General features: G+C 62.1%; 116 protein-coding genes, 1 tRNA gene and 1 pseudogene (1 of these 118 running past the window's edge). 52 read left to right on the top strand and 66 right to left on the bottom strand.

Annotated features, from left to right (window positions below):
• Nucleotides 1-76 precede the first annotated feature (76 nt).
• Both ACGYLY_RS04830 and ACGYLY_RS04825 read right to left on the bottom strand, forming a co-directional pair.
• Complete coding sequence (locus ACGYLY_RS04830; protein ID WP_395282730.1) at nt 77-985, bottom strand: esterase/lipase family protein; 909 nt, start codon at nt 983-985, stop codon at nt 77-79.
• Between the two features lie 86 nt (nt 986-1,071).
• Nucleotides 1,072-2,028 (bottom strand): hypothetical protein, encoded by a 957-nt coding sequence (locus ACGYLY_RS04825; RefSeq protein WP_395282732.1) that lies wholly within the window; start codon nt 2,026-2,028, stop codon nt 1,072-1,074.
• Between the two features lie 125 nt (nt 2,029-2,153).
• On the opposite strand from ACGYLY_RS04825, the gene ACGYLY_RS04820 reads away from it, so the two are divergent.
• On the top strand, nt 2,154-2,546 hold the full coding sequence (locus ACGYLY_RS04820; protein ID WP_395282733.1) for a hypothetical protein: 393 nt from the start codon (nt 2,154-2,156) through the stop codon (nt 2,544-2,546).
• A gap of 63 nt (nt 2,547-2,609) precedes the next feature.
• On the top strand, nt 2,610-3,230 hold the full coding sequence (locus tag ACGYLY_RS04815) for an METTL5 family protein (protein ID WP_395282734.1): 621 nt from the start codon (nt 2,610-2,612) through the stop codon (nt 3,228-3,230).
• On the opposite strand, the gene ACGYLY_RS04810 is transcribed toward ACGYLY_RS04815, so the two are convergent.
• Nucleotides 3,227-4,888 (bottom strand): rhomboid family intramembrane serine protease, encoded by a 1,662-nt coding sequence (locus ACGYLY_RS04810; protein ID WP_395282735.1) that lies wholly within the window; start codon nt 4,886-4,888, stop codon nt 3,227-3,229. The two genes, ACGYLY_RS04815 and ACGYLY_RS04810, sit on opposite strands and share 4 nt — an antisense overlap.
• Nucleotides 4,889-4,970: 82 nt before the next feature.
• On the opposite strand from ACGYLY_RS04810, the gene ACGYLY_RS04805 reads away from it, so the two are divergent.
• Entirely contained in the window at nt 4,971-5,357 is a 387-nt protein-coding gene (locus tag ACGYLY_RS04805; RefSeq protein ID WP_395282736.1) for a MaoC family dehydratase N-terminal domain-containing protein, read from the top strand.
• Here the strand turns inward: ACGYLY_RS04805 and ACGYLY_RS04800 are convergent.
• Entirely contained in the window at nt 5,354-5,812 is a 459-nt protein-coding gene (locus tag ACGYLY_RS04800) for a hypothetical protein (protein WP_395282737.1), read from the bottom strand. The genes ACGYLY_RS04805 and ACGYLY_RS04800 overlap by 4 nt on opposite strands.
• 236 nt (nt 5,813-6,048) lie before the next feature.
• Between ACGYLY_RS04800 and ACGYLY_RS04795 the strand changes: the two genes are divergently transcribed.
• Nucleotides 6,049-7,221 (top strand): DUF4397 domain-containing protein, encoded by a 1,173-nt coding sequence (locus ACGYLY_RS04795; RefSeq protein WP_395282738.1) that lies wholly within the window; start codon nt 6,049-6,051, stop codon nt 7,219-7,221.
• A gap of 39 nt (nt 7,222-7,260) precedes the next feature.
• Here ACGYLY_RS04795 and ACGYLY_RS04790 read toward each other — a convergent pair whose 3' ends face one another.
• A complete protein-coding gene (locus ACGYLY_RS04790; RefSeq protein ID WP_395282739.1) occupies nt 7,261-7,740 on the bottom strand; it encodes an acyl-CoA thioesterase in 480 nt (159 codons plus the stop codon).
• A gap of 84 nt (nt 7,741-7,824) precedes the next feature.
• Between ACGYLY_RS04790 and ACGYLY_RS04785 the strand changes: the two genes are divergently transcribed.
• The 7 genes from ACGYLY_RS04785 to ACGYLY_RS04755 all read left to right on the top strand — a co-directional run bounded on the left by ACGYLY_RS04785 (nt 7,825) and on the right by ACGYLY_RS04755 (nt 15,226).
• Nucleotides 7,825-9,432: a bacterio-opsin activator domain-containing protein gene (locus tag ACGYLY_RS04785; protein ID WP_395282740.1), complete on the top strand. Its 1,608-nt coding sequence runs from the start codon at nt 7,825-7,827 to the stop codon at nt 9,430-9,432.
• A gap of 46 nt (nt 9,433-9,478) precedes the next feature.
• Nucleotides 9,479-9,814 (top strand): ArsR family transcriptional regulator, encoded by a 336-nt coding sequence (locus tag ACGYLY_RS04780; RefSeq protein ID WP_395282741.1) that lies wholly within the window; start codon nt 9,479-9,481, stop codon nt 9,812-9,814.
• A gap of 84 nt (nt 9,815-9,898) precedes the next feature.
• Nucleotides 9,899-10,198, top strand: a complete 300-nt coding sequence (locus ACGYLY_RS04775) for a HalOD1 output domain-containing protein (protein ID WP_395282742.1) — start codon at nt 9,899-9,901, stop codon at nt 10,196-10,198.
• Between the two features lie 78 nt (nt 10,199-10,276).
• Nucleotides 10,277-11,995 (top strand): TraB/GumN family protein, encoded by a 1,719-nt coding sequence (locus ACGYLY_RS04770; protein WP_395282743.1) that lies wholly within the window; start codon nt 10,277-10,279, stop codon nt 11,993-11,995.
• A complete protein-coding gene (locus tag ACGYLY_RS04765) occupies nt 11,992-12,609 on the top strand; it encodes a metalloprotease (protein ID WP_395282744.1) in 618 nt (205 codons plus the stop codon). Before ACGYLY_RS04770 ends, ACGYLY_RS04765 begins: the two co-directional genes overlap by 4 nt.
• A 1,079-nt stretch (nt 12,610-13,688) precedes the next feature.
• Nucleotides 13,689-14,663 carry a phosphoribosylformylglycinamidine cyclo-ligase gene (gene purM / locus ACGYLY_RS04760; protein WP_395282745.1) on the top strand — a complete coding sequence of 325 codons (975 nt, stop codon included), beginning with the start codon at nt 13,689-13,691 and terminating at the stop codon, nt 14,661-14,663.
• A gap of 146 nt (nt 14,664-14,809) precedes the next feature.
• The gene (locus tag ACGYLY_RS04755) at nt 14,810-15,226 is read left to right on the top strand and encodes a hypothetical protein (RefSeq protein ID WP_395282746.1); all 417 of its coding nucleotides are present in this window, start codon (nt 14,810-14,812) and stop codon (nt 15,224-15,226) included.
• A gap of 20 nt (nt 15,227-15,246) precedes the next feature.
• Here ACGYLY_RS04755 and ACGYLY_RS04750 read toward each other — a convergent pair whose 3' ends face one another.
• The 8 genes from ACGYLY_RS04750 to ACGYLY_RS04715 form a co-directional block, all read right to left on the bottom strand.
• Nucleotides 15,247-15,741 (bottom strand): GNAT family N-acetyltransferase, encoded by a 495-nt coding sequence (locus ACGYLY_RS04750; protein ID WP_395282747.1) that lies wholly within the window; start codon nt 15,739-15,741, stop codon nt 15,247-15,249.
• A gap of 56 nt (nt 15,742-15,797) precedes the next feature.
• Nucleotides 15,798-16,949: a low temperature requirement protein A gene (locus ACGYLY_RS04745; protein WP_395282748.1), complete on the bottom strand. Its 1,152-nt coding sequence runs from the start codon at nt 16,947-16,949 to the stop codon at nt 15,798-15,800.
• Nucleotides 16,950-17,064: 115 nt separating this feature from the next.
• Nucleotides 17,065-17,604, bottom strand: a complete 540-nt coding sequence (locus ACGYLY_RS04740; protein ID WP_231183037.1) for a CBS domain-containing protein — start codon at nt 17,602-17,604, stop codon at nt 17,065-17,067.
• A gap of 44 nt (nt 17,605-17,648) precedes the next feature.
• The gene (locus ACGYLY_RS04735) at nt 17,649-18,023 is read right to left on the bottom strand and encodes a DUF555 domain-containing protein (RefSeq protein WP_395282749.1); all 375 of its coding nucleotides are present in this window, start codon (nt 18,021-18,023) and stop codon (nt 17,649-17,651) included.
• Nucleotides 18,024-18,092: 69 nt separating this feature from the next.
• Nucleotides 18,093-18,578 (bottom strand): GNAT family N-acetyltransferase, encoded by a 486-nt coding sequence (locus ACGYLY_RS04730; protein ID WP_395282750.1) that lies wholly within the window; start codon nt 18,576-18,578, stop codon nt 18,093-18,095.
• A 64-nt stretch (nt 18,579-18,642) separates the two neighbouring features.
• A complete protein-coding gene (locus ACGYLY_RS04725) occupies nt 18,643-18,912 on the bottom strand; it encodes a C2H2-type zinc finger protein (protein WP_395282751.1) in 270 nt (89 codons plus the stop codon).
• Nucleotides 18,909-20,279, bottom strand: coding sequence for a hypothetical protein (locus ACGYLY_RS04720; RefSeq protein WP_395282752.1), 1,371 nt, complete (start codon nt 20,277-20,279; stop codon nt 18,909-18,911). Before ACGYLY_RS04720 ends, ACGYLY_RS04725 begins: the two co-directional genes overlap by 4 nt.
• A gap of 96 nt (nt 20,280-20,375) precedes the next feature.
• Complete coding sequence (locus ACGYLY_RS04715; RefSeq protein ID WP_231183032.1) at nt 20,376-20,909, bottom strand: Rrf2 family transcriptional regulator; 534 nt, start codon at nt 20,907-20,909, stop codon at nt 20,376-20,378.
• 148 nt (nt 20,910-21,057) lie between these two features.
• Between ACGYLY_RS04715 and rocF the strand changes: the two genes are divergently transcribed.
• Nucleotides 21,058-21,978: an arginase gene (gene rocF / locus ACGYLY_RS04710; RefSeq protein ID WP_395282753.1), complete on the top strand. Its 921-nt coding sequence runs from the start codon at nt 21,058-21,060 to the stop codon at nt 21,976-21,978.
• A gap of 283 nt (nt 21,979-22,261) precedes the next feature.
• On the opposite strand, the gene gyrA is transcribed toward rocF, so the two are convergent.
• The gene (gene gyrA / locus ACGYLY_RS04705; protein ID WP_395282754.1) at nt 22,262-24,769 is read right to left on the bottom strand and encodes a DNA gyrase subunit A; all 2,508 of its coding nucleotides are present in this window, start codon (nt 24,767-24,769) and stop codon (nt 22,262-22,264) included.
• Nucleotides 24,766-26,682: a DNA topoisomerase (ATP-hydrolyzing) subunit B gene (gyrB, locus tag ACGYLY_RS04700; protein ID WP_395282755.1), complete on the bottom strand. Its 1,917-nt coding sequence runs from the start codon at nt 26,680-26,682 to the stop codon at nt 24,766-24,768. The genes gyrA and gyrB overlap by 4 nt, the downstream gene beginning before the upstream one ends.
• Before the next feature lie 395 nt (nt 26,683-27,077).
• Between gyrB and ACGYLY_RS04695 the strand changes: the two are divergent.
• The 3 genes and pseudogenes from ACGYLY_RS04695 to ACGYLY_RS04685 all read left to right on the top strand — a co-directional run bounded on the left by ACGYLY_RS04695 (nt 27,078) and on the right by ACGYLY_RS04685 (nt 30,970).
• Nucleotides 27,078-29,601: pseudogene (locus ACGYLY_RS04695) on the top strand (DNA topoisomerase VI subunit B).
• Nucleotides 29,598-30,692, top strand: a complete 1,095-nt coding sequence (locus tag ACGYLY_RS04690; RefSeq protein ID WP_395282757.1) for a DNA topoisomerase IV subunit A — start codon at nt 29,598-29,600, stop codon at nt 30,690-30,692. The pseudogene ACGYLY_RS04695 and the gene ACGYLY_RS04690 overlap by 4 nt, the downstream one beginning before the upstream one ends.
• 92 nt (nt 30,693-30,784) lie before the next feature.
• Nucleotides 30,785-30,970 (top strand): hypothetical protein, encoded by a 186-nt coding sequence (locus ACGYLY_RS04685; RefSeq protein WP_231183026.1) that lies wholly within the window; start codon nt 30,785-30,787, stop codon nt 30,968-30,970.
• A 7-nt stretch (nt 30,971-30,977) separates the two neighbouring features.
• Here the strand turns inward: ACGYLY_RS04685 and ACGYLY_RS04680 are convergent, their stop codons facing one another.
• The 13 genes from ACGYLY_RS04680 to ACGYLY_RS04620 all read right to left on the bottom strand — a co-directional run bounded on the left by ACGYLY_RS04680 (nt 30,978) and on the right by ACGYLY_RS04620 (nt 44,257).
• Nucleotides 30,978-31,826 carry a zinc ribbon domain-containing protein gene (locus tag ACGYLY_RS04680; protein WP_395282758.1) on the bottom strand — a complete coding sequence of 283 codons (849 nt, stop codon included), beginning with the start codon at nt 31,824-31,826 and terminating at the stop codon, nt 30,978-30,980.
• Nucleotides 31,827-31,905: 79 nt separating this feature from the next.
• Nucleotides 31,906-32,655, bottom strand: a complete 750-nt coding sequence (locus tag ACGYLY_RS04675) for an MBL fold metallo-hydrolase (protein WP_395282759.1) — start codon at nt 32,653-32,655, stop codon at nt 31,906-31,908.
• Nucleotides 32,656-32,704: 49 nt separating this feature from the next.
• On the bottom strand, nt 32,705-33,073 hold the full coding sequence (locus ACGYLY_RS04670) for a YkvA family protein (RefSeq protein WP_395282760.1): 369 nt from the start codon (nt 33,071-33,073) through the stop codon (nt 32,705-32,707).
• A gap of 82 nt (nt 33,074-33,155) precedes the next feature.
• Nucleotides 33,156-34,802 carry an ATP-dependent DNA ligase LigA gene (gene ligA, locus ACGYLY_RS04665; RefSeq protein ID WP_395282761.1) on the bottom strand — a complete coding sequence of 549 codons (1,647 nt, stop codon included), beginning with the start codon at nt 34,800-34,802 and terminating at the stop codon, nt 33,156-33,158.
• 128 nt (nt 34,803-34,930) lie between these two features.
• Entirely contained in the window at nt 34,931-36,100 is a 1,170-nt protein-coding gene (gene thiI, locus ACGYLY_RS04660; RefSeq protein ID WP_395282762.1) for a tRNA uracil 4-sulfurtransferase ThiI, read from the bottom strand.
• 51 nt (nt 36,101-36,151) lie between these two features.
• Nucleotides 36,152-37,351 carry a methionine adenosyltransferase gene (locus ACGYLY_RS04655; protein ID WP_395282763.1) on the bottom strand — a complete coding sequence of 400 codons (1,200 nt, stop codon included), beginning with the start codon at nt 37,349-37,351 and terminating at the stop codon, nt 36,152-36,154.
• Between the two features lie 65 nt (nt 37,352-37,416).
• Complete coding sequence (cyaB, locus tag ACGYLY_RS04650; RefSeq protein WP_395282764.1) at nt 37,417-37,956, bottom strand: class IV adenylate cyclase; 540 nt, start codon at nt 37,954-37,956, stop codon at nt 37,417-37,419.
• Nucleotides 37,957-38,004: 48 nt separating this feature from the next.
• Complete coding sequence (locus ACGYLY_RS04645) at nt 38,005-38,937, bottom strand: complex I NDUFA9 subunit family protein (protein ID WP_395284152.1); 933 nt, start codon at nt 38,935-38,937, stop codon at nt 38,005-38,007.
• 104 nt (nt 38,938-39,041) lie between these two features.
• Entirely contained in the window at nt 39,042-39,722 is a 681-nt protein-coding gene (locus ACGYLY_RS04640) for a phosphoglycolate phosphatase (protein ID WP_395282765.1), read from the bottom strand.
• Nucleotides 39,723-39,764: 42 nt separating this feature from the next.
• Nucleotides 39,765-40,193: a low molecular weight phosphatase family protein gene (locus tag ACGYLY_RS04635; RefSeq protein WP_395282766.1), complete on the bottom strand. Its 429-nt coding sequence runs from the start codon at nt 40,191-40,193 to the stop codon at nt 39,765-39,767.
• A gap of 61 nt (nt 40,194-40,254) precedes the next feature.
• Nucleotides 40,255-41,376 carry a hypothetical protein gene (locus ACGYLY_RS04630; protein WP_395282767.1) on the bottom strand — a complete coding sequence of 374 codons (1,122 nt, stop codon included), beginning with the start codon at nt 41,374-41,376 and terminating at the stop codon, nt 40,255-40,257.
• Between the two features lies 1 nt (nt 41,377).
• Nucleotides 41,378-42,922 carry a glycerol kinase GlpK gene (gene glpK / locus ACGYLY_RS04625; RefSeq protein WP_395282768.1) on the bottom strand — a complete coding sequence of 515 codons (1,545 nt, stop codon included), beginning with the start codon at nt 42,920-42,922 and terminating at the stop codon, nt 41,378-41,380.
• Nucleotides 42,923-43,114: 192 nt separating this feature from the next.
• Entirely contained in the window at nt 43,115-44,257 is a 1,143-nt protein-coding gene (locus tag ACGYLY_RS04620; RefSeq protein ID WP_395282769.1) for a Cdc6/Cdc18 family protein, read from the bottom strand.
• 176 nt (nt 44,258-44,433) lie between these two features.
• Between ACGYLY_RS04620 and glpA the strand changes: the two genes are divergently transcribed.
• From glpA to ACGYLY_RS04605, 3 genes are read left to right on the top strand one after another with little or no spacing between them, the layout of a single operon-like run.
• Nucleotides 44,434-46,101 carry an anaerobic glycerol-3-phosphate dehydrogenase subunit GlpA gene (glpA, locus tag ACGYLY_RS04615; RefSeq protein WP_395282770.1) on the top strand — a complete coding sequence of 556 codons (1,668 nt, stop codon included), beginning with the start codon at nt 44,434-44,436 and terminating at the stop codon, nt 46,099-46,101.
• The gene (gene glpB / locus ACGYLY_RS04610) at nt 46,091-47,371 is read left to right on the top strand and encodes a glycerol-3-phosphate dehydrogenase subunit GlpB (RefSeq protein ID WP_395282771.1); all 1,281 of its coding nucleotides are present in this window, start codon (nt 46,091-46,093) and stop codon (nt 47,369-47,371) included. The genes glpA and glpB overlap by 11 nt, the downstream gene beginning before the upstream one ends.
• Nucleotides 47,368-48,705, top strand: coding sequence for an anaerobic glycerol-3-phosphate dehydrogenase subunit C (locus ACGYLY_RS04605; RefSeq protein WP_395282772.1), 1,338 nt, complete (start codon nt 47,368-47,370; stop codon nt 48,703-48,705). The genes glpB and ACGYLY_RS04605 overlap by 4 nt, the downstream gene beginning before the upstream one ends.
• Here ACGYLY_RS04605 and ACGYLY_RS04600 read toward each other — a convergent pair.
• Nucleotides 48,698-49,378: a hypothetical protein gene (locus ACGYLY_RS04600; protein ID WP_395282773.1), complete on the bottom strand. Its 681-nt coding sequence runs from the start codon at nt 49,376-49,378 to the stop codon at nt 48,698-48,700. The two genes, ACGYLY_RS04605 and ACGYLY_RS04600, sit on opposite strands and share 8 nt — an antisense overlap.
• Nucleotides 49,379-49,497: 119 nt before the next feature.
• On the opposite strand from ACGYLY_RS04600, the gene ACGYLY_RS04595 reads away from it, so the two are divergent.
• Together ACGYLY_RS04595 and ACGYLY_RS04590 are read left to right on the top strand one after the other, a co-directional pair.
• On the top strand, nt 49,498-50,058 hold the full coding sequence (locus ACGYLY_RS04595; protein WP_395282774.1) for a plastocyanin/azurin family copper-binding protein: 561 nt from the start codon (nt 49,498-49,500) through the stop codon (nt 50,056-50,058).
• 78 nt (nt 50,059-50,136) lie between these two features.
• Entirely contained in the window at nt 50,137-50,448 is a 312-nt protein-coding gene (locus ACGYLY_RS04590; protein WP_395282775.1) for a hypothetical protein, read from the top strand.
• Here the strand turns inward: ACGYLY_RS04590 and ACGYLY_RS04585 are convergent.
• The 3 genes from ACGYLY_RS04585 to ACGYLY_RS04575 all read right to left on the bottom strand — a co-directional run bounded on the left by ACGYLY_RS04585 (nt 50,429) and on the right by ACGYLY_RS04575 (nt 54,788).
• A complete protein-coding gene (locus tag ACGYLY_RS04585) occupies nt 50,429-50,545 on the bottom strand; it encodes a rubrerythrin-like domain-containing protein (RefSeq protein WP_231183006.1) in 117 nt (38 codons plus the stop codon). The two genes, ACGYLY_RS04590 and ACGYLY_RS04585, sit on opposite strands and share 20 nt — an antisense overlap.
• Before the next feature lie 41 nt (nt 50,546-50,586).
• Nucleotides 50,587-51,519 carry a DUF368 domain-containing protein gene (locus ACGYLY_RS04580; protein ID WP_395284153.1) on the bottom strand — a complete coding sequence of 311 codons (933 nt, stop codon included), beginning with the start codon at nt 51,517-51,519 and terminating at the stop codon, nt 50,587-50,589.
• 194 nt (nt 51,520-51,713) lie between these two features.
• Nucleotides 51,714-54,788 (bottom strand): oligosaccharyl transferase, archaeosortase A system-associated, encoded by a 3,075-nt coding sequence (locus ACGYLY_RS04575; protein ID WP_395282776.1) that lies wholly within the window; start codon nt 54,786-54,788, stop codon nt 51,714-51,716.
• Nucleotides 54,789-55,041: 253 nt separating this feature from the next.
• On the opposite strand from ACGYLY_RS04575, the gene ACGYLY_RS04570 reads away from it, so the two are divergent.
• Nucleotides 55,042-56,034, top strand: coding sequence for a glycosyltransferase (locus ACGYLY_RS04570; RefSeq protein ID WP_395282777.1), 993 nt, complete (start codon nt 55,042-55,044; stop codon nt 56,032-56,034).
• A 5-nt stretch (nt 56,035-56,039) separates the two neighbouring features.
• Here ACGYLY_RS04570 and ACGYLY_RS04565 read toward each other — a convergent pair whose 3' ends face one another.
• Nucleotides 56,040-57,479, bottom strand: a complete 1,440-nt coding sequence (locus ACGYLY_RS04565) for a sulfatase (protein ID WP_395282778.1) — start codon at nt 57,477-57,479, stop codon at nt 56,040-56,042.
• A gap of 120 nt (nt 57,480-57,599) precedes the next feature.
• On the opposite strand from ACGYLY_RS04565, the gene ACGYLY_RS04560 reads away from it, so the two are divergent.
• The 3 genes from ACGYLY_RS04560 to ACGYLY_RS04550 are packed head-to-tail and all read left to right on the top strand — an operon-like array spanning nt 57,600 to nt 61,017.
• Nucleotides 57,600-58,445 (top strand): polysaccharide deacetylase family protein, encoded by an 846-nt coding sequence (locus tag ACGYLY_RS04560; RefSeq protein ID WP_395282779.1) that lies wholly within the window; start codon nt 57,600-57,602, stop codon nt 58,443-58,445.
• Nucleotides 58,446-58,490: 45 nt separating this feature from the next.
• Complete coding sequence (locus ACGYLY_RS04555) at nt 58,491-59,591, top strand: glycosyltransferase (protein WP_395282780.1); 1,101 nt, start codon at nt 58,491-58,493, stop codon at nt 59,589-59,591.
• A gap of 19 nt (nt 59,592-59,610) precedes the next feature.
• The gene (locus ACGYLY_RS04550) at nt 59,611-61,017 is read left to right on the top strand and encodes an oligosaccharide flippase family protein (RefSeq protein ID WP_395282781.1); all 1,407 of its coding nucleotides are present in this window, start codon (nt 59,611-59,613) and stop codon (nt 61,015-61,017) included.
• Nucleotides 61,018-61,030: 13 nt separating this feature from the next.
• Here the strand turns inward: ACGYLY_RS04550 and ACGYLY_RS04545 are convergent, their stop codons facing one another.
• Entirely contained in the window at nt 61,031-62,173 is a 1,143-nt protein-coding gene (locus ACGYLY_RS04545; RefSeq protein WP_395282782.1) for a glycosyltransferase, read from the bottom strand.
• Between the two features lie 137 nt (nt 62,174-62,310).
• Here ACGYLY_RS04545 and aglJ point away from each other — a divergent pair, with 137 nt between their 5' ends.
• Complete coding sequence (aglJ, locus tag ACGYLY_RS04540; protein WP_395282783.1) at nt 62,311-63,219, top strand: S-layer glycoprotein N-glycosyltransferase AglJ; 909 nt, start codon at nt 62,311-62,313, stop codon at nt 63,217-63,219.
• 60 nt (nt 63,220-63,279) lie between these two features.
• On the opposite strand, the gene ACGYLY_RS04535 is transcribed toward aglJ, so the two are convergent.
• Together ACGYLY_RS04535 and ACGYLY_RS04530 are read right to left on the bottom strand one after the other, a co-directional pair.
• Nucleotides 63,280-63,903: an RAD55 family ATPase gene (locus tag ACGYLY_RS04535; RefSeq protein ID WP_395282784.1), complete on the bottom strand. Its 624-nt coding sequence runs from the start codon at nt 63,901-63,903 to the stop codon at nt 63,280-63,282.
• A gap of 23 nt (nt 63,904-63,926) precedes the next feature.
• Nucleotides 63,927-64,565 (bottom strand): MinD/ParA family protein, encoded by a 639-nt coding sequence (locus ACGYLY_RS04530; protein WP_395282785.1) that lies wholly within the window; start codon nt 64,563-64,565, stop codon nt 63,927-63,929.
• 82 nt (nt 64,566-64,647) lie between these two features.
• Between ACGYLY_RS04530 and pyrB the strand changes: the two genes are divergently transcribed.
• The 3 genes from pyrB to ACGYLY_RS04515 all read left to right on the top strand — a co-directional run bounded on the left by pyrB (nt 64,648) and on the right by ACGYLY_RS04515 (nt 66,756).
• On the top strand, nt 64,648-65,559 hold the full coding sequence (gene pyrB / locus ACGYLY_RS04525) for an aspartate carbamoyltransferase (protein ID WP_395282786.1): 912 nt from the start codon (nt 64,648-64,650) through the stop codon (nt 65,557-65,559).
• On the top strand, nt 65,556-66,017 hold the full coding sequence (gene pyrI / locus ACGYLY_RS04520) for an aspartate carbamoyltransferase regulatory subunit (protein WP_395282787.1): 462 nt from the start codon (nt 65,556-65,558) through the stop codon (nt 66,015-66,017). The genes pyrB and pyrI overlap by 4 nt, the downstream gene beginning before the upstream one ends.
• Nucleotides 66,018-66,093: 76 nt before the next feature.
• Nucleotides 66,094-66,756, top strand: a complete 663-nt coding sequence (locus tag ACGYLY_RS04515; protein WP_395282788.1) for a hypothetical protein — start codon at nt 66,094-66,096, stop codon at nt 66,754-66,756.
• Between the two features lie 7 nt (nt 66,757-66,763).
• On the opposite strand, the gene ACGYLY_RS04510 is transcribed toward ACGYLY_RS04515, so the two are convergent.
• Both ACGYLY_RS04510 and ACGYLY_RS04505 read right to left on the bottom strand, forming a co-directional pair.
• Nucleotides 66,764-67,372 carry a hypothetical protein gene (locus ACGYLY_RS04510; protein ID WP_395282789.1) on the bottom strand — a complete coding sequence of 203 codons (609 nt, stop codon included), beginning with the start codon at nt 67,370-67,372 and terminating at the stop codon, nt 66,764-66,766.
• Between the two features lie 42 nt (nt 67,373-67,414).
• Nucleotides 67,415-68,338 (bottom strand): peptidylprolyl isomerase, encoded by a 924-nt coding sequence (locus ACGYLY_RS04505; RefSeq protein WP_395282790.1) that lies wholly within the window; start codon nt 68,336-68,338, stop codon nt 67,415-67,417.
• Between the two features lie 105 nt (nt 68,339-68,443).
• Between ACGYLY_RS04505 and ACGYLY_RS04500 the strand changes: the two genes are divergently transcribed.
• Both ACGYLY_RS04500 and ACGYLY_RS04495 read left to right on the top strand, forming a co-directional pair.
• On the top strand, nt 68,444-69,208 hold the full coding sequence (locus tag ACGYLY_RS04500; protein ID WP_395282791.1) for a helix-turn-helix transcriptional regulator: 765 nt from the start codon (nt 68,444-68,446) through the stop codon (nt 69,206-69,208).
• Between the two features lie 50 nt (nt 69,209-69,258).
• Entirely contained in the window at nt 69,259-69,738 is a 480-nt protein-coding gene (locus tag ACGYLY_RS04495) for a phosphopantetheine adenylyltransferase (RefSeq protein ID WP_395282792.1), read from the top strand.
• A 15-nt stretch (nt 69,739-69,753) separates the two neighbouring features.
• Here the strand turns inward: ACGYLY_RS04495 and ACGYLY_RS04490 are convergent, their stop codons facing one another.
• Nucleotides 69,754-70,074, bottom strand: a complete 321-nt coding sequence (locus ACGYLY_RS04490; protein WP_231182989.1) for a transcription initiation factor IIB family protein — start codon at nt 70,072-70,074, stop codon at nt 69,754-69,756.
• A gap of 86 nt (nt 70,075-70,160) precedes the next feature.
• Here ACGYLY_RS04490 and ACGYLY_RS04485 point away from each other — a divergent pair.
• Nucleotides 70,161-70,245, top strand: a tRNA-Leu gene (locus tag ACGYLY_RS04485).
• 260 nt (nt 70,246-70,505) lie between these two features.
• Here ACGYLY_RS04485 and ACGYLY_RS04480 read toward each other — a convergent pair.
• The 6 genes from ACGYLY_RS04480 to ACGYLY_RS04455 form a co-directional block, all read right to left on the bottom strand.
• Nucleotides 70,506-70,640 (bottom strand): hypothetical protein, encoded by a 135-nt coding sequence (locus ACGYLY_RS04480; RefSeq protein ID WP_395282793.1) that lies wholly within the window; start codon nt 70,638-70,640, stop codon nt 70,506-70,508.
• 146 nt (nt 70,641-70,786) lie between these two features.
• Entirely contained in the window at nt 70,787-70,969 is a 183-nt protein-coding gene (locus tag ACGYLY_RS04475) for a hypothetical protein (RefSeq protein WP_395282794.1), read from the bottom strand.
• Between the two features lie 134 nt (nt 70,970-71,103).
• Nucleotides 71,104-71,907, bottom strand: a complete 804-nt coding sequence (locus ACGYLY_RS04470; protein WP_395282795.1) for an alpha/beta fold hydrolase — start codon at nt 71,905-71,907, stop codon at nt 71,104-71,106.
• 87 nt (nt 71,908-71,994) lie between these two features.
• Nucleotides 71,995-72,681: a helix-turn-helix domain-containing protein gene (locus ACGYLY_RS04465; protein WP_395282796.1), complete on the bottom strand. Its 687-nt coding sequence runs from the start codon at nt 72,679-72,681 to the stop codon at nt 71,995-71,997.
• Between the two features lie 362 nt (nt 72,682-73,043).
• Nucleotides 73,044-73,463 (bottom strand): RNA-binding protein, encoded by a 420-nt coding sequence (locus tag ACGYLY_RS04460; RefSeq protein ID WP_395282797.1) that lies wholly within the window; start codon nt 73,461-73,463, stop codon nt 73,044-73,046.
• A gap of 30 nt (nt 73,464-73,493) precedes the next feature.
• Nucleotides 73,494-73,682, bottom strand: a complete 189-nt coding sequence (locus ACGYLY_RS04455; protein ID WP_395282798.1) for a DUF1918 domain-containing protein — start codon at nt 73,680-73,682, stop codon at nt 73,494-73,496.
• 159 nt (nt 73,683-73,841) lie between these two features.
• Between ACGYLY_RS04455 and ACGYLY_RS04450 the strand changes: the two genes are divergently transcribed.
• Complete coding sequence (locus ACGYLY_RS04450) at nt 73,842-74,408, top strand: NUDIX hydrolase (RefSeq protein ID WP_395282799.1); 567 nt, start codon at nt 73,842-73,844, stop codon at nt 74,406-74,408.
• Here the strand turns inward: ACGYLY_RS04450 and ACGYLY_RS04445 are convergent.
• Nucleotides 74,392-75,216, bottom strand: a complete 825-nt coding sequence (locus ACGYLY_RS04445; protein ID WP_395284154.1) for a hypothetical protein — start codon at nt 75,214-75,216, stop codon at nt 74,392-74,394. The genes ACGYLY_RS04450 and ACGYLY_RS04445 overlap by 17 nt on opposite strands.
• A 132-nt stretch (nt 75,217-75,348) precedes the next feature.
• Between ACGYLY_RS04445 and ACGYLY_RS04440 the strand changes: the two genes are divergently transcribed.
• Nucleotides 75,349-75,639 carry a hypothetical protein gene (locus ACGYLY_RS04440; RefSeq protein ID WP_231182982.1) on the top strand — a complete coding sequence of 97 codons (291 nt, stop codon included), beginning with the start codon at nt 75,349-75,351 and terminating at the stop codon, nt 75,637-75,639.
• A 69-nt stretch (nt 75,640-75,708) separates the two neighbouring features.
• Nucleotides 75,709-76,851: an acyl-CoA dehydrogenase gene (locus tag ACGYLY_RS04435; RefSeq protein WP_395282800.1), complete on the top strand. Its 1,143-nt coding sequence runs from the start codon at nt 75,709-75,711 to the stop codon at nt 76,849-76,851.
• 38 nt (nt 76,852-76,889) lie between these two features.
• Here ACGYLY_RS04435 and ACGYLY_RS04430 read toward each other — a convergent pair whose 3' ends face one another.
• From ACGYLY_RS04430 to ACGYLY_RS04420, 3 genes are all read right to left on the bottom strand, one after another.
• The gene (locus ACGYLY_RS04430; RefSeq protein WP_231182980.1) at nt 76,890-77,663 is read right to left on the bottom strand and encodes a mechanosensitive ion channel family protein; all 774 of its coding nucleotides are present in this window, start codon (nt 77,661-77,663) and stop codon (nt 76,890-76,892) included.
• Nucleotides 77,664-78,476, bottom strand: a complete 813-nt coding sequence (gene dacZ, locus ACGYLY_RS04425; RefSeq protein ID WP_395282801.1) for a diadenylate cyclase DacZ — start codon at nt 78,474-78,476, stop codon at nt 77,664-77,666. It abuts the gene before it with no gap.
• Nucleotides 78,477-78,610: 134 nt separating this feature from the next.
• Nucleotides 78,611-78,877 (bottom strand): hypothetical protein, encoded by a 267-nt coding sequence (locus ACGYLY_RS04420; protein ID WP_395282802.1) that lies wholly within the window; start codon nt 78,875-78,877, stop codon nt 78,611-78,613.
• Between the two features lie 83 nt (nt 78,878-78,960).
• Between ACGYLY_RS04420 and ACGYLY_RS04415 the strand changes: the two genes are divergently transcribed.
• Nucleotides 78,961-79,239: a PadR family transcriptional regulator gene (locus ACGYLY_RS04415; protein WP_395282803.1), complete on the top strand. Its 279-nt coding sequence runs from the start codon at nt 78,961-78,963 to the stop codon at nt 79,237-79,239.
• A gap of 32 nt (nt 79,240-79,271) precedes the next feature.
• Here the strand turns inward: ACGYLY_RS04415 and ACGYLY_RS04410 are convergent, their stop codons facing one another.
• The 4 genes from ACGYLY_RS04410 to ACGYLY_RS04395 all read right to left on the bottom strand — a co-directional run bounded on the left by ACGYLY_RS04410 (nt 79,272) and on the right by ACGYLY_RS04395 (nt 81,998).
• Nucleotides 79,272-79,787, bottom strand: a complete 516-nt coding sequence (locus ACGYLY_RS04410; protein WP_395282804.1) for an acyltransferase — start codon at nt 79,785-79,787, stop codon at nt 79,272-79,274.
• Between the two features lie 58 nt (nt 79,788-79,845).
• A complete protein-coding gene (locus ACGYLY_RS04405; protein WP_395282805.1) occupies nt 79,846-80,142 on the bottom strand; it encodes an ArsR family transcriptional regulator in 297 nt (98 codons plus the stop codon).
• 68 nt (nt 80,143-80,210) lie between these two features.
• Nucleotides 80,211-81,500, bottom strand: a complete 1,290-nt coding sequence (gene purD / locus ACGYLY_RS04400; RefSeq protein ID WP_395282806.1) for a phosphoribosylamine--glycine ligase — start codon at nt 81,498-81,500, stop codon at nt 80,211-80,213.
• 69 nt (nt 81,501-81,569) lie between these two features.
• Nucleotides 81,570-81,998 (bottom strand): hypothetical protein, encoded by a 429-nt coding sequence (locus ACGYLY_RS04395; RefSeq protein WP_395282807.1) that lies wholly within the window; start codon nt 81,996-81,998, stop codon nt 81,570-81,572.
• Between the two features lie 123 nt (nt 81,999-82,121).
• On the opposite strand from ACGYLY_RS04395, the gene ACGYLY_RS04390 reads away from it, so the two are divergent.
• The gene (locus ACGYLY_RS04390) at nt 82,122-84,266 is read left to right on the top strand and encodes a thioredoxin domain-containing protein (RefSeq protein WP_395282808.1); all 2,145 of its coding nucleotides are present in this window, start codon (nt 82,122-82,124) and stop codon (nt 84,264-84,266) included.
• 6 nt (nt 84,267-84,272) lie between these two features.
• Here ACGYLY_RS04390 and ACGYLY_RS04385 read toward each other — a convergent pair whose 3' ends face one another.
• Nucleotides 84,273-84,803, bottom strand: a complete 531-nt coding sequence (locus ACGYLY_RS04385; RefSeq protein WP_395282809.1) for a GbsR/MarR family transcriptional regulator — start codon at nt 84,801-84,803, stop codon at nt 84,273-84,275.
• A gap of 54 nt (nt 84,804-84,857) precedes the next feature.
• On the opposite strand from ACGYLY_RS04385, the gene ACGYLY_RS04380 reads away from it, so the two are divergent.
• The 3 genes from ACGYLY_RS04380 to ACGYLY_RS04370 are packed head-to-tail and all read left to right on the top strand — an operon-like array spanning nt 84,858 to nt 87,000.
• Complete coding sequence (locus ACGYLY_RS04380) at nt 84,858-85,523, top strand: ABC transporter ATP-binding protein (RefSeq protein ID WP_395282810.1); 666 nt, start codon at nt 84,858-84,860, stop codon at nt 85,521-85,523.
• The gene (locus ACGYLY_RS04375) at nt 85,520-86,239 is read left to right on the top strand and encodes a hypothetical protein (RefSeq protein WP_395282811.1); all 720 of its coding nucleotides are present in this window, start codon (nt 85,520-85,522) and stop codon (nt 86,237-86,239) included. The genes ACGYLY_RS04380 and ACGYLY_RS04375 overlap by 4 nt, the downstream gene beginning before the upstream one ends.
• Nucleotides 86,236-87,000 carry a hypothetical protein gene (locus ACGYLY_RS04370; RefSeq protein ID WP_395282812.1) on the top strand — a complete coding sequence of 255 codons (765 nt, stop codon included), beginning with the start codon at nt 86,236-86,238 and terminating at the stop codon, nt 86,998-87,000. The genes ACGYLY_RS04375 and ACGYLY_RS04370 overlap by 4 nt, the downstream gene beginning before the upstream one ends.
• A gap of 36 nt (nt 87,001-87,036) precedes the next feature.
• Here ACGYLY_RS04370 and ACGYLY_RS04365 read toward each other — a convergent pair whose 3' ends face one another.
• Nucleotides 87,037-87,408 (bottom strand): thioredoxin family protein, encoded by a 372-nt coding sequence (locus ACGYLY_RS04365; protein ID WP_395282813.1) that lies wholly within the window; start codon nt 87,406-87,408, stop codon nt 87,037-87,039.
• A gap of 99 nt (nt 87,409-87,507) precedes the next feature.
• Between ACGYLY_RS04365 and ACGYLY_RS04360 the strand changes: the two genes are divergently transcribed.
• The gene (locus tag ACGYLY_RS04360; protein ID WP_395282814.1) at nt 87,508-88,602 is read left to right on the top strand and encodes a PLP-dependent cysteine synthase family protein; all 1,095 of its coding nucleotides are present in this window, start codon (nt 87,508-87,510) and stop codon (nt 88,600-88,602) included.
• A 170-nt stretch (nt 88,603-88,772) separates the two neighbouring features.
• A complete protein-coding gene (locus tag ACGYLY_RS04355; RefSeq protein WP_395282815.1) occupies nt 88,773-89,717 on the top strand; it encodes a formate/nitrite transporter family protein in 945 nt (314 codons plus the stop codon).
• 181 nt (nt 89,718-89,898) lie between these two features.
• Here ACGYLY_RS04355 and ACGYLY_RS04350 read toward each other — a convergent pair whose 3' ends face one another.
• The 3 genes from ACGYLY_RS04350 to ACGYLY_RS04340 form a co-directional block, all read right to left on the bottom strand.
• Nucleotides 89,899-90,372 carry a hypothetical protein gene (locus ACGYLY_RS04350; protein WP_395282816.1) on the bottom strand — a complete coding sequence of 158 codons (474 nt, stop codon included), beginning with the start codon at nt 90,370-90,372 and terminating at the stop codon, nt 89,899-89,901.
• A gap of 70 nt (nt 90,373-90,442) precedes the next feature.
• Entirely contained in the window at nt 90,443-90,907 is a 465-nt protein-coding gene (locus ACGYLY_RS04345) for a DUF5804 family protein (RefSeq protein ID WP_395284155.1), read from the bottom strand.
• A 99-nt stretch (nt 90,908-91,006) separates the two neighbouring features.
• Nucleotides 91,007-91,381: a cyclic nucleotide-binding/CBS domain-containing protein gene (locus ACGYLY_RS04340; protein ID WP_395282817.1), complete on the bottom strand. Its 375-nt coding sequence runs from the start codon at nt 91,379-91,381 to the stop codon at nt 91,007-91,009.
• Between the two features lie 158 nt (nt 91,382-91,539).
• Between ACGYLY_RS04340 and ACGYLY_RS04335 the strand changes: the two genes are divergently transcribed.
• Complete coding sequence (locus tag ACGYLY_RS04335; protein ID WP_395282818.1) at nt 91,540-92,019, top strand: dual specificity protein phosphatase family protein; 480 nt, start codon at nt 91,540-91,542, stop codon at nt 92,017-92,019.
• A 49-nt stretch (nt 92,020-92,068) separates the two neighbouring features.
• Here the strand turns inward: ACGYLY_RS04335 and ACGYLY_RS04330 are convergent, their stop codons facing one another.
• From ACGYLY_RS04330 to ACGYLY_RS04310, 5 genes are all read right to left on the bottom strand, one after another.
• On the bottom strand, nt 92,069-92,278 hold the full coding sequence (locus tag ACGYLY_RS04330) for a hypothetical protein (protein ID WP_395282819.1): 210 nt from the start codon (nt 92,276-92,278) through the stop codon (nt 92,069-92,071).
• Between the two features lie 218 nt (nt 92,279-92,496).
• Nucleotides 92,497-93,366 (bottom strand): succinate--CoA ligase subunit alpha, encoded by an 870-nt coding sequence (gene sucD / locus ACGYLY_RS04325; protein WP_395282820.1) that lies wholly within the window; start codon nt 93,364-93,366, stop codon nt 92,497-92,499.
• Nucleotides 93,363-94,505 (bottom strand): ADP-forming succinate--CoA ligase subunit beta, encoded by a 1,143-nt coding sequence (gene sucC / locus ACGYLY_RS04320; protein WP_395282821.1) that lies wholly within the window; start codon nt 94,503-94,505, stop codon nt 93,363-93,365. Before sucC ends, sucD begins: the two co-directional genes overlap by 4 nt.
• 199 nt (nt 94,506-94,704) lie before the next feature.
• Nucleotides 94,705-95,364, bottom strand: coding sequence for a glycerophosphodiester phosphodiesterase (locus ACGYLY_RS04315; RefSeq protein WP_395282822.1), 660 nt, complete (start codon nt 95,362-95,364; stop codon nt 94,705-94,707).
• A complete protein-coding gene (locus tag ACGYLY_RS04310) occupies nt 95,354-95,533 on the bottom strand; it encodes a hypothetical protein (RefSeq protein ID WP_395282823.1) in 180 nt (59 codons plus the stop codon). The genes ACGYLY_RS04315 and ACGYLY_RS04310 overlap by 11 nt, the downstream gene beginning before the upstream one ends.
• Before the next feature lie 53 nt (nt 95,534-95,586).
• On the opposite strand from ACGYLY_RS04310, the gene ACGYLY_RS04305 reads away from it, so the two are divergent.
• The 5 genes from ACGYLY_RS04305 to ACGYLY_RS04285 all read left to right on the top strand — a co-directional run bounded on the left by ACGYLY_RS04305 (nt 95,587) and on the right by ACGYLY_RS04285 (nt 103,300).
• Nucleotides 95,587-96,543, top strand: a complete 957-nt coding sequence (locus ACGYLY_RS04305; RefSeq protein ID WP_395282824.1) for an NADPH:quinone reductase — start codon at nt 95,587-95,589, stop codon at nt 96,541-96,543.
• Nucleotides 96,544-96,607: 64 nt separating this feature from the next.
• Nucleotides 96,608-99,445: a DEAD/DEAH box helicase gene (locus tag ACGYLY_RS04300; RefSeq protein ID WP_395282825.1), complete on the top strand. Its 2,838-nt coding sequence runs from the start codon at nt 96,608-96,610 to the stop codon at nt 99,443-99,445.
• A gap of 83 nt (nt 99,446-99,528) precedes the next feature.
• On the top strand, nt 99,529-100,176 hold the full coding sequence (locus tag ACGYLY_RS04295) for a peptidase (protein ID WP_395282826.1): 648 nt from the start codon (nt 99,529-99,531) through the stop codon (nt 100,174-100,176).
• A 120-nt stretch (nt 100,177-100,296) separates the two neighbouring features.
• Nucleotides 100,297-101,322 (top strand): hypothetical protein, encoded by a 1,026-nt coding sequence (locus ACGYLY_RS04290; protein WP_395282827.1) that lies wholly within the window; start codon nt 100,297-100,299, stop codon nt 101,320-101,322.
• A gap of 79 nt (nt 101,323-101,401) precedes the next feature.
• Nucleotides 101,402-103,300: a glycosyl hydrolase family 28 protein gene (locus tag ACGYLY_RS04285; RefSeq protein ID WP_395291134.1), complete on the top strand. Its 1,899-nt coding sequence runs from the start codon at nt 101,402-101,404 to the stop codon at nt 103,298-103,300.
• Between the two features lie 16 nt (nt 103,301-103,316).
• Here ACGYLY_RS04285 and ACGYLY_RS04280 read toward each other — a convergent pair whose 3' ends face one another.
• On the bottom strand, nt 103,317-105,461 hold the full coding sequence (locus ACGYLY_RS04280) for a CDC48 family AAA ATPase (protein WP_395282829.1): 2,145 nt from the start codon (nt 105,459-105,461) through the stop codon (nt 103,317-103,319).
• Nucleotides 105,462-105,538: 77 nt separating this feature from the next.
• Here ACGYLY_RS04280 and ACGYLY_RS04275 point away from each other — a divergent pair, with 77 nt between their 5' ends.
• From ACGYLY_RS04275 to ACGYLY_RS04265, 3 genes are all read left to right on the top strand, one after another.
• On the top strand, nt 105,539-105,673 hold the full coding sequence (locus ACGYLY_RS04275) for a hypothetical protein (RefSeq protein WP_255665576.1): 135 nt from the start codon (nt 105,539-105,541) through the stop codon (nt 105,671-105,673).
• Between the two features lie 167 nt (nt 105,674-105,840).
• Entirely contained in the window at nt 105,841-105,987 is a 147-nt protein-coding gene (locus ACGYLY_RS04270) for a hypothetical protein (RefSeq protein WP_231182952.1), read from the top strand.
• Between the two features lie 118 nt (nt 105,988-106,105).
• Nucleotides 106,106-107,020 (top strand): cation diffusion facilitator family transporter, encoded by a 915-nt coding sequence (locus ACGYLY_RS04265; protein ID WP_395282830.1) that lies wholly within the window; start codon nt 106,106-106,108, stop codon nt 107,018-107,020.
• 13 nt (nt 107,021-107,033) lie between these two features.
• On the opposite strand, the gene ACGYLY_RS04260 is transcribed toward ACGYLY_RS04265, so the two are convergent.
• Together ACGYLY_RS04260 and ACGYLY_RS04255 are read right to left on the bottom strand one after the other, a co-directional pair.
• Nucleotides 107,034-107,282 carry a hypothetical protein gene (locus ACGYLY_RS04260; protein ID WP_395282831.1) on the bottom strand — a complete coding sequence of 83 codons (249 nt, stop codon included), beginning with the start codon at nt 107,280-107,282 and terminating at the stop codon, nt 107,034-107,036.
• Nucleotides 107,282-107,740, bottom strand: coding sequence for a DUF5796 family protein (locus ACGYLY_RS04255; RefSeq protein WP_395282832.1), 459 nt, complete (start codon nt 107,738-107,740; stop codon nt 107,282-107,284). Before ACGYLY_RS04255 ends, ACGYLY_RS04260 begins: the two co-directional genes overlap by 1 nt.
• Nucleotides 107,741-107,986: 246 nt before the next feature.
• On the opposite strand from ACGYLY_RS04255, the gene ACGYLY_RS04250 reads away from it, so the two are divergent.
• Complete coding sequence (locus ACGYLY_RS04250; RefSeq protein WP_395282833.1) at nt 107,987-109,057, top strand: hemolysin family protein; 1,071 nt, start codon at nt 107,987-107,989, stop codon at nt 109,055-109,057.
• 58 nt (nt 109,058-109,115) lie between these two features.
• Nucleotides 109,116-109,133 carry the 5' portion of a shikimate kinase gene (locus ACGYLY_RS04245; protein ID WP_395282834.1) on the top strand. It continues 828 nt past the right edge of the window, so the window shows 18 of its 846 coding nt (coding positions 1-18); it begins with the start codon at nt 109,116-109,118; the stop codon falls past the right edge of the window.

Raw genomic sequence — 109,133 nt, 5'->3', positions numbered from 1 at the left:
GCTCCAGTTCGCTTCGCTCACCGAAACTCCGGAAGACAAACCGCGTCTTCCGTGCTTTCGTTCGCTCCTTCGTCGATCACGAAAACTCCCCAACGACCTCCGCCATACACCCGTCGCCGGGTTCGTGATACGAGAAGTGGTCGGGGACGTAATCGACGTTGTGGTCCTCGTAGTTCGCGGGCGGGGTCCCCTCACACCCCTCCTCGCCGACTGCCGAATCGAACTCGCCGGTCGAGTACGCCCAGTTCAACACGTCGTCGTCGGACTTCCAGAAGTTGTCGAACTCGCCGACGACGTTCGCGATTGCGGGGCCGTACTCGCCGTCCACCGCCACCGAATCGTTATCTGCGGCCCCGCCGAGTAGGGTCGCGGACGCGACGTAATCGCTGTAACCGAGCGAATCGAGCGCCTCGATGGTCGCCGGGACGACCCGTCCGCCGAGCGAGTGGCCGATGAGGCGCACGTCGGCACCGGTTCGGGCGCGGTAGTCGGTGATGAAGGTGGCGAGTTTCGCGCCGTTTCGCTCCGCGATGTCCGTCGCGGGCCACCACTGGTCTACACGCGTGTCCGAATCGTAGCTGAACCCGATGACGGGATGGGTATAGCCGTTGTTCCGAAGCGAGGTCTTGACCGTCTCGAAATGGTCGGGCGCGTCGTCCGGGCCGACCAACCACCCGTGGACCGAGATGACGACCTCCTCGGGATTCGCGCCTCCGTAGCCCGGTATATCGCCGACGGTCCCGTAATCCCACTTCGTGTGCCCGTCGGTCAACTCCTCTTGGTATAACCAGTTGATGTCGAAGTGACCGCGCGTCGTCGCGCGGGGGAAGTCCGCCGGTCCGACGATGTCCCCGTCGTCTCCCTCGAACCCGGCGACGCTCCCGGTGAATCCGGCCACTCCGACCGCCGCCGTGGCAGTTCCTTTCAGCACGCTTCGGCGGCTCGTTCGTGTCGTTTCGTCGTTTTTGTCTGTGCCGTACGGCATGAATTCAGAAACACTGGTTGTGGATTTAATTCTATTGAAAAGATGATTATAGTTACTTGGGCCGGTCGGTTCACCGGTGTCACCCTTCAGCTTGAGTTCTCGATTCGGTACACCTGTCCCTCGAATTCGATGACCTGCGGGTCCGATACGTAGATCGCCGTCCGATCTATGTCGAGAGTGACGCGGCGAACGCCTGGTTCGAACGACGCCAGCAGGTTTCGAAGCGGGGAACGGACGACCTGTTCGGGAATCATTCGCTTCGTATCCGTCGACGGGGTTTCGACCCGAGTTGCGACCATCGTCCTCCGTTTCTCGTCGCCGACTCGAACGTGTTTTTCGTCGCCGTTTCGACTCACTACTTCGAGGTCTGATGTCGGCGTCAGTTCGAGCGGGTCGCCCGACAGTTCGAAACGGGCGGCGACCGCGATTCCGTTCTCGTAGCCCTGACCCTTAAACCAACCACCGATTCCGAAGGCGTAGGTACCTCCCCCCAGTCCCGCGAGTGTAACGTCTTCCGTTCCTTCTGCCCCAACGACGGCGGCATCGGGGTCCCTGTTATCGACGGTCAGGTTCCACGTGTGCGAGCCCCCGGATTCGAGCATCATCGCGGGTTCGGGGACGACTTGCGGTGCGATGTGGAACCACTCGCCGTCCACCCGTTTCCACACCGACCAGTCGTAGTAGTTCGTCGTGAAGGTCACGCCCGTCTCGTTTCGGAGGGTGAACGAGAGGTTCGCTTTCGGCAGGGACGCGCTCGTTTTCGAGGGCACCATCCGCAACGTCGTCCCGTCGTCGGCGTCCACGGAACAGACGACTTGCGAGTCGCCGAACGCCGGACAGTGGTTTTCGCTCGGGATTTCGAGCGTCGGCGAGGGCGTTTCGGTTCCGGTGGCGGTATTGGCGATACTGGTCTTCGTCCCAGTCGTCGTTGTCGTTCCGTTCGTCGTGTCCGATGACGGTCCCGACCCGCCCGGCGTCGACTCGGAGAGACACCCGGCGAAGATGGCGGAACCGACACACGCGAGGGCGCGTCGGCGGTCCATGGAGTCGCGTTTACCCCCACTCGGTAAGTACTTTCAGATGAGTGAAACGGCCATTTGACCATTCGAAATTACTACTGGACATACACAAACCTTTTTGTATTCCCAGTAGGTATTGTGTGATAGCCATGAGCGTAACTCGTCCCTCGACGATCGAAACCGCCATCGAACGCTGCCGACCCACCGACAAAACCCCCGTGACGCTCGATGCGGCCGCGCTTCCGTCCTCGCGTGACGACCTGCGCGACCTACAGACCGAACTCGCCGCGAAGGATTTCGTCCCCGCCGGCGTGACGGTTGACGCCTGTTTCGACGCCGATTGCTCGTTCGCCACGCAGGACGAGGCCGACCGCATCCGCGAGTACATCCGAACCGCCGCGTTCATCGGCGCGGGAACCGTTACCGTCGAGTTCGACACGGTCGAAGACGAGTCCAAAGTGCGCCCGTCCCTCGCCGCACTCGAAGAGCGTGCCCGTCGCGAAGGCGTTACGCTCGAACTGGACGGGCCGCTGGCGCTGTAACGCTCGCTTCCTGGTCGAATCCAAACCCCGCTTCTTACGTCTCCCTATCGCGTTTCTTCGACCATGGGGAAACGCGCCTTGGAACGACGACTCTCCGCCGTCGACGAGTTCGAGGAGCCACGGGTCGAGTTGGAACAGTACCCGACACCGGCGGACCTCGCGGCGCATCTCGTCCACATCGCCGACATTCACGGAGACATCGGAGGGAAGACCGTCCTCGACCTCGGGACGGGGACGGGCGTGCTTGCCATCGGCGCGGCGACGCGCTCTCCGACACGCGTCATCGGACTCGACCGCGATTCGGCGGCGTTGCGGCAGGCGACGGGAAACGAGCGTCGAGTCGACCCGGCGCGCTCCATCGATTGGGTTCTCGGCGACGGAACCGACGTCCCCCTCTGCTCGGACGGCCCAGTGACCGTCCTGATGAACCCACCGTTCGGCGCACAACGGGGTAACGAACACGCGGATAGGGCGTTTCTCGAAACGACCGCCGCGCTGGCGGACGTGTCCTACTCGATTCACAACGAGGACAGCATGGCGTTCGTCGAATCGTTCGCCGCGGACGAGGGCGGCGAGGTGACACACGCGTTCCGCGCGGAGTTGCCGCTCTCGCGGCAGTTCGAGTTTCAGCGACGGGAACGGACGGTTCTCGACGCCGAAGTCTTCAGAATCGAGTGGCGTTAGTTGCCGTACTGCTCCTTCGCGGCCACCTGAACCCGAGTCTCGTTGACAGCGGCGACGATGCGGCGTTTCTCGCGGGTGAACTCCACGCCGCCGATGGTGACCGTCGAGTTCTTCGTCGGCATCGGCGCGACGCCGACCGTGGAGTTGTTCCGCGAGAGGCGAAGCACGAACTCGCCCGTTCGCGGGACGACGGAGACGTTGTTTCCGGCGAGGACGGGTCCCGCGGTTGCCGGCGGCGACGAGAAGGCGTGTTTCCACTGCCCGTCCGGCGGGTGAAGCCACACCTGATACGCCGTTCCGCCGCCGGTGACGGTCCACCCGGTACGGCGTACCGTTACCGCCCTTTGCCACCCGACGCCGCCGACCCTGACCGTCGCACGTCCGGAGTACGCGAGTTGCCCCTTCGATATTTCGCGCGACCATATCTCCCTACTCGGGTTGACGACGATGACGCCGCTCGTGTTCACCTGCGTCGTCTCGCCGCCGACCGATACGTCGACGACGGATACCTTTTGATTCGGCACGTTCTCGGCGTACGTCACCGTGTAGTCGCGCACCGAGACGCCGGAGAGCGCGTTCGGACCCTCTTGTTGGACGGACGTGAGGTTGACGGGAACCGCGACGCCGGCCATGGCGACGACCGGGATCAACAGCATGACGGAACCCACTTGGCGAGCGCTCGGTGAAAAAGAGCGTTCGTCGGTGGTGCGGACGGCAATCGCAACGAGCGTCGCCAGCGCGAGGACGAACACGACGCCTAGGCCGCGAAAGAGGACGAACTTCTCCAGTCCGCGATACCACCACAGCGCCCACAGGGACGAGGAGACGAGGACGATGAACCCGCCCGCCCACATCCGAAGGGCGCTCGACCGAACGTCACGCTTTCGGAGGAGATAGACGCCCGCGACCACGCCGAGGAAAAAGCCCAGCGTGTGACCCTGCACCGCGATGCCGAACCACCAGGGACGCGAGAAGTGCGTCGTCGCTTCGCCGACTGTCTGTGGACTTTGAAACGCCACGTACAGCGTTTGAATCACGTCTTGGGCCGAGAGGGCGATGACGGTTCCGAGCGGGTAGCGGACGAGTGCGAACCCGACGAAGGCGAAGAAGACGCCGGAGAAACCGATGACCGGTCCCCACGAGAACAGGCCCGTACAGAGCGCGATGACGACGACGCCGAGCGGAAACAGGACGAACGCCCGGACCCACGGGTTCGTCCGCCACGAGGAAAACGAGGTTTCGCCCCTGTCGGGAGGGAAGTGTCCGAAATAGTACTCCGCCAGCGGCGCGACGGCGAGCGTGCTAGTCATGTTGCCCATCAGGTGATTCGGGCCGACGTGTGAGAACGGGCCCGCAACCATGCCGAGCGGGTACAGATACGACCACGACGCGAACGCCACCGTAACGGGGTTGTACCAGTGATACCACCCGTCCTGCACGAACAGGTACACAGCGAAGACGCCCGTGACGCAGACGAGCGTCCCCCATGGCACGCCGAACAGCAGTCGTTTTCTGAGGGCCGCTCCCCACCGTCCGTGAGGGCGGTCCAATCTCCAGATGACGAGTACGGATACCAACAGGCCGAGCGACATCCCGAGTCGCATCGGCCACCCGGCGAGCGGCGACACCATGTCGGGAGTGTGTAACTGCGATACCATAAAACGAACACGTCTCGATTTTCCGCCCATCGCGCTGCACGCTCGGAGAAAGGATTAGGTGGGTTCGTGTGAACGAATAGGCATGACAGACACGCCGACGGAGGGCGATACGCGGTCCTTCTCGCGAACGTTCACGACCGAGGACGTCGCGGCGTTCGCCGACCTCTCGGGAGACCGGGGAAGCCACCACGTCGAGGAGGAAACCCCCATGGTTCACGGACTGCTGACGGCGACGCTCCCCACGAAAATCGGCGGCGACATGGACTTCATCGCGCGGACGATGACGTTCGAGTTCCGACGACCGGTGTACGTCGGCGAGGAGATTACCTGCAAGACCACGGTCGAAGCGGTCGACTTGCACCCGGAACGCCACGAGATGGTCGTCTCCTTTTCCTGTACGAACGAGTCGGACAACGTCGTCCTCGCCGGCGACATCGACGGCGTGATTTTCCGCGGGTCGGCGCGTTAGAAATCGGGCAGGTCGTCGGGCGCTTCGAACTCCGCCTCCCAGTCCACGTACTCCGATTCGAGCACGTCACAGACTACCTGTCCGAGTTCGGTCAGCGACGCGTTGATGGACGAGACGGCGTTCCACGAGTCGATATCGGGGTGGATGTCCCTGACCTTCCAGTCCTCGGGGATGCCCGGCGCGTGGTAGCCGACTCGGTCCGCGAAGTCGTCCCAGAAGAAGTCGAACTCCGCGAACAGGTCCAAATCGAGCGCGGTTTCGAACTCGCGCTCGTCCAACCCGGTGTCCTCGGCCCACCGGTCGAACGACTCTTCCCACGCGCCCTCGTGGAGGAACGCCTCCAGTTCCTCGCGGTGGTAATCGTTCTCACCGGAAACCGACACGTCGTCGTACTCCTGCACGTCCGCCTCCGCTCGAAGCGTCGGGGAGTCCGGAGCGGATACGTCGAGTCCCATGAATCCGGATAGAACGGGGTTCCGGATAAGCGTTCCTTCGGGTCGACGTCAGGGGAACGCTGCCCGCATTAGGTGACGATTTCGACACGACGATTCCACCAGAAACGGGAGTTACCGCCCGCGAAAACCGCCATTACGCGGATGGACGGTGTAAATGGTTTATCCTCGCCCTTGCCGATGATGGCATCGGAATGAGGAGAACAACACGTACACTCGGAGTCGGATTGGTAGTACTGATGGTTACACTCAGCGTCGGATTTGCAGGAATGGGGGTGATGGCCGACGGACCGACTCAAACGACGAATCAGACGACCGCGGTAAACGAAACGACCGCGATGGAGGAAACGACGACCGCGGCGGTGAACGAGACATCGACTACGACGAACGAAACGACCACCGCTACGAACGAGACGACGGCGGCAACTGAAACGACGACCGCGAACGAGACGACGACCGCCGCGGCGAACGAGACGACGACCGCGAACGAGACGGGTGATGCACAGGTTCGCATCGCGCACATGTCGCCCGACGCGCCGCCGGTCGACGTGCTGGTGGACAACGAGACGGTCGTCTCGAACCTGTCCTACGGAAACGTCACCGATTACGCCAGCCTTTCGGCGGGCGAACACGAGGTTTCGATCACGGCCGCGGGCGACCCGAGCACCGTCGTCTTCTCGGGTAACGAGACGTTCGACGCCGATACGAACTACACCGTCGCGGCGACCGGTCTGATTTCGGGGAGCGGCGATACCGCCTTCGAACCGGTCGTCTACGAGGACAACTTCACCGCGCCCGAACAAGGCAACGCCTCGGTGCGACTCGTCCACGTCTCGCCCGACGCGGGACCGGTCGATGTGACGGTTGCTGGCAGCAACACCACGCTGTTCGACAACGTCTCGTTCCGACAGGCGACGGCGTACGAGCAGGTTCCGGCGGGCGACTACACGCTCGAAGTCCGTCCCGCGACGGCGAACGATTCCGGCGAAGTTCTCAAGACGTTCGACGTGTCGCTGAACGACCGCACGGCCTACTCGGCGTTCGCGGCGGGATACGCCAACCAGAGCAGCGTTCCGGCCGGAAGCCCCGACAGGCCGCTCGACCTCATCCTCGTGACCGACTTCGTGGCGTCGGGTAACGCGACGGGTGCGGCGAACGAAACGACGACGGCGAACGCGACTTCGACTCCGGCACCGGAAACGACCACGCCGCCCAACGAGACGACTTCGACGGGTGCGACCACCACGTCGATGAATGCGACGGCCACCGAAGCACCGACTTCCACGACGAGCACGTCCGCAAACGTGACGAGTACGGAAACGGCGACGGCGGCGATGAACGAGACGGTGGCTGAAACCACCGCTGCGGAGATGACGACAACGACGGCGAATCAGACCACCACCAACAAATAGACGAACAGTCGACCTTTCGAACGACGACTTTTTTCGTGCTCAGTCGATTCGATCCACCACGTCTTGGAGTTGTTCGATACGTTCTTCGCGGGCCGAATCGCGGAGCGCCTGCTGATTTTCGTCCGGACAGTCGAGGTCCGGGACGGGCGTCGGCTTGCCGTTCTCGTCCAACGCGACGAAGGTGAAAAACGAGGTGGTCGTCTCGCGCTGGTCGCCCTTCTTCGGGTCCTCGGCGCGAACGTTCACCTTCACGTCGATGCTCGTTCGTCCAGTTTCGAAGACGAACGCCTCCACGACGGCGACCTCTCCCCTGTCGATGGGCGAGATGAAATCCACGTGGTCCATCGACGCGGTGACGCACTGATTGCCACAGAACCGCATCGCCGCGACGGCCCCGCAGATGTCCATCCAGTGGAGAACGACGCCTCCGAGCGCCCTGTCGAGGTTGTTCGTGTCGTTCGGAAGGAGCAGTTCGGTCATCTCGGTGTACGAATCCATCAACGTCGCCGTCTCTGCCATGTTCGTCCCTTCTCGGGCGGCGTATTTAGTTCGCCGCGGTTCGCGCGCGCCAGAGTTATCGTCGTTGCTGACCGCTAGTGTCACATGAGCGAGGAGCGGGCGAAGCAGGATTCTCGACTGCTGGCCACGGAAAAAGTCATCTCCGCCATCGGGGATGGAACCTATCAACTCGACCCCGAGGGCCACTTCGTCGCGGTCAACGACGCCATCGTCGAGGGGACCGGATACGACCGTGAGGAACTCCTCGGCGCACACGCCTCGCTCATCCTCGACGACCTCGACATGGAGCGAATCGGTGCCGAGATACAGGATTTGCTGAAGAACGACCCGGACGGAATTCGAGCGATGGAGGTCCTCGTGCGAAGCAAGGCCGGGGAACGAATTCCGTGCGAACTCCGATTTTCGGTGGTGCGGTCGGAGGGACGATTCGACGGAACGGTCGGCGTCGCCCGCGATATCACGGGGAAAAAGGAACGAGACGCGGCGTTACGGGCACAACGCGACGAACTCGAACAGTTGCGTCACATCAACGCCGTCGTTCGGAGCATCGACCGCGCGGTCGTTCGCGCGAACACGACGGAAGGGATAGAACAAACCGTCTGCGACCGACTCGCCGATGCCGACCCCTACCGATTCGTTCTTTTGGCCCGTTTCGACCGGGAGTTGAACGCGTTGACCATCGAGGCGTGGGCAGGCATCGACGAGGGACACGCGACGCAGTTAGCGGCGGATTTCGACGTCGCCGCGGGACCGGGCACGACCGCGATTCGCGGTCGGACGGTAGAGGTCGTTCAAGACGTAAAGCTCGACGATGAGGACTGGGGAGTTCAGACGGACGACTCCGGTCACTGGTCGATGGCGTTCGTCCCGCTCCGGTACAACGACACCACCTACGGCGTCCTCGGCGTCTACGCCGACCGCGCGTTCGCGTTCGAGGGCCCGGAGCGTGAGGTGTTGGACGAACTCGGGGAGATGGTCGGATACGCGTTGTCGGCGGTCAAGACCCGGCAAGCGCTCGTTTCGGAGCGAGCCATCGAACTGACGTTCGAGTTCACGGACGAGGAGTACCTGTTCACGGCGCTCACCGAGGAAGTCGGCTGTACGGCCCGATTCGAGGACGCGATACTCCATCCCGACGGGTCGTTTCTGTTGTACGTCTCGACGCGTGGAAGCGACCCCGATCGAGTCCTCGAATTCTGCCGGGAGTTCGACGTCTCGCATCTCCGTGCCATTAACAAGCGGGACGACGAATGTCTGCTCGAAATCCGCTACAGCGAACCGATGGCGTTTTCGACGCTCTCGAACCACGGCGGTATCATCCGCTCTGCGGTGGCGGAGGACGGGGTTGCCAGAGTCACCATCGACATGCCGGAAACGGGAGACGTTCGTGAAGTCGCCAACGCCATGTCTGGAGTGTTCGAGGATGCGGAACTCGTCTCCCGGCAGACCGTCGAACGACCGACCGAAACGCGTGTAGGGTTCCGCGATTCGCTCGATGATCGACTCACCGAGCGCCAACGAACCGTCCTCATGACGGCGTACCGTGCCGGGTACTACGATTGGCCGCGTGGGAGTACGGGCGAAGAACTCGCCGAATCGCTCGATATCGCCCCGCCGACGCTCCACAAGCACCTCCGTCTCGCCGAGCGAAAGGTCCTAAGCGCCATCTTCGACGAGGCGGATCGGGACTAATCCTTTAGCCCACCCACTCAATGCGTTTCGGTGGCTGGTTTCCGGTATGACGATCGAGACACTCCCGGAAGACGGTTCCCGGTGGGACGATACCGCGCCGCCCTCCTTGAACGCGATGTTCAAGGTGTTCTCGGAACCGATTCGCCGAGAGGTGTTGGTTCTCCTCCGTGAAGAGGGGAACCCCCTTTCGGTGACGACGCTCGCCGACCGACTCGACGGCGAAACTGACCAGTTGCGAACCGCACTCGTTCACGTCCACCTCCCGATGCTCGCCAACACGGGCAGCGTGGAATGGGACCCCGAACGCGATTCGGTCGAATTTGGCAGTATTCCCGACGAATACGACGGATTGTTCGATGTCGTCGAAGCATCGGTTCGATAGAAATTCCACCCGCTCCCGGCCCTATTTAAAGACTCAACTATTGAACGCACAATCGCATGTGAGTTCGAACCGTATCACCGGGTAATGAGTGACCCCATAATACAGAGAACCTCCGAACCGGTCGCCTCGGCGCAGTACTCGTGGGGAGGCGAGATGACCCTCGTCCAGACCATCGTCGAGACGTTTTCGTCCGCGAGCGGTTTGGCCCCCGAAGAACTTCCCCCGCTTCATCACGTCGTGGACGTCGATGCCCTCGAATCCATCTTCGGCCCCCGATGCGACGGGCAACTCCGTTCCGTCACCGGAGAAGTATCGTTCAACTACCAGGACCACGAAGTCGTCGTCAAGAGCCACGGCCGCGTTCTCGTCCATCGGGCCGATTAGTTCAATTCCACGTTGAACGGGTGGAAATTTTGCCGTGTCATCGATACTGGTAAAAATGGAGGGAGAGTAACGTCACTGATGACCGACCAGCACCCGCCGTCATCCGGTGGCGGCGAGGGAGACGTACGAGTCGTGGGAACGGCCCACGTTTCGGAAACGAGCGTCGAGCGAGTCGAAGAAGCCATCGAGGAGGACAATCCGGAAATCGTCGCCGTCGAACTCGACGAGGGGCGTTTCCGGCAGATGCAAGGCGAAGTGGCCGACGACCTCGATCCGTCCGACCTCCTTCACGGCAACACCGTCTTTCAGTTTTTGGCGTATTGGATGCTGTCGTACGTGCAGACACGCATGGGCGAGGAGTTCGACATCCAACCCGGTGCGGACATGAAAGCCGCGATCGACGCCGCCGAACGACACGGGAGCGGCGTCGCGCTGGTGGACCGCGACATCCAGATGACGATCCAGCGATTCTGGGCGCGGATGAGCCTTCGCGAGAAGTTACGGATGGTGGGCAGTCTCGCCATCGGCGTGACCGACCCGCTCACGATAGGACTCCTCTTCGGCGCTCTCTTCGGCGTCTTCTTCGCGATGATATTCGGCATCTTTCTCTCGCCGCTTCTCGGGTTGAACGCGACGCTTACCCTCGGCGCGGGTGCCGGAATCTTCCAACTCGTCGGCGGCCTCGCGGGCGGTGCCTTCGCCGGACTCGCCCTCGGAAGCCTCGTGCTTTCGGGCGGTCTGACGAGGCGCATCGACGTCGCCCTCGGCGGCGGGTTGGTACTCGGAATCGCCGCGGGCCTCGCGGCAGGTACGGGTACCATCGGCGTCGTGGACGCGGGGACGCTCGCCGGAATCGGCGCGGTCGTACTCCGAATCCTCTCCTCGCTCGTCATCGGCGTCGGCGTCGGCATGGTACTCGGCGTCCTCGGCGGGTTCTTCCTCGGAAGCGGGACGGTAGAGGAGGAGGAACTGGACGAGGAGTTCGACATCGAGGACCTCACCGACGGCGACGTCATCACGGCGATGATGGAGGAGTTCCGGCGCTTTTCCCCCGGCGGCGCGGAGGCCCTCATCGACGAGCGTGACGCGTTCATCGCACACAAACTCGTGTCGCTTCGGGAAGCGGGCCACAGCGTTATCGCCGTCGTCGGCGCGGGCCACCGCGCGGGTATCGAAGGATATCTCGACGACCCGAGTACGCTCCCGCCGATGGAGTCGCTGGTCGGCACCGAGAAGGGGAGCCGATTCTCGTTTTTCAAACTGTTCGGCTACTTCATCACGGTGGCCTTCTTCGCCTTCTTCATCCTGTTGGCGATGGCCGGGGTCAGAAACACGTTCCTCATTCAGGTGTTCGCGGCGTGGTTCCTGTTCAACGGCATCTTCGCCTTCGGACTGGCGAAACTCGCCGGGGCACACTGGATAAGCGCCCTCGTCGGCGGCGCGATCGCGTGGCTGACGAGCATCAACCCGCTGCTCGCGCCCGGGTGGTTCGCCGGTTACATGGAACTCAAGTACACGCAGGTCAACATCGGCGATATCGCCAAACTCAACGACATCATGAGCGACGAGGAACTCCCCCTCGCCGACATCATGTCCCGAATGCTCGACGTGCCGCTGTTCCGACTCATCGCCGTCGTCGCCATGACGAACATCGGGAGCATGATAGCGACGTTCCTGTTCCCCTTCGTCGTCCTGCCGTTCCTCGGTCCACAGGTCGGCGGCGTCGGTGAAATCACGCGGCTGATGGTCGAGGGCGCACACAACAGCGCCGACGTCATCTGGGGTGCGCTGACGTGAACATCCGGTTCAGCACGCGCGAACTCCGCGACCTGCTGGTCGCGTGGGCCGCACTCGGCCTCGCCTTCACGCTCTTCCTCCAACCGGGATTCGGAGAGGCGCTCCTCCAACCCGGCAGGGGCGTTTCGTCCGCAACGTTCGTCGGAGCACTGGTCGTCTCGCTGTTCACGGCGGGTGTCGGGTTTCTCCTCCACGAATTGGCCCACAAGGTGGTGGCGATTCGCTTCGGCCAAATCGCCGAGTTCCGCGCCGACTACGGCATGTTGCTGTTGGCCATCGCCGGCGGACTCGCCGGATTCCTCTTCGCGGCACCCGGCGCGGTGTATCACCGCGGGATGATCACGGAGCGGGAAAACGGCCTCATCGCGCTGGCGGGGCCGATGACGAACGTCGTCCTCGGCGTCCTGTTCTTCCCGTTCATCTTCGTCGGGCCGTCGATCGTCACGGAAATCGGCTACCGCGGCGCGCAGATAAACTTCCTCCTCGCCGGATTCAACATGCTCCCGTGGGGGCCGCTGGACGGCAAGAAGGTCCAACAGTGGAGCATGACCGTCTTCTTCGCCACGCTCGTCCCCTGCGTGTTGCTCGCGCTGTACGCGCTGTTGGTGCTGTAGCAACCCGCGCGAACGCGCGATATTTCGGTTTCGAAATTTTTTCGGAACGGACCACCACGTCTGCTTCGTGAGAGCGGTTTTTTGGAATCGGTTACTGCGAAGCACTCTTCGAAAGCCCTCATCATGCTCACGGTCGCTACGAGTTCCATCTAAATCGGGGAGAGATAGAAATGAGATTGTCAGGAAGACGGTTTCGAAAGCCCCCGTTCGCTCGCTACGAGTTGCAGTTGGGAGCAACTGATGTGCGACTACCGGGAAGCAACCCTCGAAAGCCCCCGCCCGCTCGCGGCCGCTGTGCAGGATATTCTGGCCTCTCCGCCACGTTTGGCCAGAATAGTGGCCCGCACAGCAACCACGCAAGCCCGAGCGGACGGCCCCTTTCAGTCCCACCCGCACCGCTTCCGCACAGCAACCGCCACCGCGCCACATCCTCCCCAACCGACTCCTTCGCATTTGCTCAGTCGTCCCTCGCGCTTGCCAACAGCCCTCGGATGTGAAATCCTCAGGGCTGCTTGCGCACGCGCCGCGCGGCTAGTTCGTCGTGTGTGTAATCGAAATCGAATTCCTATGGCGCGTGCTGACGGGACGGCGAGGACTTCACGTCCGAGCCGTCTCGCCTCAGCTCGCGCGAGGGATGAGTATCGCAGCGAACGAATGTGAGCGAGAAACGCAATCGGTTGGGGAGGGAGTGGTTGTTGCGGTGCGGTGGCGGTATGTGATGGTATGTGGTGGGACTGAAAGGGGCCACTCGCTCGCGTTCATTTTAGTCGTCTCGACGACCCCTCTCGGTGAAGACGAACGAACTGAGTCGAGCCGAGATGTCGCCGAGCGGTTCACGCGAACGCAGTGAGTGTGAGCACGGAAGCACATGCCCGCGAACGAAGTGAGCTGGAACGTCTTCCGGTGCCGCGAGCTGGCGGGGGCTTTCGAGGTCAACTCCCCAGCAGTTGTGATCATACGAAAACAAAAAGCAACTCGTAGCGAACGTACCCGTTCGTAGCGACCAATTTATCGAAACCGAATATGCGGTCGAACATGAGATGGGCAAACCTTTACTCACCCGGAACACGCGTTTCACCATGACTGAGGAAGAGGAACTGACGTATTCCGACGCGGGGGTAGACATCGACGCGAGCGAAGCGGCGACGGCGGCCCTCGTCGGCGCGGTTTCGGACATCGACAACACGACAGACTACGCCGGACTGCTCGATATCGGCGACCAGTATCTCGCGCTGGCGACGGACGGCGTGGGGACGAAACTGCTCGTCGCGGAGGCCCTCGGCGACTACTCGACGGTCGGCATCGACTGCATCGCCATGAACGCGAACGACCTCGTGGCGAGCGGCGTCGAACCCGTCGCCTTCGTGGACTACCTCGCCGTGGACGAACCCACCGAGGAGTTCTCCGAACAGGTCGGCGAGGGACTCGCGGCGGGCGCGGAAGAGGCGGGCGTCGCCCTCGTCGGCGGCGAAACCGCGGTGATGCCGGAAGTCATCTCCGGCCTGGACCTCGCGGGTGCCTGCGCCGGGCTCGCGCCGAAGGACGCCATCTTTCCCGGCGAGGCCGAGGTGGGCGACGTTCTCGTCGGCTTCGAATCGAACGGAATTCACTCGAACGGCCTCACGCTGGCCCGCAAGGCCGCGACGAAGGATCACGACTACGACGACGACTTTCCGCTCGGCGAGGGGACCGTCGGCGAAGCGCTCCTCGAACCGACGCGCCTCTACACCTACCTGCTTCCCGCACTCCGCGAGCGGGACGTTCACGCCGCGGCGCACGTGACGGGCGGCGGATGGACGAACCTTTTGCGGATGGGCGACCGCCGCTACGAGATCGACGACCCGTTCGACGCACAACCGGTGTTCGACTTCGTGCAGGACGGCGGTAACGTCTCCGACGAGGAGATGCACCGCACGTTCAACATGGGAACCGGGTTCGTCGTCGCGCTCCCTGAGGGCGATGCCGAAACGCTCGTTGCGGAGACGGACGGACGGGTTATCGGTACCGTCGAGGAGGGCGAGAGCGTGGGGATTCGCGGATTGAGTCTGAACTGACCTCCGGACGGTTTTCGAGCGGAAACGGGTGATGGGGAGGACGAACGGTCGTAAATTTCCCAATTATTCCCTTTCGGCGTGAAACCGGCACATCCCCGAGGCGTATTTTCAGAATATTTATTTAAGAAGGGTGTGGGGTTTGTGTCATGTCCGGCCTGACCCGTCGCGCCCTGCTCGGCTCCGTCGGCACGTTCGCCGTCACGGGGTGCGTTTTCGAGTCCAAGACGAGTTCGTTCGACTCGGACCACACCATCTGGCTCGAAAACGGGTACGATGAGGAGCGAACGATTCACGTCTGGGTCGTTCGAAAGGTGACGGACGAAACGGTCTTCACGGTCACTCGGCCGGTAGGGCCGGGGGATACGGCCGCACTGTACAATCTCGAACGATCGGAGGGGACCGAGGTGGAGACGTTCCGCGTCTGTGCGCAACTCCTCCACGCCAGTTCGAGCAACGCGGGGTACAAACAGTGTACGACCGTCGAGACGAACCAGTGCTACGGGAACGTCCACATACGGATACAGAAGGATGGGTCGCTCGGTATCACCTACGCGATCTGTTGATTCCACCTCGCCAAAATTCTCTACAACTCCTTCACGTACAGGTATCCGGACGTGTGGATCCGCTCGTCGTAGAACTCCTCGTCGCGTCGGTAGCCCGCCGACTCGTAGAACTCGACGGCGCGTTCGTTCTCGGTCATGACGCCGAGTTGGATTCGCTCGCCGCCGCGTCGTTCGACGGTTCGCTCGACGTGGGAGAGCAGTCGTCCGCCGATTCCCTCGCGCCACCGACCGGGGAGGACGTAGATGCGACCCAAATCGAACGTCGCGGACCCTTCGACGGGATTCGCACCGACGAATCCCACGACCCCGGCGTCGTCATCGACGGCGACGTCGAGGATGGACTCCTCGGTTTCGATGAGCGAGCAGAAGGTCTCGGCGTCGTAGTACCGTTCGAGGAAGTCGTTCGTCGCCTCCGTGCCGATGATCGGTGCGTGAGCCGAGTGCCACGCCCGCTCCGCGACGTGTCGTATCGCCTCCGTGTTGCTCGGCCTCGCCGGACGAATCCCGATTCCCATGAACGAATGTCAACGGGGCACGTGAAAAAGATGTCGTGAAATTGTGATTTGAGCGGTCATTCCGACCGAACGACCCGCCGGTCCTCGGAGCGAACCGTCTCGTATCCGGCCAGCGCGACGAACAACGCGGTGAGGAGTAAGAGCGCGACGACGGACGGGACGACGACGGCGACCGGAATCAACAGGACCGCGATGATCGCCACGACGGCTCGCGCGACGCTGATGGTGCCGTGGTCGCGGAACCGGTAGGCGTTGTGACCGCAGAGGTAGAGCGTTCCGCCGCCACACAGTGCGACGGCGGGGATTACGCCGAGCGCCGTTCCGACGTGCGCTACCGTCTGTTCGATGCCGAGCGCGACGAAGATGATGCCGCCGATGACGAGGAGGTGGATGTAACTGTAGGAGTCGCGGGCCAGCACCGACCGTTCGCGGTCGGACGCCCGGACGAGTCGTCGTTCGGCGGCGAGCGTGACGTAATCGAAGTAGAGCCACCACAGCGTCGCGATGAGGACGAACCCGGCGAGGACGCCGAGAAGGAGACGGTTCCCGAGGGGGAGTCCGGCCATGCCGACGCCGATGGCGACGATCGACTCCCCGAGGGCGATGATGACGATGAGTCTGTGACGCTCGACGAAGTGGCTCGCCTGAACGTGAAACCCCTCGACGCCGCGAACCCGCGCGACGCCGTAATCCAACGCGATCGCGGCGATCCAAAACACGCTCTGGAGCGTCTCACCCACGAACCCGGAGGCGATGAGGAGGACGGGTGCGCCGAGGAATCCCGGCGCGAGGCGGAGGACCGCATCCCGCGTTTCCGGCGGCGTGGCGAGTCCGTAGAGGACGACGTGCAACCCGCGAACGACGAAGTACGCCGCGGCGAACGTAACCGCGTCGGCGTCGAACGCCCGTGGAATCGTCAGTGCGACCACCAACATGGCCGCCATCGCCAGTAGGATGACCGAGCGCTGGAAGAGGACCTCCTCCGCCGGGATGGCGTTCGTCAGCCACGAGTACCCGACCCACGCCCACCACACTACCGCGAGCAGTGCGATGCCGCGCACGACACCCGCCCACGTCAGATGCGTGGTGAGAAACCGCGTGATTTGGGTGATGGCGAACACGAACACGAGATCGAAAAACAGTTCTAAAGGAGTCACTTCCGACTCCTCCTCGCCCGTATCCATGGGGAACGAATCGGTTACGCTCATTCGGACTCACGACGTTTCGGCTTGCTGTCCGGCATATCGATCGCTATTCGAGAAGACATTGTCGCCCTCCCCCATCAATGGACTGGTAAAAATCCGGGACGACACCCCGAACCGGTTACGAAAGCCGAGCCGCGATGTCCGCTTCCGTGACGATGCCGATGGTTTCGCCCTCCTCCGTCACCATCACGGCCTTGTAGTGGTCGAGGAGGTTGCTGATCTCGTTGAGCGTCGCCGACTTCGAGACCGTCGGGAAGCTCTCGTCCATGAACTCGCGAACCGCCTCGTCGCGGGCGTCTTCGCTGACGTGAACGAGATCGCTCTCGCTTATCGAGCCGACGGGAACGCCCTGTTTGATGACCGGCAGTTGGGAGTAGCCCGCATCCTGCATGTTCTGTACCGCTTCGCTCACGGTATCGGTGGGTGCGACGCTGACGACGGATTCGTGCAGGAGGTCACCCGCGCGCACGATGTCACCTTCCGATTCCTCCAACGCGTTCACGATTCGCCGGAGCGTCGAAAGCCTGGGGTCCACGTCGTCGCCCTCGATTCGAGCGATGAGCGGCTGTGAAACGCCCGCCCGCTCCGCGAGTTCGCTCTGTGTGAGTCCCAAGTCGGTTCGGTGTTCCCGAAGGTCTTGGGGTGTCGGAAGTTCCATACGTAGAAATTACCAACGGTTATGGTATAAATTGTTCGGACCGTTCAGGCGTCGCCGAAGTCGATCTCCTCGTCCTCGTCGAACTCGATGGTTTCGACGATCGAGAGCGGCACGTCGCGAAGTGCGCCGCCGACTTCGCTCTTGGCGATGCGTTGGGCGTGCTCTTCGTTCTCGGCGTTGAACACCTTCATTTCGAGGACGAGGCCGACGAGCGCGGTGTGGGCCGCGATGAACGCCGAATCGAACGGTTCGCCGCAGGCCGGACACCCCGTCGCGCCCACTTCGACTTCGACGTAGTCCATGTTCTTCTGGTTCAGCCGTTTCCCGGCTTCGCTGACCGCAACGCCTATCGCATCGTCGATATCGCCGACATCGCGTACCAACCATGCCGCCTCCATCGCAACGAGGTAATTGCTCATACTCGACCCAGACACCGGAGGGTTTCGTGTCTTTTGGTTTGCGGCCCGGAAATCGACGTTCTGCTGCTTTCAGGCGACCGATATGTTACGCGCCATCTCCACGCACGCCAGTTCGACGCCGCCGGTCACTTCGTGTAGTACCGTGGAAATCCGCTCGTACCCGCGTGCCTCGTAGAACGGGACCGCGTTCAGGGAGGCGTGAAGCGTTACCGAATCGACTCCCGCGCTCCTCGCCCGCGACTCGAGGTGGGAAAGCAGCTCCGACCCGACCCTGTTCCGTGCGTGGTCGGGATGGACGTACACCGCCGAGACCACGCCGGTATCCTGTTCGACGCGGCCGAATCCCGCAAGCTCGCCGCTCACCTCGGCGACGAGGACGGATTCCGATTCGTTCCGTATCGACTCTATATAGGGGGCACTCCCGAGCGGCTGTTCGGCCCAGCGTTCGACCTGCTCTTCGTGGTATCGCTCCACGCCGAACGCGCGGATGGCCGCACACCGAAGGTCGAGAATCGGCTCGGCGTCGGCTTCCGTCGCGCGACGAATCGAGGGCATGGAGTTCGAGACGACGGAGGAAGCCCTAACCGTATCGGCGGGGCGGAGCCAGTCATCGGCGGAACTACGAGATGCCGATGATGGCGTAGATGAACAGGAACCCGAAGTACAGCAGGACGAGGATTCCGAGCGCCTTCAGACGGAAGTGTTTCAGATCCTCCGTCTCCTCCTCGTACGTGTCGTAGAAGGCCGCAACCTCGTCCTCGGGGAGTTCGTCGCCGTGTTCCAACCCGCGGTGGAGCACGAGGTACTCCTCCTCGCGGAACGGGTCGCCGCAGTAGGCACACACGTGGGGCGATTCGCCGGACGGAACGCGGTAGTCTGTCGTGGTCATGGTGGTGTGAGTGTCGGTTGCGAAACGATCCACAGGCTGGTCATCGTGTACAGAATCATCACCGCGACGAGCGGATATTGGCTCCGTATCGCCTGCATTCGACTCGGAAACACGTCGTACGCCGTGGCGTGGGCCACCCACACCGCGAGGAGGTGGCCGAGCAGAACGAACGCCATGTTGAGGCCGCCGAACCACGCCGGTAGGATGAGAATCACCGCCTGCGGCGGATCGAGCGGACTCGACAGCACGCCCAGCAGGGTCGGCGAGAGCGAGAGGAAGTAGCTCACGTAGTGAGCGAGGTGGTAGCCGACCGCGATGGGCAACAGCGACGGCGCGAAGCGCCGGGCGATAGCGGACGGTGTGAGGTACGTGTCCGCTGTGTCGCGGGAGAGCCGCGTCGCCACCCTGTACGCGCCGAGGAACAGACCATAGCCGCCGAGGAGTGCCGCGAGGTACGCGACGTTCAGCGGAACGCCGGCGTCGGCGACGGGCCGGACGACGTCGGACCAGAGCGGCGTGGAGACGAAGCCGTCGTAGGTCGTCACCCAGAGGATGGCGACGACGAACCCGACTTCATCGAATCCCGTGACGAGTTTCGTCTCGGTCAGGCGCGCACCGGGCAGTTGAAACTCGAAGCCCGAGTCGGTCCGGCGGAGCGGGGCGACCCGTCCGTAGTACCGAAACACGCGGGCGATGGGGTCCACCGTCCCGAACCAGCGTTCGGTGCCGTACAGCAGGATTCCCGCCAGCGTAACGACGGTGTAGACCGCGATAACGTCCGCCAGCATCTCGGGTTTGTCCGCGAGCGGGCTGATGACTTCGAGCCAAACGAGCGCGAGGAGGCCGACGACGCTCGGCCACGCTCCCAACCGCTCGGGATAGTTCGCTTCACGGGAGGGCAGGAGTTCCCCGACCGTTCGCCACGGATTGAACGCGGGCCACGTGTTCCCGACGACGTACACCGATATCGTGTACGCCGCCCACCACCCCACCCAGACGGCGAGGATGGCGAGGTTTTCCCGGGCGGTTTGCGGACCGAACCATCCGGCCGCGACGATGGCGAGGAGGGCGAAAACGCCGACGACTTTCGTCACGAATACGGCTCCGTCGGCGGACCGCGACGTGAACCGTTGCCACTGGTGTATCGTCCGGATGAACGACCGGTCGGTGATGAAACTGGCGAGCAGGAACGACGCGCTCACGACGCCGCCGCCCGTGAGGATGAACAGCCAGAGCGGGACGGCCAGGGATTTCGAGTCCCCCTGCAAACTCGCACCGTGTGCCAGTGCATGGCCGGAAACGGCTATGAGGAACCACAACACGGCGACCAGACGGGTCGAAAACCGAATCGGAGTTCGACGGTGCATCGGTGGAAGTTGGAGCGTCCGTCGATAATACTTTCCGAAAGCGAACGACAAGCGTCGGAGAGTCAAAAAAAAAACGAAACGCGACCGGAGTCGATATCAGTGGTTCGGCTCTTCGGTCGGTGCTTCCATCCCCTCGATTTTCAGGATGAGGATGTTACGGGTGTCGTCCTTGCCGTCTACCGTACCCTCAACGACGAGTTTCGAGAGGGGCGTCGGACCGACCTTCACAGAGTCGCCCTCGTGGAAGTCGCGGACGGATCCGCGAAGGTGAATCTCGGCGCGGCAGAGTTCGGGGTGGTGAACGCTCGTGAGGTCGATCTCCTCGATGTTGCTCTGTTCGACCGGTTCGCCGTTGTGTTCGAGGGGGACCTCGGCGGCGGTGTCCAAGTTCTGGATGTCGAGCGCTTCGAACGCCGTCGCGGTCGGTTTGTACCCGCCTTTCGGGCCGGGGACACCTTCCACGAGTTGGAGCGCTTTGAGGCTCTGCATCTGGTTTCGGATCGTTCCGGGGTTGCGGTCGACCTCTTCGGCGATGTCCTCGCCCTTGACTGCATCTTCGGTCTCGCGGTGCAAGTTTACCAATGCCGTCAGTATCGTCTCCTGACTAGGCGTCAACTCAATGCTAGACATTACACGAATCTTGGTAATTGATTTCCTTAAATCCGCCGAATATCCCAGGAGAATCGCGGTACCTTGTCCGTCGGAACTCCTCGGTTAAATAGAGTTTCATCCGGTCGAAAGGGAGCGTTTGAAACCCCCCCGACCCGTCCGTTCAATCATGACGAAACCCGTCCAGATAATCGGAGCACCGGTGGACTACGGCGCGAACCGACGTGGCGTGGACATGGGACCATCCGCCATCCGCTACGCCGGACTGGCCGAGGAACTCGCCAACTCGGACGTGACCGCGATCGACGCCGGCGACCTGACCGTTCCGCGCGCGGAGGAGCGCGACCCGGAAACCGAAGAACCGAGGGACGGTAAGGCCAAGTTCCTCCGCGAGACGGCGGACGTGTGTTCCCGCCTCGCCGACACGGTGGCGGACGCCATCGACGACGATGCCTTTCCGCTCGTCCTCGGCGGCGACCACTCCATCGCCATGGGGACGCTCGGCGGTGCGGCCCGCGACGCCGAAATCGGGGCCATCTGGTTCGACGCGCACAGCGACTTCAACACCCCGAAGACCTCGCCGAGCGGTAACGTCCACGGGATGCCGCTCGCGGGCGCGCTCGGTATCGACGACTTCGCGGATACCGACTGGGCGAACGCCCCCGGTCTGCGCGCCGAAAACGTCGTCCTCGTCGGTCTTCGAAGCGTGGACGACTCCGAAGTCGACGCCATCCGCGAGAGCGGCGTCACGACCTTCACCATGTCCGACATCGACGAACACGGAATCACGGAAATCGTGGAGGAGGCCCTCGATATCGCCACCGACGGCGTGGACGGGATCCACGTCAGCTTCGACATGGACTGGCTCGACCCCAAGGAAGCGCCCGGCGTCGGGACGCCCGTTCGCGGCGGCGTCAGCTATCGCGAGGCCCACTCCGCCCTCGAAACCGTCGCCACGCGCAACCGGGACGAAGGCATCCTCCGGTCGCTCGAATTCGTGGAAGTGAACCCGATCCTGGACGAACACAACGAAACCGCCGCGCTCGCCACCGAACTCGCAGCGAGCGCGCTGGGCAAGCGCATCCTATAGCACCTTTTGCTGCGTGAGTGCGGCAAAGCTGCACTCACTGGCAAAATCTGCACCAAAAGCCTCCTCACCCCCGTCCGGGGGTTCGTCGGCCCGGAAAATCGGAGATTTTCCGGAGGGGCGGCTAGCGACGAACGGTAGTGTCAATTTTGCGGCCTCGGTAGCTGTTCAAATTCCGATTTCTGTGAACGCGAAAATTCCGCTGATTCGACGGTAGTGCCGACGAGCGACCCGAACGTTAGAAGGGAGAAAAAAGAGAGAACAAGCAGAAATCGCACCGTAATCGTTACTCGTCGGCGACCGGTTCCGATTCCTCGTCTACCGTCTCGGCATCGTCCGGCATCGCGTCCGCGGCCTCGGCGGGAATCATGTCCACGCTCGCCACGCGGTCGTCCTCGTCCACGTCCATCACGGTGACGCCCATCGTGTTCCGGCCGACCTCCGAGATGTCCGCCGCCCGGATGCGCATGATTTGGCCCCGCTCGCTCATCAGGACGAGGTGATCGTCCTCGATGACGGTTTTCACTTCGGTGACCGATCCGTTGCGGTCGCCCGTCTTGATGTCGATGAGACCCTTCCCGTTGCGGGATTGGGCGCGGTACTCCGCGAGTTTCGTCCGCTTTCCGTACCCCCGCCGGGTGACGGTGAGGAGGTCATCGACGTCGCCGTTCGCGGCGACCATGCCGACGACTTCGTCATTCTCGCCCAATCGGATGCCGTGGACACCGCGAGCGTTGCGGCCCATCTCGCGGGCCTCGGTTTCGTCGAAGCGGATGGTCATTCCGTTCTTCGTGGAGATGAGGAGGTCCTTCGTTCCGTCCGTCACCTTCACGTCCACGAGCTTGTCGTCGTCTTCGAGTCGCGCGGCGATCTTCCCCGTCGAGTGGATGTTTTCGAACTCCTTCGCGGCGGTTCGTTTGACGTACCCCTGCTGGGTGACCATGCTCAGCGACTCGTCGTCCTCGAACTCGTCCGTCGTGATGACGGCGGTGATGTCTTCGTCGCGCTCCAAATCGAGGATGTTGACCGCAGATTTGCCGCGCGCCGTGCGCGACATCTCGGGTATCTCGTACGTTTTCAGGCGATAGACCTGCCCGTGATTCGTGAAGCAGAGGAGGTAATCGTGGGTGTTCGCGCGGAACACCTTCGAAATCTTGTCGCCCTCTTTGACGTCCGCGCCGATGATACCCTTACCGCCGCGACCCTGCGCGTCGAACCGGTCGATGGGCATGCGCTTGACGTAGTCCTGCTCGGTGACGACGACGAACACGTTCTCCTCGGCGATGAGGTCCTCGCGGGTGACTTCCGACGTGTCCTCCACGATTTTCGTCCGTCGATCGTCGGCGTACTTCTCCTTCATTTCGAGGAGTTCCTCCTTGATGACGCCGAGGAGTTCCGACTCGTCGCCGAGGATGGTTTCGAGGCGCTCGATGCGCGCCGTCACGTCCTCGTACTCGGATTCGATTTCCTCGGATTCGAGTGATGTGAGGCTCCCGAGTTGCATCCGAACGATGTGTTCGGCCTGCTTCTCCGAGAAGTCGAACGTCGCCTGCAACCCGCTCCGTGCGCCGTCCCGGTCCTCCGCGTTGCGGATGAGTTCGACCACGTCGTCGATGTTGTCGAGCGCGCGCAGTCGTCCTTCAAGGATGTGTGCCCGTTCTTCCGCCTCGTCGAGTTCGAACTCGCTACGCCGCCTGACGACGTCGCGGCGGTGGTCCAAATAGTGCTGGAGCAGTTCCTTCAGCGTCAGGACTTTCGGCTGGCCGTCCACCAGCGCCAGCGAGATGATGCTGAAGGTTCGTTCGAGGCGGTGGTTCAGCAGTTGGTTCTCGACGACTTCCGGAATCGCGTTCTGCTTGAGTTCCACCACGACGCGGATGCCGTCGCGGTCGGACTCGTCGCGCAGGTCGCGGATGCCGTCGATGGTGCCGTCGTTGACGTGGTCGGCGATGCGCTCGATGAGTCGCGCCTTGTTCGTCTGGAACGGCAGTTCCGTGATGACGATGCGGTCGTCCTGCACCTCGTACTCGGCGCGGACGCGAAGGCGTCCCCGTCCGGTTTTGTACGCCTGATGGATGTCGTTCCGACCGACGATGTTCGCACCGGTCGGGAAGTCCGGTCCCTTGACGTACTCCATCAGGTCCTCTATCGTCGCATCCGGGTTGTCGATGAGTTCGACCGTCGCGTCGATGACCTCGCCCAGATTGTGCGGCGGGATGTTCGTGGACATCCCGACGGCGATGCCGGACGACCCGTTGATGAGGAGGTTCGGCACCGCCGAGGGGAGGACTTCGGGTTCCTCCAAGCGTCCGTCGTAGTTGGGTTTGAAGTCCACCGTGTCCATCTCGATGTCGGCCAGCATCTCCTCGGACAGCGAGTCCATCCGGGCCTCGGTGTACCGCATCGCCGCCGGCGGGTCGCCGTCCACGCTGCCGAAGTTCCCCTGCCCGTCGATAAGGGGATAGCGCATGGAGAACGTCTGTGCCATCCGGGCGAGCGCGTCGTAAATCGACTGGTCGCCGTGCGGGTGGAAGTCGCCCATGGTGTCCCCGACGATGTTCGAGGATTTGCGGTGACTCGCGTTGCTCGTCACGCCCGACCGGTGCATCGCGTAGAGGATACGCTTGTGGACGGGTTTCAACCCGTCGCGCACGTCGGGGAGCGCACGACCCGCGATGACCGACATCGCGTAGTCGATGTAGCTCTGTTCCATCTCGTCCTCGACGCGGACGTTTCGTACCTTTTCCGCTACCTCGTCCGGGAGATCCGGATTGTCCGGTGTGTCTGAACTCATATATCGACCCACTCCGCTTCGGTGGCGTGGTCCTGAATGAACTGCTTTCGCGGCCCGACGGCGTCACCCATCAGCACCGAGAACATCTTGTCCGCCGCCGCGGCGTCCTCGATGGTTATCTGTTTGAGGATGCGGTTTTCGGGGTTCATCGTCGTCTCCCACAGCTGTTCGGGGTTCATCTCGCCCAGTCCCTTGAACCGCTGGACCTGCGAGGGGTTCCCGTTACACTTCTCCTCGATTATCCGGTCGCGTTCCTCCTCGGTCATCGCGTCGTACGTCTTGCCCCGGTAGCGAACGCGGTACAGCGGCGGTTGGGCGGCGTACACGTAGCCGGCCTCCAACAGCGGTTGCATGTAGCGATAGAGGAGCGTCAGGTAGAGCGTCCTGATGTGCGCTCCGTCCACGTCCGCATCCGTCATGATGATGATCTTGTGATAGCGCGTCTCGTCTATGTCGAACTCCTCGCCGACGCCGGACCCGATGGCCGTGATGAAGTTTCGAATCTTCTCGTTCTCCAGCACGCGGTCGAGTCGGTGTTTCTCGACGTTCAACACCTTGCCGAACAGCGGCAGGATGGCTTGGAATTCGCGGTCACGGGCCTGTTTGGCTGAGCCCCCGGCCGAATCGCCTTCCACCACGAACAGTTCGGACTTCTTCGGGTCGCGCGACTGGCAGTCGGCGAGTTTGCCCGGCAACGCGCTCGATTCGAGCGCGCTCTTCCGGCGGGTGAGTTCCTCGGCCTTCTTCGCGGCTTTTCGGGCCTTCGCGGCCTCAACCGCCTTGAGGACGACGGCCTGTGCGGTGTCCGGGTGTTCTTCGAAGTAGACCGACAGTCCCTCGTGGACGGCGCTTTCGACGATGCCGCGGACCTCGCTGTTGCCGAGTTTCGTCTTGGTCTGTCCCTCGAACTGCGGGTCGGGGTGCTTGACCGAGATGACGGCGGTCAACCCTTCGCGGATGTCCTCGCCGCGGAGGTTCTCCTCGATGTCGCCAAGCATGTCGTTGTCGTTCGCGTAGTCGTTGACGATGCGGGTGAGGGCGGTTTTGAACCCGGTCAGGTGGGTGCCACCTTCGCGGGTGTTGATGTTGTTGGCGAAGGCGTGGATCGAACCTTGCAGTTCGTCGGTGGCCTGCATCGCCACTTCGACTTGGATGTTATCGTCCTCGTTCTCGAAGTATATGACCTCGTTGTGGAGGGCTGTTTTCGTTTCGTTCAGGTATTCGACGAACTCGCGGATGCCGCCGTCGTAGCGGAACGTATCGCCTTTCTCCTCGTCGCGTTCGTCGTCGAGGACGATTTCGACGCCGGAGTTGAGGAAGGCGAGTTCTCGCAGGCGGTTTTCGAGCGTGGAGTAGGTGAACTCCGTCGTCTCGAAGATCTCCGTGTCGGGCCAGAACCGCTGGTACGTGCCGGTTTCCTCGTCGTCGCGCATGTCTCGAACGCGCTCCATCTCCCCTGCGGGGTTACCGCGCTCGAACGTCTGTCGCCAGACGGCACCGTCGCGTTTCACCTCGACTTCGAACTTCTCCGAGAGGGCGTTCACCACGGAGATACCGACGCCATGGAGGCCGCCGGACACTTGGTAGGACTTGTTGTCGAACTTCCCGCCGGCGTGGAGGACGGTCAGGATGACCTCCAGTGCGGGCATATCGTACTCCTCGTGGCGGTCCACGGGAATCCCGCGTCCGTCGTCCGCGATGCTGACGGAGTCGTCTTCGTGAATCGTTACGTCGATACTGTCACAGTAACCGGCTAACGCCTCGTCGATGGAGTTGTCCACCACTTCGTAGACGAGGTGATGTAACCCACGAGAGTCGGTAGAACCGATATACATTGCCGGTCGTTTTTGAACGGCCTCGAGCCCTTCAAGAACCTGTATCTGCCCGGCGCTATACTCATTTCCGTCGCTCATAAATTCTGATTTTTAGTAGGAAGGCACCACTGATAAAGCTCACGCACGCGCGCGCGGTGGCAATTAAAATTAGCTTCCCCCGACCCTTTCCTCCTTCCCCTCCTCGAAGAGAGAAAGGCCCGCCCGCCGCGTCGACTCCGGACCGGTTTGTCGGACGTGAACAGTACCTTCGACCGCCCCTACCCCGTCAAAGGGGTTCCGAGACGTAAGCACACCGATAGTTCGAAGGACGACTCGGTACGTCGCGAATGGGTCCGACGAGCGGAGGTAAAATCGCGTTTCCGAACCGTGAGACGTCATTATCGGTCGAGAGAGATCCCATCGACGTCACTTTCACTTTCACTCCGCTTCATCGGCGCAGTTTTAACGTCCGCGAGGATAAATACGCCCGAAGAATGCCTTCGATGCAGTCTACGCTCGGCGAGGAGGGGATCGCCGAAGAGTTGGCGGAAAGTCAACGTCAGATCTCCATCGCCGAGTTCTTTGAGAAGAACAAGCATATGCTCGGCTTCGACAGCGGTGCCCGGGGGTTGGTCACCGCCGTCAAGGAGGCGGTCGACAACGCCCTCGACGCCTCCGAAGAAGCCCGATTGAAACCGTTCGTCCGCGTGAAAATCGAGGAGGTCGGCGACTACTACCGACTCATCGTCGAGGACGAGGGGCCGGGAATCACCCGCGAGCAGATTCCGAAAGTGTTCGGGAAACTCCTCTACGGGTCGCGGTTCCACAAGCGCGAGCAGTCCCGCGGTCAGCAGGGTATCGGCATCTCCGCCGCCGTCCTGTACTCCCAACTGACGAGCGGGAAGCCCGCGAAAATCACGAGTAAACCGAAGGGAAGCGACGGACAGCGCTACTTCGAACTCATCATCGACACCGACGAGAACGAACCCGAAATTCAGAACGAGTCCGACACGCCGCCCGTCGGCCGCGAACTCGTCGGGACGCACGGCACGCGCATCGAACTCGAAATGGAGGCGAACATGCGCGCGCGCCAGCAACTCCTTCGGTACATCAAACACACCGCCGTCGTCAATCCGCACGCGAAGATCGTCTTCGAGGAACCGGGAATGGAAGAGGGCGACGAGATGGTGTTCGAACGCGCCGAGGGTGCGAGCCTCCCCGCCGAAACCGAGGAGATTCGCCCGCACCCGCACGGCGTCGAACTCGGGACGGTCCTGAAGATGCTCGGAAGCACCGATTCACACAGCATCTCCGGATTCCTGCAGGGGGAGTTCACCCGCGTCGGCAAGAAAACGTCAGAGAACGTCATCGAGAACTTCCGCGACCGACACTTCGGTCGGGAGGCCGCGTGGCGACCGCCACAGACCCACGAAGAGGTCGACATCGAGTCGGCCGTCGAAGGGGCAGTGGCGAACAAGGGTGCGGACGCGACGAGCGCATTCGCGGAAACGGTCGCCGAACGGGCCGGGGAGAGCGACCGAATATCGCACCACCAACTGCGTGGGATCATCGCCGTCGCCGCCGACGAAACGGAGGACGCGTTCGGAACCTCGTTCGGCGCGACGGTACGGGAAAACGCCCTCGATGCGGCGTGGGACGCGATAACCGACGACCGCGTGACCGACCTGTACGAACTCGTTGACGACGCGACGAGCGTCCGAAAGGACGACGAGACGGTTCGTGCCCTCGCCGAACGAATCGCCGCGAAGTTCGACGGCGAGGAGGGTCACGACCGCGCGACGAAAAAGCAGCTCTCGGAGTACGTCAACCGCGCGGCCGACATGACCGAGGAGCGCGAGGACGCCACGATAGGCGAGACGGCCCGTGAGAACGTCGCCGAGGCCATCTGGAAGTCGATGGTGACGGTCACGGACGATGTCCCGAGTGTTCCCCCCCCCCCCCCCCCCCCCCACCCCCCCCCCCCCCCCCCCCCCCCCCCCCCCCCCCCCCCCCCCCCCCCCCCCCCCCCCGCCCCCCCCCCCCCCCCCGCCCCCCCCCCCCCCCCCCCACACCCGGGACACCGCGAGCGAACTCCTCGATGCGATGAAGGAGACGGACATCATCTCGCCGCCGACCAACTGCCTGTCGCCCATCACCGCGGACCTCGTGGAGGCCGGACTCCGGAAGGAGTACGACGCGGACTTCTACGCGGCGGCGACCCGCGACGCGGACGTTCACGGCGGCGACCCGTTCATCGTGGAGGCCGGAATCGCCTACGGCGGCGACTTGCAGGCCGAGGGGTCGGCCGAACTCCTCCGCTTTGCGAACCGCGTACCGCTGGTCTACCAGCGCGGTGCCTGTGCGACGACGGACGTGGTGAAGTCCATCGGCTGGCGCAACTACAACCTCGACCAACCCGGCGGCCGCGGCGTGCCGAACGGACCGGTCGTCATCATGATCCACGTGGCGTCCACGAACGTCCCGTTCACGAGCGAATCCAAGGACGCCATCGCGAACGTCCCCGCCATCGAGGACGAGATCGAGTTGGCGATCCGGGAGGCGGCCCGCGAACTCAAATCGTACCTCAACAAGCGCCAGTCCCTCAAGAAACGCCAGAAGAAACAGAACGTCATCGCCACCATCCTGCCCGAAATGGCCGAAAAGCTCTCGGCCGTGACCGGGCGGCAGGAACTCGAAATCGGCGACTCGCTGGCGCGCATCATGAACAACGTGCTGGTCGAGCGCGAAGTCGAGGAGGACACGGTGAAACTCATCGTGGAGAACCACGGTTCGACCAACGAATCGCCGAAGTTGACCGAAATCGTGGCGACGGAACCCCGGAACCTCTCGGACGGCGCGACCGCCGTCGAGATGGACGGCGAGTGGTTCGTGACGTGGGAACCGACCGTCGAGAGCGGTGACGAGTCCGTTCTCGAATACACCGTCGCGGAAGACGTATCGTTCGACGCCGTAACGGTCGAAGGAATCGAAGACGAGCGACTGACCAACAACACATGAGTACGGACAACGACAACGCAGAAGCCCAAGCGAAACTCATCGACCTCGCCGCGGAGTTCTACGACCAGTTCGCGGGCGGACAGATACCCGAGATGTCCATCCCGACCCGGACGAAGAGCAACATCGAGTACGACGAAGACGACCACGTCTGGGTGTACGGCGACCGGAAGAGTACCCGGAGCGCGAACAGCGTTCGCGGGGCGAGAAAACTGCTGAAGGCGGTGTACACCATCGATTTCCTCGCGAATCAGTTGGAGGAAGACCGCTCCTCCACCCTTCGTGAGTTGTACTATCTCTCCGAGTCGTGGGACGCGGAGGAAGCGCAGTTTTCCACCCAAGACGAGTCGAATCAGTTGATAGAGGACCTCGAAATCGTCTCGGACGTGACCCGCGAGGACTTCCACATGCGACCCGAGGAGTCCGGTGCGAAGGTGATGGGTCCGCTACTCCTCCGGGAACAGACCAATCGGGGCGACCGGGAGATTCACTGCCAGGACGACGTGGGGCAAGGTGGCTACCAGATTCCGAACAACCCCGACACCATCGAGTTCCTCGACCACGACGCGGACTTCGTCCTCTGTGTTGAAACCGGTGGGATGCGCGACCGACTCGTCGAGAACGGGTTCGACGAGGAGTACAACACCATCATCGTCCACCTCGGCGGCCAACCGGCACGGGCGACCCGCCGCCTGACCAAGCGCCTGCACGAGGAGTTGGATCTGCCGGTCACGGTCTTCACCGACGGTGACCCGTGGAGTTATCGCATCTACGGTTCGGTCGCCTACGGGTCCATCAAGAGCGCGCACCTGAGCGACTATCTCGCCACACCCGAGGCGAAGTTCATCGGCATCCAACCGAAGGACATCGTGGAGTACGACCTGCCGACCGACCCGCTCAGTGATTCGGACAAGAACGCGCTCGAAAGCGAACTCGAAGACCCGCGCTACCAGACCGACTACTGGCGGGAGCAGATAGAACTCCAACTCGACATCGAGAAGAAGTCCGAACAGCAGGCGCTCGCCTCCCACGGTCTCGATTTCGTGACCGACACCTATCTTCCGGAGCGGCTTTCGGACATGGGTATCATCTGAACCGACTTCGCGTTTTCCGATTACCCGTGGGGATGGGAGTTCACCGCAAGCAGTAGATACTCTCATGACGGAAGGGTGCGTACGAAAGCAGTATGCCGAACTGGCTGAACCTGAAACTGACGGGCGTCGGCGCGATGATTTGCGGGTTGGTCTGGGTGTTGACGACCTATTCGGTGCGCGTCTCGAATCCGTCCCTGTCTTGGCTCGCCGGCGTGGCGGGTATCTTTCTCGCCGTTCTCGCCGTCGCCGACGCGCTGGACGGCGGCCTCTCGGATTGAATGCACCTCAGACGAACTCGGTTTCGCCGGTCCCGGCCGAATCGGTTTCGAACCCGGCGACCCCGTCGGCAAAGTCCCCGCGAGCGCACGACCGGCAGTAGTGATTGTCGCCCTCGTTGAGCGTCTTCACCGGGATTCCGGCGAGGTACGTGCGCTCGTGGTAGGTCCGCTTCACGCCGTTGCCGACCGGTTCGGCACAGACGGAGCAGGGCGTGGCCGGTTCGAAGACCGTCTTTTGGTCCGTCGAACGCACACGGCCGAACGTCGTGAGGGATTCGAATCCGGGGACATACTTGGGGGTGAGCAAGAGTAAAAACGACCCCAGCAGGAGCGAGGCGGTCCCGAAGACCAATCCCGCACCTGCCCAGTTGGTCAAGAGGAGGAACAACCCGAACAGGACGCCAAAGGCACCGAAGACGGAGCTCACGGCGAACCCGAGGGCGCTCTTGGCCGTCCAATCGGTGGACAACCCCTCGTCATCGAGATACTCCTCCGAGCCATCCGCGCGCAGTTCGATTCGTTCCGCGCCCGGCGAGTAACAGTACCACGCATAGAGCAGGTTTCCGACGCCGCTCGTCGTCATGAGCAGGAGGATGTGGAGGGGAATCGACCCGAACCCGCGATTTATCATCACCACTCGGTCGCCGTAATCGTGTTTCACGTCCCACCCTTCGACCGTGAGGTCTTCCACCCGGCGGCGAAATCCGAGGTCCCGCGGGTGGTGGTCGGTAGTGTAGCGGCTACTACCGCTTTCCCCCGGGCCGACCGCGCGACCGCATTGCGAACAGAACGAATCGCTAGGGGAGAGCGCCGAGCCGCACTGCGAACAGAAGTTGGAGGAACCGTGGGGACGCATGCGTGAACAATCTCGCCCTCACCTCAAGAAGATTGTGTTGCAGTGAAGGGTTCGGTCGTGTGAACAAATCCCTCCGCGTTCAGTTTTCGTCCAACGTGACCGCGAGACCCCTGTTCTCGACGTCCTCGGCGAACGCCGTCGAGTCCGCTTCGAGCGCCGCGAACGTGTTGTAGTGAATCGGCACGACGAGGTCCGGGTCGAGGTCCGTGGCCAGCGCGGCCGCACTGTGTCTGTCCATGGTGAAACTGCGGCCGATCGGTGGAAGGAACAGCGACACGTCGAGCGCCCGGTGGCCCTCCAAGGCGTCCGAGTCGCCCGGCCAGAAGGCCGTCGTCCCGTCGAGCGACAGCAGGTAGCCGACGCCGAATCCCTTCGGGTGGTGTGGTTCGCCGTTCTCCCGGCAGTTCGGGCCGTTCTCCTCGTTGTACGCCGGAACCGACCACGCTTCGCAGTCCCCGACCGTCAGGTGGTCCTCCTCGCCGATTTCCACGACGTCGTAGGGGAGTTCCGCGGGCGGCGTCACGTCCCGGTCGATTTCGTTCGCGTCGACGCCCTCGTACACGACGACCGTGGCGTCCTCGCTCGCGACGCGCTCGATGCCGTCGGAATCGTAGTGATGGTTGTGGGTGACGAACACCGCGTCCCCGTCCTTCGCCCGATAATCTACGGGTTCCGGATGGCCGACGTCCGGGGTGTCCGGTTCCCACTCTCCGGTCAAAACGCCGTACCGTCCGGGGTCGAGGTATGCGACGAAGCCGTCCTCGGTTTCGAGGCGCACGGTCGCATAGCCGAGCCAATCCACCGTCACGCCGTCGTGTCGAACCGTCATGCATTTCGTAGGGACGGTCGCGAACAAAAGCGTTCGGGAAGCGGTCGGATCAGGTAAGGAGGTGCCAGACGAGGAGCCCCACCGCGGCCCAGCACAGGAGAATCAGGAGGGCGACTCCCCACCCGATTGCACCGTCGTCGACGTCACGATTTTTGGCCTGCTCGCGGGCGTCGACTATCACTTCCTCCGGAATCCCTCGCCGGGCGAGATACACGCCGAGTGGGATGAATATCATGTCATCGGCGTAGCCGAGAACTGGAATGAAGTCCGGAATCGGGTCGATGGGGCTGACCGCGAGGCCGACGGTCACGAGCACGATGCCCTTCGAATACCACGGCGTTCGCGGGTCCCGACCCGCGATCGCTATCGCCGTGACTTCGTGCCGGAGGTCCCGTGCTCGCTCGCGCCAGTTCGCCATCGCTCACGTCGTCGTGACGGGTGAAAATAATCGTTCCGCCCGTGGCAGTGAGACGAACCGACGCGTCGCGGAATTTCGGCCGTTACTGCATCTCCGCCAGCCGCTCGATTCGTTCCAACGAATCCGCGGCGTCAGGCGTCTTGTCGTCGCGCACGCCGAGGAACCGCGGGAATCGGAGCGCGAACCCGGACGAGTACGTCGGCGATTCCTGTATCTCCTCGTACCCCACCTCAAAGACGACTTCGGGCGATAGCTCGACCGTTTGACCGTCCTGTGTTGCGATGTACGGTTCGAGGAGTTCCGTCAACTCCGCCAACTCCTCGTCGGTGATGCCCGTCGCCACCTTGCCGAGGGTTTCGAACCCGCCTTCGTCAGTCCGCGCGGAGAGGAGAAACGTGCCGAGGAAACTCGCACGTCTGCCTTCTCCCCACTCCGCGCCCGTGACCACGAGGTCCACCGTCTCCACGTCGGGTTTCCGCTTCCGCCAGTTCTTCCCGCGCCGTCCCGGCGAGTACGTCGAGTCGGGACGTTTGAGCATGATTCCCTCGTGGCCCGCGTCGAGCGCGTTCGCCTCGATGTCGGCGATTTCGTCCTCGTCGCCGGTGATGGATAGCGCGGACACGCCGCCGGAGAGGATTTCCTGCAATCGGTCGTGACGTTCCGCGAGCGGTGCGGTCAGCAAGTCCTCGCCGTCGACGTGCAAGCAGTCGAACGCCCGGAGTTCCACTGCGACTTCCTCCCGGGCACGCGCCACGTCGTGTTTGCGGCGGAACCGCCGGAGAACCTCCTGAAACGGCAGGGGTTCCCCGTCGTCCATCGCCACGACTTCTCCGTCGACGATGGCCGGGACGGCGAGATTCTCCTCGGCGTACTCGGCGATTTCCGGCAGCGGGTTCGTCACCTCCTCCATGTTCCGCGAGAAGATTCGGACGTCCTCGCCGTCGTAGTGCAGTTGCACCCGCGCGCCGTCGAACTTCCATTCGACGCCCGCCTCTTCCCAGTCTTCCAGCGCGTCCGTGACGGTGCCCGCCTGTGCCAGCATCGCCTGTACCGGCCTGCCGACTTCGAGTTGCAGTTCGTCCAATCCGTTCTCGCCCTCCGCTTCGGCCACGCGGGCGACCCGTCCGTAGTCGTTCGACACTTGCAAGGCCCGCTGGACCGACTCGACCGGTACGTCGAACGCCGCCGCGATGGCGTCTCGAACCGTCCCCTCGCCGACGCCGATTCGCATCTCCGAGAGGACGAGGCGGGCCAGATACCGCGCTTCCCGCGACTCCGTGCGGTTGAACAGCCCGAAGAGGATGTCGATTTTCGTGTCCTGGCTCCCCGACCCTTCGACGTTCGCCAAGTCGTCGAGTTGCGTCGCGACGTCCGCGACGGTCAACTCGTCCCGACCACCGCCGAAGGCGGCGAGTCCCTGCTGTCCCCCGAACTCGTAACTCGCCGCGACCGCGCCGATGTCGCCCATCTCGGCCAATCGGTCCTCCACGTCGTCCGCCGAAACGTTCCGCCCCGCGGCGCGGGCGATGGCGGTGTAACACAGGTTCGGCCCGATGTCGAGCGTCGTGGAGTCCCACGCGGGAAACACGCGCCCCTGAACGAACCGGGCCAGCACTTCGAGGTCGTCGTTCGCCGACGAGAGGAGGTCGGTGACGGCGTCGATGATATCGCTATCCGCGCTCAACTCCTCGATTTCAGCGGCCGTATCGGCGAACTCCCCGAACTCCATTATCGGGCGTTACCCTCGGTCGGAGTTAAGCCTACGGCTTTCGATTTATGGGGGTCTGGGTGGGCGCACGGCGGAGAATTTGATTCCACTCGATAATCCGGAAACGAACCGCGTTCGAATCCAGTCGGTCAGAGTTCGACGAGTTCGACGTTTTCGGCCGCTTCCTCCGCGAGTTCGAACAATCCGTCGGGTTCTGCGTTTTGGGCGATTTCGTGGGTCGCGTTCGTCTCGGGGTAGTCGGGCGCGAGGCGGTTACACCCCGCCGGAATCGTGGACTCGGTGTAGGTGTCGATTCGACGGGCGCGGGCCACGATGTCGCTCTTGTCCATCGTGAGGAGCGGTCGGTGGATGGGCATGGACGTGGCGGTGCTCACGACGCCTAAATTGCGGGCGGTCTGGCTGGATTTCTGCCCGATCGCTTCACCCGTGACGATGCCGTGGGCGGACTCCTCGCGGGCGACGTGTTCGGCGACGCGGTACATGAACCGCCGGAAGACGAGCATTCGGGCCGGTCCGACCTCCTCCCCGAGCAGGGTCATCGCCTCGCCCGCCGGAACCTTTCGGACGCGCATGTCCCGTTCGGGTGCGTACCTCGCCAGTTTCCGAACCGTCTCGATGGCGCGGGCTCGGTGGTCGATGCCGCCGTAATCGCCGAGGTCGAGGTAGACCGGGATGACGGGACTGCCGCGCTTCATGACCTCCCACGTGGCGACGGGCGAGTCGATGCCGCCGCTGACGAGCGAGACGAGTTTCGTCTGCGTTCCGAGCGGGAGTCCCCCCGGCCCGTCTCGTTTTTCGAGGAAGACGAAGGCGTCATCGTCGCGCACTTCGACGGAGAAGGTAATGTCGGGGTCGTCCAGATCGACGTTCGGGTTCTCGACGGCGTTCCAGACGGCGGTGCCACCCTCGCGTTCGAGTTCCGCGCTGGTGAACGGGTGGTCCTTCGAGGACCGTCGGGCGCGCACGGCGAAGGTTCCCCCGTGGTAGTGTTCGCGGGCGGCGTCGGCCAGCGTCTCCTCGATGACCGACTGCTCGGGCGAGACGACGGCGGCCGGACTCGCCGACTGCACGCCGAAGGTGTCGGCCGCCGCGGTCGTCGCTTCCTCGATATCATTCTCGTTCGCGTGGATGAAGAGGCGCGACCAGCGGCGTTCGACCTCGGCATCGATATCGCGGTCCGCGAGTATCGCGGCGATGTTGTCCCGGAGCCGTCGCTCCATCTCGGTCTGCACTTTCCCACTCTTCACGCCCACGTCACCGTGCCGAACGAGGACGGTATCGGCTCCCGACGGATGCATAGCCGGGCATAACAGTGGCCGGGATAAACGACTGTCGAACGCGCGCGGGAATTAAAACGTCGTCACGTCGCCGTCGATGGCGCGCTTCGTGATGGTCGAGACGTTCGCCAACTCCTCGTCCACGAGTTCGACGATGTCGGCTTCGATATCGCTCAGTTCGACGCCTTCTTCCGTGACGACGTGTGCGTCGGCCACGTGCGGTTCGTCGATGGGACGGCCGATTTGCGAGAGGAGGCGAACCCGCATGTCGCGGATGCCGTCCACTTCGGCGACGACGGTTTCGGCGATTTCCGTGCTCAGCAGGTTGTATATCTTCCCGATGTGGTTGACGGGGTTCTTTCCGCTGGTGGCTTCCATGCTCATCGAGCGGTTCGGGGTGATGAGGCCGTTCGCGCGGTTGCCGCGCCCCACCGACCCGTCGTCGCCCATCTCGGCGCTGGTGCCGGTCGTGGTCAGGTAGATGCTCTCCTCGTCGTCGGCGGTGTTGACGTAGACGTTCACCTCGCGGTCCGTGTACTCGCTCGCGACCTGATGAACGTAGTCGCGCACCTCCTCGACCATCGCGTCGTAGTCGTCACGGCTCTCGACGTATGTATCCACCATCGCTGCGGCGACGGTCACGTCGATGGTGTCGCGTTCGCGCTTGCCCATGATCTTCACGTCCGGGCCGAGCGCGGGGTGGTCCGCGGCGAACTCGCCGTTGAGTCGGTGTTCCGCGTTCAACACGATTTCTTCAGTTTCCGAGAGCGGCGCGTGGCCGACGCCGAAACTCGTGTCGTTCGCCATCGGAACCGTCGCGCCCTCCTCGGAGAACACGTCCTGCAGGTCGCCGCTTCCCTCGCCGAGTTTCACGTCGATGATGACGTCCCGTCCCACGTCGAGTTCCGGGATGTTCTCGTTGAGATACTCGCGGGCGGCGTCGAGTGCGACGGTGTCGGTCGGGATTTTCGTTCCTTCGTACTCCTTCGTTGCGCGGCCGACGAGGAGGATGTAGATGGGTTCGACGAGTTCGCCGCCGCCGAACCTCGGGTTCGAATTACCGGCGACGAGTTGCGTCTCGTCCGTGTTGTAGTGGAGGACCTTTCCCACTCGGTCGAGATACAGTTGCGAGAGTTCGCTAGAGACCGCTTCCGCGATACCGTCACAGATAGAGTCGGGGTGGCCGATTCCCTTCCGCTCCACGATTTCGATGTCCTGGTCTTCGACTGCCCGACGATCGATCGGTTCGACCTGAATGTTCCGCTCGGTCATTATCTCGGGTTAGCAGTCACGGATTCTATAACTTGCGGAAACGCTTTGCCCCTCGATTATTACCATTACTCATCTTCGAGTAGTAATCCGAGGTACGAGGTTCGTATCTGGTCGTTCGGGTTCAAGCCGAGTTCCGAGAGCACGTCGTAGGCACCGATACGGGCGCGTTCGACGTCCGACTCGTCCGCCTCCGTTTCGACTTCGACGAACTCGCCGAGTCCCACCACGGCGTCCAGGGTGACGACGTAGCCGTCGAGTTCGTAGCGTTCGCGCTCCTTGGTCACCGTCGCCGCCGCTTCGAACCCGAGCGCGGAGAAAAGTCGGTCCACGGTCTCCCCGTCGCCGACGACGGTTTCGTGTTCCTTTCGCGTCTTCGACTCCCGTTCGACCAGCGGGCCTTTGTAGGTCACGACTTCCTCGGCGTCGTCGTCGTCGGATTCCCGGCGAATGCGAAGTGCTTCGTCCGTTTCCGCGAAGTCGCGGTGCGGTGCGTCGTAGTAGAAATCCTCCTGCGTTACCGTCCCGAGTGAGCGGGCGTCGAGTTCGTGAAGGCGTTCCCGAACCGCCTCGTGGTCGGCCCGGACCTTCACTTCGACTTCGTACATGCTCGGGGGAAAGAGAGCGGGGGTCAAAAACACACCGCGTCCGCGGAGTCAGGCCGCTCGCGTCGCCGCTTTATCGCTCTCCGCCTCCCCCGCTTCATCCGAAACGCCGAGGTAGTCCGCGAGGGTTCGCAATTCCTCCGGCGTTCGGCCGAACGTCCCGACGTCGTTGTCCGAAACCGTGTTGTCGAACTTCAAGGAGCGGTACTGGTCCGCGCCCATCGGGACGAACGGAATCGCGCCCGCGATCGTCAACCCGATTCCGGCGAGCGGCATCGGAATCGGCAGGACGGCGACCGACTTTCCGTCCGCTCGATAGGCCAGTTTCGCCACGTCGGCGAGCGTGAGAACCTCGGGACCGCCGAGGTCGTAGGCGTGCCCGAGGTGCGAGTCGTCCTCCACGCAGTCCGCCAGCATCGGCGCGAGGTCGCCGACCCAAATCGGCTGGAATCGCGTCTTTCCGCCGCCCGGAAGCCCCGTCACGTACGGCGTGGTGAGAACCTTGGTGAACGAGACGAACTCGCCGCCGTCGCCGAAGACGACCGACGGGCGGACGATGACCCACTCCAGCGACGACTCGCGGACGACGTTCTCGGCTTCCCCCTTCGCTCGAATGTAGGCGGTCGTTCCGTTCGGGTCCGCCCCCAGCGCGCTCATCTGGACGAGTTTCGGGACGCCGTGTTCCTCCGCCGCTCGAACCACGTTTTCCGTCCCGCCGAGGTGAATTTCCTCGTGGCTCGTTCCACTGGGCGGTTTGAACAGCGGCGAGAGCGCGACGAGGTTGACCACGGCGTCCCGTCCCGAAAACACACCCTCGATGCTCTCGTAATCGGTCACGTCGCCCGAAACCGTCTCGACGCCGCTCGGGAAATCGGCGTCCGACGGCGACCGTGAAAGCACCGCCACGTCGTGTCCCCGTCCGTGCAGTTCCTCCGTGAGCGCCGTCCCGACGAACCCGCTCCCGCCGACGATGAGTACTCGCATACCCGTTCTTGGTGCGTCACGGACTTGACGACACCCCCTGACGTGTTCGCCACGGGTCGTCGTGGATGATGGAGCGACCGCATCGGCACCGATTTCCCGTCGTCTCAGTCGCTCGGCCACTCGCGTATCTCCTCCAGAATCGAAATCGTCCCCTCCGAGTACGATCCCTCGATGACCGTTTCCGCTGCGCGCTTCGCCTTCTCGTCGGCGTTCGCCACCGCGTAGCTCTCGCCGACGACGCCGAAGGTGGAGACGTCGTTTTCCGAGTCACCGATGGCGACGAACTCCTCGGTATCGCGGCCGAGCAGTTCCGCGACGGATTTGATACCCATTCCCTTGCTGACGCCGGACGACTTGACGTGATAGGCGAAGCCGGTGTCCACGATTTCCTGCCCGTACTCGCTCGCGAGTTCCGAAAGGGGGCCGAGTGGTTGGTCGCGTTGAACGGCGATTTCCGTCTCGCGCCAGCGGTTGGTCAGGTCGCTCTTTCCCCACCCGAGTTCGTAGCCCGCATCCTCGTACGCTTCCGCGACGCGTCGGGCGGCGTCCCCGTCCCCGTTTCGCGTGATTTCGTCGTTCACGAGGACGACGCCGCCGTTCTCGGCGATGACGAGTTCGGGAATTTGAAGGAAGTGACAGAGGGCGACGGGATAGGGAAACGCCTTCCCGGTGGCGATGACGACGGGAGCGTCCCACTGGGGAAGGAGGTCGAAAAATCGCGGGTCGATGGAGTCGTCCGGGCGGGTCATCGTGCCGTCGATATCGAGGACCAGGGGTGAAGCCATGGCGGCGATTCGACGGTTCGACACTTAGTTTCGGCGTTCGCGTCACCCCCGGTGCTGGCCTTCGATTTCGTCGAACAGCGACCCGACGCGCTCGCTGATTTCGTCCCGAATCCCGCGTACCGACACGGCGTCGGTTCCGTCGGGATCGTCGAGGTCCCAATCGCGGTTTTCGCCCGCCCACGACGCCGGACACACGTCTTTCGCCGAACAGCCCATCGTAATTACGTAATCACACGCCTGTAACTCCTCGAACGTGACCTCTCGCGGGGTTCGGTCCGCGATGTCGAACCCGCACTCCGCCATCGACTCGACCACCGACTCGTGGACGTGTTCGGCCGGGTCGGTGCCGCCGGTGACGAGTTCGACATCGACACCTCTCATTTCGCGTTCGCGCTCCGCGAACGCCGTCGCCATCTGGCTTCGACCGGCGTTCTGTACGCACACGAAAGCCACGCGGGTTGGTTCGCTCATCGGCGGACGATTCGCGGAAAAGGGCAAGTACGTTTCGAAAGCTCAAAAAACGGAATCCGAATCAGAACGCGGGAACCCACGCGCTCTGCGGGAAGACGCCGAGCATGGCGCACACCGCGACGAGGAAGGTTCCGAAGACGATGGTGGCTGCGGGCGGGTCCATGTGCGTGTCGGCGTGGGAGTAGAAGACGCGCTGGAACGCCTCGCCGAACAGGGCACAGACGAGGCCGAAAACGGCCCCGACGGCGAGCGCGGTCAGGAGCGGAATCTCGGCCTGAATCGCGGCCGGTGAAGCCGTCGTGATGTTCATACCTGCCGGAGCGAGCGCCAACGCGGCGGTGCTCGCCGGGAGACTCATGTGGTGGGTGACGGGCATCTTCTCGACGCCGCAGTTGAGGAAGACGAGGCTGGCGGCGCTGATACCGAACGCGAGGAACGGACTGCCGGTCGAGTAAGCGGTGTACGCACCGAGAATGCCGACAACGAGGCCGAGCGTCGCCACGTTCGCCCATTTGTACTGGTGGGGAAGCCACGGTTCGACGAGGAATCGGCCGCTCGCCGTCCCGCCGTCGGCTTTCGCGGACCCGCCGTCCGCCGTCGCCGGTTCGCCGATGACGCGGCGCTCCTCGGACTCGAACGGTGACATGTTCAACAGGCCCTGTTTGGCGTTGCCGATGATGCTGTAGCCGAACGCGAGTCGGTGGAGCACGGCCGAGAGGACGACACCCATCGCGATGGGGTCGTAGGGCATCCCGTAAATCGTGGACAACTGGGTGAACCAGTAGCCGAAGATTCCGAAGACGCCGCCGACGACGAGCACGTCGGGTTTCGTCCCCTGCGCGAAGGCGATGTTCTTCGCCTCGTGGAAGTCGAAGCCGGTTTCCATGTAGCCGCGCTTGGCGGCGTAGGCGGCCGCCGCCGCACCAGCAGCGAAACTGATGGCGGGCGAGAACACGGGACCGAACGCGATGGATCCGGTGATTCCCAGCGCGCCGAGTTCGCTCGCGCTACCCGGACCGGCGGCGGCGGTGTACCGTCCCACGATATTGGCCGCCTCCCCGGCGATGACCATGAAGCCGGTGAAGATGAACGCCGGGAGCGCGCCGACCGCCGCGCCGAACGCGCCGCCCGCGAAGGCGGCGATGAGCATCTCGATCGCCCAGAGTGATTCGAGGTTCGCCATCTCAGGCACCACCCTCGTCGGCCCAGTCGAGCGACCGTTCAACGGCGTCCTGCCAGCGGCCGTACTTCGCGTCGGCCGCGTCGCTTTCCATGTTCACTTCGAACTCGCGGTCGACCTGCCAGTTCTGACGGAGTTCGTCCACGGTTTCCCAATAGCCGACGGCGAGTCCGGCGGCGTAAGCCGACCCGAGCGCCGTCGTCTCGTCCACGACGGGCCGAACGATGTCCGTTCCGAGGATGTCGGCTTGCAGTTGACAGAGGAAGTTGTTCTTCACCGCGCCGCCGTCCACGCGCAGCGATTCGACTTCGATGCCGCTGTCGGCCTCCATCGCTTCGGCCACGTCACGGGTCTGATACGCGATGGATTCGAGCGTCGCTCGGACGACGTGTTCCTTCCGCGTTCCGCGGGTCATTCCGACGAGGGTACCCCGGGCGCGCTGGTTCCAGTGGGGTGCACCGAGTCCCGTGAACGCCGGAACCATGTACACGCCGTCGGTCGAATCGACGCTCCGAGCGAGGTTCTCGGTCTTCCCGGCGTCCTCGATGAGGTCCATGTCCACGAGCCATTCGATGGCCGCGCCGGTGACGAAGATGGACCCTTCGAGCGCGTACTGTACGGGTTCTCCCGAACGCTGGAATCCGACCGTCGTGAGGAGGCCGTGTTCGCTTTCGACGGCCTCGTTACCCGTGTTCAGGAGGAAGAAACTGCCCGTCCCGTAGGTATTCTTCGCGTCCCCTGCGTCGAAGCAGGTCTGGCCGAACAACGCCGCCTGCTGGTCGCCGAGCGCGCCTGCGACGGGGATTTCCGCACCGAGGAATCCCTCGGGGTCGGTCGAACCGTAGGTTTCGTCGTCGCTCGACGGTCGTACCTCGGGCAGCATTTCGCGCGGAACGTCGAACTCCTCGCAGAGGCCGCCGTCCCAGTCCATCTCGTGGATGTCGAACAGCATCGTCCGCGAGGCGTTCGTCACGTCCGTGATGTGTTCGCCGGTCAGGTTGTAAATCAGCCAGGTATCGATGGTCCCGAAGAGGATTTCGCCGGTATCGGCGCGGTCACGCAAGTCCGCCGGGCGGGCGCGTTGGGTTTTGATGGGTTCGGCGTTGTCGAGCAACCACTCGGCCTTCGTCGCCGCGAAGTATGCGTCCGGTTGGAGGCCCGTCTTCGCGCGAACCCCGTCCGCTTTGCCGTCCTCCTCCAGGCGCTCGATGCGGTCGGTCGTCCGACGGTCCTGCCAGACGATGGCGTTGTGAACCGGTTTGCCGGTGTCCGCGTCCCACAGCAGAGTCGTCTCGCGCTGGTTGGTGACGCCGAGCGCGGCGAGTTGGTCGGCCTCGATGCCCGCCTCCGCGAGCGCGGATTCGATGACCGACTGCGTGTTCTCCCAGATTTCGAGCGGGTCGTGTTCGACCCATCCCGGTTCCGGGTATATCTGTTCGTGTTTCTCGTAGGCGTTCGCGACCACCGTTCCCGCGTGGTCGAACACCATGAACCGAGTACCTGTCGTTCCTTGGTCGATTGACCCGACGTATGTTCCGTTCGTTGACATATGGGTAGCCTCTTGAATTCGTTGCTGGCGGACGAGGTCCGCTCAGCGTGGCCTCATCCATTTTTACTGGCTGTAGGCCATTGGCTGTAAACATCAAACACTTTCGTTATAAATGTTCCCCCTTCATCCATGCTCGTGAAGCATGCTGATAAATCGGGGTAGACGTTTCCGGTCGTGATTGCCGGAAACCGTTCAGTTCTCCTGCAACGCCCGAAACGCGAGCGTCGGAAATCGCGGTTCGAGCCTGCTCGGTTTCCGTCCGCTTCGTCGCCCGTTCGTGGTCGTAACGCGTTCGAGGACGCCCGCTTCGGCGAGTTCGTAGAGGTAGCGGGTGACGGTCCCCGACGAGAGGTCCGTCTCGGCCGCGATGGCGGCCGCGCTGGTTTCGACCGTCGTTCGTTCGTCCGCGTCGAGTTCCAGCAGTTCGGCGAGTACTCCCCGACGATTCTCCGGGAGCGAAAGCACGATGCCGAGCGATACGCCGTCGGACGGCACCGCGTCCATCGCGACCCTCAAATCGTCGTCCCGAACCCGGTCCGCGTCGGCATCGACGGCGAGCGTCACCGCACCGAACAACGCCGCGAGCGCGTCGTGAGCGTCACCGTCGGCCCACTCCGCGAGCGTCTTCACCTGCGTGTGGTCGAGGACGCCCTGTTGTAACCCGCGAGATGCTCGTTCGGTGATGACATCGGCGAGTTCGTGCGTACTGTAGGCCGGAATTTCGAGCGTGCGCGTCGCGCTTTCACGGGTCCGCCCGACGGTAAGCACGGACAGCGATTCGTCCATGTCGTCGAAGAGCGCCGTCGCTTCCTCGGCGGAAAGCATCTCCTCCTCGTTCACGTGGTCCACCGCGACGACGACGGCCCGGTTCGACCGGCGTACCGCGGTCTCCAACTTCTCTTCCAGAACGCCGGTGCCGACGCCGCGTTCCGGGACGTGGTCGTCGGTGAGCGAATCGAGAACCGAACGATACAGTCGGAAAGGCGTACACGCCCGCCGGGAATCGATGTACACGAAGTCGAACCCGCGTTGGTTGACCGCCCGAGTGGTCGTCAGTATCGTCCCTTGCCCGGGCGACAGCTGTTTTCCGAGTTGGCTGAACAGCGCGGACACGAGCGCCGATTTTCCAGCGCCGGGCGGCCCGTAGAGATGGACGTTCGGCGGGAGCCGGTCGGAAAAGAGCGCATCGAGTGCGTCGAGCAGTCGTTCCAACGTGGACCCCCGACCGACCGGATTCGCGACGTGCGTTACCGGACTCAAGGCACTCCATTCGACGACGAGGTTGGCGGCGGGGGACGTCGCGCGTCGTCGTTCGATGCGCTCTCCAATATCCATTATCGCGGTCTAACCGGGCGAATATAGATAACAGTTGTCTCTCCGCTGTATGTTTCGACCCGCATTTTTCGAAAAGGAACGTGAAATCAAGCGCGGATGTCGCCGGACGGCCCGTATTTTATCACTACTACCCTCGCTGGCGGTAAACTAAAGTACGTTCCAACCAACCCCCACCCATGGCAACAGACGCTGACGTGCTCGTCGTCGGGGGTGGTTCGACGGGCACAGGTATCGCCCGGGACCTCGCGATGCGGGGACTCGACGTGACGTTGGTCGAGAAGGGAAACCTCACCCACGGGACGACGGGCCGAATGCACGGCCTGCTCCACAGCGGCGGCCGATACGCCGTCTCCGACCAAGCCAGCGCCGAGGAGTGTATCGAGGAGAATCGCGTCCTCCGGGACATCGCCAGCCACTGCGTCGAGATGACTGGCGGTCAGTTCGTGCAACTGGAGGGCGACGACGACGACTATTTCGAGGAGAAGCTACAGGGCTGCCGGGACTGCGGCATTCCGGCGGAGGAACTGACCGCGAAGGAGGCGCGCGCACAGGAACCGTACCTGACCGACGACGTGAAACGCGCGATTTCGGTCCCCGACGGCGCTATCGACCCGTTTCGGCTCTGCGTCGCAAACGCCGCCGACGCCGAGATGCACGGGGCGCGAATCGAGACGCACGCCGAAGTGACGGACGTGTTGGTCGAGGGAAGCGACGTGGTGGGCGTCGAAGTCCGCCACGCGAGCGGGCCGGGCAAGCGAAACCACGCGAAACCCGGAACGATGGAGGATATTCGCGCCGAGTACGTCGTCAACGCGACGGGCGCGTGGGCGGGACAACTCGGCGACATGGCGGGCGTCGACGTCGAGGTTCGGCCGTCCAAGGGCGCGATGGTGGTCATGAACTGCCGACAGGTGGACACCGTCATCAACCGCTGCCGACCGAAGGGGGACGCCGACATCATCGTCCCGCACGAAGTGACGGCGATTCTCGGAACCACGGACGAGGAAGTGGAAGATCCCGAGAACTACCCCGAGGAGGGATGGGAGGTCGATTTGATGATAGACGAACTGTCGAAACTGGTCCCCATCCTCCGCGAGTCCCGAACGATTCGCACCTTCTGGGGGGTCCGCCCGCTGTACGAACCGCCGGGGACAGGAACGACCGACCCGACGGACATCACTCGCGACTTCTTCCTGTTGGACCACGAGGACCGCGACGGCCTCGACGGCATGGCGAGCATCGTCGGGGGGAAGTTCACCACCTATCGGATGATGGCCGAGAAGATTTCCGACCACGTCTGCGACAAACTCGGCGTCAGGGCGACGTGCCACACCGCCGACGAACCGCTCCCCGGAAGCCACGATTTCACCCTCCTGCACGACTACATGGACGAGTTCGGTCTTCGTTCGCCGGTCGGCCGACGGAGCGTCCAGCGGCTCGGCAGTCGCGCCGAAGGCGTCCTCACGAGCACCGACCCGAACCCCGTCATCTGCGAGTGCGAGGCCGTCACCCGCGCGGAGATTCACGACGCCATCGACGGGTCCGGGTCCGACCTGAACGCGGTCCGCATCCGCACCCGGTCCTCGATGGGCAACTGTCAGGGGGGGATCTGCTGTCATCGGATGGCGAACGAACTGTATCCGGGGTACGACGAACCCACATCTCGAAAAGCGCTGGACGAACTGTTTCAGGAGCGCTGGAAGGGCGAACGGCACGGCCTCTGGGGCGAACAGCTCTCACAGGCCGCGCTGAACTACGCGCTCCACGCGACGACGATGAACCGCGACGAGAGTACCGACAACATCGACTTCGCGGCGTTCGACGGGGGTCAGCGTGGCGATTGAGGACGACGTGGTCGTCATTGGCGGCGGCATCGCCGGAATGGCCACCGCGCTTTCCGCGGCCCGCGAGGGAGTACGGGTCAGACTGCTCTCGCACAAGGAGAGCACGCTCCGCCACGCGAGCGGCCTCATCGACGTGTTGGGATACGCGGACGGACTGGTTTCCGACCCGTTCGACGCGCTCTCCGCGCTCCCCGAGGAGCATCCCTATCGAACGGTCGGCGAGGATGGAATCCGCGACGGCCTCGCCCTCCTCGATACCGTGACCGACTACGCGGGGGGTCACACGGACCGGAACGCCCTCGTGCCGACGTTCGGCGGGCGCGTCAAACCGACCGCTCGGTATCCCGAAACGAGCGCGAACGGACTGGCGAGCGACGAGCGGGACACCTTGTTGGTCGGCTTCGAGACGGTGGTCGATTTCGACGCGCCGCTCGCGGCCGACCGACTGTCGGCGGACGTGCCGTTCGACGCACACGGGGTCACCGTCGCGTTCCCCGGCGACTTTCGGACCGACGCCCGAATCACCCGACTCGCCCACGCGCTGGACGAGAACGAACGAATCGAACGGGAACAAAGCGGAATTTCGACGTCCCTCCCCGTTCGCACCGCGCTCGCCGAACTGGTCGAACCCCACCTCGGCGACGCCGAGCGCGTGGGCTTTCCGGCGATGCTCGGCGAGGACCGACCCGCGGAGGTGATTTCGACCCTCGAATCCCAACTCGGCGTCGACGTGTTCGAAGTGCCGATGGGGCCGCCGAGCCTTCCCGGCATGCGCCTCGAAACCGCGTTTCACGACGCCCTTCAGGACGAAGGCGTCCGAACGACCACCGGGAATCCCGTCGTGGATTTCGAGGGAGAGGACGAAATCGAGGCGGTCGTCGTGGAGCGAAACGGCGCGGAGATTCCGTTCTACGGCGACCAGTTTGTGCTGGCGACCGGGGGTTTGGTCGGAAAGGGAATCGAATCGACGCGCGCGAGCGTGTACGAACCGATATTCGACTGTCACATCGCCGCACCCGAGGACCGCTACGACTGGTCGGACCCGGCGGCGTTCGGCGACCACGCCTTCGCCCGGTTCGGCGTGGCGACGGACGACGAACTTCGAGTCCTCGACGCGGCGGGCGAACCGGCGTTCGACAACCTCCGTGCCGCCGGCGGCGTTCTCGGTGGCTACGATTTCGCGGCGGAGAAGTCAGGAAGCGGCGTCTCGCTCTCGACCGGCGTCGTGGCGGGACGGATTGCGGGCGAACAGGTGAATGTGAATCCATGAGCGAGAAGCAATCAGATCGACGAGACGCGGCCGAACTGCGCGACGTGTTTACGGGCGAACCGCTCGACCTCAGACCGGGGTCCGACGACTGTTACAAATGCTCGACGTGCGATACGGAGTGTCCCGTCGCCGAAGTGGACGACGAGTTTCCGGGACCGAAGTTCCAAGGTCCCGAGCAGTGGCGACTCAAGCGCAAGGAGGACCACGACATCGACGACTCCGTCATGTCGTGTTCGAACTGCATGCGCTGTGATAGCGCCTGTCCCTCCGACGTGCCGCTGTCGGGGATGCACAACACGGCCCGGGGGGAGTACGTCGAGGAGGAGATGTCGAAGTTCTCGCGGGAGTATATCCGTAACCGAATCCTGGCGAACTACGGACGACTCGCGCCGCTCGGCGCGAAGTTCCCCCGCCTCGCCAACTTCGTGATGGGCCTCTCGGTGACGAAGATGGCCTACGAGAAACTCCTCGGTATCGCGGGCGAACGGGAGTTTCCGGCCTTCGCCGAGCAGACGTTCACCGACTGGTGGGAGGAGCGAGGCGGCAACGCCGCCTCGAAGAGACGAGCGCGGGAGGCACGAGAAGAACGAGGCGGCGACGAGGACGCCGATAAAAAGGTCGCCTACTTCCACGGCGATTACTCGAACTTCAACACGCCGGAAGTCGCCAAATCGATGGTTCGCGTGTACGAGGAGTTCGGCTACGAAGTCGTCGTGCCGGAGCAGCGCTGTTCGGGGACGCCGATGTTCGCGAACGGGATGCTGGACGATGCGAAGCGCTCCGCGAAGTTCAACATCGAGACGTTCGCCGCGCTGGTCGAACAAGGCTACGACGTCATCTGTTCGTGTACGTCCTGTTCGATGGCGCTCCGGCAGGAGTATCCCGAACTCTACTCGTTCGACGGCACCGCGAAAGTCGCCGCGAACACCTTCGAAGCCCTCGAATATCTCCGGGTCAACGAGGACTTGGACGGCGCGCTCGCGAATTCCTCCGTCCCCGAGTCCGAGTTCGGAACCCTCGCCTACCACGCGCCGTGTCACGCCAGAAATCAGGGACTCGACGGGCAGGCCGTCGAACTGCTGTCGGCGCTCGACGGCACCGACCCGGTGGACGTGGGCGACTCCTGTTCCGGTATCAGCGGCACGTACGGGTGGAAGGAGGAGAAGTACGACACGTCGATGAAGATCGGCGAGGAGATGTTCGATCACATGGAGGAGTCGGGCGGCGAAACGGGCATGACCGAGTGTCCGACCTGCGCGATGCAGATGAACCACGGGACGGGGTACGACATCCGACACCCGCTGGAAGTGCTGGACGCCGCGTTAGTCAGTTGAACTCCCGTTGAATCCGCTCGGCGGGTCCCTGAATCTCTTCGGCGGTTTCTTTCGTCTCGGTTCCCTTTTCCGTGCTGTTCGGTCGATGGCGCTCGATTCGGCCGCGCACGTCCGCCAACAACTCGTCGGGTCGGTCGTTCGCGTAGTATCGAATCGCCGTCCCGCCGGTGAGTTCGAGGCGCACGTACGGTTTCTCGTACCGGATCGAGGAGAGCCACTCGTACCGAATCTCCGTCGTCGTGTCCTTGAAGTATGGAACCCTGTCGACCATATCGATCCCGACGCCCTCGTGAAACGTGATCGCCTCATCGCCGACGAAGACGGTCGTGGTGAAGTAGCGCTCGTCGGGACTCACGAGGAGCGAGGACCCGGAACCGTAGTTCAGCGTGTACGCCGATTCGTGGGGCGTGGTTTCCGCCACGGTTCGGCGAACCCGCTTGGTGTACTCGGCGTGGGATTCGAGGAGCGTCCAGTACGCGCGGTCTATCTCCTCGGTCCCGAGATACCAGAGGCCGAGTCCGGCGGCGATGCCGGCGAGATATCCGGTTCCCGTTTCGGTCGTCACACCGAACAGAATCGAGAGCGCAACCGCGAGCGCGACTCCGACCTTGAACCGCCATCCGAGCCACCAGAGGAACGTGCTCACGTCGCCAACCGTGTCGTCCGTTCCCATGTCGTGGACTGCGGTCCCGTCGGTTGAATAGTTTTTTATCGGGACACTTTCGCGTCGAGAACTTCCGTATCGACCTGTACCTTCTTGGCGATTCCCGTCGTGTGACCTCCGGGGGTACGATGTCAGAACTGCAAACGGGGAGCACAACGAGGCGGGGCTTTCTCACGACGATGGCAGCGGGGTCGCTCGTCGCCGCGAGCGGGCGCGCCGACGCACAGACGGAAACGTTCCGACTGGGTGGAGAGGTACAGGCGTGGCAGGGCCAGAAACCGTCCAGCATCGCCGGGAAGTCGAACCCGACGTTGGAACTGAAGCCCGGACAGAAATACCGCGTCGTCTGGGAGAACCTAGACGGACAACCACACAACTTCGTGCTTCTGGATTCGTCGGGGAACGCGCTCGAATCGAGTGACATCATGTCCCAGAAGGGAGCGACCCAGACGGTAACGTTCACCGCCACGTCCAAAATGGCGAAATATCACTGTCAAGTCCATCCGACGACCATGGTCGGCACGATTCAACTGCCGGGAGGCGGCCAAGAGGCCGACGCCAATAGCGGTATTTCGACCGATTCGTACATCTTCGCCGCCGCAATCGTACTCGCGGCCATTTCACCGCTGTTGTTCGCGTTCCTGTTGATGGTGGTCGGCACCGGTGACCGAGTCCGGCCGTCCGGGTAAGGGAGTTACGGACGTCACCGTTCGTCACGGGTGAGTTCCAAAGAAACGCTTTAGCCCGACGGGTGGATCGGTTCAGTCGTGTTCGATACTCTCACCCGCGAAATCGATCTGATAGAGCGAACGCTCGAAGTTCTTCTACTCGTTCAAGAGAACGAACCGATCGGGATTCGTCGTCTTTCACGGCTCTCCGGTACGGAACACCACAGAATCCGCTCGTCCCTTCGCGTCCTCGAAGAGGACGGATACATCGAATCGACGCCGAACGGAGCGACGACGACCCCCGAAGCGGGGACGTCTCTCGCCGAGATGGACGATACTATCGACGGTGTGACGGCACAAATCGACTCACTCCCCATCCCCCTGTCTATCCCTACTCACGCGGAACGCTGACGTTTCGCATCTCAGCACCGCACTCGGGACACTCGCCCGGGTGCTGGAGCGCGCTCACGCGGTTTCCACAGCTTTCACATTCGTATGTTGCGGTCATCGAGGAGAGTACGCCGTGCGATGAGTTAACAATATCTCTTGTCAGTAATCCAAATCGTCGGTGGTGTAATCTAGCAGTAACACCGCACCGCCACCGACGAGGACGGCGACGAGTGCGCCGCCGACGACCGTCGGCGTCCACGCGAACGTCGGTGCCGCGACGGTCTTCTCGACGGGATAGCGAAGCGCCCCGACCATCAGGCTGACGAGGAATGTCAACGTCGCCGCTCGATAGTGTTCGAACGCCCACGAAACGATTTTCGAGATCGTCAACACGCCGACGAGAGCACCGACCATGAACGTCACGACGACCGTTCCGTGAGTGACGACGGCGTCCAGAGCCCCGCCATCAACGAGTCCGACGAGCGCGTCCTTAAACCCGTGCAGGTTCTCGGAGAGATAATTGTACTGACCGAGGAGCATGAGGATGAGCGCTCCGGACACACCCGGGAGGATCATCGCGCTGATGGCGACCATCCCGGTCAGGAAAACGAGCGGGAGCGGAGTCGAACCGGTCGCCGATTCGGTCGCACCGGCGATAAGGAAGGCGATGGCGAACCCCGCGATGGCGGCACCGACCTGCCCCGGCGTACTCACTGACACCTCGTCGTAGAGGACGATGGCCGACGCGGCGATGAGTCCGAAGAAGAATCCGTACAGGAGGACGGGGTACTGTTTGCTTCCCCACGTGACGAGTCCCGTGACCGCCACGAGCGCCGTTGCGATTCCGGCACCGAGGGCAAGCAGAAATGGGATGTCCATCTTCGAAAGCTTCCTTCGTGCAAGCGCGCGTTCGTCGGGGTCGTACGCTCGGAGGATATTCAAAACGATTCGGGGGTCGAACGACGCGACGGCGGAGATGAGGCGTTCGTAGATGCCCGTGATGAGAGCAATCGTCCCGCCGGAGACGCCGGGGACCGCATCGGCGGACCCCATACAGACGCCCTTCAGGTATATCGTCAGCAGGCCACGCATTGCTCCGAGGTTCCCTGTCGAATCAAAAAACGATTCCCATCCGCGGTCGACGCCGGCAGGCTCTCGCTCGTCACCAGTCACGGCAGGTACTACGAAGTACTCGAACATGAGGATGTGGGCTGACTGTCGACCAGACTACAACAAAAACGAACCAAAATACGAAACCGAAAACCGCGCTCGAAAATCGAAGCGTTTCAGTCGCGGCGCGCAACGACCATCGCGGCCGCGAACGTGCCGACGAGGCCTGCACGGGTTGACGGGGCGGCGGGACTCGGCAACGAACTGCTGTTCGTCGAGTCGTTCGCTCCGGCCGTGCCGTTGCCGTTCGTCGTGTTACCGCTCGTCCCGTCGCCGTTCGTCGAATTGCCCATCGCTGGACCCGACGAGGTGTTGCCGGTCGAGTTGTTTGCGCCCTCGACCGGAACCGTCTGCTGTTGGTCCACGGAGACCGTCACCGGACTCGTGTCCTCGCCGATGACTTGACCTTCAGTCACCTGTGCCGTCGCGTTCTTGAACGTGAATCCGTTCTCCCCGGCCGTCTCCGGCGTCTTGAACTCGTACGGACCGGCGGCGCGGACGTCGACGTTCGTGTAGCCCTCGTCGGTTCCCCACTTATCGTAGCCGGTCGTGGAGTACGGGAGTGTCATCGTGAACTTCCCGTTCCCGTCGGTCTTGGCCTTCTGCGTGTAGGTGAACGTGCCGCCGCTCGCGGAGTTCAGTTTCACCGAAGCGGTGATGGTAGTGTCTGCGGGGCCGGTTCCCTGCACCGTCGCACCGGGCACGCGCTCGAACGTCTTGACCCACGAGGGCGATGTGCGCAGGAAGTCCTGTCCCGTCGCGCCGCCCTGTTGGAGCAGTTGGAGTCGCTGGACGAGCACCTGGTAGTGCGAGGAGACGTACGTCGATTTCGACTGGCTCTCCTTGACGACGCGGTAGTGTTGCAACGCCGGAATCCGTTCGCTCGGATACGGGCCGATGCCGCCGATTTGCGAACTACCGTCCTCCTCGACGAAGGCGCGCGCCTCCTTCATCGTGTCGAACGTCCGAACGACCGTCTCGTTCGTTCCCTGTGGCTCGACCTTGGACGACACCTGCTGGCCGTTCTGGGTCCCACTGACGACGTCCCAATCGAGGACGATGGGTTTCGGTTCGACCGAACTGCCGCCGTACATGTACAGGCGGACCATCTGCGTCTCGTAGTATGCCTGTTTGTGCTGAACGACGTACTGGTTGTTCCCGAGGAGGATGTAATCCATGAACGTCGATTGCGAGACGTTCTCGTTGAACACCGTCGGCGCGAAGAACTTGACGTTGCCCTGTCGCCCCTTCGTCTCGATCATCTTCCAATCGACCATCACGTAGCGCGTCTCCTCGTCCTTGTCGCCGAGCGAATCGAGGACGTCGTTCGCCTGTGACTCGCTCCGTGCGAGGAGGTAGTTCGCGGCGGTCCGGGCACCTTCCTGGAAGGGGTTGGCGTTCGGGATTCGCTTCCCTTCGACCGTAATCCAGTGGCCGTAGTCCCACCACGACATGACGCCGTACGACCCGTCCGGATAGTCGTAATCGCCGTCGCCTTGCGTGTACGTGCCGTCGTAATCCATCGCGTTGTTGGCCCCGCCGTAGGTTCCCTCATGCGGGGTGTTCGCCTGCATCCACTGGAGCGACCCTTCCCACTGCGTTACCGCGCCGGGACCGGTGCTGTTCCCGACGCGCTGTGCGGTGTACGTCTGCGTGCCGCCGACTTGCACCGGAACCACGAGTGCCGGAACGACGAGCAGGACGACGAAGACCACCGCCAGCACCTGATACGCTTCGACGTTTCGAATCGTTTCGCTGGCCGAGCCGCCGATACCGACGAAGCCGAGAACCCCACCCAGAAGATACGCGTTCAGCACCGCAACCGGCACAGCGAGATAGTAGTTGAATCGAACCTGCGTGAACGCCGCGGCCACGATGAACGCCGACCAGACGAGCACGAGGAGCTTTTCGCCCCCGTGTTCGTCCGCGGAGAGCGCCCGCCAGACCATCAACAGCGCGCCGACGATGGCGGTGAAGAACATCAACCCGTACTGCGGAAGGACGGCCGCCGTGAGGGACTGACCGCCACTGAGGAAGGGCTTTGCTTCGCCGATGGTTCGTTGTTCCGCGCCTGCACCGAATCCGACGAAACGAACGAGGTTCGTCTGTATCAGGTTGAACAGTCCCGGCAGCGCGACGTAGACGACGAGTGTTCCGACCGCGAGAATGCCGAAGACGGCGACCGGATAACCGGCCGTCGTGAGGTCGCGGTCGTCCCATTCGCGCGCCAACCACACCATAAAGACGGACCCGACGGCGATGGCGAACGCCATGAGCGGTTGGAGGAGCGAGAACTTCGTCGCGCTGAACGAGAGCGTCCCCAGCGGAACGAACAGGAGGAGTCCCGCGACGCCCATGCTGACCGACGCGACGAACGCGAGGTGGTCGGGACTGATACCGCGCACGTAGTCCGCGGTCAGTTTCAGCAGGAAGAACACGCCGAAGATGCCGATGAGGAGGACCCCCGGTGGCCACACCCACAGATAGAGCGCGGTTGCGATACCCGCGAGGATGCCGTAGCCGAGCGGTCGGCGGACGGACGCGAAGTCGCGGTCCACGAGCAGTTCGAAGACGGGACGCTCGCGTTCCGCCACCGAAACCGTGACCATCATCGCCAGCACGGCGAACGACTGGAAGAACGGTTCGACGACGTTGTGGTCCGAGAATCCGACCAATCCGCGATTGAGGAAGACGCCCGGAACGAGTGCCAACACGAGAACGCCGAAGACGCCGCCGAGTCGCCCGCCCAACCGTTTCCCGATGAAGTAGGTCGGAACGGCGACGAGCGTACCGAACACCGCCGGTGCGACCAACAGCGTCAGTGCGACCGTCTTCTGGGACGGATCGCCCAATCCGACGATCAGCGCGGCCGTGGCGACGATTTGGTCGTAAAGCGTTCCGAACTGGCCGACACTCGTCCCGAACGGATAGTACGTCCACGGGTCGAACGGCATCGTCGCTGGCCAGTGACTGACAGTATACTGTACTTGCCGAAGGTGATACCACGCGTCGTTACCCGAGAAAAACACTTCGCCGTTTCTGACAAAGTTGTTGTAGGACTGCAACCGAACCCACAACATGAATCCCAGCAACACCGCGAGTACGGGGACGTGGTACCACTCTTCTATCTGGTCGAGGACTGAATCGGTAGGATTAGAGGAGTCCTCGACCTGTTCGGTGCCTTGGCTCATCGAGTGAAACGTCTGGGAAAGTGGGGATAAGCCTTATGATAGTAGACTAATATAGCTCCGAATGCCATTTTGGTTCGAGACGAAATCCGCATATACATATACCTCACAGTCTGGAATATCGAACAGTAGTGACTCGAAACGCGCTGAACAGTCTATCAGATGACAAATCGTCGTACGCCGTATTACTGCCGGAGTCGGTAGTATTCGGTTTACCACGTGAGAAGAAGGCAGCAGGCGAATATCGGCAATCAATATGAACATCCTCTGGCTTGCACAGAATCGACCCGACAACATCAGTATCGGCCGCCAAATCCTCGCGGACTATCTCCGCCAGAACGGCTTCGATGTCACGATTACGAGTACGACGCCGAAGGCAGTTGCCACCGAAGCCACGCGTCTCCGCAGTTACGATCTGATAATCGGGACGACCCGTGCGGGTGCTATCGCCGGGATGGTATTGAAGCGGCTGGGAAACCTCCCGCTCGTCGTGGATAACATCGACCCGATGCGGCAGTTCGAGGAACAATCGCCGTTGTTGGCACCACCTGTCCGAGCACTCGAAAACAGAGCCCTGCGTGTTGCTGACCACGTACTGTACGTCTATCCCGAAGAAGAAGAGCGAATCAACAGATACGCGTCTAGCTACTCCCAGACGGATTTCGGCGTCGAATACGAAATGTTTGCGAACCCCGATCCGGCTTCGATTGAACGAGCTTCGTTACGGCTCGACTCCCTCGATTTGAACGACAACGTTGCGATTTATGTGGGTGGTTTGGACCCGATATATCATATCGAGGAGATGATCGAGAGCATGGAATATCTCGATGGTTGGAGCCTCGTGATTATTGGAACTGGTTCGTTGAACGAATTCACGCGTACTGCTGCGGAGCAGATGGAGAATGTCGAGTTCTTGGGAACCGTCCCGCACGAGGACGTGCCGGGATATCTCTACCTCTCTGACGTTGGTCTGTGTCTCGTTGACGACGCTCGAACGCTCAAAGTGCTGGAATATATGGCTGCGGGATTGCCTGTAGTGCAGTTGGACGGAGCAGCCAGACAACGGTTTGATGCGAGGGTTGCGTTTTCTACAGCTAATCCAGAAGATATTGCCGACAACATTGAACAATCCATAGTTTTTTCCCACCCCAATAGATTACAAGAAGACATTCAGGAACTCTCATGGGAACAGATCGCAGAGGATTATCGAAATGCAATCGAAACCATAGCCAGTTACGTAGACGATTGATGAAGTTACACGTTATCGTCGTCGGCATAGCCAAGCGCATGAAGATTTGATTTGATTTCCTTCATATCCGTCTCGTCGATAGAGCGACTCCGGTTTTGTGACGGATCGGTCGCCTGCTCCTGTTCGTTCAATTCTTCTTCGAGCTTTCTTGTGAGAATCCTCACTACATCTCGATTTTCACTGGCAACATTTCGGCTCTCATCGGGATCATTTTGAATATCATATAATTCCACGACACCGTTACCGTCATACCAATACTGCTGTTGAAGATACTCCGTTTTCTCCGGAACTATGAGTTTCCACTCCTTAGTTCGGATTGTTCGCATACGATGTTCAATGGCTTCCGAGAAGACGTATTCTCGCTCGGTTTCTGGTAGGCTTCCCCCGCGAATATCGTCCGGTATTTCTATGTCGGCAAAATCTAGCACCGTTGGCAACAGATCCGTATGTTGGACTAACCTATCTATTCGTTTACCCGGTTGAGTTGGATCATCGATTATCAACGGGATGTGGATACTCGTGTCGTATAGACTGCAATTGTCGGAGAATATATTATGTTCACCGAAGTTGTGGCCATGGTCCGCCGTTATTATTAACATCGTCTCGTCGGCGATTCCTTCCTTTTCGAGTGTGTCGTACATTCGTCCGATTTGCTCATCTACCCAAGCCAATGCGCCATCGTAGGCGATTTTGCTGTCAGCAACAGTTTGATGTTTCCCAGTCGCATAGGCTTTATACTCTGCCGATCGAGGGCCTTTCGCATCCGGGTTGAAATAGCTCGAAAGGTGTTTATTTCTACCATCATAGGTGAATTTATCCTCGTATTCCTTTGGAGGTAGGTATGGTGGATGGACGTCCCAATAATGCATAAACATAAAGAATGGCTCAGTCGTCTTCTCTATCTTCTTGATCGACAGATCAGTGAGATCCTCACAGTTTATAATCGAATCGCTGATCCCAGTTCGTTGCCAGTACTTGGTCGCGACATATTTGTAGATGGGATCAGGCAACTCCATTGCTAAATCTTTGAACTTGTCCAGTAGGTCGTCGGCCGAGATATTTTTTGATTCATTTTTGGTTGATTTAATCCCGTACTCGTCGTATCCCCACTGGTGCCAGCGGCCCATCCAATCCATTCCAATTGTCTCAAACCCTTCGTCTGAAAGAAACTCTGGGAGAAATTTAGTATTCTGCTGCTGCAATCGTTTCAAATTCTCTTCGGTGTGTGCGGTACCGTGGTGAGTCACCCCGTGTTCACGCGGTGCTTTCCCCGAGAAAATCGAAGAGAGACAAACATCAGTATAGTTGGATTGAGAAAACGCATTTTCGAAAACAAACGAATCGGCGGCGAGATCATCGATATTTGGGGTCGTGTTCTCTTTCCTTCCATAACACCCAACGTCAGATGCACGGAGGGCATCTACCACAATAATAATAACGTTCATATGAAATGGTTCTGTTTTGGCAACTTAAAAAGCTTATCAGATAATTTGTCATTTGATAGATGACTTCTCATCACTCCGAACTCCAAACCTATATACTACCAATTATCATATCGATATTTAATGGATCTCAGCCGGTTCAAATCGATTTACAACGAAACTCCTCTTGCTGAATTGGGTTGGGAAGCTGCCTCTCGACTCGACTACCTGTTACGAATAACTAATGTTGTGGATAATGGTTTGAATGCTGTTTTGATGTATCACTCAGTCGGAGAAACAAACGGCTCCTACTATGGGAATATTTCGACACACGTCTTTAGACGTCAACTCAAGACACTTCACGAGGAGTTTGAATTCGTTGACCTCTCTGAAGTTGTTCACGACAATACAAGTGAAAAAAAGATTGCCGTTACGTTCGATGATGGGTTTAAAAATTTCCATACTAATGCTGTCCCGATACTACGTGAATTCGAGATACCGGCAACCGTATTTATCACGTCCGAGTTTATCGATAATGGAAATCGAGAACGGATAATTGAACGACACTCCCTTATCGATGTTGATTCGAAAGTTATAATGGATAGCTCAGAGATTCGTGACTTAATTGACGACGACCTCATTACTATTGGAAACCATACTAAGACGCACCCAGTTCTATCTGAGGAACTCTCCCGAAAGGAGCTTTTCGATGAAATCATCGGTGCAAAAGAGGAGTTAGAATCTCGTTTCGGGATTTCAGTTAACCGATTTAGTTACCCTCACGGAGAGCACAACCAACTTAGTGATGAACTAGTGCGAGAATCTCATTCACTTGCAGTGACCGGCCAACCAGGAGTGCTTGACTCATCTATCGACCCCTACCTCCTTCCACGAATCGACGTAGTCCAATCAGCACTCGCTCTACGCCTCGAAACCACCGATGCAGGACAGCAATTGAAAAGTTTTTCTCGGCGACTATTAACCGAGTGACCTATTCGAAGCATTGACAACCTTTGAACGAATTTCCGGTGATAGATGAACGATGTACTGCTGATATCAAATCGTCGTTTAGATGAGAATGTTGGTAGATCTGAGAAGTTCAGAACGAGAGTGAGGCTACTAGAAGAACGCGGTTGGAATGTCACGGTAGGATATGTAGAGAAAACTACAATCCTGGGAATAGTTCCGAACGCTATCCGTCTCGCACGGCTCGCCCATCGGGAAGATATCGATATAATAAATTCCGTAAGTAGTCCATTTCATCTCCAACTCATTGGGTATCTTGTTAGTTTGCTCACTAGTTGCCCTTGGCTCGCCGAGTTTCGGGATCCATTAATCACGAATCCAAATGTAGACCCAAATTCCCTCCCTTGGTATTTCCGACGTGCCGTCGAACGACTCATTATAACAAAATCTGACAAGGTGGTCTGGTTTGACGGAATTCAATTGCCAGAAGACTATTTCACAACTAGATATTCGACAAATGTTAGTAAAAAGTGTGAGAAGTTGCCTTTCATGGGTTTCGAACGTGAGCAATTAGAACCGATTGATGCAAACAAGAAAGATGAATTTACGATAACATACGCTGGTTCATTTTACAGCGGTTGGATTGAGCCATACTCATTTCTTCAGGGTGTTGCCATATATGCGGAAAGATACGATACAAATGACTTCAAAATCCAATTTTTCGGTGATTGGGCTGACGAATATTCCGAGTTTGCCGCTTATCTTGGGATTGATCATCTTATTGATCCTCACGGCTATATCTCTCATGAAAAAGTGATCGCGGAGTTGAAGGGGTCGGACATCGTCGTTCATATTGGCGGTTCGAAGCCTCGAAATAGACTTAATATCCCATCCAAATTATGGGATTATATTGGCGTTCAAAAGCCCATCTTGGCAGTCGTTGACCCATCATTTCGTGTCGCAAAGTTAATCCATGACAACGAAATTGGTATTATAGCACCACCCAACTCCCCTGATTCCACTGCTAAAGCACTTGAAAAACTACACTCCGATGAATTCCAATATAATACCGACATCGCATCAGAGAGTCGGTTCAGCCGCGAGCAAACGGTAAATGAGTTTGCTCGGGTACTTGATGAACTTCATGAGAATAAAAATTTAGTTGATTAATATCAAAATAATGTCGGGTATGCGAATCGGACAAACTTCGGTGATACACTTCCTTTCCCAAGTAGCTGCCTCTGTCCTCGGTTTCTTAGCAACTCTCTACTTTGCACATACACTCGGTAAGAGCGTATTGGGAACGTACTTCCTAGCCATCGCAGTCTTGAGTTGGTTGAAGATAATTGGCGATTTTGGAATCCGGGAATCAATCACAAAGAGATTAACTGAAGAAGAGGGTAATAACGGAGCATATCTTTCTGCAGGAATCATAATGCAATTAATTCTTTTAACGACATTATCTTGTCTATTAATCCTCGTTCGTAATCCTCTCAATAACTATCTCGGATTCTATGGAACGAAGTACATTATACTTGCTCTCATCGGTATTCTTCTGTTTTCCTTCTTGCTGGGTGTGTTACGAGGACAACATATGGTACATATTACTGCTCTTTTACAACCAGTAGACCGGTCTTTTAGAACAGGTTTGCAGTTCTGTTTTGTCGCTATTTTTGGGTGGGGAATTTCGGGACTTCTCGTTGGTCACGCCGTTGCATCAATAATAACAGTATTGGTGACGGTGACTTTCGTTTCAATTCGATTGCATCCCCCTGACCGGCAGCAATTTAGGGACTTGTTTTCGTATGCTCGCTATTCTTGGCTTGGAGGAATTAGCGGATTGACTCTTGACTCGATGGATACGATCATTCTTGGATTTTTTGTTGCTACAGGATACATAGGAATCTACGAAGTTTCGTGGAATCTCGCTTCTATACTTGCAGTATTCGGTCTCTCGATTAGTCAGGCTATGTTTCCAGAAATGAGTCGGCTGGCAGACACAAAGCGCGAAACGGTTTCAAAGCTTGCAAACGAAGCGTTCGCATATACCGGTATATTACTCATTCCTGGTTTCATTGGCAGTTTACTGATCGGGGACTCTCTTTTAGCAATCTATGGTACTGAGTTCAGAATCGGGGGGACGATACTAACCATTCTTATTTTTGCGCGGTTGATATACGCATATGCTTCACAGATTCTCAATACGTTAAATGCAATTGATCGTCCAGACATCGCATTTCGGATCAATGGAGTGTTTGTCGCCACAAATATCATTCTCAATATCACACTAATATATTCATACGGATGGATCGGGGCAGCGACGGCCACTTCGATTGCTGCATTTCTTACGCTTATAATCAGCTACAGGGCGATCTCTGAACAATTGTCTGTTTCTATACCATTAAAAGAGATAAGTCGTCAGTGGATTGCCGCAATTATCATGGGAATTGTCCTATTTATTCTCCAACCACGTTTGGAAAACACCACGCTATGGATTCTTGCACTCATATTGATCAGTTCGGCGGTCTATTTTGGGGTACTATATGTGATTTCAAGCCGTATCCGGACTATAGTTCAAGACAATATGGTATACTAATTTTAATATACGATTATTCGAACGCCTCCCGCAACTCCTCATCTATCTCCCACGTTCCATCGTCCTCACCACGCAACAACTCCACGCTGGCTCGGAACAGCGACACCTGCGTATCGAAGATGGCGTACACCGGCTGCAATGAACCCAATCGGTCACTGCCACCGAGCCGAACGAACAACCAAAGCCCCGCAGGAACGACCAGTCCAAACGGTCCGGCAGCAACGAGCGCACCACCCGTCATTAACCCCACCCCAAGCGCCACCAACCACGGCGAGACAATCATGAACCACCAGTTGAACGGCAACACGACGCCTCCGTACTTCCCGTGTCGCCCGAGTGCATCCCGATGTTGCACTAGCAACCGAATCAAGCCCATTCCGCGCCGGTCTTTCTGCAATCTGCGTTTTCCGAAATCGGAGTGGGAAGCCTCGCTGTAGCGAATCTCGGGGTCGAAGATTACCCGCTTTCCGTTGCGTCGAATCTTCAACGCGAGCTCGGTGTCGTCGGCGAGCGATTCGGGGTCGATGGGGACGATGGCGTCGTTTTCGAACGCCGAGAACGGGCCGTGGAAGATGAGGGTGGAGTCGAGATGCGATTCGAACGTTTGAATATGGGCTTGGACGCCGCGATACCCCTCCTCGACTTCGCTCCCGCCGAGAACGTCGGCGTTTTGTCCGGTCACGGCCGCAACCTCCGGGTCGGCAAGGTTTGCCGCCGCGACGCGGAGGACGTCGTTCGCGGTGTAAGAGTCACAGTCGGTTTTGACCACCATCTCGTTCTCGGCGGCCGCGTACGCGTCGTTGAGCGCGGGTGCGAGCCCGCGCCGTTCCTCCTCCTCGATGAGGTTCAGCGATGGGTGTTCGCGGTTGGCGAAGTACTCTCGAATGAGGTCGGGCGTCTCGTCGTCGCTCGAATCCACGACGACGAGTTCGACCTTCTCCATGGGATAGTCGAGTTCGAGCAGGTCGTCGAGCTTCTTCTCGATGATGTCCGACTCGTTGTACGTGGGTAGTATGACACTTACCGTCGGCTCCGATTCCCGCTTTCGGGCGGGCGAGCCGTCGGGGCGAATCAGTCCGTACAACGCGAGAAAGCAGAGATACGGAATTGCGGCCACAGCGATGACGACAGCGGCGGCCTTTGCGAGCCGGTTCATGTCCGGTCGTTTGTCGTTTTGTTTTAAACATCTATGGATTGACCGGCAGTCGGTGGGCGGTGAGGGTCGGTACCTCTCCCATCCCTGACAGACTCAAAAGGTTGGGCTTTTACACCCCGGTGTCCATTTCCCCGACAATGCCCGACAAAGAGGACGTGTGCGTGCTCATTCCGACGCTCGACGAGGCCGAGACGATTGGCGAAGTCATCGACGGGTTTCGTGAGCAGGGATTCTCGAACGTTCTCGTGGTGGATGGCGATTCCGAAGACGACACCCGCGACGTGGCGACGGACCACGGCGCACGCGTCATCACGCAGAGCGGCGTCGGGAAGGGACAGGCCGTTCGAGAGGGGTTAGAACACATCAATACGGAGTACGTGTTGATGTTGGACGGGGATGGAACGTACGACCCGGCGGACGCCGGGACGATGTTGGAACCGCTCGACGACGGCTACAATCACGTCATCGGAAATCGGTTTGCGGAGATGAACGACGGGTCGATGCCGCGGCTGAACCACTTCGGCAACCGCGTCATCAATCGTGCGTTCTCCATCATACACGGGTCGGATTTTAAGGACATCCTGAGCGGCTACCGTGCGTTCACGCGCAAATCCGCGGAGCGTGCGTATCTCACCTCGGACGGTTTCGGCGTCGAGACGGAACTGGCGGTCGAATGCGTCAAACACGGCGTTCCAACGGTCGTCGTCCCGATTCAGTACGAGGAGCGCCCGGACGATTCGGAGACGAACCTCCACCCGCTCTGGGACGGCGGGGACATCATCATGACGCTCTATCAACTGGCCAAGACGAACAACCCGCTGTTTTACTTCGGAAGCGTGGGGATGTTGAGCGGCCTCTTCGGTGTTTTTCTGGGGGTTTACGTGGGAGTCGAATGGGTCACTCGAAACATCTCACACGAAGTACTCGCGGTCGTCGCCGGTATCTCCATCGTCTTCGGCTTGCAGTTGCTCATGTTCGGCGTCCTCTCGGATATGATCGTCACGCTCCACCGGGAACAGATGCGTCGAATCGACGAACGACGATAGGTGCGCGGACGGTGAACACTGGCCGTGAGAATCGTGACGAGAGCGACGTGCCCGAACGATTTATGCGATGTCGCGGCTGGTGTCGATGGAAACCGACTCCGTGAGTTCGAGTTTGATCGTTTCGGAAAGCGCCCGTCCGCCGCGGAACTTCGGTACGGCGAGCCGATTTTCGACGCGGTCTCCCGTTACTTCTGTTCTGAGTTGAAACACCACGTCGACGGCATGTTCCGTGATATCCCGCTGGGCGGGGACCTGTCGACCGTCGAGACAGTGGAGGAGTGCGAGGCTATTGGTTCCCCGGAGGTGGGCCTGCAAGTCGTTGAGGAAGTTCCGATACCGGGTCGGGTCCTCCCGCTCCAAGGGATTCATCTGGTCGATGATGAGCGTCGAATCGCTTCGAAGACGCTGAAACAACCGCCGAGCGTGGTCGAGCGGCGCATCGCCCGGGATATATCTGACCTCCGGCGTTCGACGGCTGGATTCCCGTCGAAACTCGGCACTAACGGCCTCTTCGTCCCGATCGGTCGTCAAGTAAAGCGTCGGGCGACTCGCGGTGAACTCGGTCAGGAGAAGTTCCGCCTGACTGGCCGGTGGGGCACAGAGTGCGACGGTGCTTCCCGGTGGAAGTCCCCCGTCGAGTTTCCGGTCGAGAACCGGGACACCGGTCGAAAGCCGCGCTACCATACGATTGACAACTCAAACGGCGTTCATAAGTGTTTGGACAGAAGCGCGGACGCGAGGCGGTCGTACCCCCGACGAACGGACTCATCGACGAGGGCTGCGACGCCGCCGTCGGGAATCGACGAGAGCATCGGACAGTCGAACAGTCGCTCGATTTTCGATGGAGGATGATCCGCTCGGGTCGTGACGACTCCGATAATGGTCGTTCCAAGCGCACGGGCCATCGCGGCGGTTTTCGCCGTGTCGCGGAGACACGCCGGGTCGGGCGTCGTTACCAGCAGGACATGGTCCGCGATTCGGAGCGGCGTCGCCGCGTCGGGACCCGCCCCCGCCGGACAGTCCACGAGGACATGGTCGGCCGCACAGGAAAGGCGAGGGAGCGCGGTCGGTAGGTGAACGGACACCGCTACCGATTGCGGTGCCGGAACCACTCCGACGCCGGTAAGGGAGGGGGGAGGATGGGTCGCCGACTCGACCGGCTCGCCGTCCGCGACGGCCGAGAGGTTTGGGGAGTCTGTGACTCCCGCAAGCAGGTGTAGGTCCGGCATGTCAACGTCCGCGTCCACGGCTACGACCGACCGGCGCATCCGCCCGAGCGCCCCCGCGAGTCCGAGCGTCGTCGTCGTCTTTCCACAGCCTCCCTTTCCACCGGCGATGGCGAGCATGCCGGGTGTGGTTCCGCCATCCGATTTAAATTTCGGGGACGACCCGTGCCTTTCAAGGCGCGTGACAACCCCTCTTCGAACGATGCGGCACGACCACCTCATCGACACGAAACAACTTTCGCGGCGGGATATCGAGGACGTCCTCGACCGCGCCGCCGAAATCGACGCCGACCCGGCGGCGTTCGGGGACCGACACGCGGGAAAACTCCTCGGGTTGCTGTTTTACGAACCGAGTACGCGCACCAAGATGAGCTTCGAGACGTCCATCAAGCGTCTCGGCGGCGACGTCGTCGACATGGGTTCCGTCGAATCGTCGAGCGTGAAGAAGGGTGAAAGCCTCGCCGACACGACGCGCGTCATCGAAGGCTACGCCGACGCGCTCGTGTTGCGCCACCCGAGCCAAGGTGCGGCGAAGATGGTGAGCGAGTTCGTCGACGTCCCCCTCCTCAACGCCGGGGATGGGGCGGGACATCACCCGACACAGACGCTCCTCGACCTCTATACGATTCGGGAGAACGCGGGCCTGGATGACCTCACCATCGGCATCATGGGCGACCTGAAGTACGGGCGAACGGTCCACTCGCTCGCACACGCGCTAACGAACTTCGACGTTCGCCAGCACTTCATCAGCCCCGGGAGCCTCAAACTCCCGCGAAGCGTTCGCTACGACCTCCACGAGGCGGGGGCGAACGTCCGCGAACACACGGACATCGAGGACGTGCTTCCGAACTTGGACGTCCTCTACGTCACGCGCATCCAGCGCGAGCGCTTCCCGGACGAGAACGAATACCGCGCCATCGCGGGCGACTACCGTATCGACCTCGAAACGCTCGAAAACGCGCGTGACGACCTGACCATCATGCACCCGCTTCCCCGCGTCGACGAAATCGCACCCGAGGTTGACGAGACGTCCCACGCGAAGTACTTCGAACAGGCACACAACGGCATCCCAGTGCGTATGGCACTGCTCGACTCCATGCTGGAGGACCAATGAGCGACCACGAACTCCGCGTCAGCAAGATTCGAAACGGCACCGTCATCGACCACATCCGCGCCGGCCAAGCGCTCAACGTCCTCGCAATCCTCGGCATCGACGGAAGCGACGGTGAGGCGGTGAGCGTCGGGATGAACGTTCCGAGCGACCGAATGGGGCGGAAAGACATCGTGAAGGTCGAGGGGATGGAGTTGAGTCAGAACGAGGTGGACGTGCTCTCCCTCATCGCCCCCGACGCGAGCATCAACATCATCCGCGAGTACGAGGTGGCCGAAAAGCACCGCTTGGAGCGACCCGAATACGTCGTCGGCATCCTCTCCTGTCCCAACAGCAACTGCATCTCGACGGAAGACGAACCGGTCGATTCGAAGTTCGAGGTGCTCTCCGACGGCGTCCGTTGTGAGTACTGTGAGACCATCATCCGCGATGACCTCCCCGCACATATCAGCGTAAAGTGAGAAACGACGGCTTATCCCGCCGAACTCGGGAAAACGGTCGAAGCCGTTTATGCCGTCGCTCCGGTTCGTGGCGTGTATGGGAACCCGAACCGGCACGTATGCCGCAGTCATCTTGTCGATTCTTCTCGTATTCTCGGGCGGTGGAGTCGTCGCTGGCGATGGAGTAACCGCGGCGAACCCGTTGTTGCAACTCGGTCAGTACAAGGTGTCCGTCAATGACGTGACCGTCAGGACGTGGGCGCTCCGGAATACGACGGTGAACAACGCCACGGTGGACGAGGTACACGTTCGAACCTTGCGAACCGAGAGCGGACCCAAGAAAAACGTCACCCTCCGAAACGTCTCCATCGCGACGGTTCACATCCAAAACGGTACGATGAAGAACGTGACCGCGGACAGAATCGTCATCAGAAACCGCTCGATTTGGAACGTGCCGGGCGGCGACCTGTTCGACCCGGGCGTGAAAAACCGCGTCATCGAGCGACACGTCCTGACCAACATCACGGTCGAAGGCGCGAACCTCGACACGTTGAACGTGGACACGCTGACGGTGGTCAACACGACGGTTCCGAACCGCTCCGACGCGGCACCCGTATCGCCGGACGTGACCGACCCCGACACGAAGCCGAAACCCGCCGTTGAAATCCAAAACGCGAGTATCGACTCCGGAATCGTTCGAAAGGCGAACGCGGGCGAGTGGTCGGCTACGAACGTCCGCTCCCAGAACGCGACGAGGTGAGGGAGAGTCAGAGGAACGCTTCGGTCTCGACCGTTTTTCCCGCCGGAAACGACGAACCGGAGAGTTCGAACCGCGGGACGTGTACGTCGTCATCGTCCGCGTGTTGAAACACGAGTTCCGGAACGTCCCCGAATACCGACCGAAATTCATCCTCTGCATCCGAGTCGGGAACGTCGAGTTCGACGCGCTCGAACCGCAGTTCTTCCCACGACCCGAGGTCCGCCTCCACGTCGCTTCCGTCGGGATGGAGTTCGACCCGGAACCGCCACGGCGTCATGACGAACGTTCGTCGCCCGTCGCGGTCACGAACGGACCACCCCGCGTCGTCCGCACGGTTACAGATCGCTTCGAAGTCGGAGGTACAGAGGCCAAGGTGGTCGAAGTGCGGGCGTCGCCCCGGTGCAATCGTAACGTTCACGTAGCCGCGTTGGGCGTTTTGCAGTCGAAGCCGAAACCCGTCCGGGACGGGGTCGCTCGCGTCCAGCGCGTGAAACTCGCCGTCGCCCCGTCCGAATCGACGGTACGGCGGCAGTCCGTTCGCGGCGAGTTCGGTTTCGGCGTGGCTTACGTCGGGCGTGTTGAAATGGAGATGGAAGAGCCGTGTCGGGGAGTGCATACCCGACAGTGCTCGCTCACCCAAAAAGACGATTCGGTTCGATTACTCTTCGACGTCTTCGGCTTCTTCGCCTTCCTCTTCGAGTTCCTCGACGAGTTCGTCCTCGTCGATGTCGACGTCTTCGAGGGCTTCTTCGAGGTCGGCACCGCCCATACCACCCATTCCGCCCATGCCGCCCATCATTCCGGCACCCGCGCCGTCGATGGTCTCCTGAACGATGACGCGGTCTATGTCGAGGCGGTCGATGACGTCCTGTGCGATCTGCTGTTTCTGGAACATCCACTGCTGGTTCATCGACAGCTGCGGCGTCGCCTCGATGTAGAGGGTTTCCTTCTCGACCGTCTCGGTTTCGGTCTCGCCGTCCTCGTTCTCGACTTCCTCCTCTTCCTCGTCCGTCTGAAGCCACATGTCGAGGTCCGCGTCGATGTACATCGAGAAGAGGCCCTTCGCCTTCTCCTCTGCGTCCTCGACCTCTTCGACGACTTCGTACTCGTATTCGAGGTCCTCGCCCGCGAGCGGGTGGTTGAAGTCGACGCGTGCGCGGCCGCCGATGATGGTCTCGACGTAGCCCTGCTGGCCGTCGACGTTGACGTTCGCGCCGGGGTAGCGGTCCTCGTCCGAGAGTTTGTCGGCGCTGACCGTGCGGACTTGCTCGTTGTCGTATTCGCCGAACGCCTGTTCGACGGTGACGGTTCCCTCGTCGCCCGCTTCCTTGCCGTAGATGTCCTCTTCGACGTCCTCGAAGATGTGACCCGCGCCGAGGACGATGGTGCGCGCGCTGAAGTCGCGCTCGTCAGTCTCCACGTCCTCTTCTTCCGCGACTTCTTGGCTGGTCGTGTCGACGAGATCGCCGTCCTCGACGGTTCGTGCGGTGTAATCGAGGCTGATGAAGTCTCCTTCCTGCAGCCCGTCCTGTGTTTCTTCGTTCTCTTCTTCGGATGCGTCGGCCTCTTGTTCGTCACTCATACACGAAACGACACCCGTTCGGCCCTTAAGAATCACGTTTCGCCCCCGAGAGGGAATTCGGCCTCGGGGAGACGTTTACAACCCTCCCACGAGTACATCGGCCCGATGGATACCCAAGAGACGGTCGCGTTTCTTGCCGGGTCGCCGGAGCGACTGCGATTGCTGTCTCTCCTCCGGGAGTCGCCCGGTTCGCCGCGCGACGTCGCCGATTCCCTCGACGTCTCCCACCGGAGCGCCCAGCGGAACCTCTCCGAGTTCGCCGACCGTGGCTGGGTGCGAAAGCGTGACGGGAACTACGCCCTGACGCCGAGCGGCGAACTCGTCGCGCGAACGCACGGAAACTACGTGGAGACGCTCGAAACCATCGAGCGATTCGATGCGTTTTTCCGTCACCTCCCGGCCGAAACCCGTCTTCCCGACCCGGCGTGGTTATGCGACGCCACGCTCGTCGTCGCGTCGCCCGACCAGCCACAGGCCCCGGTGAGCGAGTACGTGAACCGTCTCCGTTCGCGGGAGACGGACACGATTCGGATGCTCGCACCCGTCCTGAGTCGCCTGTATCACGACGTACACGCGGAACTCGTGTTCGACGGTATCGAGACGGAACTCGTCATGCCCGCGGACACGTTGGAAACCGCACGGTCGCTCAACCCGCTCGAATTCGGACTCGTCACCCGCGCTATCGACATCTACCAGTACGACGGCTCCGCACGAATCGGCGTGACGCTCGGCGACGGGTGGGCGCTCGCGGGAGCCTACGACGAGGACGGACAGCTCCGCGCGCTCGTGGACTGCGATCGTCCCGCGTTCGTCGAGTGGGCGGAGGGAATTTACCGTCGGTATCGCGAGGCTGCACGGCCCGTCCGATGATAGCACGGCGTTCCGAAGGTGATAAACCACGCGGAACCATTCGCCGGAGTATGGACGTTGCGTTGGGTGGGACGTTTGACCCGGTTCACGACGGACATCGGGCGTTGTTCGAGCGAGCGTTCGAGTTGGGTGACGTCACCGTCGGGTTGACGAGCGACGAACTCGCTCCGGCGACTCGAAACGTCGAGAGACACGTCCGCCCGTTCGAGGAGCGAAAGCGTGCGCTCGAATCCGAACTCCGCGGGTTCGCCGAGGAACACGGCCGCGAGTTCGACGTTCGGAAACTCACCGAACCGACCGGCATCGCCACCGAGGAGCGCTTCGACGTACTCATCGTCTCCCCCGAGACGAAACACGGCGGCGAGCGAATCAACGAACTCCGCACCGAACGCGGCTTCGACCCCCTCGAAATCGTCGTCGTTCCGCACGTCGAGGCCGAGGACGGCGACATCATCTCCAGCACGCGAATCGTCGCCGGGGAGATAGACGAACACGGCAACTTGACCCCGGACGGCGGCGGACGCGACTGAATCCTTTTCGTTGACCTACCACGACGGCGGTTGGAGTCCCGCTTCTTCGAGAACCGTCTTCCAGCGCTGTTGGATCGTCAACCGCGAGACGCCGATTGCGTCGGCGACGGCCTGCTGTGAGCGCTGGTCGCCCTCGATGAGCGACCCGGCGTAGAGGCTGGCGGCCGCGACGGCGCGCTTGGAGCGCTCCTCGGGGTCGTCGGCGCTGGAGACGGTCGAGAGAAAGAGGTCCGCCGCCCGCGAGCGAGCGCCGGTTTCGAGTTCGAGGCGGTCTGCTGCCTGCTGGAGTTCGGCGAGCCACGATTCGTTTTCCACTTGGTCACGTGCCCGATACACGACCGAAAATCACGCGCCATCGGATATAAACGCTCGTCCGCGGAGAACGACAGTTTCTTATCTCGCACCTCAAAATCCAATACTGCGTGCGGGTAGCCAAGCTAGGCCAACGGCGCAGCGCTTAGGACGCTGTCCCGTAGGGGTCCGCCGGTTCGAATCCGGTCCCGCACATTTTGCCACGAGCAACGCCGCGAGTGGCAAAATTGTGAAGAGGATTCGAATTAGACCGGATGCAGTCTGCGTAGCGAACGGAGTGAGTGAGCAGAATCATCCGGGCGTTGTTCGAATCCGGTCCCGCACATTCTCCGCGAACAACGGTCGTGAGCGGGAAAACTGTGCCGAGCAAATTCGAAGGAGACTGCACAGGGAGAGCGAAACGCGGTGCACTCCCGGTATTCCCATCGACTGGTGTGCGGTCCGCGGTGCAGACGTTACAGCACGGCGAGAAGTATGGCTCCCCAAAAGAGGAGAAGGAGAACTCCGAGACCCGCCCAGAATAGCTTCCAGACGAGGTGCATGTCGTCGAAGGCCGTCACGTTCGGCTTTGACACGTGGTCGTTACCCATAAATAAAATTATGTTTCGTGCGGGTGAGCACTTTCTCCTGCGGTGTTCACGCTCCTCAATCGGTAAAGTCCCTATCTTCTGCCCCAAATCGATGGAAGTAACCACCTTCGATACCCTTCAAACGTTCCGCCCGCAGTTCGGGGTTGCTACCCGAACATCATCCAAGCGAAGAGGAAGAAGGAGGCGAAAATGACGAGGAGGAGTATCGTTGCTTTGAGCATCGTTTCGCGGACCGACGTTTCCGAATCCGTCGAACCGTCATCCTCTCTGTCCACCGCATACATACCCTCGTCGTCCATTCCCATCCAATTCCCACTATCTAAACCCATACTTCTTCTGAATCTTTCACGATAATAAGCTTTCTCCGCGATTCGAGCCGAGAGTTCTCGAATCGGTCCCAGTCCGCGCGGCAATCAAACTGGCGTTCCGCGCCTCGATGCGAACCGTGACGCCGTAAACGCCACTAATGAGAGCGTCTCCACAGTGATCCCGCGTCATCGAGGAAGTCGCGCACTTCCGCAACGACGCGCTTCGGCGCTTCCGTCGGGCCGCTGTGCCCGAGGCCGTCGAACTCGACGAGGCGACTGTCGGGAATCGCGTCGTGAACCGCGCGGACGCTGTCCCGGAGGTGGGACGGGCCGTCGGTCCCAGACAGGAGGAGCGCAGGTGCGTCCACGTCGAGAGTGTCGGGAAGACGGTGCTTTTCGAGGGCACGGTCCATCCTGACGGTGTTTTCGACATGTTCCACGCAGGCTGGCCACGGGGGCCACGCCTCGAGCCATCCGTCGAAGTCGGGTGGCTCTCGGTCGTGAAGCACTTCCCGGAGGTGGAGTTTCATCGCCTCATGAGGCGCGCCGTCGTCGAGTTGCTCTTGCATCCGCTCGGAGAGGTCAGCTTGTTCCCTGTACGCTCCGACGAGATACGCCGGTTCGTAGGCGACGACCGCTCGAACGGGTTCGATGCGGGCGGTTTCTATCGCTTGCAAGCCGCCGAAGGAGTGTCCGAATAGGGTCGGTTTTCCATCGACGGCATCGATGACGGCGCGAGCGTCTTCGACTTCGCGCCGGATACTGTACTCCTCGGAATCGCCGCTGTCGCCGCGTCCTCGTCTGTCCGAGAGGAACACGGTGAATTCGTCCGTGAACCGGGAGAGAAGCGGTTCCCAGTAGTGTCGCGTTGATCCGCCGTGGAGGAGGACGAGCGGCGGCCCGTCTCCGTGTCGTTCGTACGCGATACGCGTTCCATCGGCCGAGGTGACTGTCTCCATCTCGATGTACTGGTTGACAGGGAAGTCGACTAAGGATGACTCGAAATCCTACGGCCGTTTATATCACCCGCCGAATCGACGGTCGGTTCAGTCGGGCAACGGGGGCCATGTCGAGGCCACGGACGTCTCCACGAGGTGCGTCTGTGCGCGCCGGAGTCGCTCGGAGAGCGACGACGGGGAGATTCCGAGTTCGACGGCGACGTCGTCCAGCGACGCCGCCCGCGGAATTTCGAAATATCCCATCTCGTAGGCGGTTCGGAGCGCCTCGTGTTGACGGTTCGTCAGTCCGTCTCCCGGCGCTTCGGGCTCGCCGTCGTGTGTGAGTCGCCGCAGCGAAAACTCGCCGTTGTGCCGCCAGAACTCGCTGAACTCGTCGAAGGCCCGTCTATCGGCGAACCAACCCGTTTGAATCCACCCAGTTCCCGTGACGCGAATCCGCTCGATGATGGCCTCGGCGGTGGCGAGCGAATGGAGGTTCGACAGGTCCTCGATGTGGTCGCCGAGTTGTGCCTCCTCGCCGATAGCTGGGAGGACTTGGTAGCGGCGCGTTCCGCCCGCACGTCCGACGAGGGAGTACTCAGCGACGAAGGCGGTCGATTCGAACGCGCGCTCCACCGACGCCGTCGCTCCGCTCGTCACGTGGACGATGAACGGGGGGAGGTCGCCGTGATTGTACTGGAGTTCGATTTCCATCGTCGCCTCGGAAGCGGACTCGGCGACGTCGACGAACGGAAGGGCTTCGCACGTAATCTCGTATTCGGCGACGAGTCCCATGGAGCTTCCATTTCGGGCGGCGCTAATGGGCGTGTTGGTAATCACTGAATCCGAGCCGAACTCCACACGTCAGAGAGACCAAAAATGGAACACGACGATATCGTAGTTAGTGCGCCGAGAAGCCGTCTATCACGCCGCCGCAGTCGGGACACGACACGTACTCTGTTCCGGTACTTTTGTGACCGGTCGGGTTGCCGTTGCGGGTCGTACGTGAACTTCCACCGCGACGCAAGTCGGAATTGCAGTATGGACACTCTTGCATGATACTCATCCACGCGTTGCGTGGTAACGTCTATCACCTCAATGGTAGTCGTGATAAACTTTGTGTCGGCCTAACTCCGGACGAAAACCGGTAATCGCGATTACGAGAGTGCTTTCCGCGCGTTCTCGACGGCCGCATCCTTCTTCGCGGGATAGGCTTCGACTTTCGCACGGAGGGTGATTCCGTCGCCGAGTTCGATGGCACCGCGGTAGGCGGCCTGCTTGTCGAGCGAGATGAAAAACGAACAGTTCTCGTCCACGCGCTGGTCGAGTTCGTCGCGCAACCGCCCGATGTCGTCGAGTTCCCGGAGTTTCGTCAACACGTTGCGCATCTCGTCCGCGTTCTCCACCCGGGCCGAGAAGATGAGGATGCGGTCGCCGAGATGTCCCTCGCTCTTCGTGCGCTCGATTTCGGCCTCCTCGGGGAGATAGGCGCGGAGGGAGTCCTCGACGCGCTGGTCGTCTTCGGTCGCGTAGCAGAATGCCCGCAGGTCGATGTAGTGAAACGGAACGCTGGCCATGATGGAACGTACGAATCGAAGGAAGAAAAGTTACTCCTCGTCCTCGACGGCTTCGAGGGAATCCTCGGGGATGCCCGTCTCCTGTCCGTCCTCGAAGCTGATGGTGTAGGTGGCGTCACCGAACATGTTCTCCATGACCTGCGTCACCGTTCCCGATTCGCCGTCGTACTCGCTGTGCTGGTCGTGCAGAATGACCGCGTCGTCTTCTTCGAAGCTCATACCGGCGGATAGCCCATCCGGTCGTAAAAACCGACCGATTCCCGAGTGCCGTCGTCCGAAGGCTTATTTCGCCCGCTAGAATATCGTGGCACATGATCGTACTCTTCGCGCGGCCGGGTTCTCGTTCGTCTTCAGGGGTAGTCGGCAGTCAGTTGCACGATGACGCTCGATGACCTGTGGTTTCTCTCGACGGAGGCCGAACAGCGGGCGGAGCAGACCTATCACCGACTGACCGAGCGACACACGGAATTTTTGGAGTTCACGCGGCACTACGAGGTGTCCCGCGGTCGGTTTCGTACGCTTGCCAACCGAGTTGCGGAACACGGCGCGCCGTACGGCGCACACACCATCGTCTACCGCCCGTCCCGCGAGGTACTCCTCGTCTGGCACGCCGGCGTCGATATGTGGGTCCTCCCCGGCGGCGGCATCCATCCCGACGAATCCTATCGCGAGGCGGCGGAGCGGGAACTCGACGAGGAGGCTGGCATCGAAGCCGACTACGAGGGGTTGGGAATCGCGACTCGCACCGCGATTCGATGCGGGGAGTACTCGACGTGGGGCGTCCTCCCCGTGTTTCAGGCGTGTGCGCAAACGACGACGCCGACGGTCCGTGACCCGGACGGGGAGATAACGGACGCGAAGTGGTTCGCCGAACTCCCGGACAACACCCGCGACCGGGAGCAACTGGTCGCGTGGAAGGAAGAACGGTTCAGTCCCCGTGTGTAACGCCGTCGCGTGAATCCGCGTCCATCCGCCGCACCGCGGCGCGGGCGTTGCCCGATTCGTAGCCGAAGAACACGTCGTTTCCGTACGCGTCCGCGACTTCCGCGGCGTGGATGAGGTCGTCGATGTCGATATCGACCGCGTAGAGTTCGACGCTGAACGGAGCGTCGAGGAAGTCCTCGAACCCGCTGGCGATGATTTCCAGCCAGTACGTCGTGGAGTAGGCCATGTCGTACAGCGGGACGACGAACTCGTCCACGTACTCCGAAAGCGCGTCCAAATCGAGACCGGCACGGTCGTAGAGGTGGCCGGGATACGGGTCGGGATACAGCGTCAGATACGTCTTACCGGGGATTCTGTCGCTCGCCTCCGCGACGAATTCCGTGATGACGCTCGCGCGCCACGCCTTCCAGTCGTCGTAGTCGCTCGCCGCGAATTCCGCCTCGCACTGCTCGCAGTGGCAGTATTCTGCCCGTGGAAAGCCGATGTCGTCCAACCGAACGTCCGGGTACGCTTCGGCGGCGTCGGAGACCATCTCCAACAGGCCTTCGCGGTACGCCTCGCGGGTGGGACAGATGTAGCCCCAGTCGAAGTAGGGTCGCTCGCGAGTCGCCAGTTCGCCCTCGTCGCTCACGGGCACCAACGAAGGGTCGTTTTCGGCGGCGGTGCTGTCGCCGAAACACGAAATCATGTTCACGCCCGTCTCGACCGGTTCGGTTGCGCGCCCCGTTACGTCCTTCATCTCGTAAAAGCCCCGCTCGAACTCGGGCCACTCGAGTTCCTCGGGATTTCGCGTCACCACGCCGTACATGGTTCGCCGTTCGGGTTCACGCCGGTAAGACGTTTCGAACGCGGCGTTCGACCCGTCCGTTCGTCTCCCCACTTCAACTCCTTTCGAGTTCGCACCACAGGTCTACCCCGGAGGAGACTAATACTCTAATCCATGATTCGAACGCTACTTCGATTCGCACGAGCCAACTTGGGACTCCTCCCGTCCGCGGCACCGAGCGACGAGCGACCGCTGAAAGCGTTACAGGGGAACGGGAGCAGTTCCTTCGACAAGCTGAACATCCTGTCCCTGCTCGCGCAGGCGGGCTACGCCTTCCAGAAGGGCAACGCGAAGCGCGGCGCGCTCCTGCTCGGCGCGGCCACCATCGCGCCGAAGAACAAGGAGGCGTCGTACCTCATTCAGGGTGTCCTCACGCTGGACTCCGTCCGAAAGCGACTGTCGTAAACGACGACCGGTGTAGCGGGACCGATCGCGATGGGAAAAGTAAAGGATTGACTGCACGCATTTTCCGTTATGGACTTCAGTCTCTCCGCAGAGCAGAAACAGATCCGGGACATGGTCGCGGAGTTCGTGGACGAGGAGATCAAACCTCGCGCGGCGGACATCGACGAAACCGACGAGTTCCCCAGCGACCTCGTCTCGGAGATGGCGGACCTCGGCCTGATGGGTATGCCCTTCCCCGAGGAGTACGGCGGGGCCGGACTCGACTACCACTCCTACGCCATCGGCCTAGAGGAGATCTCGCGCGGAAGCGGCGGCCTCGGGACCATCGTCGCGGCCCACACCAGCCTCGCGGGCAACATGCTCTACGAGTTCGGGAACGAGGAGCAGAAAGAGGAGTTCCTCACGCCGCTCAACGAGGGCACCGACATCGGCGCGTTCGCGCTCTCGGAACCCGGCGCGGGCAGCGACGTTCCGGCGATGGACACCACCGCGGAGAAGGAGGGAGACGAGTACGTCATCAACGGCGGTAAACTCTGGATTTCGAACGGCTCCGTCGCCGAAACCGTCACCGTCTTCGCCAAGACGGACCCCGACGCGGGCAACAAGGGCATCTCGTCGTTCGTCGTCCGCCCCGAGGAGGACGACGGCTTCCACGTTGAGGGAACCGAGCACAAACTCGGCGACAAGGGCTGTCCGACCGCCGAACTTCGCTTCGACGACATGCGTATCCCCGAGGACCGCCTGCTCGGCGAGGAGGGACGCGGCTTCGTCCACGCGCTGAAGACGCTCAACGGCGGGCGCATCACCATCGCCGCGCGGAGCATCGGCCTCGCCCGCGCCGCACGGGACGACGCGCTGGAATATGCCCAGCAGCGCGAGCAGTTCGACCGCCCCATCAGCGACTTCCAGACCATTCAGCACAAACTGGCCGACATGGACACGAAGGTGCAGGCCGCCAAACTCCTCATGCACCAAGCCGCGGACCGCAAGATTCGGGGCGAGGACTTCATCAAGCAGGCCGCGCAGGCAAAACTGTTCGCCAGCGAAATCAGTCGGGAGGTCGCCAACGAGGGCATCCAGATCCACGGCGGCTACGGCTACACTACCGATTTCGACGCGGAACGCTACTACCGCGACGCCAAACTGAACGAGATCTACGAGGGGACGAGCGAAGTCCTGCGGAACACGATCGCAGCGCAGATGCTCGACTGAATTCGGGTACCGGGCGAGAAAAACGGTTTTTGAGGGGGCTAATTACGGAGCCGAACCGCTCCCTTTCGAAAGACGAGGTGGTTCGGGATGATGAACTCCTCGCCGTCGTTTTCGATATGTGTGACGAACATGTCCACCTCCTGAACTATCCCCTGATTGCCGGCGACGCGAATCTCGTCGCCGATGCCGTAGGGCTGATTGAGCAGGAGGTAGATACCCGCCGCCGAGGAGCGAAGCAGGTCCCAGAACGCCACCGCGCCGAAGACGATGGCGGCGGCGACGTACGCGCCGAAGAGGACGAGGAGGGTGAGTACCGCGATTCCGATCTGACTCAGGGCGATGAGCGACGAGATGTAGACGATGCTGTATTTGACGATTCGCGGGATGACGTTGACTTCGGGGAGTTTGACGCTCCGAAGGCGTTCGCTCACCAGCAGTTCGGCCTTGTCCGCGACGACGAACCCGATGATGAACACCAGCGCCGCGACGAACAACTGCGGCGTGAAGAGGATGATTTGCCAGAATAGTTGGGTGCTGAGCGGCAGTTCGGCCGTGTTGAGCGCGAGGAGAATCGTGACGCCGTAGATGAACCACGAGGTGAGACGTGCGATGAGCGAGACCGTCGTCGTTCCGAGGCTGCGGGCGGTCCGTTCGAAGGGCGTCCCTTCGACGACTTCGGGGAGGCCGGCCGCTTTGAGGATACGCATGTTCAATCGGCCGAGGAGATAGCCCGCGATACCGCCGACGATGAGGATGAGGAGTGCGAGAACGACGCGATACTCCTGCTGGAGGAGTACCTGCCAGTCCGCCATCTAGTACGCCTCCGGGTCCAGTTCGAGGATGATTTCACCGCCCTTGAACGCCCGGACGAGGCCATCACTCTCCGAGAGGACGATGGCGGTGGCGTTCGTATCGCGGGTGATGGCACCGCCCGCCATGTGCCGTGCCCCGAGTCCTTTCGGGATGTCCACGCCCTCCGCGGACGGTTCGAGGTAGCGGTACGCCGAGACGATCTTTCCCGAATCGGAGATGACGAACGCGCCGTCGAGTCGGGAGAACTCCTTCAGCATGACGTTCACGATGGGGTCGCCGACGTGCACGTGGCTCTTCTCGAAGGGGTTGTACGACAGCGGACGGGACTTGTTCATCACTTTGCCCGCATCGCCGACGACGAACAGCGCGCCGACGGGTTTGCCCTTCTGCCCCTTCTTCCCGAGTTCGATGGCGACTTCGAACACGTCGCGAATGACGCCGGGATCGGCCCGCGAGTTGGCGAAGAGGTCGTAGATTCCCGAATGAACGTCCTCGTCGGCCCTGACGCGGGTGACGGTATCGACGCCGTCGTCGAACATGCTCGCGACGCACGTCAACTCGTCACCGTCCTCCGCGAGTCCGTTATCGATAGCCCCCTCGATGCCGAATCGGATGCGGTCTTTGACGCTCTCGAATTCGAGCGGCAGTTCCACGAAGTCGCTCGCGCCGATGTTGTTGCTGGGAGCAACGACGACCACGTCGGTGTCGTTGAGGTCCGCGAACCGTTCGTAGTACGACCCGCTCGGGGAGAAGAGAAACACTGCGTCGACACCTCCGACGAGGTCCTCCAGAAGTTCGCTCAGGGTAGCCATTACAGAAGGCCACTCAATCACCGGAGAAAAGGTTTGTGGGGGTATATGTCATCAGAAATCTCTTTTTGCGTACCTGTCTCCCATCGTTGACTGGAGATGTTAGTCGGGTTTCGACGCCGCCTGTGTCCGAATTTTTACATTCCCATATCCGACGCGCGGTCGGGAACCGGCAGGTCGTTCGGTCGAACGGACAGCAGTTCCGCGACGTGGTCGAGCGCCATGTCGAACCCGTAGTACCGTTCTAGTTCCGGACTCTCCGGTGTCTCCCGAACTTTCAGCATTCCGTACCCGTCGCGGTTCTGTGCGACCGTTGCGCTTCTGCCCTCGCGTGAGAATTCGAGGACGCGCTCGTGGTCGGTTTCGAAGTAGCGTGCCGTGATTCCGTCGTTCGAGGTGCTCATACGCGGCGGTTCGGAGGGAACACAGTCGAAGCTATCGGTTCCAACCCGAAAGCCACGTGAAGGCCGCCGTCCCACTCCCGAGCATGACGCGCTGGCACCAGAGCGGCACCCGTCGAGACATGTGCATCCTCCTCGCCGAGGCCGGCGAACTTCGCGGCCAGAAACTCAAGACGCGACTGGAATCGCGGTACGACAAACAGATAGAGCCGAAACGATACTACGCCACGCTCGAACGACTCGTGGAAAGCGGCCACGTCGAAAAGCGCGTCGAAGGGCTGTACGACGTGTTCTCGCTGACGGACGTGGGACGAAAACGGCTGGAAGAACAGTTCGAATGGATGAAGCGGAGCGTGGAGGATTGAACCACCGATGTGCACATCGGGCAGAACGCCGACTACGTCACTCTCTCGCTCGACATCTCGGTGGCGGGGACGCCCGCGACCGTCGTATCCGGCGGCACGTCCCGCGTCACCAGCGAGTTGGCCGCGACCTGCGCGTTCGCGCCGATTTCCACGCCGGGGAGGATTGTCGCGTTCGCGCCGATCATCGCGCGTTCGCCGATGACGACTTCGCCGGTCCGGTACTCGTCCTGTAAAAACTCGTGACAGAGGATGGTCGCGTCGTAGCCGATGATGGCGTGGTCCTCGACGGTGATGAGGTCGGGCCAGAACACGTCCGGCGTCGATTCCAACCCCCACGACACCCCGCGACCGACCGAGACGCCGATGCCTCGAAGGAGCCAGTTCTTCAGTCGAAGGCTCGGATTGATTCGGACGAGCCAGATGACGAGGTAGTGTATCGCGACCCGAAGTGGACTCCGGGCGTTCGTCCAATACTGCAAGGAGTTCAGGCCGCCGGGCGTTTCGTGGCGCGTGATTCGCTCGTGACGCCGGGTCGTGTCGTCGCTCACGGTCCCGACTTTCGTTCGAATTAGCTTGAACCTACCTCTCCCCCGTTCGACCGGTTTCTCACCGCTCGCCCGCCAGTTCGAAAAACGGTTCGAGTTCGGCGACGGCGGCGGTCGGTTCGACCGTCTCGGCGTCGCGGTCGTACTCCACGATTCCCATCCCTTCGAGACGCGGGAGATGGGAGTGATGGAGGCCGACTTCGATACGCGATGCGTCGCCGTCGGATTTCGAACTGGTCATCTCCGCGAGTTCCGAGACGGTGATTTCGTCGCCGCTGTCCAAAAGGGTGGAGAGGACGTGGCGACGCTGACGATGCGACAGTACGTCGAATATTTCGTCCGCGGTCAGTTGTTCCATACGAATTCATCAGGTCGAGGTGACTTGATTATAGGCCGATTGACCGCTCCGTAATGCGGTCGTTACGATTAGTTACGCAGTTCTTGTACGTGGTCGATTCGCCGTCGCAGGAGCGCTTCGGTTCCGATGTCGTGGCGCATGTGCAGGCCCTCCTCGCCGGCGACCGAAAGCGCGTCTTCGGCGATCTCCTCGGCGTCCGCGATGGACTCGCCAAGCCCCACAACGGCGAACGAGCGGGAGGTGGTGGTGTAAATCCCGTCGTCGCGCTCGTCGACGCTGGCGTAAAACAGGATCGCGTCGCCCGCGTTCTCCTCGCTGATTTTCACCTTCGCTCCGGCTTCAGGGTCGGTCGGATAGCCGTCAGGCACCGCATACTTGCACACGGTCGCCTTCGGCGCGAAGGTGAGTTTGGGCAAGTCGTCGCCTTCGCGCGCGGCGACGAGAACGTCGAGGAAGTCGGTCGCGAGAACCGGCAGGGTGTTCATCGCTTCGGGGTCGCCGAACCGGGCGTTGAACTCGATGACCTTCACGCCGTCGGCGGTGAGCATGAACTGTCCGTAGAGGATGCCTCGATAGTCGTCCAGCGCCGCGACGGTCGCTTCCAGCACTTCGACGGCCTCGTGGTAGTCCTCCTCGGTCATGAACGGGAGTTCGAGGCCCGCATCGCTGTAGCTTCCCATGCCGCCCGTGTTCGGCCCCTCGTCGCCCTCGTAGGCGCGCTTGTGGTCCTGAACCGCGGGCGTGACGCGCAGTTGGTCGTTCGCCACGAGCGCTTGAACCGTGAACTCCTCGCCGACGAGTCGCTCTTCGAGGACCACGCGGTCGTAATCGCTGTCGCGGAGGTACTCCTTCGCTTCCGCGTTGGTCACCTGGTCGCCGATGACTTTGACGCCCTTCCCGCCCGTCAATCCGGCGGGTTTGACCGCGAGGTCGCCATCGTACTCGTCGATGTACTCACAGGCCGCCTCCATGTCGTCGAACGTCTCGAAATCGGGACAGCCCGGAACCCCGTGTTCCTTCATGAACCGGCGCTGGTACGCCTTGTCCGTCTCGATGCGCGCTTCGTCGGCGTTCGGGCCGAACGCGTAGATTCCGGCGTCGTTCAACGCGTCCGCGACGCCCGCGGCGAGGGGTCCCTCCGGACCGACGACGGCGAGCGTCGCGCCGACCTCCTCCGCGTAGGAGACGACTGCCGTCGTGTTCGTCGTTTCGAGCGTCTCGAACCCGTCCGCGAGACGGGCGATTCCCGGATTTCGATTGCCCGCACAGGCATACAGGGCTGTGTCGCTGTCGTCCAGCGCTCGGGCGATTGCGTGTTCACGGCCGCCGCCACCCACCAACAGTACGGTCTCGCTCATGTGGGCACGATATGCGCACAGCGGTGTAAACGTTGCCGTTTGACACCGATGATGTATGCACGTTCGTGGTTACTCGGGGCCGAACCGATCCTCCAGTTGCTTCCGAATCGACACCGCCACGTCCTCGAAATCGGCGATCGGCAGGTTATCGCTCGTCATGAGGATACCGTGGTCGCCGACGATGACGCGGCTGACGAACCCGTCGGCGAACGCGCGGATGGTGAGTTCGTACTCGCCGAGGATCGGTTCGAATCCCTCTTCGCCGAGGCGTCGATACGTCTCGTGAGTCCCGAAGCCGAGCCGTTCGTTGGCGACGAAGACGGCCTTTCGTTCCTTCGCCACCGCTCGGTCCCCGCCGTACAGGTCGCTACGAAGGTAGAGCAGTTCCGAGTCGGTCGGCGTGAAGTGAATGACGCTCCGAAGCGTGTCCCCGATCCCCGTCCGACAGGTCGTCGCTATCTCCTCCGCGAACGCCTCGTCGATGCCTGTTTCGGACATGTGAACACTCTACGCCGGCGACGGATATGAGCTGTTGGATTTTCTGAAAGAGGAGGAGGAGCGGTTCGGTCGTCCGTCGAGCGAATCCCCATCTTTACCTCCTTCAATAGACTCAGTACGGATATGACCGCGCCCACCGAACGCAACCGACTGGACGAGGAGGAAAGTCCGTATCTCCGCCAGCACGCCGACAATCCGGTTCACTGGCAACCGTGGGACGAGGCCGCGCTCGAAGCGGCGAAGGAGCGGAACGTTCCCATCTTCCTCTCCATCGGCTACTCGGCCTGCCACTGGTGTCACGTGATGGAGGAAGAGAGCTTCGAGGACGAGGAGGTGGCGGAACTGCTGAACGAGAACTTCGTCCCGATAAAGGTGGACAGGGAGGAGCGCCCGGACATCGATTCGATTTACATGAGCATCTGCCAGCAGGTGACGGGCGGCGGCGGGTGGCCGCTGTCGGCGTGGCTGACCCCCGACGGCAAACCGTTCTACGTCGGGACGTACTTCCCCAAGCGTTCCCAGCAGGGACGACCCGGGTTCGTCGAACTGCTCGAAAATGTGAAGAACACGTGGCAGGAGAACCCCGAGGAGATGAAAAACCGCGGCGAGCAGTGGACGGACGCCATCGAGGGTGAACTGGAATCGACGCCCGAGGCCGACGACGCGCCCGGCCCGGAACTGCTCGAAAGCGCGGGCCAGCAGACCGTCCGCACCGCGGACCGCGAGTACGGCGGGTTCGGTCGCGGGGGGCCGAAGTTCCCGCAACCGGCGCGAGTTGACTTGCTCCTCCGGGCGTACGACAGGACCGGCGCGACCCAGTACCGCGACGTGGCGGTCGAAACGCTCGACGCGATGGTGAACCGCGGGATGTACGACCACATCGGCGGCGGGTTCCACCGCTATGCGACCGACCGGAAGTGGACGGTGCCGCACTTCGAGAAGATGCTCTACGACAACGCGGAACTGCCCCGCGTACTCATCGAGGGGTATCGGCTCACCGGCGACGACCGATACGCCGACGTCGTCCGCGAGACGTTCGAATTCCTCGAACGCGAGATGCGCCACCCCGACGGCGGGTTCTACAGCACGCTCGACGCCCGAAGCGAGGACGAGAAGGGCAGCTACGAGGAGGGGCCGTTCTACGTCTGGACGCCGAGCGACGTGTACGAGGCCGTCAACGACGAGCGCGATGACGACGACATCGACGACGAGACGGTGGCGGACATCGTCTGCGAACGTTACGGCGTCACCCAATCGGGCAACTTCGAGGGGAAGACGGTGTTGACCCTGACCACGGATATCCCGGACCTCGCGGAGAAGTACGACCTACCCGAGGACGAGGTTCGGAACCTGCTCGAACGGGCCACCCTGTCCATGTTCGAAGCCCGCGAGGAACGGAACCACCCGCCCCGCGACGAGAAGATTCTGGCGGGGTGGAACGGTCTGCTGATTGCCGCGCTCGCGGAGGGCGGTTTCGTCCTCGCCGACCACTACACCGACCTCGCGGCGGACGCGCTCGACTTCGTTCGCGAGCACCTGTGGGACGAGGAGGAAGGGAGACTCTCGCGGCGATTCAAGGACGATGATGTCGCCATCGAGGGCTACCTCGAAGATTACGCCTTCCTCGCGCGCGGTGCGTTCTCGCTCTATCAGACGACGGGGAATCCCGAATGCCTCGGGTTCGCGCTCGACCTCGCGCGTGCCATCGAACGCGAGTTCTGGGACGAAGAACGCGGCACGCTGTACTTCACGCCCGAGAGCGGCGAGCGACTGGTCGCCCGTCCGCAGGAACTCGCCGACCAGTCCACCCCGTCGAGTCTGGGCGTTGCGACCGACGTGCTGGCCGTCCTCTCGGAGTTCGCGCCCGACGAGGCGTTCGCCGAGGTCCCGGAAGCGGTGCTCGAAACCCACGCTCGGACCATCGAGTCGAACCCCTTCCAGTACGCGACGCTGGCGCTCGCCGCCGACCGCAACGCGACCGGGTCGCTCGAACTGACCGTCGCGGGTGACGAACTCCCGGCGTCGTGGCGGGAACGGCTCTCCGAAACCCTCCTTCCCACGCGGATTCTGACCCGACGCCCGCCGACGGAGGACGGCGTGACGGAGTGGTGTGATGAACTCGGATTGGAGAGCGTGCCGCCGATTTGGGCCGACCGCGAGTCGTCCGGCGAACCGACGCTCTACGTCTGTCGCTCGTTCACCTGCTCGCCGCCCGTGACGGACATCGACGCGGGGTTGGAGTGGGCGGACGACCTCGCGCCGGAGTAGCGTTCACTACTCCCGTTTGAGTTGCTTGACGAGGTTCATGAATCGGTCCAGCGGGACCCGACCGAGGACGCTGATGAGCATATCCGTCTGGTCGTACAACCGCCGCAGTCGCCGAACTTTTTCGAGGTCCTCGTCCGCGCCTGCCGCTTCCAACTGCTCCTCGGCGTCGGCGAGCGCGCGCGACATGATCTGCGTCTCGCGTCGTATCTCGGTCTGCAGGAACTCCTGAACGACGTGCCACAGATCCGTCTCGGCTTCGAAGAACGCCCGCTTTCCTTCCCCCGGTTTCGACCGGCGGTTCACCATGTGAAACCGTTGTAACGTGCTCATCGCGTCGCTCACGGTGGACTTCGCGTAGCCGCTCTCCTCGACCAACTCGTCCAATGAGAGCGGGTCGTGGGCGAAAAAGAGGATGCCGTACAACCGACCGTAGCTTCGCTTGACGCCGTAAATCGACGTGGAGCGTTCTATCGCCTCGATGACCTCCTCGCGGGCCGCTTCGCGCTTCTCCTCCCGGGTTTCCTCGGGGTCGTCCATGGACGGGGGTTGGCAGCGAAAACACTAAATCGTTGTCTTCGGAATATTCAGTATATGCCGAATTTAGAAAATCAACAAACGTCGAAACCGAGCGTCGTCCTGCGAGCGGACGGCATCGAGAAGCGGTACGGCTCACATCTCCCGTTTTCGCGGGACGTGGAAGTGCTCACTGGCGCGAGCATCGACGTTCGCGCCGGCGAAATCGTCGGCATCGTCGGCGAGAACGGGAGCGGGAAATCGACGCTCCTGAAGACGTTGGTAGGTGCGATCGAAGCCGATTCCGGGCGGGTCGAACGCGACGGGACCGTCGGGTGGTGTCCGCAGGAACCGCGACTCTACGACCGACTCACGCCGCGCGAGACGTTTCGACTGTTCGGCGAGGGGTACGGTCTCTCGGATTCTAAAATCGAGTCCCGAACGGGGACGCTCGCGGAGCGATTGGATTTCGAGCGCTTTCTCGACAGGCGAATCGACCACCTGAGCGGCGGCAACCGACAGAAGGTGAACCTCGCAGTCTCCCTGCTCCACGAACCGAGCGTCCTCCTGCTGGACGAACCGTACACGGGCTTCGACTGGGAGACGTACCTCGCCTTCTGGGACCTGACCGACGAACTCCGCGAGGACGGGACTGCCATCGTCATCATTTCCCACCTCATCAACGAACGCGAGCGCTTCGACCGCGTCTGTGAACTCCGGGACGGCGCGCTGGAGGAGCAATGAGGCTCGCAACCGGCGTCAGATCGCACGTCGCGTCGTTCGTCCGCGAACCGGTGTCGGTCGTCCTCCTGCTCGGCTTTCCGATAGTCGTCGTGGAAATCATGCGGTTGGCGCTCGCGTCGTTTCCCGAGATGCCGTCGATGCCCGCCCCGCCCGCCACCGTCGCCCGGATGACCGGCGCGCTCTTCGCGACGGCGTTCCTCGCCGGAATGGTCGGCGTCTTTCAGGTCGTCAGCGCGACGGCGGCGGACCGAAGACTCGTCCTCTGTGGCTTTCCCCGAACCGAACTGTTTCTCTCGCGGTTGGTGACTCTGTGTGGCGTGACAGTCGTCGCCGCGCTCCTCTCCTTCGCCGCGCTCTGGCGACACGTCTCGCCCGCGAAACCGGCGGCGGCGTTCGCGGCGCTCGTCTTCGCCGGGTTCGTCTTCGGCCTGTTCGGCATGCTCGTCGGGTCGCTCGTCCCCCGCGAACTCGAAGGCTCGCTCGCGCTGGTGTTTCTCGCGGACGCCGACCTCTTTCTCGGCAGCGGACTCGTCGGGACCGACTCGCCGCTTGTCAAGATATTCCCGCTTCACTATCCCCAAACGTTGTTCGAATCGGCGGTCGTGAGCGGAACCATCACTACCGGCGACGTGGTGGCCGGTGGGGCCTACGCCCTCGTCCTCCTCGTTCTCGTTTCGCTCGCGTACGGCCGCACCACGGGAGGTGCGGCCGTATGAATCACGCCGCATCCGACGCGCCTGGAAGCGGTTCACGGACGGGCCGCGTCGTCACCGCGACGGTTGCGGGGTTGAAAAGCTACGCGCGGAACCCGCTGTTGCTCGCCATGTTCGTCTTCCTGCCCACCTACTTCCTCGGCGTCGTCTCGTTTCTCACCCCGGACGCGCCGACGCCCGTTCACCTCCCCGGCGGCGGGACGACCACCGCGTCGCTCTCGACGGTGTATCCGGTTCTGTTGGCGCCGCTGGTCGGCGCGCTGGTCGGCGGATTCGCGGGGTTCTTCCGCACCCACGCGGGACGGGACGCGGACGCTCGCCTCGTCCTCGCGGGGTATCGACCCGGCGAACTGATCACCGCCAGACTTGGCCTCCTCGCCGTCGTGGGCGTACTCGTGACGGCCGTCTCGATGGGGGTTCTGCTCGTGACGCTCGGCCCGAACCGACCGGGCGAAATCGCCCTCGCGACCCTGCTCGCGGCCGTGACCTACGGCATCGTCGGCGCGCTCGTCGGCATCGTCTTGGGTCGTCTGCCGGGCGTCTACCTCATGCTGTTCGGGCCGTCGATCGACGTGTTTCTCTTCCAGAACCCCGCCACGACCCCCGACCTGCCGGTCGAACTGCTTCCCGGCCACTACCCGTCCGCGCTCGCCGTCGAGGCCCAGTTCGGGGGCGGAATCACGGTCGAAACCCTCGGCTTGGGCGTCGCGTACCTCGCGGTCGTCACGCTCCTTTCGGTCGTGCTGCTGCGGTTACGACGGTGAGAAAAACGGAGGCGGAATTGAAACGTAATCGAATCCTCAGGCCAACGCGTCGCTTTCGAAGAGTCGGCGCGCGAGGTAGTCCGCCGCGGGCAGGTCCTCTTCCTCCTCGAATCGGGCGACTTCCTCGTCCGCACGCTCGACCACGATGGTCGGGATGAGCGTCACGTCGTACTCCTCGGTGAGTTCGCCGTTCTTGTCGTCGTCCACCTCGTAGACGTGAACTCGTTCGTCCTCCACGCCCGCGGCCTCCAGTGCGGCGAAGAAGTCCGGCAGGCACGACTGGCAGTCGCCGCACCAATCCGCGCCCCAGACTCGGTAGGTGAGTTCGCCGAGACCCGATTCGAAGGCGTCTATCGCTTCGCTGTGTTCGCTCGCGTCCCACTCGGGGTTCGGTTTTGTCGATTCCATGTTCGAAGGATGGGAACCAACGCGGATAAGAATTCTCGCTTCCGGCACCCTCTGCCGGAGTCCAGTAGGTGTTTAGGCGTGGGATTCGTACCGTGAAACATGAAATCATCCATCCTCGACGCCGTGGGATCGCCGCTCGTCCACGTCCGCTCTCCCGAGGGTGCGACCGTTGCGGCGAAACTCGAATCGTTCAACCCCGGCGGGTCGGCGAAGGACCGACCCGCGCTGGCGATGGTCGAGGCCGCGGAGCGCGCAGGGGAACTCCACACGGGCGACCGAATCGTCGAACCGACGAGCGGCAACACGGGCATCGGTTTGGCGGTCGTCTGTGCGGCCCGTGGCTACGACCTCACCATCGTCATGCCCGCGTCGAAATCGCCGGAGCGCAGACAACTGCTCAAGGCCTACGGCGCGGACCTCGAACTCGTCGACGGGAACATGGAGACAGCCAAGGCGCGGGCGACCGAACTCACCGAGTCCGGCGACGCGGTGCAACTCGGCCAGTTCGAGAACGCGTCCAACGCCGAGGCCCACTACCGCACGACCGCGGAGGAGATTCTCGAACAGGTCGACGGCCGCGAAATCGACGCCTTCGTCGCGGGCGTCGGCACCGGCGGGACGATTACGGGCACCGCCTCGCGCCTGTTGGAGGAGTTCCCCGACATGGACGTCGTCGCCGTCGAACCGGACCGCAACCCCGTCCTCTCGACCGGTGAACCCGGCGAGGACGAGTTTCAGGGGATGGGGCCCGGATTCGTAAGCGAACTCCTCGACACCGACCTGCTCGATTCGGTCGAACGCGTCGCGCTGGAGGACGCCGAGGAGGAGTGTCGTCGTCTCGTCCGCGAGGAGGGAATTCTGGTTGGCCAATCGAGCGGCGCGGCGAGCATCGCGGCCTACCGGGTCGCAGAGCGTCTCGCCCGGCCGGAACTCAACTGCCCGGAGGTCCCCGAGGAGTGGAACGACATGGTGGAGACGGACGACGAACGAACGAGAGCGACGTCCGACGGTGGTGCCGATGATCAATCGGCAGTACATCGGATGAAATCCGATGGTGGTGCCGACGACGAATCGGCAGTATATCGGGCGAAGCCCGATGGTGGTGTCGAACAGGGCTACGACGACTGCCCGCTCGTCGTCACCGTCTTCCCCGACAGCGGGGAGCGCTACCTATCGACGGGCATGTTCGACTGAGGCCACGCGCTCGGCGTCGTTCGTCGTCACCTGTTTCTCGCGTCGGACCGTCGATAGCGGGTCATTTGCTTCGATTTCGACCGCCGCAACCGTCTTACTCGTGTGGGGTGTGTTCGTGTACAGCGAGCAGTCCGACGGCGACGGCTTGCGTTCCTGACCCGTGGAGAATCATGAGTGCAGACGACTCGAAATCCGACGACAGCATTCGAGAGGCGGTCGACCGCGCTCGAAGCGGCGCGCCAGCGGCCGGCGAGGCCGTTCGGGACCGGTTCTCGACGGACGAGATATTTCAGCGCGTCATCGCGAGCGCCGACGAGGAGATAGACTCCAGCGTCCGTGAACTGTTCTTCAGCGGGTTGGCCGCCGGGTTCGCCATCACGCTCACCGTGCTGGCGCACGCGGAGCTGAGCGCGACGTTCTCCAACCCGCAGATCGGCGCGCTGCTGTATCCGGTTGGCTTCATCTACATCATCATGGGACGGTATCAGCTGTACACGGAGAACACGCTTCCCCCGGTGACGCTGGTGTTGACCCGCCTCGCGAGTATCCCCCTCCTGTTCCGGGTGTGGGGCGTCGTGCTGTTCGGCAACCTTCTCGGGGCGGCACTCGGGGCGTTGGTGCTGGCACACGCCAACGTGCTGACACCGGAAGCGGCACACGCGGCGGTCGAGTTCGGACGGGAGGGGATTCGACAGGGCTGGTGGTCGCTGTTCTTCAAGGCCATCTTCGCCGGATGGCTCGTCGCGGGGATGGTCTGGCTCGACCACGCCTCCCGTGACTCGGCGGCCCGACTGCTCCTCGTGTACGTCATCATCTACACGATTCCGGCGACCGGCCTCTACCACGTCGTCGTGACGGCGTGCGACGCGTCGTATCTGCTGTTCACCGGCCATGCAGGGTTGATCCCCGTCGTCGTCCACTTCTGGACGCCGGTCCTCCTCGGAAACACGCTCGGCGGCGTGTTCCTGGTCGCCGTCGTGAACTACGCGCAGACGGGCGAACGCCACTTCCTTTCGGATTATCGCGAGACGTTGACCATCCGAGAGTGGGTGCTGGGGTGGCATGCGGGTCGTCCGAAGGTGTCGTTGCGGGAGGACGGAGGCGATTCCGAGTGAGCCACCTCACGAATCGAGACGGGACGCTGCTCGTCCCTCGTTTTCACGAACTGGGAACGATGGCCGTCCGTTTTCTACCCCGAGGTACTGTTTCGACCGTGGGTTCGCCATGGCCCATCCTCCCGCTGCCCCGCTGACGTTTCGGTCCCCGACTCCGGTTCCCGAAGCCCTCCCCTCTCCCCTACCCGTCTCGTCGCACGTCGAGAAGCATGGCGACGGTGTTCTGGAGATATCGCATGGCGGTTGCGAGGCCCATCAGACCCTCCATCACCGACTGCCGACTGGCCCCGTCGGGATAGATTCGATGTTCGAGTTGAATCGACTGCGCGTCCCGCAACTCACACGATGTTCCCTCCGCGTCGAGAAACGTATAAAATCCCGGCGTCGCCGCCAGCGCCGGTCCGATGCGGGTCAGTAGTTCGTCCCTGTCCGTCTCGCTTTCGAGGAGTCGTCGGGTTCGTTCCGTGTCGAACGCCGTGTTGCTGACCAGTCGAATCGGTCCCAGCGTCTCCTCTTTGATGATGTGTATCGGTAGTCGTGCGAGTCGAAGTTGAATGTTGAACTCCGTCCCTTCCTCGTTCACGTGCTGAACGTCGTTCACGACCTTCTCGTCCAGCCATGCCGCTACCTGTTCCTCGCTGATTGGCCCCACCATACGCCCCCGTCGCCGAGTACGTGGAAAAGGGTTGTGCCGGAACTTTCGGGGGCGATTTCCCGTCGTTCTTCTACGATCGGAATTCGTCTTCCGTCACGCGGACGACCACCGTGTCGTCCACGTCGCGCAGGTCGTACTCCGGAACCCCATCGGCCGTCCGAGCGACGTACATCGGTTCCACGAGTTCCGCGCCGAACTCTCCGTTCATGACGCCATACACTTTGAGCAGCGGGTCCGTTTCCGCGGCTTCCACTTCGCGGTCACGCACGCGCGCCGCAAGTTTCCGCGAGAGCCATTCCTCGTCGCTCACGCTCGGGTCAAGGACGAGCGCCTCGTCCACGAAGCGAACCAGATACCAGTTCAGGTCGTTCAACAGCGAGGTCGCGGCGCCGACGCTGATGGTCTCCAGTTCGAGGCAGTTGTCGTACGGTTCGCGGAGCTGATAGGTCGCGAGCGCATCGCGTGCCGTCTCACGTGAGAGGAGTTCGGCACGCAACTCGACGCCTTCCGAACCGACGAGCAGGACGCGGGTCACAGTTTCCGGTGGCAGCGCCAAAGTAAAGCGATTTCGTCTCGTCGCGGTGAACGTGCCATCGTCCGGGCCGTCCCCCCGCTTCGACCGCCGTCTCCCCCCTCAGGAGAGGAGGGTGGTGACGTCCGTCGAGGAGACCATCCCCACGTACTCATCGTCCACGACGGGGAGGTGTTTGATGCCGTAAGTGGTCATCATCGCCGCGACTTCCTCCATGTAGAGGTCTGGCGTCACGGTCTCGACGTCCTCGGTCATCACGTCCGCGACCGTCACTTCCGTCGGGTCCAACCCGTCGGCAGCGGCGTCGAGGACGTCGGAACTGCTGATTATCGCACGCGGCGACGTCGTTACGACGAGCGCGCTGATGTCGCCGTCGCGCATCACCGTCGCGGCCTCCGCGACGGTCGCGTCCGCGGAAATCGTCTTCAGTGGCGTTGACATCATATCCCTCACACGAGTTCTGTCGTTGTTGCTCATACCACAGTACACGACGCCGGGGGATATTGGTCTTTTCCCGCATCGACCCGATTCAAAACTAACTTCGATGACTATTCCCCCGTCGTCGTTTCGTTTTTCAACTGTATTCGGTCGAAAAATCGAAAGGTTGAAACACAGCATCCGACGAGCACGAGAGGATGGCCGACGAACCCGATGCGGGCGACGAACCGCACGTTTTCGTCCGACCCGTGGGATACGTCGCCGACGAACCGGCGATTCGGCGTCTCGGACCGCGGGACCTGTTCATCGGAAACGAGGCGGCGGCACACCCCGACCGCCACGACCACGCGTTCGACTGCGTCCTCTCGGTTTCCACCGAGAGCCATCCGCTCACCACACACCACCATCCCCTCATCGACGGCGCGGGGAACGAGTGGCACGCGTTCGAAAGCGCCGTGGACACCGCGCGACGGTTGTTCCGCGGGGAAGGGTCACTCCTCGTTCACTGCACGGCGGGAATTTCACGGAGCAGCACGGTTCTCGCGGCCACGCTCGCCGCCGAGGAGGACAGGACGTTCCACGACGCGCTAGCCATCGTGCAGGAGGCGCGTCCGCACGCCGTCCCGAACCCGGCGCTCCACGAGTTGGCGGTGACGTATCTCGCGGCGCGGTCGTAGACGAACTTCGTCTGAACCCTCGTCTCCAAAAAATACGATTCAGTCCCCGCTACGGCAGGTGCGGATCCGACCGCCGGGGAACGTACGGCTTACGCGGTTCGACGGAGATGCTGCTGACGGGCAAGCCCCGTTCGTCCAGCACGGCGTGAATTGCACGCAAAAGTTCCTCGTCCACGTCGTCGGCGTCGATGCTGCGGAAGCGGAGGCCGACCTGTTTGATGGCGATACTCTTTTCTTGAGAAGGTTCGTTGTCGGACATGCTTCGATAGCCTCGAAGCAAGCAGGGTAGGTGCTCTGACACCTGCCTTTCGGCGAAAGCCCTGTTGCTTCGTCCGACATATCATATTACGAGGAGTTAATTCTATTGGTTCGGCGTGTTCGAAATCCGAGAAGAACCCGCCCATCACGTCGCTCGCGATTCGAACGAGGATCGCTCCGCTCGACGGGACGGACGAAACGAGAAATAGAGATGGGAGATTACAGGAAGTCTTCGATGTTGTCGGCGACTTCTTCGGGCGTGTCGCCGACCGGAACGCCCGCGTCGTTGAGGGCGTTGATTTTGCTTTCCGCGGTTCCGGTTCCGCTGCCGGAGACGATGGCACCCGCGTGGCCCATGCGTTTTCCTGGCGGGGCCGTGCGACCGGCGATGAAGCCGGAAACCGGGGTGTCCATGTTCTCCGCGATGAAGGCCGCGGCCTCCTCCTCGTCCTCGCCGCCGATTTCGCCGCACATGACGACCGCGTCGGTGTCCGGGTCGTCCTCGAAGAGCGAGAGCGCGTCGATGAAGTCCGTGCCGATGATGGGGTCGCCGCCGATGCCGATGGCGGTCGTCTGCCCGATGCCGCGCTGGGTGAGGCTGTCCACGACTTGGTAGGTCAGCGTCCCCGAGCGCGAGACGAGACCGACGTTACCGGCCTCGAAGATGTTGCCGGGGAGGATACCGAGTTTGGCCTCGCCGGGCGTGATGATGCCGGGGCAGTTCGGGCCGAGCAGTCGCGTGTCGGTCTCCGAGAGGCGCTTGTACACCTTCGACATGTCCTGCGTTGGAACGCCTTCCGTGATGGCCACCGCGAGGTCGAGGTCCGTGTCGAGGGCCTCGAAGATGGCGTCTGCCGCGAACGCGGGCGGGACGAAGATGACGGACGCGTCGGCGTCCTCCTCCTCGACCGCTTCGTTCACGGTGTCGTAGACGGGCACGCCGTGTGCTTCCTGCCCGCCCTTGCCGGGGACCGCACCGGCGACGACGTTCGTTCCGTACTCCATCATCTGTTGGGCGTGGAAGCTTCCCTCACCGCCGGTGATACCTTGGACGACCACTCTGGTGTCGTCGTCGACGAGAATGCTCATTGTTTGTCCTCCGCGTTTTCGACGGCACGCTGAACCGCGTCTTCGAGCGTTGCTTCGACCTGAACGAGGTCGGTATTCAGAATCTCCATTCCTTCCTCGGCGTTCGTCCCCGCGAGTCGAACGACGACGGGTTTCGGAATCTCGTCGAGCGATTCGAGCGCCTCGTTGATACCCTTGGCGACCTCGTCGCCGCGGGTGATGCCGCCGAAGATGTTGAAGACGACTGAATCGACGTTCTCGTCCGAGAACACCATGTCCAGCGCGTTCGTCACGCGCTCGGCCTTCGCGCCGCCGCCGATGTCGAGGAAGTTGGCGGGTTCACCGCCGTAGTAGTCCACGAGGTCGAGCGTGGTCATGACGAGACCGGCACCGTTGCCGATGATGCCGACGTTGCCGTCGAGTCGAACGTAGTCGAAGCCGTACTCGCCGGCCTTGCGTTCGAGGTCGTCCTCGTAGGAGTCCTCCTCCATCTCCGCGAGGTCGGGGTGACGGAACAGCGCGTCGTTGTCGATGTTGAGCACCGCGTCGGCCGCGACGACCTCGTCGTCGCTCGTGACCATCAGCGGGTTGATTTCGGCGTCGCTCGCGTCCTTGTCGGACCAGAGGTCGTACAGCGTCGTGAGGACGCTCGCGACGTCCATGGCGATGTCCTTGTCCACGCCCGCTTCGAAGACGGCCTTGCGGGCCTGATACGGGTGCATCCCGAACGCCGGGTCGATGTGTTCCCGGGCTATCGCCTCGGGGTCCTCCTTGGCGACGGATTCGATATCGACGCCGCCCTTCGTGGAGACCATGGCGACCGGTTTGCCCTCGCCGCGGTCCATCGTCACGCCGACGTAGAGTTCGTTGACGAAGTCGACGGCCCCTTCGACCAACACCTGTTCGACCGTGTATCCTTTGAGGTCCATTCCGAGGATGTCCTCGGCGGCCTCCTCGGCCTCGTCGCGGTTCTCAGCGAGTTTGATTCCGCCGGCCTTTCCGCGGCCGCCGACGTGTACTTGCGCTTTTACCGCGACGGGGTAGCCGATGTCCTCCGCCGCTTCGACGACTTCCTCGACACTCTCCGCGAGCGCCGAATCCGGCGTCGGAATCCCCGCGTCGGAAAACACCTCCTTCGCCTGGTACTCGTGTAGCCTCATGCATTCGAAAGGGGGTTTCCGCGCCGCTTAAATCCCGCCGGTTCGTTGCGAGAGCAGTTTTTGCCGCGACCGGTTTTCGACGCCCCTCAAAGTAGTCTACAGTCATCGGTTTCGTCGGATTTTATCGGCGCGTCCGTTCCGTTTTCGGTGAACGGACGACGGTTCGAAAGTCGGAAGCAAACGGCATCGGCCAACCGAGTCAGAACACCGCCGACGTGTCCGAGACGATGCCGTCGACGCCGGCGTCCGCCAACGCCCTCGCTCCCTCCTCGTCGTCCACGGTCCACGAGTTCACGGTCAACCCCTCCTCGTGCGCTCGTTCCACGAACGTCGCGTCACAGAGGTCCGCTCGCGGATGGACACAAACACAGTCCAGATCGAGGGCCGTGTCGATGCAGTTCGGCCCGCGCTGGTTGATGTAAGCCAGTCGAACGTCGTCGTCCCGCTCACGAAGGTCTCGGAGGGCGTTCGAATCGAACGACGAGAGGAGCATCTCGTTTGCGACGTCTGCCACCGCGTCGAGCACCTCATCCGCCATCCCGACGTGCTTCAGTTCGAGGTTGATGGCCGTCCCCGCCGGGACCGAATCGAGCGCGGTTTCGAGGCTCGGAACCGTCTGGTCGGATCCTTGAACCTCCAGTTCCCGAAGGATCGACCACGGCGTGTCCTGAACCAGTCCGAACCGGTCGGTTACGCGACCGAGTTTCTCGTCGTGAAAGACGACGAGTTCGCCCGACCCGCAACGCTGAACGTCCATCTCGACGGCGTCCGCATGCTCGGCCGCCGTTCGAAACGCCAGCGGGGTGTTTTCGGGATAGTCGTCGGCGAACCCGCGATGGGCGATTCGGTCAGTCGGCATAGAACCTCACCAACCGACAGTCGGGACAGAGGTAGCTGTTCAAATACTCGGCATCGAGTCCGAGCGCGCTCAGGAGACCGCCCTCGGTTCGGAGGCTGATTCGCTCCTCGCCGAACGTTTGATGCTCGGCGGTTTCCATCGACACGTCACAATCGGGGCAGATGGGCATACCTTCGTTTCGACCCCTGCGGACTTATTTTCCTCCCCATCGTGGACCCACACATGCGCGCAGTACGCTATCACGAACACGGCGGCCCGGACGTGCTACAGGTGGACGAGATCGACCGACCGGAACCCGACGACGACGAACTGTTAGTGGCGGTCCGCGCCGCAGCGGTGAATCCCGTGGACACCTACTTCCGCGAGGGGTCGTACCGACCGGGCGACCTCCCGTGGATTCCAGGGTCGGATTTCGCCGGAACGGTCGAAGCGGTCGGCGACGAAATAGAAGCGTTCGACGCGGGCGACCGCGTGTTCGGCACCGGACTCGGCAACGACCGCCCCGGAACCTGCGCGGAGTACGTCACGACGCCGACGGATACGGTCGCTCACCTCCCCGACGGCGTCGGTTTCGAGGAAGGGGCGGCCGTCTCCCTCGTCGGCGTCACGGCGTGGCGCGCGCTCATCGACCACGGCGGCCTCGAACCGGCGGAAACGTGCCTCGTCCACGGCGGAAGCGGCGGCGTCGGCCACGTCGCTGTGCAACTCGCGGCCGCGACCGGTGCCCGCGTGACCACGACGGCGAGCGAGGACTATCACGACAGACTCGAAGCAATCGGCGCGGACACGGTTCTCGATTACCGCAGGGACGACCTCGCGGAGGCCGTGGAGGAGGCGGGGAAACCGGACGTCGTCCTCGACCACCGACTGGACGACTACCTCCAGTTCGACGCGGACGTGGCAGCAACCGGTGCGCGAATCGTCGGCATCGGCAACGAAGACGTTGCGGCCGGGTTCGAGAACGTCCCCGCCGCGCGCTCGAAGGAGTTGACGATAACGCTGATGAGCATGTACAACACGCCGGACATCTCGGCGGTGCTGGCGCGGTTGGCGCGACTCGTGGCGGACGGCGAAGTCGTCCCCGAAATCGCCCGGACCTACTCGTTGGACGGGGTGGCCGACGCACAGCGCGACGTGTTGGAGGAGAGCTTCCTCGGGAAATTGGTCGTCGAACCGTAGCGACGGACGACCACACTCGGAGAGGCAACGCGCTTAATTCGCTTCGCTCCCTATCCGAAATACGATGCAGGACAGGCAGGCCGCGGGTTCTGCGGCCTTCGCGCGATTCGGGTCCGAGGTTCGGTCGGCGCTCTCGGAGAGAGGATTCTCGACGCCCACCGAGCCACAGAAGCGAGCGATTCCGCCGCTCGCCGACGGCAAACACGGACTCGTCATCGCGCCGACCGGAACCGGCAAGACCGAGACGGCGATGTTGCCCGTCTTCGATTCCGTGGCGGAGGCGGACCCCAGATTTGGGATTTCGGTGCTCTACATCACGCCGCTCCGGGCGCTGAACCGCGACATGCGCCAGCGACTGGAGTGGTGGGGCGAGGCGCTCGGCGTCGAAATCGACGTGCGCCACGGCGACACCACGGACTACCAGCGTCAGAAACAGGCGAACGACCCGCCGGACGTGTTGGTGACGACGCCCGAGACGTTGCAGGCGATGCTCACCGGGTCCAAACTCCGGAAAGCGCTGGAGGACGTCCATCACGTCGTCGTGGACGAGGTACACGAACTCGCCAGCGCGAAGCGGGGCGCGCAGTTGACCATCGGGTTGGAGCGGTTGCAGGAACTCTCGGGCGAGTTCCAGCGAATCGGCCTGTCGGCGACCGTGGGCGACCCCGAAGAGGTCGGCAAGTTCCTCACCGGCGACAGGGGATGCGAAATCATCGAAGTCGACGTGGGGAGCAAGGTGGACTTCCGGGTTCACGAACCCGAAATCACGAACGAGGACGAAAGATTGGGAGGCGAACTGATGACGAACCCGGACATCGCCAGCCACGTCCGGGCGATTAGAGATATCGTCGAGGACCACGATTCGACGCTCATCTTCGTCAATACGCGCCAGACCGCCGAAGCGCTCGGGTCGCGGTTCAAGGAACTGGGCGCGAACATCGGCGTCCACCACGGAAGCCTCTCGAAGGAGGCTCGAATCGACGTCGAAGACCGGTTCAAGGACGGGGACCTCGACGCCCTGCTCTGTACCTCCTCGATGGAACTCGGCATCGACGTGGGGCGAATCGACCACGTCGTTCAGTACCAGAGTCCGCGGGAGGTTGCGCGGTTGCTTCAGCGCGTCGGAAGGGCGGGGCATCGCATGGACGAGGTGTCGAACGGAACCATCGTCACGTCGAACGCCGACGACGCGCTGGAGGCGATGGCGATAGCGCGACAGGCCGCTGACGGAGACGTGGAACCGGCCCACATCCACCACGCGAGTCTGGACACCGTCGCCAACCAAATCGTCGGTCTGGTCATGGACTTCGGCGAAATCGACGCCCGGCGCGCCTACGAAATCGTCACACGGGCCTACCCGTTCCGAAATCTGGACGAGGAGACGTTCAAGGGCGTCGTGCGGGAGATACAGAGCAATCGACTCGTCTGGCTGAACGAGGAGGACGACCGAATCGAGAAGTCGGGCAAGACGTGGCAGTACTTCTACGCCAACCTGTCGATGATTCCCGACGAGGAGACCTACACCGTCCACGACATCGCCAGCGGGTCCCAAATCGGGACGCTGGACGAGCGGTTCGTCGTCAACTTCGCGGAACCCGGCGAGGTGTTCATCCAGCGCGGCGAGATGTGGCGCATCGCGGAAATCGACGACGACGAGAGTCGCGTCAACGTCTCGCCCATCGAGGACCCCGGCGGAGAGGTACCGTCGTGGGTCGGCGAGGAGATTCCCGTTCCGTTCGAGGTGGCGCAGGAAGTCGGCGAGATGCGCGCCGTCGCCGGACCGCAGTTCGAACGCGGCGCGCCAAGGGAAGGCGTCGCTCGCGAGTTCACGAACCGCTACCCAACCGACCAGCACACCGCGGAATCGGCGCTCTCGCAACTCGACAGGCAGGCCGAAACCGACTCGCCGGTTCCGACGGCCGACCGAATCGTCGTGGAGTTCGCCGCCGGGAAGATAGTGGTCAACGCCTGCTTCGGCCACAAGGTGAACGAGACGTTCGGTCGCGTCCTCTCGTCGCTCGTCGGCCAGCGAACCGGGTCCTCCGTCGGGATGGACGTGGATCCCTACCGCATCGAGTTGGACGTTCCGGCGAAGGTGGATGGGCACGAGGTCGTGGCGGTCCTCCGCGAGACCGACCCCGATCACGTCGGCCCGCTCATCGAACTCTCGCTCAAACACTCGGACACGCTGAAGTTCACGCTCGCGCAGGTCGCCGCGAAGTTCGGCGCGCTGAACCGTTGGGAAGGCAACGGTCCCGTTTCCATGGGTCGCCTGCTCGGCGCGCTGGAAGACACGCCGATGTACGACGAGGCGGTGCGGGAGGTGTTCCACGACGACCTCGCCGTCGAAGCGACGGCGGACATCCTCCGGAAACTTCAGGCGGGCGACATCGAGATCGTCCCGACCGGCGGACGAACCCCGGTCGGAAGCGGCGGGCGCTCCTCGGGACGGGAACTGCTCGCCCCGGAGAACGCCGACGCGAGCGTCATCAACACGGTCAGGGAGCGCATCGAGAACGACCGCGTCATCCTGTTCTGTCTCCACTGTCAGGAGTGGAAGCGCAAGACGACGGTCGAGAAGGTCAACGACCAGCCCAAATGCGTCCAGTGCGGTTCGACCAGGGTCGCCGCGCTCAACCCGTGGGCCGACGAGGTGGTGAAAGCGGTGCGATCGGCGGACAAGGACGAGGAGCAAGAGAAGATGACCAGACGAGCGTACAACGCCGCGAACCTCGTCCAGAGCCACGGCAAACGCGCCGTCATCGCGCTGGCGGCCCGCGGCGTCGGCCCGCAGAACGCGGCCCGGATTATCGCCAAGTTGCGCGAGGACGAGGACGACTTCTACCGCGACATCCTCGCCAAAGAGCGTCAGTACGCCCGGACGCAGGCGTTCTGGGACTGACCGAATCCTCTCGTTTCGAACCGTTCGACGACTCCTTTTTCCGCGAGGCGACGAACTAAGCCATCCCGTCCGAAACCCCGACCATGACACTCCTCCTGATGGGCTACGAACCCTTCGGCGGCGACGACGAAAATCCGAGCGAGACGGTCGCGAGCGAACTCGACGGTGAGGAAATCGCGGGTCACGAAGTGATCGGGGAGATCCTCCCGGTGGAGTTCGACGCCGCGTTCGAAGAGATGTCCGACCACATCGAAACCCACGACCCGGCCGCAATCGTGGCGACCGGCCTCGCGGCGGGACTAGCGGGAATCAGCGTCGAGCGCGTGGGAATCAACGTCAACGACTGTGGCAGCACGCCGGACAACGCGGGTGCGGAGCCGCGAAACGAACGAATCCGAAACGGCGAGACGGCAGGGTACTTCGCCACCCTTCCCGTCGTTTCGGTCGTGGAATCCCTCCTCGACGCCGGGATTCCGGCACACGTCTCGAACACCGCGGGAACGCACCTCTGTAACAACGCGCTCTACTCGACGCGGGCGTATCTGGAGCGCGAGAACCGCGACGTTCCGATGGGCTTCGTCCACCTCCCCTGTACGCCCGAACTGGCCGCGAAACACGCGAAGGACGGGGACGGCACGAGCGGCGCGTCGGTCCAACCGAGTCTGTCGCTGGCGATGCAGTGCGACGCGATCAGACGGACGTTCGACGTGACGCTTATGGAACTATTTTAGGATAGTATCGGATATCAATCGGATGGAAACAGGGTACAATCCCTTATTCTGTGTGGAAGTAACAGAAAATAGTTACTGAAAGATAGAAGACTTATCTCGGTCCGTTCGGACACTCTCCTTATGGATTGGGCGAGTCGGTTGTCGTCCGCGACCGAAACGGACCTGACGCGGCGACAGGTACTCTCCGTGCTCGGTGGCGGCGGCGTCGCGTTGGGTGGCGGAAAGGCGGTGGACAACGTTCTCATCGGCTACGGCGTTCTCGTCGGGACGAACCTCCACGACCAAGACCTCGGAACGCTCGCACGTGCGGAGTTCGGCCCGACACCGTTCGAGACGGTCGTCTCGAACACCCGGATTCGACTCGGCGGCGGGCGTATCGAGGCCCGACGGGGAGACGAACGGCGCTCCGTGTCGTGTTCGGCATCGTCGGCCACGGCGGCGACGGTGGACGACGAACTGGGACTCGAAGACCGACCGGTCGAACAGCTAGTGACGGACCTCGCGGCCATCGAGAGGGGCGAGTTCCGATTCGAGTTTATGGACTACGAGCCGTTTTTCGACCTCGTTCGAGCCGCGGAGCGACGTCCGTTCACCGTGGAGGCGCTCCGCGGAAACCGCTTTCAGCACGTCGACCCGGCGACGATAGCGTCGTTTTCCGGGGCCGACCCCGACCACCCGAAGGCGGTTCTCGAAGGTCTCGTCTCGGGATTTCGTGACAAGACCTACTACGACATTCCACGCTACGCCGCCGGGTCGGTGGAGGACAACGTCCTCCTCGGTGCCGCCGACCTGCGGAAGTACTTCGAGACCCCCACCGAGTACGAGGCCATCGAGTCCGGCGTGACCGCGGGAATGTTCTGCTACGAGTTCACGTGGCGGTCCATCGAGGCGCTGTACTCGGTCCCCGCACATCGCCAACGAACGCCCGTTTTAGGGGCGATGATTCACGATGCTCGCCACAAACACATGTACACGGGCGTCGCGAGCATCGTTCGGCGGGACGGCGAACTGGTCGTTCCGATGACGTTCGTCGATTACACGCACTCAACGCTGTACGACGATCTCCACCTCCGATGGCTGCTCGGCGAGGGGTTGGAGGCCTACGACGAACGCCACCGAGCAACCGAGATTTACTGGCAACCCTGAGGTCGGAGGCGAGTGTGTTCGATTTCACTTTCGTCCCGTGCCAATCATTCAATATCGCATGACGAGTAATAAAGGTGCGATGGGAGAGAAAACACGAAATCACGGCTTGCGACGTTCGACGAACGACGATACGGTGGACGACTTGACCGAACGGTGGAACGAAACCGTCGAAACGATAGACCGGTTGCTCACCGTGCGCGACGACGAGGGGAACCTGTCCGAGTACCGCCCGGACAAACGAGCTGAGTTCCACGCGACGGACACGGGTGCGATATACCGCGGCACCGGGTCGGAGTGGGAACTCGCGGACGCGGAAGTCGCGGCGGTGGACGCGAACTGCGTCAACTGCGTCGAGTACGTCTCGACCGAATCGGAACTCGAAGACGCGCTTCCGTCCGGCGGTATCGTCGTCGTTTGCGACGACATCACGCTCACATCGACGGTCGAGGCGACCGTGACCGACGACCTGTGGCTGATACTCCGACCGTACACGATTCGACGGGGAGACGACGTGAACGCGACGATGCTCGACCTGACCGCGTCCGGGAACGTCTGGATAGAAGGGGGAATCGTCGACGGCAACCGGGCGGGGCAGGACTTTCCGGCACAGAAACACGACGAGGTCGTCCTCTCGAACGACGGCACGGACTTCCTCTTCATCGACGGCCTGACCGTCGTCGACAACACGAACTTCTCGGTTCGTGCGGCGGGATGGATGGGCGTCCTCGCGAGCGACTACGTCCAGCGGACCCACCCGGAGACCATCTCGAATCCGGTCGACGCCGCGGGACTCGACGGGTTCCACGTCTTCGACTCCCACTCCGTGTTGCTGGTCAACCCCGACATCAGGTCGGGCGACGACGCGGTGGCGGTCGGCGCCCGAACGGCCGTGACGAAACACGTCAACATCAGGGGCGGGACGCTCAGTTCTCCGGTTCACGCGAACGGCGTCAAACTCCACACGGAGTACGACGCGGACCCGATAGCGGCCATCGAAACCGCCGTCATCGACTGTCAGGTGTACGATACGTACGGCCACGGCGTGACCATCGTGGACGACGGCGACACGGGCAATCCCGTCGAGGAAGTCGTCGTCAAGGGTCTCGTCACGGGCGTCGGAATGGACGGGGCGTACCTCGGTGCAACCTGCAACAATGTCGACGTGAAACTGCAAGTGGCGGACGCCGCGAACCACATGGTCAACCTCGACGGCGGCGGCGAGAACGCGAGCGTTTGCGTCAACGGAACGCACGACGGCACCGTCACGCAGGCCGCGACCGGGTGTCGGGTGAACGACTACGACGAAGTCGTCGTCTCGGGAAGCTACGACGGGAAGGGCGTCGGAACGGCGGGTATCCTCCTCCAGTCGGTTTCCGACGTGACGGTGCGGGCGAACGTTTCGTCGTTCACGGACGCGGGGATTCGAATCGACGGAAGCGGTCAACCCGACGAGAGCGTCGAAAACGTCGTGATGAACACCAGAATCGCGGATGTGGGCGGGGACGGGGTGCTCTCCGTCGTTCCCCTCCACACGGCAACCCTGGACGTGCAGGTCGACGACCCCGGAAATCACGGTATCAACATCAACGACGGCGGGGAGAACGTTCGTCTCGACGCGACCGTCTACGACCAAGAACAGGCGGGGATCAGGCTCGATTCGGTCGAGAACGTCACCGTTTCGGGCGTCATCGACGGCGACGGCGGCGGAACGAACGGCGTCCTCCTCGAAAACGGGGTGACGAACGCGAGTCTGAGCCTCGTCGTGCGGAACGTGGACGGCAACGGTATCACCGCCATCGATAGCAGCCACGTTACCGTGAGAGGGTGTGTCCTGTCCGGTCTCGCCGGGCGACCCGTGTACGCGACCGGAACGTCGGACTACTGGGTCGTGACGGGCAACGAGGGACACAGCAACGGGAATCCGAACGTGTCCCTGTCCGCCACGCACAAAACCGTAGCGAGTAACCTGTTCACGTAGAAACGCAGTCGAACCGCTATCCGAGCGTCGGCCGGACGAACTCGCGGGCCGTGTCGAAGTGCCGCTGTTCGATGACGATTTCGTCAGCGCGCTCGTTCGCTTCCTCGGGCGACCACTCGTCCGCTGCCTCGCGGATGGCGCGCATCGACGCGCCGCGGACGAGCGCCTCGATGTCCGCTCCGGTATACCCCTCCAACTCATCGGCCAGCGCGTCGAGGTCGATGTCGTCGGCGAGCGGTTTGTCGCCCGCGTGGACGGAAAGTATTTTGCGGCGGCCCTCCTCGCCCGGTGCCGGAATCTCGATGTGGGATTCGAGTCGTCCGGGCCGAAGGAGCGCGGGGTCGATGGCCTCTCGGCGGTTCGTCGCCGCGAGGACGACGAGGTTTGGGTTCTCGGTCAGGCCGTCGAGTTCGGTCAGGAGTTGCGAGACGACCCGTTCGGTGACTTCGTGCGATTCGCCGCGCTGTGTCGCGAGCGCGTCGATTTCGTCGAAGAAGATGATGGCGGGCGAGGCCTGTCTCGCCCGTTCGAACACCTCGCGAACCGACTTCTCGCTCTCGCCGACGTACCTGTCCAGCAGTTCCGGTCCCGCGACGGAGACGAAGTTCACGTCGCTCTCGCCCGCCAGCGCGCGGGCGAGGAGCGTCTTTCCGGTGCCGGGCGGGCCGTAGAGCAGGACGCCGCTCGGCGGTTCCGTCCGCGTGGCTTCGAACAGGTTGGAGTACGAGAGCGGCCACTCGACGGCCTCGATGAGCGTCTGCTTCGCCTCGTTCAGTCCGCCGACGTCCTCGAAGGAGATCTCGGGCGCTTCGGCGACGAACTCGCGCATCGCGGACGGTTCGACGCTCGCCAGCGCGGTGTTGAAGTCGGCGCGAGTCACTTCGACCGAGAGTAACGAATCGTCGTCCGCGCCGTCGTCGCGCGCCCGGCGCAGGGCGGCCATCGCCGCCTCCGTGACGAGCGTGTGGAGGTCGGCACCGACGAACCCGTGGGTGGTCGCGGCGAGGCGTTCGACGGCCACGTCGTCGGCCAGCGGCATCCCGCGGGTGTGGACTTCGAGGATTTCGCGGCGGCCGCCCTCGTCGGGCGCACCGATTTCGATTTCGCGGTCGAAGCGCCCGCCGCGACGGAGCGCCGGGTCGATGGCGTCCACGCGGTTCGTCGCGCCGATGACGACGACTTCGCCGCGGGACTCCAACCCGTCCATCAGCGAGAGCATCTGTGCGACGAGTCGGTTCTCCATGTCGCTCTCCTCGTCGCGCTTCCCGCCGAGGCTGTCCACCTCGTCGAAGAAGACGATGGCGGGGGCGTTCTCGCTCGCCTCGTTGAAAATTTCGCGGAGGCGCTCCTCGCTTTCGCCCTTGTACTTGCTCATCACTTCCGGGCCGGAGACGGAGACGAAGTGGGCGTTCACCTCGTTCGCCACCGCCTTGGCGATGAGCGTCTTCCCTGTGCCGGGCGGGCCGTAGAGCAGGACGCCCTTCGGCGGGTCGATGCCCAATCGGCGGAAGAGTTCGGGGTTCGAAAGCGGGAGTTCGACCATCTCGCGGACGCGGCGGAGTTCCTCGTCCAGTCCGCCGATGTCCTCGTACGCCGCACTGGTGACGTCCGTCGGGTCGTCGGAATTGGACGCGGAAGTCGAAGCGGACTCGACGAGTTCGGAGAGCGAGACGTTCACGTTCGTGTCGTTCGTCACGCGGACGGTTCCGCCGGGGTTGGTCCTCGAAACGTCGAACAGTCCGGCGTCGCCGAGTCGTTCGATTCGTGCGCGTTCCCCGGATTGGACCGGCCGGTCGAGGAGTTCCCGCTTTACCGCCCGTTCCAGCGTGTCCACGTCGTCGAGCGAGAAGTTCGCCTTCGGGACGACGGTGATGGACTTCGCGTCGGAGACCGAGATGGGCTGAACGGAAACCTCGTCGCCGATTCGAACGCCCGCGTTCGTCCGCGTCTCGGCGTCGATTTGGATGGTGTTTTCGGGGACCGTGCTCGCGGCGGGCCACACCTTGACGACCGTCGTTCCATCGCCTTTCACGGCGACCGTATCGCCGCTCAACACGCCGAGTTGCTGGCGGGCGCCGTCGGGTATTCGGGCGATGCCTCGCCCCCCGTCGCGCTTTTCCGCACCCCGGACGGTGAGGGCAACCGTCGGTTTATTGGTCATATTCCCTACTCGTCACCCCATCGTCTTCAGGGTTTCCCGGAGAAACCTCCTTGTCGGATGCTACCCATTGTACACCCATGGTTGCTCGAACGGAGCGCGACGATGCCACGTGGTATCGGTGTGAACAGTGCGGACTGATGTTCGACGAGCGGAGCGACGCGGAACAACACGAGGAACACTGCGACGCGGAGGACCCGACGTACATTCAGTAACGAATACCCTCGGAATGTCGACTGACGACGGATAGCGAACGACGGAGAAGCGGGCGATGATGTCGGTGTGCGGAACGGTCGAGACGGACTACGGTGGCGTTTCGTCCACCACACGGGATTTTCACTGCTGCCGATAGGTTGAAACGAATAGCCGTCTTGGAGAAACTATGAGCTACGATACCACCATCGGTTGGTCGCTGTTCACGTCCGGGGTCGTCACGCTCCTGTTGAAGGTATTGCCGTACGACTCGCTCTATTGGGGCATCGGACTCCTCGTTCTCGGCGTGGTGGTGATGTCGCGCCGCGTCCTGTAATTCTCCCTCTCGGCGGCCCGTGTCACTTCGTACCGTGTGATTTAGATTCACTCTAAAAACGGTATTTGTCAACCCTAATCCATATATTCTTAACCACGGGTCCCCCACGAAAGAACGAATGGCCGACCACCGGCACGAATTCCTCAAAGCGTCGTGGGCCAACGTGGTGACGAACGTCCTCAAAATCGTGGTGGAAGGGGGACTCGGACTCGCGTTCGGAAGCCTCGCCCTCGTCGCCGACGCCGCCCACTCGGTGGCCGACCTGTTGGCGAGCGCGGTCGTACTCGTCTGGGGCCGCCTCTCCTTTCAGGGTCCCGATTCGAACCACCCCCACGGTCACGACCGGGTCGAACCGCTGACCGCCCTGTTCGTCGGCGGGACGCTCGTCCTGCTCGGACTGAAACTGCTGTACGACGCGGGACGAGCGATTCGTTCCTCGCCTGAAGCGACGTACAGCATCGCCCTCGTCGGCGGACTCGCCTTCGCCTTCATCGACCGCGCCTTCTGTTACTGGTACACCAAGCGCATCAATCGAACCGTCGGTTCGTCCGGCCTCGCCGCGCTCGCCGCCGACAGCAAAAACGACCTCTACACCACGTTCGCGGCGATGGTCGGCGTCGCCGGGATGGCCGGCGGATTTCCGGTTCTCGACCCCCTCGCGGGCGGGTTGGTCAGCCTGCTCGTCATCCACCAAGGCATCGAAATCTCGCGGGAGAACGTCAACTATCTGGTGGACACCGCCGCGCCGAAACCCGTCCGCGAGGAGATTCGGGACGAAATCCTGTCCCACGAGGACGTTCACGGTCTTCACGATTTTACCGCGTACCACGCCGGAACGCTGTACGAAATCGAGTTCCACGCGGAAGTCGCCGCCGACCACACGTTCATCGAAGCCCACGACATCGAAACGGACCTCAGAAACAGCCTCATCGCCCGCGACGACGTCGGCGACGTTCACATCCACCTCGACCCCGAAGGGTTGGGCGAGTGGAAGGACGCGGAGGAAGGGCAACCGACCTCGCTCGTCAACTGATCTCCGGCCCGAATCAGCCCGGTCCGGCCCGTTCCCGATGTTCCTCGGCCAACTCCTCCGCCAACGCCCGTGACTGGCACGTCTCCCAACGGACCTGCTCCGCGTCGCCGTACGTGAGCGCCGTCTTGAGTTCGTCGCGCAGGACGCCGACGCCGATTTCCAGCACGTCGCCGTTGGTCCCCAGTTCGTACATCGCCCAGCGTTCCGGCGCGTTCGCGACCGTCCCCCTGTCGAGCGACTGCCAGCGTTTTGCGAGCGGCATCAGTCGTCGAATTCCTCGGCGTCCACCGCCGCGTCCTCCTCGACGAACTCGAACGAGCGCTCGCCCAGTTCGTCCTCCTCGAAGACGAACACCCTCCCACGTGCGATTTTCGGACTCGCCTCGACTTCGACGGCGTAGCCCTCCGAGCGGACCGTCACGCCGGGGAAGAGTTCCTCCTCGTCGCCGGGTTCGATGATGACACGGCCGACGCCCGTCTCCTCCAAAATCTCGTCGTGGGTGTCACGGTCGTTGACGTAGGTCATCACGCCCTCCGTCTCCGTCGGGTCGGTGACGAGCACCTGAATCAGTTTGCCCGGTTGCGTGCGAAGCGTTCCGTCCACTTTCTTCGGAATCCCGTTGTAGAAGGCCTCCCGGCCGTCCGTGTATTCGACGACGATGCCGTCCTCGGTGAGTTCGACGCCGAGCGTGTCGGGGGAGACGTCGTTGCGGACACTCATACTCGGCGGTTGGATAGGGACGGCCAAAAGACCCGCGTTCCGGGACGACGCCTCGACGAGGATCCCATTGGCGCCGTCAGTCGGTCGTTTGGCGAAGGACGCATCGTGAACGGGCCGTCAAAAAGTGAACATACGAGACTTTCTAGAAGATTTTAACCGAATATCGTGGGTTTTACCTCCGTTTTTCGGGAGAGAATTTGAAAGAAACCGGTGGAACCAAATGATTGGAACCATTACGGCCGGACGATGGAAACACTGGTGCTCTCCGCGCGGTTGGTCGCCGGACTGCTGTTGATACTGGCGAACGGTTACTTCGTCGCCATCGAGTTCGCGCTCACCCGCGTCCGGCAGTACTCCGAGTCGGAGTTCGACTCCCCAGACCTGCGAAGGGCGTGGGAGATGACGGAGAACCTCGAAATCTATCTCACGAGCTGTCAGGTCGGGATAACCGCCTCCAGCATCGCGGTCGGTATCGTCGCCGAACCGGCATTGGCGGCCATCTTCGAGCCGATATTCGCGGGTACGTGGCTGGCGTCGGTCGGTGCTGGGGCGCTCCTCGGATTCCTCATCATCAACCTCGTTCACCTGACTCACGGGGAGCAGACGCCGACGTACCTCGGCGTCGAACGCACGAAGTTCGTCTGCAAACACGGCGCAACGCCGCTGTACTGGTTTCACCGGGCCATCGCACCGATAATCACGCTCGGCGACGGCGTGGCGAAGTGGACTCTACGGCTGTTCGGCGTCGAAATCACGGGCGCGTGGAAGGACGCGGAAGCCGACGCCATCGAAACCCGTGCGGACCTCCATCAGGAACTCGGTTCCGTCCTCGAACGGGGGGACCTCGCGGACGAGCGCCATCGGGAGGTCCTGAACGCGCTCAAGATCGGCGAGGTTCCGGTTCGAGACGTCATGATTCCGCGGGAGGACATCGTTTCCCTCACCACGACGACCCCTTTGGACGATAACCGTCGACGCGTCAAGGACAACCCGCACACTCGATTCCCTCTGGTCGGTGAATCGCTCTCTGATTACTACGGTAACGTCTACATCCCCGCCCTGTACCGGGCGGACGACGCGCTCAGGGCGGACGAGACGACCATAGAGGAGGTTGCACACCCGCCGATGACGGTGTCAGCGGACGCATCCCTCAGCGACGCGTTGGACCTGTTTCAGGCCGAAAATCAGGAACTCGCGTTGGTTCTGGAGGACGGAGACGTGATCGGACTCATCACCGCGACCGACGCGTTGGAGGAAATCGTCGGCGAACTCAACGATCCCACCGACGAACCGACCGAATCGTCCGCGGCCGCGTGACGCCATCACGTATTGCGCCTACCGCTACCCTGAAGGGGGTATCCTGCGAAGGCCGACCATGTACGGCCGTGCGAAA

The organism is Haladaptatus sp. CMAA 1909 (assembly GCF_043952005.1).
In the GTDB taxonomy this organism is placed as follows: Archaea; Halobacteriota; Halobacteria; order Halobacteriales; family Haladaptataceae; genus Haladaptatus.
This window is presented reverse-complemented; position numbering and strand designations above follow the sequence as displayed.

Bases quoted from the DNA above. Each gene is read 5' to 3' on its own strand.
- ACGYLY_RS04830 (WP_395282730.1), bottom strand. From the start codon at position 985: ATGCCGTACGGCACAGACAAAAACGACGAAACGACACGAACGAGCCGC.
- ACGYLY_RS04825 (WP_395282732.1), bottom strand. From the start codon at position 2,028: ATGGACCGCCGACGCGCCCTCGCGTGTGTCGGTTCCGCCATCTTCGCC.
- ACGYLY_RS04820 (WP_395282733.1), top strand. From the start codon at position 2,154: ATGAGCGTAACTCGTCCCTCGACGATCGAAACCGCCATCGAACGCTGC.
- ACGYLY_RS04815 (WP_395282734.1), top strand. From the start codon at position 2,610: ATGGGGAAACGCGCCTTGGAACGACGACTCTCCGCCGTCGACGAGTTC.
- ACGYLY_RS04810 (WP_395282735.1), bottom strand. From the start codon at position 4,888: ATGGTATCGCAGTTACACACTCCCGACATGGTGTCGCCGCTCGCCGGG.
- ACGYLY_RS04805 (WP_395282736.1), top strand. From the start codon at position 4,971: ATGACAGACACGCCGACGGAGGGCGATACGCGGTCCTTCTCGCGAACG.
- ACGYLY_RS04800 (WP_395282737.1), bottom strand. From the start codon at position 5,812: ATGGGACTCGACGTATCCGCTCCGGACTCCCCGACGCTTCGAGCGGAG.
- ACGYLY_RS04795 (WP_395282738.1), top strand. From the start codon at position 6,049: ATGGTTACACTCAGCGTCGGATTTGCAGGAATGGGGGTGATGGCCGAC.
- ACGYLY_RS04790 (WP_395282739.1), bottom strand. From the start codon at position 7,740: ATGGCAGAGACGGCGACGTTGATGGATTCGTACACCGAGATGACCGAA.
- ACGYLY_RS04785 (WP_395282740.1), top strand. From the start codon at position 7,825: ATGAGCGAGGAGCGGGCGAAGCAGGATTCTCGACTGCTGGCCACGGAA.
- ACGYLY_RS04780 (WP_395282741.1), top strand. From the start codon at position 9,479: ATGACGATCGAGACACTCCCGGAAGACGGTTCCCGGTGGGACGATACC.
- ACGYLY_RS04775 (WP_395282742.1), top strand. From the start codon at position 9,899: ATGAGTGACCCCATAATACAGAGAACCTCCGAACCGGTCGCCTCGGCG.
- ACGYLY_RS04770 (WP_395282743.1), top strand. From the start codon at position 10,277: ATGACCGACCAGCACCCGCCGTCATCCGGTGGCGGCGAGGGAGACGTA.
- purM (WP_395282745.1), top strand. From the start codon at position 13,689: ATGACTGAGGAAGAGGAACTGACGTATTCCGACGCGGGGGTAGACATC.
- ACGYLY_RS04755 (WP_395282746.1), top strand. From the start codon at position 14,810: ATGTCCGGCCTGACCCGTCGCGCCCTGCTCGGCTCCGTCGGCACGTTC.
- ACGYLY_RS04750 (WP_395282747.1), bottom strand. From the start codon at position 15,741: ATGGGAATCGGGATTCGTCCGGCGAGGCCGAGCAACACGGAGGCGATA.
- ACGYLY_RS04745 (WP_395282748.1), bottom strand. From the start codon at position 16,949: ATGAGCGTAACCGATTCGTTCCCCATGGATACGGGCGAGGAGGAGTCG.
- ACGYLY_RS04740 (WP_231183037.1), bottom strand. From the start codon at position 17,604: ATGGAACTTCCGACACCCCAAGACCTTCGGGAACACCGAACCGACTTG.
- ACGYLY_RS04735 (WP_395282749.1), bottom strand. From the start codon at position 18,023: ATGAGCAATTACCTCGTTGCGATGGAGGCGGCATGGTTGGTACGCGAT.
- ACGYLY_RS04730 (WP_395282750.1), bottom strand. From the start codon at position 18,578: ATGCCCTCGATTCGTCGCGCGACGGAAGCCGACGCCGAGCCGATTCTC.
- ACGYLY_RS04725 (WP_395282751.1), bottom strand. From the start codon at position 18,912: ATGACCACGACAGACTACCGCGTTCCGTCCGGCGAATCGCCCCACGTG.
- ACGYLY_RS04720 (WP_395282752.1), bottom strand. From the start codon at position 20,279: ATGCACCGTCGAACTCCGATTCGGTTTTCGACCCGTCTGGTCGCCGTG.
- ACGYLY_RS04715 (WP_231183032.1), bottom strand. From the start codon at position 20,909: ATGTCTAGCATTGAGTTGACGCCTAGTCAGGAGACGATACTGACGGCA.
- rocF (WP_395282753.1), top strand. From the start codon at position 21,058: ATGACGAAACCCGTCCAGATAATCGGAGCACCGGTGGACTACGGCGCG.
- gyrA (WP_395282754.1), bottom strand. From the start codon at position 24,769: ATGAGTTCAGACACACCGGACAATCCGGATCTCCCGGACGAGGTAGCG.
- gyrB (WP_395282755.1), bottom strand. From the start codon at position 26,682: ATGAGCGACGGAAATGAGTATAGCGCCGGGCAGATACAGGTTCTTGAA.
- ACGYLY_RS04690 (WP_395282757.1), top strand. From the start codon at position 29,598: ATGAGTACGGACAACGACAACGCAGAAGCCCAAGCGAAACTCATCGAC.
- ACGYLY_RS04685 (WP_231183026.1), top strand. From the start codon at position 30,785: ATGCCGAACTGGCTGAACCTGAAACTGACGGGCGTCGGCGCGATGATT.
- ACGYLY_RS04680 (WP_395282758.1), bottom strand. From the start codon at position 31,826: ATGCGTCCCCACGGTTCCTCCAACTTCTGTTCGCAGTGCGGCTCGGCG.
- ACGYLY_RS04675 (WP_395282759.1), bottom strand. From the start codon at position 32,655: ATGACGGTTCGACACGACGGCGTGACGGTGGATTGGCTCGGCTATGCG.
- ACGYLY_RS04670 (WP_395282760.1), bottom strand. From the start codon at position 33,073: ATGGCGAACTGGCGCGAGCGAGCACGGGACCTCCGGCACGAAGTCACG.
- ligA (WP_395282761.1), bottom strand. From the start codon at position 34,802: ATGGAGTTCGGGGAGTTCGCCGATACGGCCGCTGAAATCGAGGAGTTG.
- thiI (WP_395282762.1), bottom strand. From the start codon at position 36,100: ATGCATCCGTCGGGAGCCGATACCGTCCTCGTTCGGCACGGTGACGTG.
- ACGYLY_RS04655 (WP_395282763.1), bottom strand. From the start codon at position 37,351: ATGACCGAGCGGAACATTCAGGTCGAACCGATCGATCGTCGGGCAGTC.
- cyaB (WP_395282764.1), bottom strand. From the start codon at position 37,956: ATGTACGAAGTCGAAGTGAAGGTCCGGGCCGACCACGAGGCGGTTCGG.
- ACGYLY_RS04645 (WP_395284152.1), bottom strand. From the start codon at position 38,937: ATGCGAGTACTCATCGTCGGCGGGAGCGGGTTCGTCGGGACGGCGCTC.
- ACGYLY_RS04640 (WP_395282765.1), bottom strand. From the start codon at position 39,722: ATGGCTTCACCCCTGGTCCTCGATATCGACGGCACGATGACCCGCCCG.
- ACGYLY_RS04635 (WP_395282766.1), bottom strand. From the start codon at position 40,193: ATGAGCGAACCAACCCGCGTGGCTTTCGTGTGCGTACAGAACGCCGGT.
- ACGYLY_RS04630 (WP_395282767.1), bottom strand. From the start codon at position 41,376: ATGGCGAACCTCGAATCACTCTGGGCGATCGAGATGCTCATCGCCGCC.
- glpK (WP_395282768.1), bottom strand. From the start codon at position 42,922: ATGTCAACGAACGGAACATACGTCGGGTCAATCGACCAAGGAACGACA.
- ACGYLY_RS04620 (WP_395282769.1), bottom strand. From the start codon at position 44,257: ATGGATATTGGAGAGCGCATCGAACGACGACGCGCGACGTCCCCCGCC.
- glpA (WP_395282770.1), top strand. From the start codon at position 44,434: ATGGCAACAGACGCTGACGTGCTCGTCGTCGGGGGTGGTTCGACGGGC.
- ACGYLY_RS04605 (WP_395282772.1), top strand. From the start codon at position 47,368: ATGAGCGAGAAGCAATCAGATCGACGAGACGCGGCCGAACTGCGCGAC.
- ACGYLY_RS04600 (WP_395282773.1), bottom strand. From the start codon at position 49,378: ATGGGAACGGACGACACGGTTGGCGACGTGAGCACGTTCCTCTGGTGG.
- ACGYLY_RS04595 (WP_395282774.1), top strand. From the start codon at position 49,498: ATGTCAGAACTGCAAACGGGGAGCACAACGAGGCGGGGCTTTCTCACG.
- ACGYLY_RS04585 (WP_231183006.1), bottom strand. From the start codon at position 50,545: ATGACCGCAACATACGAATGTGAAAGCTGTGGAAACCGCGTGAGCGCG.
- ACGYLY_RS04580 (WP_395284153.1), bottom strand. From the start codon at position 51,519: ATGCGTGGCCTGCTGACGATATACCTGAAGGGCGTCTGTATGGGGTCC.
- ACGYLY_RS04575 (WP_395282776.1), bottom strand. From the start codon at position 54,788: ATGAGCCAAGGCACCGAACAGGTCGAGGACTCCTCTAATCCTACCGAT.
- ACGYLY_RS04570 (WP_395282777.1), top strand. From the start codon at position 55,042: ATGAACATCCTCTGGCTTGCACAGAATCGACCCGACAACATCAGTATC.
- ACGYLY_RS04565 (WP_395282778.1), bottom strand. From the start codon at position 57,479: ATGAACGTTATTATTATTGTGGTAGATGCCCTCCGTGCATCTGACGTT.
- ACGYLY_RS04560 (WP_395282779.1), top strand. From the start codon at position 57,600: ATGGATCTCAGCCGGTTCAAATCGATTTACAACGAAACTCCTCTTGCT.
- ACGYLY_RS04555 (WP_395282780.1), top strand. From the start codon at position 58,491: ATGAACGATGTACTGCTGATATCAAATCGTCGTTTAGATGAGAATGTT.
- ACGYLY_RS04550 (WP_395282781.1), top strand. From the start codon at position 59,611: ATGCGAATCGGACAAACTTCGGTGATACACTTCCTTTCCCAAGTAGCT.
- ACGYLY_RS04545 (WP_395282782.1), bottom strand. From the start codon at position 62,173: ATGAACCGGCTCGCAAAGGCCGCCGCTGTCGTCATCGCTGTGGCCGCA.
- aglJ (WP_395282783.1), top strand. From the start codon at position 62,311: ATGCCCGACAAAGAGGACGTGTGCGTGCTCATTCCGACGCTCGACGAG.
- ACGYLY_RS04535 (WP_395282784.1), bottom strand. From the start codon at position 63,903: ATGGTAGCGCGGCTTTCGACCGGTGTCCCGGTTCTCGACCGGAAACTC.
- ACGYLY_RS04530 (WP_395282785.1), bottom strand. From the start codon at position 64,565: ATGCTCGCCATCGCCGGTGGAAAGGGAGGCTGTGGAAAGACGACGACG.
- pyrB (WP_395282786.1), top strand. From the start codon at position 64,648: ATGCGGCACGACCACCTCATCGACACGAAACAACTTTCGCGGCGGGAT.
- pyrI (WP_395282787.1), top strand. From the start codon at position 65,556: ATGAGCGACCACGAACTCCGCGTCAGCAAGATTCGAAACGGCACCGTC.
- ACGYLY_RS04515 (WP_395282788.1), top strand. From the start codon at position 66,094: ATGGGAACCCGAACCGGCACGTATGCCGCAGTCATCTTGTCGATTCTT.
- ACGYLY_RS04510 (WP_395282789.1), bottom strand. From the start codon at position 67,372: ATGCACTCCCCGACACGGCTCTTCCATCTCCATTTCAACACGCCCGAC.
- ACGYLY_RS04505 (WP_395282790.1), bottom strand. From the start codon at position 68,338: ATGAGTGACGAACAAGAGGCCGACGCATCCGAAGAAGAGAACGAAGAA.
- ACGYLY_RS04500 (WP_395282791.1), top strand. From the start codon at position 68,444: ATGGATACCCAAGAGACGGTCGCGTTTCTTGCCGGGTCGCCGGAGCGA.
- ACGYLY_RS04495 (WP_395282792.1), top strand. From the start codon at position 69,259: ATGGACGTTGCGTTGGGTGGGACGTTTGACCCGGTTCACGACGGACAT.
- ACGYLY_RS04480 (WP_395282793.1), bottom strand. From the start codon at position 70,640: ATGGGTAACGACCACGTGTCAAAGCCGAACGTGACGGCCTTCGACGAC.
- ACGYLY_RS04475 (WP_395282794.1), bottom strand. From the start codon at position 70,969: ATGGGTTTAGATAGTGGGAATTGGATGGGAATGGACGACGAGGGTATG.
- ACGYLY_RS04470 (WP_395282795.1), bottom strand. From the start codon at position 71,907: ATGGAGACAGTCACCTCGGCCGATGGAACGCGTATCGCGTACGAACGA.
- ACGYLY_RS04465 (WP_395282796.1), bottom strand. From the start codon at position 72,681: ATGGGACTCGTCGCCGAATACGAGATTACGTGCGAAGCCCTTCCGTTC.
- ACGYLY_RS04460 (WP_395282797.1), bottom strand. From the start codon at position 73,463: ATGGCCAGCGTTCCGTTTCACTACATCGACCTGCGGGCATTCTGCTAC.
- ACGYLY_RS04455 (WP_395282798.1), bottom strand. From the start codon at position 73,682: ATGAGCTTCGAAGAAGACGACGCGGTCATTCTGCACGACCAGCACAGC.
- ACGYLY_RS04450 (WP_395282799.1), top strand. From the start codon at position 73,842: ATGACGCTCGATGACCTGTGGTTTCTCTCGACGGAGGCCGAACAGCGG.
- ACGYLY_RS04445 (WP_395284154.1), bottom strand. From the start codon at position 75,216: ATGTACGGCGTGGTGACGCGAAATCCCGAGGAACTCGAGTGGCCCGAG.
- ACGYLY_RS04440 (WP_231182982.1), top strand. From the start codon at position 75,349: ATGATTCGAACGCTACTTCGATTCGCACGAGCCAACTTGGGACTCCTC.
- ACGYLY_RS04435 (WP_395282800.1), top strand. From the start codon at position 75,709: ATGGACTTCAGTCTCTCCGCAGAGCAGAAACAGATCCGGGACATGGTC.
- ACGYLY_RS04430 (WP_231182980.1), bottom strand. From the start codon at position 77,663: ATGGCGGACTGGCAGGTACTCCTCCAGCAGGAGTATCGCGTCGTTCTC.
- dacZ (WP_395282801.1), bottom strand. From the start codon at position 78,476: ATGGCTACCCTGAGCGAACTTCTGGAGGACCTCGTCGGAGGTGTCGAC.
- ACGYLY_RS04420 (WP_395282802.1), bottom strand. From the start codon at position 78,877: ATGAGCACCTCGAACGACGGAATCACGGCACGCTACTTCGAAACCGAC.
- ACGYLY_RS04415 (WP_395282803.1), top strand. From the start codon at position 78,961: ATGACGCGCTGGCACCAGAGCGGCACCCGTCGAGACATGTGCATCCTC.
- ACGYLY_RS04405 (WP_395282805.1), bottom strand. From the start codon at position 80,142: ATGGAACAACTGACCGCGGACGAAATATTCGACGTACTGTCGCATCGT.
- purD (WP_395282806.1), bottom strand. From the start codon at position 81,500: ATGAGCGAGACCGTACTGTTGGTGGGTGGCGGCGGCCGTGAACACGCA.
- ACGYLY_RS04395 (WP_395282807.1), bottom strand. From the start codon at position 81,998: ATGTCCGAAACAGGCATCGACGAGGCGTTCGCGGAGGAGATAGCGACG.
- ACGYLY_RS04390 (WP_395282808.1), top strand. From the start codon at position 82,122: ATGACCGCGCCCACCGAACGCAACCGACTGGACGAGGAGGAAAGTCCG.
- ACGYLY_RS04385 (WP_395282809.1), bottom strand. From the start codon at position 84,803: ATGGACGACCCCGAGGAAACCCGGGAGGAGAAGCGCGAAGCGGCCCGC.
- ACGYLY_RS04380 (WP_395282810.1), top strand. From the start codon at position 84,858: ATGCCGAATTTAGAAAATCAACAAACGTCGAAACCGAGCGTCGTCCTG.
- ACGYLY_RS04375 (WP_395282811.1), top strand. From the start codon at position 85,520: ATGAGGCTCGCAACCGGCGTCAGATCGCACGTCGCGTCGTTCGTCCGC.
- ACGYLY_RS04370 (WP_395282812.1), top strand. From the start codon at position 86,236: ATGAATCACGCCGCATCCGACGCGCCTGGAAGCGGTTCACGGACGGGC.
- ACGYLY_RS04365 (WP_395282813.1), bottom strand. From the start codon at position 87,408: ATGGAATCGACAAAACCGAACCCCGAGTGGGACGCGAGCGAACACAGC.
- ACGYLY_RS04360 (WP_395282814.1), top strand. From the start codon at position 87,508: ATGAAATCATCCATCCTCGACGCCGTGGGATCGCCGCTCGTCCACGTC.
- ACGYLY_RS04355 (WP_395282815.1), top strand. From the start codon at position 88,773: ATGAGTGCAGACGACTCGAAATCCGACGACAGCATTCGAGAGGCGGTC.
- ACGYLY_RS04350 (WP_395282816.1), bottom strand. From the start codon at position 90,372: ATGGTGGGGCCAATCAGCGAGGAACAGGTAGCGGCATGGCTGGACGAG.
- ACGYLY_RS04340 (WP_395282817.1), bottom strand. From the start codon at position 91,381: ATGAGCAACAACGACAGAACTCGTGTGAGGGATATGATGTCAACGCCA.
- ACGYLY_RS04335 (WP_395282818.1), top strand. From the start codon at position 91,540: ATGGCCGACGAACCCGATGCGGGCGACGAACCGCACGTTTTCGTCCGA.
- ACGYLY_RS04330 (WP_395282819.1), bottom strand. From the start codon at position 92,278: ATGTCCGACAACGAACCTTCTCAAGAAAAGAGTATCGCCATCAAACAG.
- sucD (WP_395282820.1), bottom strand. From the start codon at position 93,366: ATGAGCATTCTCGTCGACGACGACACCAGAGTGGTCGTCCAAGGTATC.
- sucC (WP_395282821.1), bottom strand. From the start codon at position 94,505: ATGAGGCTACACGAGTACCAGGCGAAGGAGGTGTTTTCCGACGCGGGG.
- ACGYLY_RS04315 (WP_395282822.1), bottom strand. From the start codon at position 95,364: ATGCCGACTGACCGAATCGCCCATCGCGGGTTCGCCGACGACTATCCC.
- ACGYLY_RS04310 (WP_395282823.1), bottom strand. From the start codon at position 95,533: ATGCCCATCTGCCCCGATTGTGACGTGTCGATGGAAACCGCCGAGCAT.
- ACGYLY_RS04305 (WP_395282824.1), top strand. From the start codon at position 95,587: ATGCGCGCAGTACGCTATCACGAACACGGCGGCCCGGACGTGCTACAG.
- ACGYLY_RS04300 (WP_395282825.1), top strand. From the start codon at position 96,608: ATGCAGGACAGGCAGGCCGCGGGTTCTGCGGCCTTCGCGCGATTCGGG.
- ACGYLY_RS04295 (WP_395282826.1), top strand. From the start codon at position 99,529: ATGACACTCCTCCTGATGGGCTACGAACCCTTCGGCGGCGACGACGAA.
- ACGYLY_RS04290 (WP_395282827.1), top strand. From the start codon at position 100,297: ATGGATTGGGCGAGTCGGTTGTCGTCCGCGACCGAAACGGACCTGACG.
- ACGYLY_RS04285 (WP_395291134.1), top strand. From the start codon at position 101,402: ATGGGAGAGAAAACACGAAATCACGGCTTGCGACGTTCGACGAACGAC.
- ACGYLY_RS04280 (WP_395282829.1), bottom strand. From the start codon at position 105,461: ATGACCAATAAACCGACGGTTGCCCTCACCGTCCGGGGTGCGGAAAAG.
- ACGYLY_RS04275 (WP_255665576.1), top strand. From the start codon at position 105,539: ATGGTTGCTCGAACGGAGCGCGACGATGCCACGTGGTATCGGTGTGAA.
- ACGYLY_RS04270 (WP_231182952.1), top strand. From the start codon at position 105,841: ATGAGCTACGATACCACCATCGGTTGGTCGCTGTTCACGTCCGGGGTC.
- ACGYLY_RS04265 (WP_395282830.1), top strand. From the start codon at position 106,106: ATGGCCGACCACCGGCACGAATTCCTCAAAGCGTCGTGGGCCAACGTG.
- ACGYLY_RS04260 (WP_395282831.1), bottom strand. From the start codon at position 107,282: ATGCCGCTCGCAAAACGCTGGCAGTCGCTCGACAGGGGGACGGTCGCG.
- ACGYLY_RS04255 (WP_395282832.1), bottom strand. From the start codon at position 107,740: ATGAGTGTCCGCAACGACGTCTCCCCCGACACGCTCGGCGTCGAACTC.
- ACGYLY_RS04250 (WP_395282833.1), top strand. From the start codon at position 107,987: ATGGAAACACTGGTGCTCTCCGCGCGGTTGGTCGCCGGACTGCTGTTG.